The organism is Streptomyces sp. NPDC097617, assembly GCF_044761485.1.
GTDB lineage: Bacteria > Actinomycetota > Actinomycetes > Streptomycetales > Streptomycetaceae > Streptomyces.
The window spans coordinates 164882-263738 of sequence record NZ_JBIWCL010000001.1; the positions used below are offsets into that span (position 1 = coordinate 164882).

Here is a 98857-nt window from a genome sequence, read left to right on the forward strand (position 1 = left end):
GTCAGCAGCACCGCTACGTAACATACGACATGGCACTGACAGCGGGGCATGGGTCAACTGCCGTTGGGCGTAAGCGTTGACTGCACGCGCGCCGGAAAGGGCAGGCGGCCGTCCGAGAGGCCGGCTATGTTCGCGGCATGACCACTCTTGATCTCGTCCCGGGCATGATCACGACACGTGAGAAGCTCGTGGAGGCGTACGGCGGTTCGAAATACAGCGGGGGTATCGTCCCGGCCAAGAAGTCGAGCATGGTCTTCGTCTACTCCGACCCGGCGGTCGGGGAGAAGTTCGGGTACACCTTCGACGGCCAGGCCGAGGACGACGAATTCGGAACCCTCTACCTCTACACCGGGGCCGGCGGAGCGGGGGACCAGGAGTTCGTCCGCGGGAACAAGACCTTGCTCGACACGGCGGCGAACGGGCAGGAAGTGCACCTGTTCGTTGCCGACAGCAGAGTGCCAGGCAAGAAGGAAGTCCGGCAGCGCTACATCGGGCAGGTGGTTCTCGACCCGATCGAGCCCTACGAAGTGCGGTGGAGCCCGGTGGGGGACGGCGCGTCGCGTCGCATCATCGTCTTCAGACTTCGCCCCGCCGAAGGTGCGGAGCTGTTGCTGTTCGAGCAGGATGCGCTCAAGCCTGCTGCTCACTCCACAGTCATCGAGCTGTCTCTGGAGCAGAAACTCGCGAAGCTGCCCGCTCAGCCCGGGACGAAGGGCAAGAAGACCGAACAGCACAGCACGCCGGAGACGACCGCGAACATCAGGGGCGGCACGCGCAAGGTGCGTCGTCGTGAGGGCCAGCTGGTAAAGGCCTTCGAGTCCTGCCTTGAAGAGGCCGGTCACTCCTTCAAGAGCTTCCAGATCACCATCGAGGGAGAGCCGGGCGCCCTCACGCCCGACGTCTACGACGAGACCGACCACGTCCTGTACGAGGCCAAGGGGCAGACCACCCGCAACAATGTGCGGATGGCGATCGGGCAGCTGGCGGACTACCGCCGGCACCTTCACGACGTCGAAAAGCTCCGCGTCGCGGTGCTCCTGCCCAGCGAGCCGACGCCTGACGTGAAGGACCTGCTTGCCGCCCAGAGGATCGCCCTGGTCTACCAGACCGAAGACGGCTTCGACGGTTTCCCGATACCCGCCACCCCCTGAACCGATTGGCCGAACACTCCGTCGTCGGCCAGCATGGCCGCATGGAAGACCCCACACGCGTGAGCGTCCTCGATCTGAGGTTCGTCCTGCCGCATCCTGCCGCGATCATCGACCAGTGAGCGGAAGTACGGCCGTTGATCGACGGGCGGGACGTACTGGAGGAGATTCACCCCGAGGGTGTGTCCAGCTGCTCCCGGCGGCACTTGTTCGGCCCGGCTGAGGAGGGGCCGTTGGCGGCGTCGGACGGATCGCGCAGGGTCGAGCTGTCGAGCAACGACTGCGTCACCGACTGTTGCGGAGGCGTCTTCGTCACCATCCAGCGGCGGGGCGACCGGGTGGTGTGGACCGACTGGAAGAACACGGACGACATTCGGGTTCCGCTCCCCGCCGACGTCCACTTCGACGCGGCTCAGTACGTCGCCGAGCTGGCGCGTGCTGCGGTGGATGTCAGTTGGGAGGAGCCGGTGGACAGCATCGCCCGGTTGCTGACCCTTGAGCTCGCCGAAGCCGACTGCTTCGAGTGCTGGGACTGTGACGTCGTGAGCATCCGGCCGCAGCGCGCCGGCTCTGCGCGGGTCGAGGTGTATTTCAGCCATCGCGGGGACTCTCAGTCGGTCGGGAACAGCTTCGTCCACGACCTGCCCGTGGCGGGTGACGAACCCGCCGGGGAAGTGGTCCGGCGGTTCGTCGAGCTGGTCTCGGGCAGTGATCCGCGTGAGACGGCCAGGCGGCCGTAGGAGCCTTGGGCGCAGGCGCCGGCCGTCAGTGGACCGCGTGGTGCCAGGTGGGGCGGGTTGGGGTGGTGGGGGTGGTTGTGGTGTGGAGTTCGGCGTCCAGGCCGAGGACGGCCGTTGTGGTGCCCGAGGGTTCGAGGACGGCCGAGGGGGCGCCCGCGAAGAGCATGCGGGATTCCGACCAGGCCGGGGGGCCGCCCAGGCCCGTGGTGCTGATCGTGCCGCTGTCCGCGCGGCCCACCAGCAGGCGGCCCGCGGCGCCGACCGCGCCGTAGCCCGCGCGGCCGCCCGCCTCCGTGACGCTGGAGACCTGGGGCCGGGCCGTCGGGGCCGCCGTGACCAGGGCGGTGCGCACGACCCCCGAGTCGGGGCGGCGGAAGAAGAGGCGGACGCCCGCGCCGTCCGGGGAGGCCGAGAGGGGGACCGTGGTGGCGGGCAGGCCCGTGGGGGCCGGGCCGAGCAGGGGGGCGTCCGGGGCGTGCTGGGTCCAGGCCAGGACGGAGGCGGTGGTCGTGGCGTACACGTGGCGCCGCCCGGCCGAGTCGAGCGCGGTGACCGGGTCGCCCTGCAGGTCCTCGCCGCCGAGGCGGTCCCACGCGGAGAAGCTGCCGTCCTGCCGCTGGGTGCTGGCGCGCAGGGTGCGGCGCGAGTCCCGGAGGTAGACGGTCAGCAGGCCCCGCGCGTCCACGGCCGCCGCGGGGGAGCTGATCGCCGAGGTGCCCTCGTCGTCGCTGCGCTCCGGGGTGCCGAGTGACTGCCACGGGCCGAACGGGCCGTCGGGCGCGGACTGGACGGCGTACACGACCTCGCGCCGGTACTCCGCGGCCGCGGAGCCGAGGGTGGTGCGGGTGGCGAGGACGGCGACGCGGCCGTCGGGGAGGCGGGCCGCGGTGGCCCCGGGGTCGATGCCCGTGCCCGGGAGGAGGTTCGGGCCCGCCCAGTCGCCGCCGGGGTTGCGCGTCCAGTACGCGCTCCGGCCGTCCAGCGTGGCGAAGGCCCACAGGCGGCCGGGCGTTCCCTCCGTCATCCAGGAGGTGCTGTCGGCGCGGGAGTAGCGCAGCGACTGGGCCCAGTTGCGCCCGGTCGGGTTCCCCGCGACCTTGCGGTCGCCGCATCCCGACGGGCTGCCGCAGTAGTCCTGGTGGTCCTGCCAGGCGTAGGTCCGCAGGAAGCCGGTCTTCGTCTCGGCGGTCTGCGGGTCCAGCGAGTGCGGGAGGGTGCTGTTGTGGTAGCCGAGGTAGTTCTGGACCGTGAAGTGCGGGCGGTTCTGGACCCGGTCGGCGTAGGCGGCGGTGGCGGCCTGTACGAAGCGGGCGCCGTACATGTGGTCCTGGTGGTCGGTGTAACGGCCGTTCTCGCCGTACCGGTTGGGCGTCGGGTCCTGCATCCGTATCGTCGTCGGCCGGTAGCGCTCGAGGACCCCGGCTATCGCCTGGACCAGCTGGTCCTTCGTGTACGTGTACGGCTGCTTGACGGGGGTGCCGGAGGTCAGCTGGGAGGCCAGCGCCGGTATCCGGCCGTTCCAGAGGCCGCGCAGGCTCTCGGGGGTGTCGCCGCCGGTGCTGCGGGCCTCCCGCAGCATCAGCCACACCAGGTTGACCTGCGGCTTCGCTATGAGGACGTCGAGCTCGGCCCGGCCGCCCCCGGCGGTGGCCATGACCGTGCGCTTCCAGGCGCTGGTGCGGTCCCCGGTGGCCATCTGCGCGTACGCGGACCGGATGCCGTTCTGCCGGGCCTCCGCGTAGTGGGCGTGGTCGGCGGGCTGTTCGGGGTCGTTGGCGCCGCCGCCGTGGGCCTCGTTGCGGCCGTCGGACTCGCCGGAGGTGAGGTATGCGGTGGTGACCTGGGTGCCGGACAGCAGGGAACGGCTGAGGTCCGGGTTCATGAAGAACAGGTCGTCGTCGGGATGGGCCACGACCTGGACGACCGACCCGGAGGTGACGCTCGCGGGGAGGGCCGCGGCCCGGCTCTTCTCCAGGGTGCCTTCGGCGGCGGTCTGCTGGCCGGTGGCGACGGAGAGCACACCGGTGGCGCCGGCTGTCAGCACGGTGAGCAGGACCGCGAAGCGGCGACGGGTCACGGGCAACGGCATCGGGTCACGCCTTGGTTCGTTCCGGGCGGGAGAAAATCATTGGGCAGTCAGAGAGAGGCAGAATCGGCCGACTTGGTTCACCCGTTTCGCCCGCAACTCGCGATATCCGGAGAAGAGAAAGCGGAGGCCGGTCGTCCCTCTGCCCGTCTCCGGCCCCCCTCTGCCCGTCTCCGGCCCCCCTCCGCCCGTCTCCGGCCCCCCTCCGCCCCCTCCGGCCCTCTTCGCCCGTCTCCTTCCGGCGCCGGCCGTCCTACGGAGCCGTGTTGCGCGGGCCCACCGGCTGCCACGGCGCCAGGTACGCGTTCGGAACATCGGCCGACGAGGTCACGTACAGCCGTGCGTCGAGGCCCAGCACCGCCAGGCTGACCATGCTCCGGCCGGTCATCGTCGAGGAGGGCGCCCCGACGAACATCAGCGGGGACCGCTCCCACGGCCGCCCCGACCCGGCCTCCGAGCCCAGCTGCCCACCCGCCGCGCGGCCCGCCAGCAGGTGCCCGCTCGCCGTCACCGCGCCGAAGCCCTGGAGACCGCCGAGGTCGGTCATCTGGCTCACCTTCAACCCGCCCTCGCCCGTGACCAGCGCGGTACGGACATTGCCCGAGCCGGGCTTGCGGAACCACAGCCGCACCCCGCCCTCGCGGCCCTGCGCGGTCAGCGGGAGCGTGGTGTCCGGTAGGCCGGTGGCCGTGGCCCGGCCCAGCGGGGCTCCCGGCTCCGGCTGCGCCCAGCTCACCACCGACTTGGAGGTGGCGGCGAACACCATGCGCCGCCCGGCGCCGTCGGTGGCGGTGACCGGACTGCCGTGCAGGTCGGAGCCGCCGTACTTCTCCCACGGGCCCCAGCTGCCGTCCGCGTGCTGAACCCGGCCGCGCAGGGTGTACGCGCCGTCGCGGACGTACGCCGCCAACTGCCCGGCGCCGTCGACCGAGACGGCCGGCGCGCTGATGTCGGAGGTCCAGGCCTCGTCCGCCGTCTCGGGGGTGCCGAGCGACTGCCACGGCGTGAACTCCGCGGCCCCCGGGCGCTTCTGGACCGCGTGGACGACCTCGCGCCGGTACTCGGCGGGCTTCGCGCCGAAGGAGGTACGGGTGCCGAAGGCGGCTATTCGGCCGTCCGGCAGGGTCACGGTGCTCACGCCCGGGTCCATGCCCGTGCCGGGGATCAGGTCCGGTCCGGTCCACCGGCCGACGAGACCGGGCCGGTGCCAGAGCGCCACCTGGCCGTCGAGCACCTCGAAGGCCCACAGGCCGAGGTCCTTGTCGGAGGCCAGCCAGCTGGTACTGGTGCCGCGGGCGTAGTTGATGGAGTCCGACCACCGGTTGCCGCCGGGTTGGCCGGAGACCTTGAGGTCGCCGCAGCCGGCGTCGCTCTTGCAGTGGTTCTGCCCGTCGAGCCAGGCGTAGGTGCCCAGGATGTCGAGCTTCTCCTTCGCCTCGTCCGGGGCCAGCGCGCTGGGGAGGGAGCCGTTGAAGTAGCCGACGTAGTTCTGCACGGCGAAGTGCGGGCGGTCCTTGACCTCATGGGCGTAGGCGGCGGTGGCCAGTTGTACGAACCGGGCGCCGTAGAAGTGGTCCTGGTGGTCCGTGTACCGCTTGGTGTCGGGGAAGCGGCCCGGGGTCGGGTCCTGGAAGCGGATCATGGTCGGCCGGTACTGCTCCAGGACGCCGACGAGGGTCTGGACGACCTGGTCCTTGGAGTACGAGAACCTCTGCTTGGCGGGGGTGCCGGAGGCGAGCATCGACTCCAGGCGGGGAACCCGGCCGTCCCACAGGCCGTGCAGGCTGTCCGGGGCGTCGTCGTAGACGGTGCCGGCCTCGCGCAGTTGCAGCCAGACGAGGTTGACCTGGGGTTCGGCGACGAGCACGTCGACCTCGGCGTGGCCGCCGCCCTTGGTCGGGACGACGGTGCGCTGCCAGACGCTGCCGGGGTTGCCGGTGGCCATCTTGGCGTAGGCGGCGCGGATGCCGTTCTGGCGGGCCTCGGCGTAGGCGGGCTTGTTCGGGCGGGTGGTGGCCGCTTTGCCCGCGGTGGCGTTGATGCCGTCGGCCTCTCCCGCGGTCAGGTAGACGGAGGTGACGGTGTGGCCGGCGGATATGGAGTACCGCAGGTCCGGGTTCATGAAGTAGAGGTCGTCGTCGGGGTGGGCGATGACCTGGAACACCCGGCCGGGGTCGGGTGCGTCGACGACGGCGGCCGGGGCGGCGGCCGCTCTGTCGGGGACGGTGGGGGAGCCGAGGCGGTCGAGGGCCTCGTTGCCCCGGAGCAGGAGCATGCTGCCGGCGGCGGTGGCCGCGCAGAAGGCGACGACCTTGACGAGGCCGGCCCGGCGGTGTGCCGCGCGGCGCGTCACGGTACGGCGGGTTCGCTGCGCGGAACCCCGCCCACCTCCGGCCGGGGCCGGGTCGGCGCACCCGGACTGCGACGGCGGCGCCTGAGGGGCCGGTTGAGCCGGCTGGGCCCCGTAGGCCTGCTGAGGGTGATGGGCCTCACGGGGTGGGTAGGCCTGCTGCGGCTGCTGGGGCTGGTAGACCTGCTGGGGTGGGTACGCGTGCTGCTGCTGCGCATGGCCCTGGTACGTCTGCTCCCGCGCGGCCTCCGACGCCGGACCCGCATGACCCGCAGGGCCCCCCGGACCCGCATAACCCCCCGGACTCTGCTGGTCCCAGGCCCCGGGCCCCTGCCAGGAGTCGGACATGTGGCTCCCCCCGGACCCGATCGGCGAGGAGGTTCCTCCATCACACGATAAATATTCTGATAAACCGATAACCCCTGGCATCGTACGTGCCCCGAGTCGAACACCTGCTCAGGACACGCCCTGAGCTGCGCCGCGGCCGGGCCGGGACTCCGCCGACCGGTTCCAGGGCCTAGGCTCAGGAGAAGAGCACGCCAGGGCAGTGGCAGCGACAACCGCGGGAGGCGGCGGGATGACGGTCCCGGGACGCAGGAGCAGCACTTTCATCCGGCTGCTCCGCAGCGGCTTCACCGACCCCTCCGCGGCCGCCCGGCTGCTCGAGGCCGACGCGCTGGCGGCCGTACGCACCGACCCCGTGCTGCTCGACGCCCTCGGCGCGACCGCCGACCCCGACCTCGCCCTCCTCGGGCTCGTCCGGCTCGCCGAGGCCCAGCCGGACGGCGAGCTGCCCGGACTCCTCGACACCCTCGTCAGCGCGAAGCCGCTGCGCGACCGGCTGCTCGGCGTGCTGGGCGCCTCCGAGGCCCTCGGCGACCACCTCGCCCGCCACCCCCGCGACTGGCTCGGCCTCGTCACCTACGAGGCCGCCGACCTGCACCCCGGACTCCCCGAGTTCGAGCGCGGGCTCGCCGACGCCCACGACCCCGTCGCCCTGCGCGTCTCCTACCGCCGCTGCCTGATCTCCATCGCCGCCCGCGACGTCTGCGCCACCATCGACGTTGCCCAGACCGCCGCCGAGCTCGCCGACCTGGCCACCGCCACCCTCCGCGCGGCCCTGCGGATCGCCACGGCCGCCGCCCCCGAGGACGCGGCCCTGTGCCGGCTCGGCGTCATCGCGATGGGCAAGTGCGGCGGCAACGAGCTGAACTACGTCTCCGACGTCGACGTCATCTTCGTCGGCGACGCGGCCCCCGGCGCCGACGAGGGCAAGGCCCTCCAGGCCGCCACCCGCCTCGCCTCGCACCTCATGCGGATCTGCTCGGAGACCACCGTCGAGGGCACCATCTGGCCCGTCGACGCCAACCTCCGCCCCGAGGGCCGCAACGGACCCCTCGTCCGCACCCTCGCCTCCCACCTCGCCTACTACCAGCGCTGGGCCAAGACCTGGGAGTTCCAGGCCCTCCTCAAGGCCCGCGCCGTGGCCGGGGACGCGGCCCTGGGCGCCGAGTACATCGACGCCATAAGCCCGCTGGTCTGGCAGGCCGCCGAACGCGAGAACTTCGTCGCCGACGTCCAGAAGATGCGCCGCCGCGTCGTCGACAACATCCCCGCCGCCCAGGTCCACCGCGAGCTGAAACTCGGCCCCGGCGGCCTGCGCGACGTCGAGTTCGCCGTCCAGCTGCTCCAGCTCGTGCACGGCCGCAGCGACGCCACCCTGCACTCCGGCAGCACCCTCGACGCCCTGCACGCCCTCGCCGCCGGCGGCTACGTCGGCCGCGCCGACGCCGCCCAACTGCACGACGCGTACCGCTTCCTGCGTGCCATGGAGCACCGCATCCAGCTCTACCGGCTGCGCCGCACCCACCTCGTCCCCGAGGACGAGAACGACCTGCGGCGCCTGGGCCGCTCCATGGGCCTGCGCACCGAACCCGTCGCCGAGCTCAACAAGGCCTGGCGCCGGCACGCCTCCGTGGTCCGGCGGCTGCACGAGAAGCTCTTCTACCGGCCGCTGCTCGACGCCGTCGCCCAGCTCACCCCGGGCGAGACCCGGCTCTCCCCGCGCGCCGCCGGCCAGCGCCTGGAAGCCCTCGGCTACGCCGACCCGGCCGCGGCCCTGCGCCATCTCGAAGCGCTCGCCTCCGGCGTCACCCGAAAGGCCGCCATCCAGCGCACCCTGCTGCCGGTGATGCTCGGCTGGTTCGCCGACTCCGCCGACCCGGACGCCGGCCTGCTGAACTTCCGCAAGGTCTCCGACGCCCTCGGCAAGACCCCCTGGTACCTGCGGCTGCTGCGCGACGAGGGCGCCGCCGCCGAGAACCTCGCCCGTGTACTGTCCGCCGGGCGGCTCGCCCCCGACCTGCTGATGCGCGCCCCCGAGGCGGTGGCCCTGCTCGGCGACCCCGAAGGCCTGCAGCCCCGTACGAACGAGGCCCTCCAGCAGGAGGTGCTCGCCGCCGTGGGACGCGCCGAGAACCCCGAGGCCGCCGTCGCCGCCGCCCGCGGCGTGCGCCGCCGCGAGCTGTTCCGGACCACCGCGGCCGACATCATCGGCTCGTACGGTACGGAGGACAACCCGGCCGAGGAGGACCACGGAGCCCTGGTCGACCGGGTCGGCGGGGCCGTCTCCGACCTCACCGCCGCCACCGTCGCCGGGGCCCTGCGCGCCGCCGTCCACAGCCACTACGGCGACACGCTGCCCACCCGCTTCGCCGTCATCGGCGTCGGCCGCTTCGGCGGGCACGAACTCGGCTACGGCTCCGACGCCGACGTGCTCTTCGTCCACGAACCCCGCGAGGGCGTCGACGAACAGGAGGCCGCCAAGGCCGCCCAGAACGTCATCGCCGAAATGCGCAGGCTGCTCCAGCTGCCCACCACCGACCCGCCGCTGCTCATCGACGCCGACCTGCGCCCCGAAGGACGCTCCGGCCCGCTGGTGCGCACGCTCTCCTCCTACGCCGCCTATTACCGGCGCTGGTCCCTGACCTGGGAGAGCCAGGCGCTGCTGCGCGCCGAACCGGTGGCGGGCGACGCCGAGCTAGGGGCCCGGTTCATCGAGCTGATCGATCCGCTGCGCTACCCGGCGGAGGGGCTCGGCGAGGACGCCGCACGGGAGATCCGCCGGCTCAAGGCCCGTATGGAGTCGGAGCGGCTGCCGCGCGGCGCCGACCCGACCCTGCACACCAAGCTCGGCCGCGGCGGCCTCAGCGACGTCGAGTGGACCGTCCAGCTGATCCAGATGCGGCACGCCTGGGCCGAACCGGGCCTGCGCACCACCCGCACCCGCGAGGCCCTCGCGGCCGCCCACGCGGCCGGGCTGATCCCGACCGAGGAGGCGCAGATCCTGGACGAGGCCTGGGTACTGGCGACCCGGGTCCGCAACGCCGTGATGCTCGTACGCGGCCGCGCCGGGGACACCTTCCCGACCGAGGCCCGGGAGCTGGCGGCCGTGGGCCGCTACCTCGGATACGCCGAGGGCACGGTCGGGGAGATGCTGGACGACTACCGTCGCATCACCCGCCGTGCCCGGGCGGTGGTGGAGGAACTGTTCTACGGAGGCTGAACGGCCTTCGGCCGGACGGCTGTTCGCCGTCCGGCCGAGCGGTGGTGAGGCTGAGCGGTCGTGCGGCGCCGGTGCGTCAGCGCGCCGTGCCGAAGTCCTGCGTCCAGTAGCTGCCGGGCTGCGCCAAGCCGATACCGATCTCCTTGAACGCGCAGTTCAGGATGTTCTCCCGGTGGCCCTGGCTGTTCATCCAGCCCTCCATGACCTTCTCGGGAGTGCTGTAGCCGTAGGCGACGTTCTCGCCGTAGGTACGCCACGTGTACCCGGCGCGGGTGATGCGCGCGCCCGGGTCCGAGCCGTCGGAGCCGGTGTGGGACATGTTGCTGTGCGAGGCCATGTCGGCGCTGTGGTCCTGCGCGGCCTTCGTGAGCTTCGCGTTGAGGGAGACGGCCGGGCATCCGGCGGCGGCGCGCTCCTGGTTGACGAGCGCGAGGACCGCGGCGACGTCGCCGGAGGCCGGCGGGGCGGCCGGCTTCGAGGGCTGGGGCGCCTGCGGCTTCTTGGTGGCGACCGGCGGCTTCGCGGGCTCGGGCTGCGCGGGCGGGGAGGTCTGTACGTCCGGCTGCGCGGGCGCCGGGCTGCTCGGGGAGGCCTCGGCGGGGCTGCTGCTCGGCGACGCGGCCGGGAGCGGGGCGTCCACGGGCGCCGGGGTGCTCGGAGCGGCCGAGGGCGTGTACTGCCACGGGCGCTGCTGCTGGTGGCTCGCGGTCCGCGTCCGGCTGTTGCCGCTGTCCTGCGTGTCGAAGCAGGCCATGGCGGCGGTGGGAACACCCACGATGGCGAGCGCGCCGACGCCGATGGCTATTTTCTTGTAGGACGACTTCTTCCGATGCTTCTGCATGCCTGACCTCATTCAGTGATCGCGAAGCTTCCGGCGCCGGAATCGCAGGGCGCCGAAGAGGCCGCCATTCTTAAAAGCGTGTGAATGGCCTGGCAAGTTTCCGCTGATCACAAGCCCGGGGCGGTCGGCGCACGGCTTGAAACGGGACCGTGATCGTGCATCATCACGATTTGGTCACTCCCGCAACCATCTGAAGGGTGATCAGAAATGGCTGTGACCTGGCCGGTCGGGGGCAGGCTCACCGGTACTGCGGATTCCGTTTCCGGCGTAGAGGGGAATGTCAATTCCAAAAGGGACAAATATCGAAATGTCGGCGGGTTAACGCTCCGTCAAGAATGCCCTGCGCCGACGTGCGGACCGTGACGCATATCACTGTTTCCCGCCGGGGTGGCCAGGGGTGCCAGGGCCGGCAGGCCGGCAGGTCGGGACAGCGCGAAGCGCCCCCTTTCCCCTCGGGGCGCCCGCGCGGCACGCCGGCGTACGGAGAGGAAAGGGGGGCGCTGTCCTTGATCCCGCGGGACTACCGCGGTTCCTGGGCCGCCATCCGGCAGGCGCCGTTCGCGGCGCCGCCCGGTACTCCGGCCCCGGTCAGGCCGCTGACACAGCCCTGGAGATCGCCACTCACGCCACTGCGACAGGATGCGGTGACGGCGTCGGTCACCTCGGCGCCCGCCTGAGCGGCCATGTTCGTGCAGGCGGGGATGTCCGCGTGGGCGACGGGGGCGACGAGGGCGACGCCGCCGAGGGCGAGGGTCAGGCCGGTGAGGACACCGGCGATACGGGTCGATGTGTACATGGGGACGTACCTGCCCTCCGGACGGCTACCTGGACTGGACGGCGAAGAGCTGAACGGCGTACTGGCCGCTGGTACCGACCCCGGTCTGCTTGTACGTGCAGTTCAACATGGCGTCCCGGTGGCCCCTGTCGCTGGCCATCCAGCCGTCCACGTGGGACTTGGAGGAGTCGTGGCCCGGTCCGGAGACGTTCTCCGAGGAGGGGCCTGCGGGCGAGTAGCCGGCCTTCTCCATCCGGGCCGTGTAGCTGGACCCGTCCGAGCCGGTGTGCGCGTTCAGCCCGTTCGCCGCCATGTCGTCGGCGTGGGCCTGGGCGGCCGCCGCGAGCCGGGGATCCACGGTCAGGGCCTCGCAACCGGCCTTGGCACGTTCGGCGTTGACCAGTGAGAGAATCTCGTCCGGCGAGGACTGCTGCACGCTGCGGGTCATGGTCGCCGACGTCGTGGCTGCCGCCGGGGCGGCGATCGCGGTGACCGCGCCGCCGAGCACGAGCAGGGGGACGGTACAGGCGGCGGTGCACACGCGGCGGATCCGGTTGTTCTTGGTACGCATGAGAGTTTTCCCCTCGTCGGGGGTCGTGGGGGAGCCGCCCACGGCACCCGGCTTGCGGGGCGGCCGCCCGGGGCGGCCACGGGGTGCTGCGCGGCCTGTGGAGGGACGTGCACCGCGCCGCAGGCTGCTGCGGGGACGCGCGCCTTCTTCCACCGTACGACCGGGGGCGCCTGCCCACGACCGGGCGCCTCGGCGTGCGACATCGGGGCGGACGTGCGGGGCGGAACGCTCTACGCGGCTGTCGCCGCGGCGGGTGGTGGGCTGCAGCTCCGGCAGCGGCCGGGGGTGGGGGAGCGGAAGGCCCGGTCGCAGTCCTCGCACGAGCGGAGGGGGTGGACCGGGCGGTCCGGGAGCACGGGGTGCGCCCCCCAGGGGTCCGGGAGCCGGGGCGGGAGCTGTTCCCGCAGGCGGTGCGCGAGCAGGGCCGCCGGGGAGTGGATCGCGGCCGACGGCAGCGCGCGCGTGAGCGCGGCGGTGACGGCCGCCGGGGGCAGTCCGCGCTCCAGCCAGAGCGCCGCCGCGGGTGCCAGCCTCACCGTGTCGCGCTGGGACAGCACCAACCGGGGATCGCGCAGCCGCAGCCGGGCCGGCAGCTGCCTTGCCTGGAGCTCAACTTCCGGGACCGCCTCCTCCGGGACCTCTTCCGGGGTGGGTTCGGGGGTGGGCTCCGGTTCGGGATCGGCGTCCGGGCCGGGCGCGGGGGTCGGTGCAGGCCCGCGCCGCTCGCGGTGCGCCTCCGCCGACCTCGCGGGCGGGTTGTTGTACGAGACCGTGCAGGTCACGACGCACCCGTTCGGGAGCCGCTCCCGGATGCGGGCCAGGTAGCCGTGCGCCTCCAGCTCGCGCAGGGCGGCGGCGATACGGACCTCACCCTCCGGGAAACGCCCGGCCAGGGCCTTGATGGTGACCTTGCTGCCCGGCGGGAGGGACTGGATGTGCGTGGCCAGGCCGATCGCCGTCAGGCTCAGCTCGCGGTGCTGGGCGAGGTGGTTGCCGATCTTGACGTAGCCGCGGTGGTGGTCGTGGTTGATGTGTCGGATGCCCGACGAGGCGCGTGTGGGCGCGCTAGGCTGCTGATCAGCCATGGAAGGGTAGGGTCCTTCTCTTTGGTCAGGCCCTCGGCGGGATGCCAGTCCCGTGCGAGGGCCGAACGCGTTTTATGGGGTTGTCGGGAGTCAGACTGCCCGGTGAATTCTCATATGTGCCAGCCGGGTTGGGGTGATTCACCCGACCGGGTGAGAGGGGAGGGGGAGGTGTGGAGAGGTTATTTCCCCCGGTTATCTGTCTTTACATGTCGTGCGGAACCGGTCATCGCCCCACCGGGTCGTGGAAACCTCGATCCGGTGAAATCGGACTCCCCAAATCCATTTCCGCCCATACGGTTTTCAGTGGCGCGGGCCCGTGATCCGTCCCCCAGCGCGTGGCGAGCGCGGACACCAGGGCCAGCCCCCGCCCCGACTCCGCCCCGAGCTCCGGCACTTCGGCCACCGCTGGAGGCCCGAACTCCCGCCGGGTGTCCGACACCTCGACACGGAGCGTAGGCCCGGGTGTGATGCTCAACGCCAGCCGGAAGTCCCGCCCGCGTACTCTCCCGTGCGTCACGGCGTTGGCGGCGAGCTCGGCGACGACCTGCGCCGCATCCTCGAACGGAAGTTTGTGTTCCGTAAGTTGGGCGACCGCCAGTGCGCGGGCGGCGCGTGCTCCGCGCGGGGTGGAAGGGAGCGTGGCGACGAGGCAGATTTCCTGATTCACGTGACTCAGCGTGGCCATCCGTGCGTAACCTGAACAGAGTTGAGGGCGCTGTGTACGACGGCTGTCCAAGCTCGTCCCGTGGTGTCCTCCCGGTCCAACGGAGGTGGCAGTGAGCACGGACGGCGCGAACGAGTCGAGCTGGGAACTCGACCCTGAGGACGAATCCGGGGCGGTCATCGCCACGGTGGGACGCCAGTTGAAAATGTGGCGGGAGGCGTCCGGACTCGACCGGGCGAAGTTCGGTGAACGGATGGGTTACGGAGCGAACCTGATCTACAAGATCGAGCGCGGCGCCCGTATTCCGCGTCCGGAGTTCTTGGACAAGGCGGACGAGGTCCTGGGGGCGGGTGGGAAAATCGCCGCGATGAAAGCGGACATCGAAAGGGCCCGATATCCCAAGACAGTCCGCGATCTGGCCAAGTTGGAAGCCCAAGCCGTGGAAATCGGGTCATACGACAACGGTGTGGTGCCGGGCCTGCTCCAGACCGAGGAGTACACCCGTGCCCTCTATGCGGTGAGGCGTCCGGCCTACTCGGAGGATGCGACCGAGCGTCTGGTCATGGCGAGGGTGGCGCGCCACGACATCCTCCGGCGACACCCGGCCCCGCTTCTGACCGTGGTGCAGGAAGAGGCTGTCCTCCGAAGGCCCATCGGGGGCAAGATGGTGTTGCGCCGCCAGCTGGAGAACCTGTTGGAGGTGGGCAGCCTGCGGAACGTGGAGATCCAGGTGATGCCCACTGCTGTCGAGGACCATGCCGGTCTCGCGGGATCCCTCACAGTCATGCGTCTCAAGGACGGAACGACCATCGGCCACAACGAGGTTCAGCTGGTCAATCGCTTGATCACTGAACCGAAAGAGGTCCAGATCCTGGACATGCGCTATGGCATGATCCGGGCACAGGCCCTGACGCCTCGTGCTTCGCTGACGTTCATCGAGAAGGTATTGGGAGAGACATGAGCATCAAGCCGTCGGGCGAGAGCCTCTCCGCTCTGACGTGGGTAAAGAGCACTTACAGCACGAACGACGGACCCAACTGCATCGAGGTCGCCAAGACCCCCGGCGCCGTCCTCGTCCGGGACTCCAAGCGTCCCGACGACGCCCGGCTTGCCGTCACCCCGGCTGCCTGGAGCGGCTTCGTCGCCCACGCAGCCGCGTGATAGGGCTGGCCGCCGCCACCAAGGCCGTCTTCCGCTATCGGCGGCCCCGGCCGTGGTGCTGGGAGGTCGTCGTGAAAGCCGTCTGCGACGAGACGCACGCCGGCAGGGACGCCGATCTAGCGGTGACCCAGGCCGGCCCTGCCGTTTCCGCGCATGCCGACCGGATTGCCGTCTCCCTCGGCAAGGGGCTCGGGCCCGTCGACGCGCTCACGCTCGCCCTCGCCGGGATGGGCGATCTTCGGGCGCTGCCCGGCCTGCGGCGGCTCGCACGGGAACGCCCGCTCTCCTACGACCGCCCCCACGCCCGCATCCTGGCCGCGCTGCCCGCCGCGGAGCTGCTCCCCGTGCTGCTGCCCAGCCTGCGGCGCAAGCCCGAGCGCCACTACACGAGTTCGCCCATGCTGGAACCCCTCGTCGCCTGGGGGACGGCCGCCGCGCCCGCCGTGCCCGAGGTGGTCCCGTACCTGGATACGCCGTACCCCTACGACGCCCTGCGCGCCCTCGGCCGGATCGGCCCTCCGGCGGCCGTCGCCGCGGACCGGATGGCCGCGTACGCCACCGGTCGTCGCGACGTGCCGCCCGGCCGCCACATCGCGCGGCGGGCCGCCTGGGCGCACTGGCGGGTCACCGGCGAGCCCACCCTCGCGCTCGACGTGTGCGGAGCAGCGGTGCGGTCCGGGACGGCGAGCCACGGCCTGCCCTTCCTCGCCGATCTCGGTCCGCCGGCGGCGGCGCACGCGGACCCCGTGCGCGGCCTGATGGAGTCGCCCGGCGCGTGGACCCGGGTCGCCGCAGCGCACGCGTACTGGCGGATCACCGGGGACCCGGAGCCCGCCGTACCGGTACTGCTGGCGGAGGTGGACCCGGCGTGGGCGGGCAACCCGGCCATGCCGGTGCGGGAGGCCGTCCACCGTCTCGGGGAGATCGGCGCCCCGGCCGCCGCCGCGGCGTCCCGGCTGCGATCGGTCCTGGCCCGGGAGGAACGGCTCACCCACCCCTTCGTGGGCGTAAGGGTCCTGGCGGACGAGGTCTATGTCCGTACCCTCACCGTCGCCCTGGAGCGGATCGCTGCGGGGGAGGACGGCGGGCCCGTACCGCCGCCCGCGTTGGAACCCGTACCGGCTCCCGTCCCCACCGTCCGGCAGCGGCTGATGCTACGGCCGGGGCGCTCGCGCTGACGCGGCCGCGGCGGCCGTCGCGTACGGACCTCGGGCGCTTGCGCCCGGCGACACCGGGCCGAACTCCGGCAGAATCCGACTGCCGTTCGCCTGGCGTACCCGTCGTCGTCATGCCGGGCTCCCTCTCCGGTACGCCGGGCACGTTGTTCTTGGAGCGCTCACGCACCCGCGAACGAAGCAGAGGTCCCTCTCGCCATGGCAGAACTCAACCGTCGCCGTTTCCTCCAGCTCACCGGCGGCGCCGCCGCCCTGAGCCTGCTCAACGAGAGCATCGCGCGCGCCGCCGCCATCCCCGCGCAGGGGACGACCGGAACGATCGCCGATGTCGAGCACGTCGTGGTCCTGATGCAGGAGAACCGTTCCTTCGACCACTACTACGGCGCGCTGCGCGGCGTCCGCGGCTTCGGTGACCCGCGCCCCGTGACCCTGCCCAGCGGCAAGTCCGTCTGGCACCAGGCCGACAACGCGGGCAAGGAGACGCTGCCCTTCCGCCCGCCGTCCGACGACCTCGGCATGGAGTTCCTCCAGGGCCTCAACCACGACTGGGCGGGCGGCCAGAGCGCCTTCAACAAGGGCAAGTACGACAACTGGGTGCCCGCCAAGACGCCGGCCACCATGGCGTACCTGACGCGCGAGGACATCCCGTTCCACTACGCCCTCGCCGACACGTTCACCATCTGCGACGCCTACCACTGCTCCTTCATCGGCTCGACCGACCCCAACCGCTACTACCTCTGGTCGGGCCACACCGGTAACGACGGCAAGAACGGCGGCCCGGTCCTCAACAACGCCGAGGCCGGTTACGACTGGACCACCTACCCCGAGCGGCTGGAGGAGGCCGGCGTCTCCTGGAAGGTCTACCAGGACATCGGCAACGGCCTCGACGCCGCCGGATCCTGGGGCTGGATCAACGACGCCTACCGCGGCAACTACGGCGACAACTCGCTCCTCTACTTCAACAAGTACCGCAACGCCCAGCCCGGCAACCCGCTCTTCGACAAGGCCCGCACCGGAACCGACGCCAGGACCGGCGAGGGCTACTTCGAGCAGCTGCGCGCCGACGTCGCCGCCGGCACCCTGCCCGAGGTCTCCTGGATCGCGGCCCCCGAGGCGTTCAGCGAGCACTCCAACTGGCCCTCCAACTACGGCGCGTGGTACATCGCGCAGGTGCTGGACGCGCTGACCTCCAACCCGGACGTGTGGGCCCGTACCGCGCTGTTCATCACCTACGACGAGAACGACGGCTTCTTCGACCACGTCGTCCCGCCGTACGCCCCGGCCGACGCCAACCAGGGCCTGTCGACCGCGCCGACCGCCCTCGACGTCTTCCCCGGCAAGGCGGGCTACGTCGCCGGACCGTACGGGCTGGGCCCGCGCGTCCCGATGCTCGTCGTCTCGCCGTGGAGCACCGGCGGCTACTCCTGCTCCGAGACCTTCGACCACACCTCGGTGATCCGCTTCATGGAGAAGCGCTTCGGTGTGCACGAGCCCAACATCTCGCCGTGGCGCCGCGCCGTCTGCGGTGACCTGACCTCGGCCTTCGACTTCGCCCGCCAGGACACGGCCACGGTGTCGCTGCCCGACACCGGTTCGTGGGAGCCGCAGGACCGCGAGCGCCACCCCGACTTCCGGGCCACCCCGCCGGCCGTGGGGAGCATGCCGCGCCAGGAGAAGGGCCTGTGCCTCACCCGCCCGCTGAAGTACGCCCCGTACGTGGACGGCGCGGCCCTCACCGGCGAAGGCAAGTTCAAGCTGACCTTCGGCGGCGGCCCGGACCTGGGCGCGCAGTTCTACATCACCGCCGCCAACCGGACCGACGCCCCCTGGACGTACACCACCGAGGCCGGCAAGTCGATCTCGGACACCTGGAACACCCGCTACTCGGCCGGTGTCACCGACCTGACCGTGCACGGCCCGAACGGCTTCCTGCGCGGCTTCCGCAACGCCGGCACCACTGCGGGCCCCGAGGTCACCGCCCGGCACAATGCCACCACGGGCAACCTGGACCTCACGCTCACCAACGCCGGGGCGTCTACGGCGACGCTCACGGTCACCAACGCGTACGGCGGCGGTCCGAAGCGCCTCACGGTCGCCAAGGGCGCCACCGTCACGTACACCGTGTCCCTGAAGAACACGAAGCGCTGGTACGACGTGACGGTCACCGCCTCCGAGTTCGCGGACTTCGCCCGCCGCTTCGCCGGCAAGGTCGAAACCGGTGCGGCCGGCCTGTCGGACCCGGCGATCCTGACGAACCAGGGCTCCTGACCCGAGCGTGCCCGCTCCCCCGGACCGCGCCGGGGCAGCGGGCACTGCTTGGATGTCGGGATGAGCCATGACCTTCCCGACGGTTACGAGATCTCCACCGACGCCTCCCGACTGGACGTCGCCCTGGTCCACCGCTGGCTGTCCGAAGACGCGTACTGGGCCCTCGGGCGCGATCGGCAGAAGCAGGAGGACGCCATCGCGCACTCCTTGAACTTCGGCCTCTACGACCATGCCTCCGGCGTCCAGCTCGCCTACGCCCGGGTCGTCACCGACCGGGCCACCTTCGCCTGGCTCTGTGACGTCTACGTCGATCCGGGCGCCCGCGGCAAGGGGCTCGGCGGGGCCCTCGTCGACGCGGTGCGCGCGCACCTGGAGCCGTACGGCCTGCGCCGGGTCATGCTCGCCACCGCCGACGCGCACGCCGTCTACGCCCGATCCGGCTTCGAGCCGCTCGCCACCCCCGAGAAGTGGATGGCCCTCGGGGAGCAGTAGCCCCCGCCCGCCCGGGAGGAGCGATCGCCTCAGGCCGCCGGCGGCCGGGGCGGGAAGGGGATCTCGGAGCAGCGGCAGCAGCGACTCCTCCTCGTGGTCGAGGTGAGCGTCCAGCTCCGAGGACATCCGGGCCGGTTCCTCCTGGTCGGCCAGGCTCCGCACCTCGGCCGGGCCCTCGCCCGGTGCGGGGTCGTTCTTCTCGAGGACCACCACGGGCAGGACGCGGACGGTGTTCTCCTGGTACTCGCCGTAGCCCGGAGCCGAGGCCACCAGGTGCGCGAACAGCCGGTCCCGGTGCGCGCCCTCGGCCGGTACGGCGACCGCCTCGAAGGAGTCGGCACCGATCTCCACCCGGACCAGCGGGTGCGCGAGCAGGTTGTGGTACCAGTCGGGGTGCTTGGGCCCACCCAGGTTGGAGCCGATGATCAGGAGCCGGTCGTACCCGCCGCCGCTTGACCGGGTGGCTGGAAAGCCGGATGCCCTGTACCTGCCCGATGGAAGCCGGGCAGGTACAGGGCATCTCGGTCCGGCGCGGTGCGCCTACCGCTGCGGCGGGGTCTGCGGGAGCCGGCGCCGGAAGCGGCCGATGAGCTCCGAAGCCGGGTGCGGATCCGCGTGCTCGGGGTGGCGGGGCAGGCGGTGCGCGAAGGAGCCGTACCAGGAACGCGAGACCGTGTACCCGAAGGCCAGGCAGAGCATGCCGCCCACGGCGTCGAGCCAGAAGTGGTTGGCGGTGGCCACGATGACGACGAGGGTCGCCGTCGGGTAGAGCAGGCCCAGGATCCGGGCCCAGGGGGCCGAGGCGACCGCGAAGATCGTCAGGCCGCACCAGAGCGACCACCCTATGTGCATGGACGGCATCGCGGCGTACTGGTTCGACATCTGCTTGAGGTTGCCGGAGGCCATCGAGCCCCAGGTGTGGTGGACCAGCACGGTGTCGATGAAGTTCTGCCCGTTCATCAGCCGGGGCGGCGCGAGCGGGTAGCAGAAATAGCCGACCAGGGCGACGCCCGTGGTGGCGAAGAGGACCATCCGCGTGGCGGCGTACCGCCCCGGATGGAAACGGTAGATCCAGACCAGCACGCCGATCGTCACGACGAAGTGGAGCGTGGCGTAGTAGTAGTTCATGCCCACGATCAGCCACGTCACGGAGTTGACCGCATGGTTGACCGACTGCTCGACGGCGATGCCGAGGGTCCGCTCCGCGTCCCAGATCCAGTCGGCGTTGGCGAGGGCGGCCGCCTTCTGCTCGGGCACCGCGTTGCGGATCAGCGAGTACGTCCAGTAGCTGATCGCGATGAGCAGGACCTCGAACCAGATGCGCGGCCGTCGAGGGGCACGCAACCGGGAGAGCAGGGTGCGCTCGGACCCCGGACGGGTCTCGGTCTCGGCCACGGTGGGTGGTGAGACATCCGTCCGGGTTTCCAGTGTCTTCACGCTCGATTCACCCATGGGGAGAGAGTCTGCCAGATGCGTTCTCGCCTCCGATCATCCCTTGGGACGGTCTTCGGCGCCTCCGGTCCGCCTTGGGTACGACACGGGACCGAGGGCAACCCCGAGTCCCGGCTACTGTCCCACCTTCCCGGCCGCGATCTGCTGGCCCCGGGTGGCGTCGACGACGATGGGGATGCCGTCGGGCAGCTGTCCCTCGAGGTCGGCGAGCAGGTTCTCGATCGGAGGGAGGTCGTCGGGGCTGCGCACGTGGATGTAGAAGGTCCTGGACTGGGCGTCGACGCCGGTGACGGCCGCGCCGGGGCTGCCCGACAGCCAGCGCTCCGCGGCGGTCCAGGTCCGTGCGGTCCACGCGTTCAGCAGGACCGCGGTCACCGTGTTCGCGCCCAGCGGGAGCATGACCGCGGTGAACAGCAGGCCGAGCATGATGTAGGCGCGCCGGGGCGCCCCGGCCCGCTCGGGCTGTCCACCGGCCCGGGTGTAGCCGAGGACGGCGAAGACCACCATGCCCGCGAAGACCATGCCGAGGAGGTTGGAAACGAAGAGCACCAGCGCGCCCAGAGCGAGCCACCACGACGTCTGGCCGGCGCACACGCCCGTCACCACGAGCGGTGGTACCAGGGAGATCGCGATCGCGACCCCCGGCAGGACCGCGGCGACGTCCTTGCGGGACAGTGCCACGGCGCCGGCGAAGCCCGTGGCCAGTGCGGCGATCAGGTCGAGCAGCCCGGGGGAGGTCCGGCCGGCGATCTGACTGTCCGACAGCAGGTCGTACGAGGCGGGCACCACCAGCGAGGCCGCCGCGCCGATCAGGAGCACCAGCAGGCCACCGAGCGCCACGAAGGCCAGGGCCGTGGAGCGGCGGCGCTGCACGGCGCCGAGGGCGATGCCCATGATCGGCGTGGACAGCGGTGCGATGATCATCGCGCCGATGACGGTGGCGGTGGAGTCCGTCAGGATCCCGCACGCGGCGATCACGGAGGACAGCGTGAGCATGGTCCAGAAGGCCGACTGCTTCGCCCGGCTGTCGCCCGACGACAGATCGAGATCCTCCTGGAGGTCCTCCAGGGAGCGTCGCTTGTGGTCGGGCAGGATCCTGTCGCGAAGGCGGCCGGGCATGGGCATCTGCCCAGTATCGGGACCGGTCCCGCCGCACCGCGGCAGGGACACGTGCCCGCGGCGTGCGGGTCCTGCCTACTGGTCCCGGCGGCGCTGGCCCGGGCCCGAGGCCGTGGAGCCGCGCACCACCAGCTCGGGCAGGAAGACGAACTCGCTGTGCGGGGCCGGCGTACCGCCGATCTCCTCCAGCAGGGTGCGGACGGCCGCCTGCCCCATCGCCTGAACGGGCTGGCGGATGGTGGTCAGCGGCGGGTCGGTGAACGCTATGAGCGGGGAGTCGTCGAAGCCGACCACCGACACGTCCTGCGGCACCTTCCGCCCCTGCTGCCGGGCCGCGCGGATCGCACCGAGCGCCATCATGTCGCTCGCGCACACCACCGCCGTGCAGCCCCGCGAGATCAGCGCGGCCGCTGCGGCCTGGCCGCCCTCCAGCGAGTAGAGGGAGTGCTGGATCAGCTCCTCGATCTCGGCCTCGCCGAGCCCGAGCCGCTCCTTCATACCGAGCCGGAAGCCCTCGATCTTGCGCAGGACCGGCACGAACCGCTTCGGCCCGACCGCGAGCCCGATCCGGGTGTGCCCCAGCGCGGCGAGGTGGGTGACGGCGAGGACCATCGCGGCCCGGTCGTCGGGGGAGACGAAGGGGGCCTGCACCTTGTCGGAGAACCCGTTGATCAGGACGTACGGGACGCCCTGCCCGCGGAGTTGGTCGTAGCGGCCCATGTCGGCCGTGGTGTCGGCGTGCAGGCCGGAGACGAAGATGATCCCGGAGACCCCGCGGTCGACCAGCATCTCGGTCAGCTCGTCCTCGGTGGACCCGCCGGGCGTCTGCGTGGCCAGTACCGGCGTGTACCCCTGCCGGGTCAGGGCCTGGCCGATGACCTGGGCGAGCGCCGGGAAGATCGGGTTGTCCAGTTCGGGAGTTATCAGACCGACGAGCCCCGCACTGCGCTGCCGCAGCTTCACGGGCCGCTCGTAGCCGAGTACGTCCAGGGCGGCCAGCACGGATTCGCGGGTGCCTGCGGCCACACCGGGCTTGCCGTTGAGCACGCGGCTGACTGTGGCTTCGCTGACCCCCGCCTGGGCTGCGATGTCGGCTAGCCGTGCGGTCACGGGATTGGACTGTACCGGTCGGACGTTCACCATGACCACCAGGTGCACGAATCCGGGGGAAGCCGGACGGTACGGCCGTCCGTCTGCACCGGAGAGCTGGAGAGTACGGGACGCCCGGGCGCGGGGAGTTCCACCGCCTCGGGGCGGCTGTTGAGGGTGCAGGCGAAGCCGGGCCGGGTGAAGAGGAGCACGCCCTCGGGGGCGGACTGCCAGCGCATCCCGCACGAGTACGACTCCCCGGGCAGGGCCTCGGCCGCGGGCCCCGCATCCGGTGCGGGCACGGTCCCCGCCTCCGGCGCGCCCAGGCCCGGCATCGCCCGGCGCAGTTCCAGCGCGGCCCGGTAGAGCTCCAGCGTCGAGTGCGGGTCGCCGGTCTGGGCGGCGACGCCGAGGTCGCCCCAGCCGGCCGGCTGCGGGAGCCAGCTGCCGGCCGGCCCGAAACCGTACGGGGGCTCCGCGCCGCACCAGGGCAGCGGCACCCGGCAGCCGTCGCGCAGCCCGTCCTGTCCGGCGGTCCGCAGGAAGGCGGGGTCCTGGCGGACCCGGTCCGGGAGGTCCGCCACCTCGGGGAGGCCGAGCTCCTCGCCCTGGTAGACGTACGCCGACCCGGGCAGGGCCAGCATCAGCAGCGCGGCCGCCCGGGCGCGGGCCAGGCCGCGGGCCCCGCCGCCGTAGCGGGTCACATGGCGTACGACGTCGTGGTTGGACAGCACCCAGGTGGTCGGGGCGCCGACGGCGGTGGTGGCGGCCAGGGACTCGTCGATGACGGTCCGCATCGCGGCGGTGTCCCAGGGGCAGTTGAGGAAGCGGAAGTTGAAGGCCTGGTGCAGCTCGTCGGGGCGCACGTACAGGGCGAGCCGCTCGGAGGTCGGCGCCCAGGCCTCGGCGACCCCGATCCGCCCGCCCCCGTAGGAGTCGAGGAGGCGGCGCCAGGAGCGGTGGATCTCGTGGACCCCGTCCTGGTCGAAGAAGGGGAGCGGCTCGGTGCCGATCAGGGTGGCCTGGGCGCCTCGGCCGATGTCCGGGAGGCCCGGGGCCTTGACCATGCCGTGGGCGACGTCGATGCGGAAGCCGTCGATGCCGAGGTCGAGCCAGAAGCGCAGGACGGAGGCGAACTCGGCGGCGACCTCGGGGTGGTCCCAGTCGAGGTCCGGCTGCTCCGGGGCGAAGAGGTGCAGGTACCACGCGCCGTCCGCCACCCGGGTCCAGGCCGGACCGCCGAAGATCGACTCCCAGTCGTTCGGGGGCTCCGCGCCGTCCGGCCCCCGCCCCGGGCGGAAGTGGTAGCGCTCGCGGGCTCCCGGCTCCCCGGCGAGAGCGGCGCGGAACCACGGGTGCTGCTCGGAGGTGTGGTTCGGCACCACGTCGACGATGACCCGCAGCCCCTGCGCGTGCGCGGCCCGGACGAGCTCGTCGGCGTCGGAGAGGTCCCCGAAGAGGGGGTCGACGGCCCGGTAGTCGGCGACGTCGTAGCCGCCGTCCGCCTGCGGGGAGACGTAGAAGGGGGTGAGCCACACGGCGTCGACCCCGAGGCGGGCGAGGTGGGGGAGGCGGGAGCGGACCCCCCGGAGGTCGCCGATGCCGTCCCCGTCACTGTCGGCGAAGGACCTGACGTACACCTGGTAGATGACGGCATCGCGCCACCAGCCGCCACCGCTCGCGGTCGCGTTGCTGGAAGAGCTTGCAAGCTGGACGGCCGTCGAGTCGTGGGTCATATCGGGGTCAACGCGGGTACATGCCCCCTGGTTGCGGGCCCGGGCGGTCGAAGGTGACTCGAACTAACAGCAAGCTGCGGCAACCGTACGGACACACGGATGTAACGATCGGCTCCGCTTGCAGAAAGTTTGCGCAAGGTCTTTCGGTCCTCTTTCAGTCTTGTTACGTTCCTGGCAACTCGGGACCGCGAGGGCGCGGCCGGGATCATCGAAGGAGTTCATATGCGGCGTGGCATAGCGGCCACCGCGCTGGTCGCGGCTCTGGCGCTCGCGGCAACGGCTTGCGGTGGGGACGACAAGGACGCGGCCGGCGAGGCCAAGGCGGGCGGCGAGCTTTCCGGCACGGTCACGTGGTGGGACACCTCGAACGACGCGGAGAAGGCAAGCTTCCAGAAGCTCGCCGAGGCGTTCACCGCCAAGCACCCGAAGGTGAACGTCAAGTACGTCAACGTCCCGTACGGCGACGCGCAGAACAAGGTCAAGAACGCTTTCAGCAGCGGCTCCGACGCGCCTGACGTGATCCGCGCCGACGTCGGCTGGGTCGCGGACTTCGCCTCGCTGGGCTACCTCGACGAGGTCCCCGCCGAGACCGCCAAGAAGGTCGACGCCGAATTCCTGGCGCAGGCCGCGGCCAGCGGTAAGTACGAGGGCAAGACCTACGCCGTTCCGCAGGTCATCGACACCCTCGGCCTCTTCTACAACAAGAAGATGCTCGCCGACGCCGGCGTCCAGCCCCCCAAGACGCTGGAAGAGCTGAAGACCGCCGCCGCCGCGATCAAGGACAAGACCGGCAAGGCCGGCCTCTACCTCCGCGGCGACGACTCCTACTGGTTCCTCCCCCTCATCTACGGCGAGGGCGGCGACCTGGTCGACGCCAAGAGCAAGACGGTCACCGTCGACAACGAGGCGGGCGTCAAGGCCTTCAAGACCGCTCGTGACCTGGTCACCTCCGGTGCGGCGATCACCAACGCCACCGATGGCTGGAACAACATGCAGACCGCCTTCAAGTCCGGCCAGGCGGCCATGATGATCAACGGTCCGTGGGCGGTGGCCGACAGCTACGCCGGCGACCAGTTCAAGGACAAGGCCAACCTCGGCATCGCCGCGGTCCCGGCCGGCTCCGTCAAGGCGGGTGCCCCGCAGGGCGGCCACGACCTCGCGGTCTACGCCGGTTCCAAGAACACCGCCGCGGCGCACGCCTTCGTCGAGTACATGACCTCGCAGGAGGTCCAGGTGCAGTCGGCCAAGGAGCTCAGCCTGCTCCCGACCCGTACCGCCGCCTACGACCAGCCGGACGTCAAGAGCAGCGAGATGGTCCAGTTCTTCAAGCCGGCCGTGGACAAGGCCGTCGAGCGCGCCTGGATCCCGGAGAACGGCTCCCTCTTCGAGCCGCTGAAGGTCGAATACACCAAGGCGATCACCGGGGCGTCGAGCCCGGAGGACGCGGCCAAGGCGGCCGGCGTCGAGTTCCGCAAGATCCTCAAGGGCTGGAAGTAACGAAACCATGGCTGCCGACACCAGCCAGTCGGTGGCGAAGGCCGCGGGCGACGACGTCGAGACCGACGTCGCCGCCCGCGGCCGGAGCCGCAGGACTGACAGCGACCGCACTGACCGTGGCGGGAAAGGCGCGTCCGTACTCCGGCGCGCCCTCGCCACGCACTGGTACGCCTGGGCCATGGTCGCCCCGGTGGTGCTCGTCCTCGGCGTGATCATCGGCTGGCCGCTGGTCCGGGGTGTCTACCTGTCCCTGACCGACGCCAACGAGCGCAACGTCTCGCGCACCATCGGCGTCCGGCACATCGAGGCCACGTACGAGTTCGTCGGACTCGACAACTACGTGGACGTGCTCAGCGACCCGGTGTTCCTGCAGCGACTGGTGTGGACGGTGGTGTGGACCGTCGCGTGCGTGTCCATCACCTTCACGCTCGGCCTGGCCCTCGCCAACATGCTCAACCGGGAGTTCCGGGGTCGCGCCGCCTACCGGATGGCGCTCATCCTGCCCTGGGCCGTCCCCGGCTTCGTCTCCGTCTTCGCGTGGCGGTTCCTCTTCAACCGCGACAACGGCATCCTGAACAAGATCCTCGACGGTGGCGGCATCGCCGCGATCCCGTGGCTCGACGACCCGACCTGGGCCAAGTTCTCGGTCGTCGCCGTCAACGTCTGGCTCGGCGTCCCCTTCATGATGGTCGCCCTCCTCGGCGGCCTGCAGTCGATCCCCGGCGAGCTCTACGAGGCCGCCGAGATGGACGGCGCCAGCGCCTGGCAGCGCTTCCGGCACATCACCCTGCCCGGGCTGCGCACGGTGAGCATGACCGTGATCCTGCTCTCCACCATCTGGACCTTCAACATGTTCCCGGTGATCTTCCTGCTCACGCGGGGCGGACCGGGCGACTCCACGGAGATCCTGGTGACCCAGGCCTTCCGCGAGGCGTTCGTCACGAGCCCGCGCGACTTCGCCGGCTCCGCGACGTGGGGCGTACTGATCCTCGCGCTGCTCATGATCTTCGCGCTGGTCTACCGGCGCTCGCTGCGCAAGCAGGGAGAGGTGTGGTGACCATGTCCACTGCGGACACCGCTCGTACGACCACCGCCGGCAAGGCGACCGCCCGCGCCCGGGGAAGCCGTTCCCCGCTCGCCTCCGTCGCCCTGCACGCCACCCTCGTGGTGGCATCCGTGATCGCCGTCTTCCCGGTGCTGTGGATCCTGCTGACCTCGCTCAAGCCGGCCAAGCACGCGATCACCACCGACTTCGTCAAGGAACCGACCCTCAGCAACTACACGTACCTGCTGGAACAGAGTCACTTCCTCAGCTGGTTCGCCAATTCCGTCCTGGTCGCCGGCGTCACCACCGTCCTCGGTGTCTTCATCGCGGCCACCACCGGATACGCGGTCAGCCGCTTCAAGTTCCCCGGCATGCGGCCGCTGATGTGGACCCTGCTCATCACGCAGATGTTCCCCATGGCGATCCTCATCGTGCCGCTCTACAACCTGATGGGCGACCTCGGCCTGCTCAACCAGCCGCTCGGTCTGATCATCACGTACCTCACCATCGCCGTGCCGTTCTGCGCCTGGATGATGAAGGGCTTCTTCGACACCATCCCGGTGGAGATCGACGAATCCGGCCGCGTCGACGGGCTCAACCCCTTCGGCACCTTCTGGCGGCTGATCCTGCCCCTCGCCAAGCCCGGCCTCGCCGTCACCGGCTTCTACGCCTTCATCACCGCCTGGGGCGAGGTCGCGTACGCCTCCGCCTTCATGGTCGGCGAGGAGAACCTCACCCTGGCCGGCGGCCTGCAGACCTTCGTCACGCAGTACACCTCCAACTGGGGAGCCATGAGCGCCGCTTCGGTGCTCATCGCCATCCCCGCGGCGATCTTCTTCGTCTTCGCCCAGCGTCACCTCGTCGCCGGGATGACGGCAGGCGCCACCAAGGGCTGACCACCCGAGCCTGCCCCCTCTCACCCCCGGCCCGATCTCTTCAAGGACACCATGACCCAGCACCTCGCCGACGCACTCCCCACCTCCACCGGCACGCAGCCCGGCTGGTGGAGAGAAGCGGTGATCTACCAGGTCTATCCGCGCAGCTTCGCCGACTCCAACGGGGACGGCATGGGGGACCTCGAAGGCGTCCGCAGTCGCCTGCCCTACCTCAAGGAGCTGGGCGTCGACGCCGTCTGGCTCAGCCCCTTCTACGCCTCCCCGCAGGCCGACGCCGGCTACGACGTCGCCGACTACCGGGCCATCGACCCCATGTTCGGCAGCCTGCACGATGCCGATGCCGTGATACGCGAAGCCCACGAACTGGGCCTGCGCATCATCGTCGACCTCGTCCCGAACCACTGCTCCGACCAGCACGAATGGTTCAAGCAGGCGCTGCGCGAAGGCCCCGGCACCCCGCTGCGCGAGCGCTTCCACTTCCGCCCGGGACAGGGAGCCTGCGGAGAGCTGCCGCCCAACGACTGGGAGTCGATCTTCGGCGGTCCGGCGTGGACCCGCGTCGCGGACGGCGAGTGGTACCTGCACCTCTTCGCCCCCGAGCAGCCCGACTTCAACTGGGAACACCCCGCCGTACAGGACGAGTTCCGCTCCATCCTGCGGTTCTGGCTCGACCTCGGCGCCGACGGCTTCCGCATCGACGTCGCCCACGGCCTGGTCAAGGCCCCCGGCCTGCCCGACCTCGGCCGCGACGAGCAGCTCAAGCTGCTCGGCAACCAGGTGCTGCCCTTCTTCGACCAGGACGGCGTCCACGAGATCTACCGCTCCTGGCGCCTGGTCCTCGACGAGTACGCGGGCGACCGCATCGGCGTCGCCGAGGCCTGGACCCCCAGCGCCGACCGCACCGCCCTGTACCTGCGCCCCGACGAGCTGCACCAGGCCTTCAACTTCCACTACCTGAACACCGGCTGGGACGCGGAGGCGCTGCGCGCCACCATCGACGAGTCGCTCGACTCGATGCGGCCCGTCGGAGCCCCCACCACCTGGGTGCTGTCCAACCACGACGTGGTCCGCCACCGCACCCGCTTCGGCAGCCTGGAGCGGGCCCGCGCCGCCGCGCTGCTGATGCTGGCCCTGCCCGGATCGGCGTACGTCTACCAGGGCGAGGAGCTCGGCCTGCCCGAGGTCGTCGACCTTCCGGACGAGGTGCGCCAGGACCCCTCCTTCTTCAAGGCGAACGGCCAGGACGGGCTCCGCGACGGCTGCCGCGTACCGATCCCGTGGAGCGGCGACCAGGCCCCGTACGGCTTCGGCACGGGCGGCAGCTGGCTGCCGCAGCCCGCGGAATGGGCCGGGCTGAGCGTCGAGGCGCAGACCGGGGACCCGGACTCCACGCTCGAGCTGTACCGCTCCGCTCTGCGGGTGCGGCGCGCGCACCCGGCGCTGGGCGCGGGCGACGCCGTCGAGTGGCTGCCCGCCCCGGCCGGCGTACTGGTCTTCCGGCGCGGGGACTTCGTCTGCACCGTGAACACCACGGACGAGCCGGTACGGATGCCCGCGCCGGGCACGGTGCTGCTCACGAGCGGCGACCTCGCCGAGCCCGATGTCCTTCCGGCGGACTGCACGGTGTGGTGGCAGGGGTGACTTCCCCGCTGAGGCTGACGGACATCGCCGCGCAGGCCGAGGTCAGCGAGGCGACCGTCAGCCGCGTGCTCAACGGCAAACCGGGCGTGGCGGCCGGCACCCGGCACAAGGTGCTGGCCGCGCTCGACCTGCTGGGCTACGAGCGTCCCGTACGGCTCAAACGGCGCAGCAACGGCCTGGTCGGGCTGCTCATCCCGGAGCTCACCAACCCGATCTTCCCGGCGTTCGCCCAGGTCATAGAGCAGGCGCTGGCCGGTCACGGGTACACGCCGGTGCTGTGCACGCAGACCCCGGGCGGGGCCACCGAGGACGAACTGGTGGAACAGCTGGAGGAGCGCGGGGTCACCGGGATCGTCTTCCTGTCCGGCCTGCACGCCGATGCCCACGCGGACCCCGCGCGCTACCAGCGACTGGCGGCGCGCGGGGTGCCGTTCGTTCTGATCAACGGCTTCAACGAGCAGGTGAACGCCCCCTTCATCTCCCCGGACGACCGTGCGGCGGCCGACATGGCCGTACGGCACCTCCAGGACCTCGGGCACCACAGGATCGGACTCGCGATCGGGCCGACGCGGTACGTGCCGTCGGCCCGCAAGGAGCAGGGCTTCCTCACCGCCCTGCCGTCGGCGGAGGCCGACGGGCTGATCCAGCGCACGCTCTTCACGGTGGAGGGCGGGCACGCGGCGGGCATGGCCCTGCTGGACCGCGGCTGCACGGGCATCGTGTGCGGCAGCGACCCGATGGCGCTCGGCGTCATCCGCGCGGCGCGCGAGCGCGGGCTGCGGGTGCCGCAGGACGTGTCGGTGGTCGGCTTCGACGACTCCCCGCTGATCGCCTTCACGGACCCGCCGCTGACCACGGTCCGCCAGCCGGTACGCGCGATGGCGACGGCGGCGGTGGGCGCCCTCCTGGAAGCGGTCTCGGGCACCCCGGTCCAGCGCACGGAGTACGTCTTCCAGCCGGAACTGGTGGTCCGAGGCTCGACGGCGCAGGTGCCTTAGCCCTCCCGGGCGGGGGTGGGCCACGGCCCGCCCCCGCCCGCTTCTTTCGCGGCCGGATCGGCGCCTCAGCGGCCCTTGCCGGCCCCGCCGTGGCCGCCGTGGCCGCCGTCCTGGTCGACGGGGAGGGGGGCATCGGGGTCGACGATCGTGAACCGGCGCATCAGGTCGTCGTCTTCGTGTTCGAGGAGGTGGCAGTGGTGGACGTACTCCGCCGGCAGCTCCGTCCCGCTGTTCGCGATCCCCGCGATCGGTTCCATCGGCGGGCTCCAGGGGTCGGTGATGATTCTGGTCACCGTCTCCGGATAGGACTTGAAGGTGTCCTTGTAGGACAGCGCCTCGTCCGGATCCGGCGGGATCGGCGGGCCGGTGAAGTAGTTCGCCAACACCGGCTTGTCCGCCGCCTTGCGGCCGCCGTCGATCCACTTCTCGTAGTCCGCCTGGTAGGCGGCCGCATCGATGGGCTGCCTGTTCAACACCTGGAAGTTGACCAGGTGGACGTGCATCGGGTGCGCGTCGTGGTTGGGATTGACGTACTCCCAGATCTCCTGCGCGCCCGCCTTGATGAAGTCCTGGGACGGCTCCATGAACGGCACCGCGTTGAACGTCATCGTGCTGAACAGCTTGTGCTGGTACAGGACCCATTCCCGCCGGTTGATCCCCGGCGCCGGCTCGAGGGGCGCGACCGCCGGTAGCTTGAGCTGCTTGGGCGGCGTCGACCGGTCCACGCCGGACAGGGGCTTGGTGACCTGGAACTGCATGACCTCCGAGATCTCCGGTCCCAGGCCGGGCACGCCGGGGTAGTGCACCGGTGCGTGGTAGTTCGTCAGCGTGAACTTCGAGCCCATGGGCATCCCGCTGAAGTCGACGATCAGGTCGTACCGCTCGGCCGGCCCGATCAGGAAGTTCAGCATCTGCAGCGGGGCGCGGAAGCCGCCGTCGGTGCCGATCAGCCAGAACGGAAGGTTGGGCTGGAGCACCACGTCCCTGGGCGGGTCGATTCTCAGCCGCCAGAAGCGCTCGTTCGAAGCGTTGAGGATGCGCAGCCGGTAGCGCCGCGGCTCGACGGCCAGGAAGGGGTACGCCTTCCCGTTGACGACCGGGGTGTCCTCGCCCTCCCGCTCGGTCATGGTGTAGGCGAGCGAGCCGTCCCGGTTGAAGGTCCGGTCCTGCAGGATGAGGGGGACCTCGAATTCGCCCTGCGGCAGCCCGAGCCGCTCGTCGGCGGGGTCACGGATGAGGTACAGGCCGGCCAGGCCCGCGTAGACGTTGACGCTGGTCATCCCCATGCCGTGATCGTGGTACCAGAGCATGGACGAGCGCTCGTGGTTCGTGTACGCACAGATCGCCTCGTTGCGTTCGACGCGGTCCGGCTCCAGCGTGGTGTAGGACTCGGCGTGGACACCGTCCGGGCTGAACGAGTGCAGCGGCATGCCGTCGGACTGCGGCGGGGTGAAACCGCCGTGCTGGTGCACGACGTTCCACACGTTCACGTTCTCGGGGAACGGCGGCTCGCTCTTGTAGGGGGGCGGAGCGATCGGTGCGAGCTGGGGGTCCCCGCTGCGGATCTTGTCGATGACGAACTGGAACAGGTGCGTGGTCGGCAGCTTGTTGCGGTACTTGACGACCGTCGGCTGGTCCTTGATCACGCTGATGGTCGGCCCGAGATAGCCCATGCCGATCGGCTCGTGCCGATCGTGCGGGTTCTTGGCCCAGTAGCCCCACACGTCGGCCGGTCCGAGATCCCGGTGGAATCGCCACGTGCCCGGTCGCATCGTGACCTCGTAGTAGTCGGCGCCCGGATAGGTGGAGGTGTCCGGGACGGCCGTCTCCGGCGTGGGCAGCGGGTCGACGTATTTCTCCAGCGGAGGCGTCTGCGGAATCGGCGTGTCCGGGTCCGGTGTCCCGTGCCCGTGCCCGTGACTGTGGTCGGGCCGTGGATCCGCGTGCGCAGGTGCCCCCGTAACGCTCCCTGACAGCACGGCCGCACTTCCCACGGCTCCGGCCATGAGGAATTTCCTTCGCTCAACCATCGTTCCCGGCCTCCCGACGCCTCGACTGACGTTGCAGGGATATCGGCCTGGTTCGAAACGCGGTGGGGCAGCGCGCCGGGACGGTGCGAGAACCCACTCAATAAGGCGAACTCGGTAGTAATAGGCAGGAATTGGAATCGAATGATTACCGCCCGTCAGAATGCCTGTAAACCGTCCGGTCCGCCCGAGCGGATCCGGCTCCCCGGAGCCGCCGCCCCGGTTCCGATCCGGGCCGGGTCGGCTTCCTCCACTCGAGTCCCGTAGGACACACGCAAGAAACAATTCTGCAATTTCTTGCGCAAGGTATTGCAGGGCTGTTGGCGGGCCCCTACGGTCGCGTGCAATCCCCACCTCTCCGCCAGGAGGCCCCACATGCCCCGCACCACAAGGAACAGCAGAGCCCTGCAGATGGCCCGCGCCGCCACCGCGGGCGTACTCGCCGCCGCCGCGCTCACCGCCGCCGGGCCGCAGGCCGTAGCGGCGCCCCCCGGCGAGAAGGACGTCACCGCTGTCCTCTTCGAGTGGCGCTTCGACTCCGTCGCCAGGGCCTGCACCGATGCGCTGGGACCCGCCGGGTACGGGTACGTGCAGGTGTCGCCTCCGCAGGAGCACGTGCAGGGCGGGCAGTGGTGGACCTCGTACCAGCCCGTCAGCTACAGGATCGCCGGGCGGCTCGGTGACCGGGCCGCCTTCAAGGCCATGATCGACACCTGTCATGCCGCCGGGGTGAAGGTCGTCGTCGACTCCGTCGTCAATCACATGGCCGGTCCGGCGGACGCCGGCGCCACCTTCACCGGGACCGGGGGATCTTCGTACACGAAGTACAGCTATCCGGGGCTCTATTCGGGCGCCGACATGGACGACTGTCGGTCCTCGATCTCGAACTACCAGGACCGGGGCAACGTCCAGAACTGCGAGCTCGTGCAGCTGGCCGACCTGGACACCGGTGAGGACTACGTGCGCGGGCGCATCGCCGGGTACCTCAACGACCTGCTCTCGCTCGGCGCGGACGGCCTGCGGATCGACGCCGCCAAGCACATGCCCGCCGCCGACCTCGCCGACATCAAGTCCCGGCTGACCAAGCCGGACGTGTACTGGAAGCAGGAAGCGATATACGGGGCCGGGGAGGCCGTCTCGCCGAGCGAGTACCTCGGGAACGGGGACGTGCAGGAGTTCCGGTACGCCCGTGACCTCAAGCGGGTCTTCCAGAGCGAGAACCTGGCGTACCTGAAGAACTTCGGCGAGGCCTGGGGCTACATGCCCAGCGGGCAGGCCGGGGTCTTCGTCGACAACCACGACACCGAGCGCGGCGGCGACACCCTCAGCTACAAGGACGGGTCCGCCTACACGCTGGCCAGTGTGTTCGCGCTGGCCTGGCCCTACGGGTCCCCGGACGTGCACTCCGGCTACGAGTGGAGCGACAAGGACGCCGGTCCGCCCAACGGGGGCACGGTGAACGCCTGTTACTCCGACGGCTGGAAGTGCCAGCACGCCTGGCGGGAGATCTCCTCCATGGTCGGCTTCCGCAACGCGGCCCGCGGGCAGGGCGTCACCAACTGGTGGGACAACGGCGGCGACCAGATCGCCTTCGGGCGCGGCACCAAGGCGTACGTGGCGATCAACCACGAGGGTTCCGCCCTGACCCGGACCTTCCAGACGTCGCTGCCGGGCGGCGCCTACTGCGACGTGCAGAGCGGGAGGACCGTCACCGTCGGCTCGGGCGGGCAGTTCACCGCCACCCTGGGTGCCGGGACCGCACTGGCCCTGCACGCCGGGGCCCGTACCTGCTCCGGTACCCCGGCGGGCCCCGCCGGGGCCTCCTTCGGGGTCACCGCGACCACCGTGCCCGGACAGAACGTCTATGTCACCGGCGACCGCGCCGAGCTCGGCAGCTGGAACACCGCCGGCGCGCTGAAGCTCGACCCGGCCGCGTACCCCGTCTGGAAGCTCGACGTGACGCTCCCGGCCGGGACCGCGTTCTCGTACAAGTACCTCCGTAAGGACGCCGCCGGGAACGTCACCTGGGAGAGCGGAGCCAACCGCACCGCCACCGTCCCCGCGAGCGGCAAGGTCACGCTGACCGACACCTGGCGCAGCTGAGCCGCCGCTCCACCGACCAGGGCCGTCCGGCATCTTCCTCCCTGCCAGGCCGGGCGGCCCTCATCCATGCGACACGTACACAAGGAGACCTGCCTTGATACGCCCTGCCGCAGGAGTGCTCGCCGCCGCCCTGGCCGTGACCTTCCTGCCCGCCCTCCCCGCCTCGGCCGCACCGGCCGGGCCGCCCGCCCCGCCCTCGGACGCGAAACTGGCCGCCGAACCGGCCCGGCACGACCTGACCCGGGAGCAGTTCTACTTCGTGCTCCCGGACCGGTTCGCGAACGGCGACCCGCGCAACGACCGGGGCGGCCTGACCGGATCGCGCCTGGAGACCGGCCTGGACCCCACGGACAAGGGCTTCTACCAGGGCGGTGACCTCAAGGGACTCACCGACCGTCTCGACTACATCAAGGGGCTCGGCACCACGGCCATCTGGCTGGCGCCGATCTTCAAGAACCAGCCGGTGCAGGGCAAGGGGGCCGATGTCTCCGCCGGCTACCACGGCTACTGGATCACCGACTTCACGCAGGTCGACCCGCACTTCGGGACGAACGCCGACCTGGAGCGGCTGATCGACAAGGCGCACGGGAAGGGGATGAAGGTCTTCTTCGACGTCATCACCAACCACACCGCCGATGTCGTGGACTATCGGGAGGAGTCGTACTCGTACCTGGCGAAGGGGGCGTTCCCCTATCTGACGAAGGACGGCGTGCCCTTCGACGACAAGACCGCGTCTGATGCAGGAGCGGCCGCCGAGGGGAGGGGCAGGTTCCCGAAGGTGGACGGCGAGTCCTTCCCGAGGACCCCTTTCGTGCCCGACGCGAAGAAGAACCTCAAGGTGCCGGGCTGGCTCAACGACCCGACGATGTACCACAACCGCGGGGACTCCACCTTCGCGGGCGAGTCCTCCGACCAGGGTGACTTCTTCGGCCTCGACGACCTGTGGACCGAGCGTCCCGAGGTGGTCGAGGGGATGGAGAAGATCTACGAGAAGTGGGTCCGGGACTTCCGGATCGACGGCTTCCGGATCGACACGGTCAAGCACGTCAACACCGAGTTCTGGACGCAGTGGGCGACCGCCCTCGACACCTACGCCGCCCGGCGCGGCCGCGACGACTTCTTCATGTTCGGCGAGGTCTACTCCGCCGACACCGCCGTCACCTCCCCGTACGTGACGCGCGGGAAGCTCGACGCCACCCTCGACTTCCCGCTTCAGGACGCGATCCGCGCGTACGCCTCCCAGGGCGCGCCGGCCGGCCGGCTGGCCTCCGTCCTCGGTGACGACTTCCGGTACACCTCGGGCAAGGCCAACGCCTACGAGCAGGTGACCTTCCTCGGCAACCACGACATGGGCCGCTTCGCCGGCTTCCTGAAGCAGGACCGGCCGGGTGCCGGGGAGCAGGAGCTGCTGGAGCGCTACCGGCTGGCCAATGAGCTGATGTTCTTCGCCCGGGGCAATCCGGTGATCTACTCCGGTGACGAGCAGGGCTTCACGGGTGCGGGCGGCGACAAGGACGCCCGGCAGCCGCTGTTCGCCTCGCAGGTCGCCGACTACCTGGACGACGACCAGCTCGCAACGGTGCGCACGCATGCGAGCGACGCCTACGATCCGGGACACCCGCTCTACCAGCAGATCGGTGCTCTCTCCAAGCTGACGAAGGCGCACCCGGCCCTGCGCGACGGCGTTCAGAGCGAACGTTTCTCCGACGGTTCCGTCTACGCCTTCGCCCGCACCGACCCCAAGACCCGCACCGAGTACCTGGTCGCCGCCAACAACGGCGCCGCATCCCGCACCGTCGAGATCGACGCCCCGGCCGGCGCCCAGTACCGCACCCTCTACGGCGGCACCGCACTCATCCGCGCCTCGGCGGCCGGCAAGCTCACCGTCCCCGTCCCGGCCCTCGGCTCCCTCGTCCTCCAGGCCGTGACGCCCGCCGCCAAGCCCACCGTCAAGCCCGCCCTGACCCTGAAGGCCCCCGCCCCCGGCGCCACCGGCACCGTCGAGCTCACCGCCGACGTCACCGGCGGGGCGCTCAACCGCGTGGTCTTCGCCGCCCAGACCGGCAACGACAAGTGGCAGGTCCTCGGCACCGCCGACCACGCCCCCTACAAGGTCACCCAGCACATCACCGCCCCGGCCGGCACCGCCCTGCGCTACAAGGCCGTCGTCGTCGACTCCACCGGCCGCACCGCGAGCGCCCTGGCCGAGTCCGCCGCCGGACAGGCCCCGCCCACCGAGATCCCCACCGCCACCCAGCGGGACTACGCGGTCGTCCACTACAACCGCCCCGACGGCGACTACACGAACTGGCGGCTCTACGCCTGGGGCGACATCGCCGAGGGCGAGACCGCTCCCTGGCCCGCCGGCCACGACTTCACCGGCCGCGACGCCTACGGCGCCTTCGCGTACGTCAAGCTCAAGCCCGGTGCCTCCTCCGTCGGTTACCTCGTCATCGACAAGGACGGCAACAAGGACGTCGCCGCCGACCGCACCATCGACGTGACGAAGACCGGCGAGATCTGGCTGGAGCAGGGCAAGGAGCCCGCCCGCACCGACCGTCCCGCCTACCCGCCGCAGGACCAGAACAAGGCCGTCCTGCACTACCAGCGCGCCGACCGCTCCTACGACGGCTGGGGCCTGCACGTCTGGACCGGAGCCGCGAACCCCACGGACTGGTCCAAGCCGCTGCTCCCCACCCGCACCGACGCCTACGGCGCGGTCTACGAGGTCCCGCTCGCGCCCGGCGCCACCAGCCTCAGCTACATCCTCCACAAGGGCGACGAGAAGGACCTCCCCTCCGACCAGTCCCTGGACCTGAAGGCCACCGGCCACGAGGCGTGGATGCTGGGCGGCCAGGAGAAGTACCTCCTGCCGCAGCCCGCCGGCTCCGCCGCCGCCCTGGACCTCACCAAGTCCCAGGCCGTCTGGATCGACCGTGACACCCTCGCGTGGAACGCCCCCGCCGCAGCCGCCTCCGTACAGCTGCTCGCCTCGCGCGAAGGCGCCGTCAAGGCCGAGAACGGCACCCTGACCGGCCGCGCCCAGTGGCTGCGGCTGACCGGGACCGAGCTGACCGCCGCCCAGAAGCAGAAGTTCCCGCACCTGGCCGCGTACCGCGCCTACACCGTCGACCCCCGTGACCGCGACCGGGTCCGCGAGGCCCTGCGCGGCCAGCTCGTCGCGAGCGCCCGCGCCGCGAACGGCGCGGTCCTCGCCGCCACCGGCGTCCAGCTCGCCGGGGTCCTCGACGACCTGTACGCGACCACCGCCTCCCTCGGCCCCGTCTTCAAGGACGGCCGCCCCACCCTCTCCGTATGGGCCCCCACCGCCCAGCAGGTCTCCCTCGAACTGGGCGGCCGTACCGTCGCCATGCGCCGCGACGACGCCACCGGCGTCTGGTCGGTGCGCGGCGAACGCTCCTGGGCCGGCAAGCCCTACCGCTTCGACGTCACCGTCTGGGCCCCGAGCACCCGCCAGGTGGTCCGCAACCTCGTCACCGACCCCTACTCCACCGCCCTGACCGCGGACTCCGTCCACAGCCTGGTCGTCGACCTGGCCGATCCGAAGCTCGCCCCGCCCGGCTGGAAGACCCTGCGCAAGCCCGCGGCCGTCCCCTTCACCTCCGCCCAGATCCAGGAGCTGCACATCCGCGACTTCTCGGTCGCGGACCGCACCAGCACCCACCCCGGCCAGTACCTGGCCTTCACCGACACCGCCTCGGCGGGCATGCGGCACCTGCGCGACCTGGCCGCCGCCGGCACCTCGTACGTCCACCTGCTCCCGGCCTTCGACATCGGCACCATCCCGGAGAAGGCCGGCGACCGCACCGAGCCCGCCTGCGACCTCACGGTGTACGCCCCGGACTCGCAGGAGCAGCAGGCCTGCGTGGCCGCCGCGGCCGCCAAGGACGCGTACAACTGGGGCTACGACCCGCTGCACTACACCGTCCCCGAGGGCAGCTACGCCAGTGACCCGAACGGCACGGCCCGCACCGTCGAGTTCCGCAGGATGGTCCAGTCCCTCAACGGATCCGGGCTGCGCACGGTGATGGACGTCGTCTACAACCACACCGTCGCCGCGGGGCAGGCCGACAAGTCGGTCCTGGACCGCATCGTCCCCGGCTACTACCAGCGCCTGCTGGCCGACGGCAGCGTCGCCACCTCCACCTGCTGCGCCAACACCGCCCCCGAGAACGCCATGATGGGGCGCCTGGTCGTCGACTCGATCGTCACCTGGGCGAAGGAGTACAAGGTCGACGGCTTCCGCTTCGACCTGATGGGCCACCATCCGAAGGCCAACATCCTGACCGTCCGCACGGCCCTCGACGCCCTGACCGTCGCCAAGGACGGGGTCGACGGCAAAAAGATCGTGCTCTACGGGGAGGGCTGGAACTTCGGCGAGATCGCCGACGACGCCCGCTTCGTGCAGGCCACGCAGAAGAACATGGCCGGAACCGGTATCGCCACCTTCTCCGACCGGGCCCGCGACGCCGTCCGCGGCGGCGGCCCCTTCGACGAGGACCCGCGCGTCCAGGGCTTCGCGTCCGGCCTGTTCACCGCCCCGAACTCCTCGCCCGCGAACGGCACCCCCGAGCAGCAGAAGGCCCGCCTCCTGCACGCCCAGGACCTGATCAAGGTCGGGCTCTCCGGCAACCTCGCCTCGTACGCCTTCACCGACACCGCCGGCCGCCGCATCAAGGGCTCCGAGCTGGACTACAACGGCGCCCCGGCCGGCTACGCGGCCGCCCCCGGCGACGCCCTCGCCTACGCCGACGCCCACGACAACGAGACCCTCGCCGACGCCCTGACCTACAAGCTCCCGCCCACCACCGCCCCCCGCGACCAGGCCCGCATGCAGGTCCTGGCCATGGCGACGGCCACCCTCTCCCAGGGCCCGGCCCTCTCCCAGGCGGGCACCGACCTGCTCCGCTCCAAGTCCCTGGACCGCAACTCCTACGACAGCGGCGACTGGTTCAACGCCGTCCACTGGGACTGCCAGGGCGGCAACGGCTTCGGCCGCGGCCTGCCGCCCGCCGCCGACAACGCCTCGAAGTGGCTCTACGCCAAGCCGCTCCTCGCGGGACCGGCGCCCGCCTGCACCGAGATCAACGCCACCTCGGCCGCCTACCGCGACCTGCTGAGGATCCGCACCACCGAGCCCGACTTCGCCCTCACCACGACCGAGGCGGTCCAGTCCCGGCTGGCCTTCCCCCTCTCGGGGCAGGACGAGACCCCGGGCGTGATCACCATGACCCTGGGCGACCTGGTGGTCGTCTTCAACGCGGCCCCCACCGCGCAGGCCCAGCGCGTCCCCGCCCTCGCCGGCGCCGCCTACCGGCTGCACCCCGTCCAGGCCGCGGGCTCCGACGCCACCGTCAAGCAGTCCGCGTACGACGCGAAGACAGGAGAGTTCACCGTCCCCGCCCGCACCGTCTCGGTCTTCACACGGCGCTGAGCCGGTCCAGTCGCTTCTCCAGCAGGATCACTCCGTAGGTCCTGCCGTCCTTCCCCTCCTTGTTGGGGAGCTCCCCAACCACCCGGTAGCCCGCACCCCGGTAGTACGCGAGCAGCCGGGGGTTGGTGGAGACGCAGTCCAGCCGCGCCCGTTCCCGACCGGTCCGGGCGGTCCGCCGCTCGGCGTGTTCGAGCAGGCGCCGCCCGGCCCCGGCGGGGGCCACTTCGCGCGCCACCATCAGCCGGTGCACGTAGCCCGCCACGGGCGGCTGGACCCCCCAGGCGTCCTCGTCGGACCACCACAACTCGTAGGCCCCGCACACGCGCCCGTCGGCGTCGGCGGCGATCCACACCTCGCCCTCGCGCATCTTCGACCGGAAGTGCGCGGCGTCCTTGTCGCCGGGCTTCCACTGATCGATCCCGTGCTTGCGCATCCACCGGGCAGCCTGGTCGTACAGCTGCACCAGTGTGCCGGCGTCCTTCTCCACGGCCGGCCGGAACAGGATCTCGTCGTCAATGATCACGCGGGCATTATCGATGATCATGGGCGGACGCCACACCCCGGATCAGTGGGCGGCCGGTGCGGATCAGCGCGGCTGCGCCGCCTCGGCCGGCGCCTCGCCCGGCACCAGACCGGCCAGCCGCCCGACCAGCTCACCGAAGGGCCCGTCGGCGGGCTCGTCGGCCAGGATCCGTACGAGGATCCCCGCCATCTGCGCGTCGTACGCGGCGCTCACGGCGGCCAGCGCCGCGAAGTCGTGCACCAGCTGCAACTCCAGCTCGCCCCGAGGGATCCGGCGCCCGTCCAGCCAGATCAGCGCGGTGGACTCGGCGAGCGACACCCAGGAGCGCACCACGAGTTCCATGCGCGCGGGCGTGTGCTCCAGGCCGAGGCCCAGGTGCGTGAGGATCTGCTCGTACGCCGCCTGCCGGACCTCGTCGATCATCGCGTTGGTCCGGCTGCTGCCGACGGCCGGACCGCCGCGCATCAGCGCCGAGAAGCCCGGCCCGTGGTCGTCGACGAAATCGAAGAACCGCCCCATCACCCGCAGCAGCCGCGCGCCGAGCGGTCCTTCCCTGGGCTCCACGAACCGCAGTGCCAGCTCGTCGGCGGCCCGCCGCAGCGCGGCCTCGTACAGGCTCAGCTTGCCCGGAAAGTAGTGGTAGACGAGCGGCCGGGATATCCCCGCGGCCGCCGCGATCTCGTCGATCGACACATCGTCGGGCGAGCGGTTGCTGAACAGCTCCAGGGCTACCCCGATCAGCTGCTGCCGCCGCTCCTCGACACCCATTCTGCGTCGCACCCCGGTTGTCATGCGCAACACCCTACTGGGGCGGGTTCACAGGTCGAGGACCAGATGGTCCCCCTTCGCGCGCGAGACGCACAGCAGCATCGAGTCCTCGCGCTCCTGGTCGGTGAGCAGATCGTCGCGGTGGTCCACCGCGCCCGCCAGGACCCGGTGTTGGCAGGTCCCGCAGAAACCCTGCTCGCAGGAGTACGGAGTGTCCGGCAGCTCCCGGCGCACCGCGGCCAGCGTGCTCTCCTCCTCGGCCACCTCGACGATGCGTCCCGAGCGGCGCAGTTCGACCGTGAAGGCCCGGCCCGGACCGGGCTCGGCCGCCGGGGCGAACCGCTCCAGGTGCACCGCCGCCGGATCCGGCGCGGCCGCCGTGACGGCCCGCATCAGCGGCTCCGGGCCGCAGCAGTAGACCAGGGTGCCCGGCGCCGCGGCGGCGAGCGGGGTCAGGTCCGGCAGGCCCACCTCGTCCTCGGGATGGACCGTGACCCGGTCGCCGTAGGGCGCGAGCTCGTCCAGGAAGGGCATCGAGTCGAGGGAGCGGCCTCCGTACACGAGGGTCCAGTCGGCGCCCGCCGCCGCGGCGGAGCGCAGCATCGGCAGGATCGGGGTGATGCCGATGCCGCCCGCGACGAAGACGTACGAGGCCGCGGGGACCAGTTCGAAGCGGTTGCGCGGCGGGCGCAGCTCCAGCTCGGCGCCCTCGACCAGTTGCGCGTGCGCCTCGCGCGAGCCTCCCCGGCCGTCCTCGATCAGCCGGATCGCGATCGTGTACCGGCCGTCGTCCGCCGGGTCGCCGCACAGCGAGTACTGGCGGACCAGGCCCGAGGGCAGGGTGACGTCCACGTGCGCGCCCGGGGTCCAGGCCGGGAGGTCCGTCGACTCCAGGACCAGGTGCAGAACGCCCTGCGCGGGCTCCGTCCGGGAGACGATCAGCGCGCGCAGCGCACGGCGCGGGGAGTGGCCCGACACCGGGTTCTCCAGGGCCGGCAGCGGCCAGAGCGGGGAGTCGCCGATGCGGCGCTTCAGGGCGCGCCGGGTCACCCAGGCCGCGCCGGCGACGGCCGTGACCGCGAGGACGCGCCTCATGCCCGCACCCCGCCATTGGCTCCGGGGGAGGTGGCCAGGTAGGCCACCGCCTGGGCCGTCGAGCCCTCCTGCGAGGGGTGGTAGGTACGGGAGAGGTACATCGGGATGGATTTCAGCATCGCTCCCGTCGAGGGGAGCACCCCCTGCTGCCCGGCCAGGAAGAACTGTCCGAAGGAGGCCTTGCCGTCCGCCAGGTGCGGGTCGTTCTCCATGAAGAAGCGCACCCCGCGCTGCCAGAGGAAGACGAGGGCCGAGAAGGCCGTCGCCCAGGTCCGGGCCCGGCGGCGGTAGTTGCCGTCGACGTGCATGAAGAGGTCGAAGGCCACCGAGCGGTGCTCGACCTCCTCCGCGCCGTGCCAGCGCAGCAGGTCCAGCATGGTGGGGTCGGCGCCCCGCCGGTCGAGCGCGTCGGCGCCCAGCACCCAGTCGCCGAGGAAGGCGGTGTAGTGCTCGATGGCCGCGATCATCGCGACCCGTTCCATCAGCCACCAGCGGCGGGCCCTGCCGGGCGGCAGGGTCCGGTCGCCGAGCAGCTTCTCGAACAGCCAGTCCACCTGGGCGGTGTACGGGGTGGGGTCCAGCCCCAGCCGCTTCAGGTGGGGGAGCACGTCGTCGTGCGCGGCGGCGTGCATGGCCTCCTGGCCGATGAAGCCGACGACGTCCGCCCGCAGCTGCTCGTCCTCGATGTACGGGAGCACCTGCTTGTAGACGTGCACGAACCAGCGCTCCCCGGCGGGGAGCAGCAGGTGGAGCACATTGATCATGTGGCCGGCGAAGGGGTCGCCGGGCAGCCAGTGCAGTGGGGTGTCCTCCCAGCCGAAGGACACGTTCCGGGGCCTCAGGTCCACGTGTTCCGACGCCACGGGGGCGGGCGCGAGCGGCGTATTAGACATGGCGTCAATGTACTGACGGGTAAGGGGGAGGAGAAGACCCCTGCGCGGACTTCTCCGACATGCCACTGCCCGGGCGCGGCCGCGCCCGGGCAGTGGTCGAGGGGTGTCGTCGTACCGGTTGTCGTCGTACGCGTTGTCGTCGTACGGGTCGTCGCGCGGGCTAGCGCCCGACGTGGCCGGTCGAGAGAGCCCACTCGCGGTTGAGCGTGCCCAGCGGGATCCGGCGCTCGAAGAGGGGCGTTCCGAACAGGGACAGTTGGAGCTGGAGGTTCCCGCTCAGGTCGAAGCCACCGTAGAGCGCCCAGGCGCCGTTGACGGAGGCCTTGCCGTCGCTGGACGCGGCCGCCTTGAGGTCGGCCTCGCCGCGCAGGTACGGGGCGAAGTCCGCGGTGACGCCGACGGCCCCGTAGAGACCGACGGACGCCTCGGCGCCGAGTGCACCCTTGACCTTGCCGGCGGCGGTGACGCTCGCGCGGACCGGCGTGCTCTGCACGTTGGAGGCGCTCACCGGGGTCCAGCCCTTGCCCAGGGCGTAGCTGCCGCCGACCTTGAAGTCGCCCTTGACGTCCTGCTGGACCTCCAGCGTCACGCTGCCGTCGGCCTCCACCTGGATGTAGCAGGTCAGGTCGAGGTTGACGACGACCGGCACCGGGCCGACCTGGATGACCGGGGAGCTGTGCAGCTTGGCGAAGGGGATCCGCTTGGGTGCTCCGGTGCTCGCGGCGGCGCGGCCCTGGAGCTTCCACTGCGAGGACCAGTCGCCGCTCAATCCGAGGAAGGCGCCGCGCGGACCGGGGGCGCCGCCCGTGCCGCCGTCGTAGGCGAACTCGACCTGCGGGGCGAGCTGGACGAACCCGGAGACCGAGGCACCGGCCGAGGCGGGGGCGCCCGGGGCGGTGTCGACGGCGGCGTTCACGTCGAGGCGGAGGTTGCCGAGCGGCAGCTTCGCGCCCTCGGGGCCGAAGGTCAGGCCCTGGCCCTTGGCCCAGGAGAAGGTGACGCCCTTCATCAGGGGCTCCACGGTGACCGCCGCCGGGTCGACGGGGACCTTGCCGTCGGCCTTGTCGTCGCCCAGGACGGCGGCCAGCGTGGTCGCGGCGGTCTTGACCTCGGTGCCCCTGTCGGTCTTGCCGACGACCTCGGTGACCTTGGCGAGGAGTCCGGACGGGGCGCCGGGCGCCGGTGCGCTGGCGATGACGTCGCCCACGGCGACGGGCTTGTCGGCCTCGGGTGACGCGCTCGGTGACTTGCCGGGCGACTTGCCGGGCGCGGGCGAACTGTCCGATCCCTGCGGGGCCTTGGCGATGACGGCCCGGCCGCTGGCCTTGTCGTAGGAGGCGACCTTCAGCGCGGACTTCTCGGTTCTGCCCTTTCCGTCGGCGCGTGCCACGGCCGCCGGGGTGGGCGTCCCCTGTGGGGCGGCGGCCACGTCGAGCTGCTGCGAGGTGCCGTCGGCGGAGGGGTTGAGGGTGAGGGGGGCGGCCGGCTCGGCGGCGTTGTGGGGGGTCGAGGAGCAGCCGGTGGCGGTGAGGGCGAGGGCGGTCAGGCCGGGTATGAGGAGGCGTCGGGCGAGCGTGCGCACGTGGGGTGACCTTCGGGTGGGGGAGGGGTGTGGGGGTTACCGCTTGGTAACCGGAACCCGATCATGCCATGTGTCCACTGCGACCGTCATGTCCTGATCCCGCCAACTCGCCGTCGATTCAAGGCGGTTGAATCTTCACCCACCCGTGGGGGCCTACCGCAGCACGCCCGCCTTCGTTCCGTCCGTCAGCCTGCCCGACAGGTCCACCTGTGCGCCCGCCGGTGCCTTCACCGCCAGCCGGTTGCCGTTCGCCGACCCGTTGACCCCGCCGCCCGACACCGACAGCGAGGCGAACTGCGCACTGCCCGCGGCCAGTACGTACCACTGGCCGGCCCGCGACTTCCAGAGCACGCCCGCCAGCACCCGCGGCTCCCGGGGGCCGCACGCCGCCGACCCCTCCGACCGGGCCGCCTGCGCCGCGATCGGGGCGCCCGGGGCCAGGAACTGCGCCTGCACCCGGTCCGCCGCGCCCTGCCAGGTCTCGGCCCGCGTGCAGAGCCAGGCCGCCGTCCCGTCGCCCTCCGGCAGCGGCTGCTTCGCGTACGTCCAGGCGTTGACCGTACGGACCCCGTGCGAGCGGACCGCCGGCAGCAGGCAGGCGATCCGCGACCAGTCCCCGAGTTCCGCCGTCTCCGTCACATCGCGCTCGGCACCCGGCGCGCCCGACGTCAGCCGGGCCGGGGTCAGTTCGCCGAGGTCGGTGATCAGCCGGGTGGCGCCGTCGCCCGTCAGGGCCAGCGCGTTCCAGCTGGTACAGCTGCCCGCCGGGGCCGGGCCCGCCACCGGCGGGGTCACCCCGTCCGGGGTCGGCTTCAGTACGACGGCCGGGACTGCGGGCTTGAGCAGGTCCCGCAGGGCCGCGCCGGTGACCCAGGGCGCGGTGAGATAGCGGACGTTGCCGTCGACCCGGCTGAGCACCAGCGCGGTCGCGGTGTCCGCCGAGGCGCCGTCCGTCCGGGCGAAGTCGAGGGCGGCGCCCGCGGTCCCGGTCCGTGGTTCGGCGTAGCGGACCACGCGCAGGCCGTCGTACATCAGGACCACGACGGCCTGGTCCACGGCGCCCGCGAACAGCAGCTGCGCCGGTCCCATCGGCGGCCCGGAGGGCGTGCCCGGAGTCGCCGAGGCGACCACCGACGGGCCGGGCCGGGCCCAGACGGCCAGCGCCCGGCGCAGCAGCTCCTTGTCGTCGGCGCGGTCACCGCGGGCCGGCCAGGTGGAGAAGTCCGTACGGGAGGACGTGCGCCAGAGCGTGGGCGCGGCCCGGACCAGCTTCCCGGGATCCAGGGCCTGCTCGGCCGCGGCGTTGCGCGAGTACAGCGGGGCCGCGGCCCCGTCGGAGCCCCAGCCCCCGCCCGGCAGCGCGAGCAGCGCCCCGCAGACGGCGAGGGCGGCCCCGGCGACCAGCGCGGCCCGGCCGAGGCGGCGCCGCCGCAGCAGGTCGGTGGGCCGGGCCTGGAGCACGCACGGGTCGAACTCGGTGGAGGCGAACAGCGCGTCGTTCGCCGGATCCCCGGACTCCCGGGCCGCGGCGGCCGGATCCGGGACCCCGGCCTCGTCGAGCACCCGGAGCACCTCCGGCTCGGGCAGCCGCTCCAGGGCCCGCAGTACGCAGGCGGCCCGCCCGGGCCCGTCGAGGGTGGCCAGCCACTGGTCGAGGGCGAGCTCCTCGGCCCCGCCCGAGCGGGGGAACAGCCGCAGCCCCCACACCTGGGGGAGCACCGGCGGGAGCTGCGCCCGCCGGGGCAGTGCCCGGAAGGTCAGCGGGAGCCCCGCCTCCAGGGCGGCGCGCAGCACGCGCAGCCGGATGTAGGCGTACCCGGAGTCGTCCGCGCCGCCCCGCTGCCCAGGGACCCCGCCCTGCACGGCCGCAGCGGCGGCCCCCGCGTCACGCCGCCCGCGCGGGAGTGAGCGCTGGACCAGCGAGTGGGCGGTGAGCACCCGCCGGTTGCGGCCGAGGGAGGGCGGCAGGACCAGGTAGGCGAGCCGCACCAGCCGGGGGTAGTGCTCGACGATGGCGGCCTCGGCCTGCTCGACGTCCGGCGGCACGGGAGACACGGGAGGCATGGGGCGGGTGGCGGTATCCGGCGCAGTCACGTTCAGCAGAACGAGCGAATCGTCGGATGGTCACCGCTCCCCGGCCCCCGGTGCGGGGGCCGGTCCGGGCGCGGGTCCGGCGGGCGGACCGGGCGTCGGTCCGCCGGGTGGACCGGGCGCGGGGTCAGGCCACCAGGTGGGCGCGCAGCGCCTCTACCGTCCCGTCGCCGACGCCGAGGCCCTCGCGCACGTACTTCTCCATGGAGCCGTACCGCGTCTCGACCTCGTCCAGTGCAGCCCGCAGATAGGAGGGGAAGACCCCGATCAGCGCGAGCGCGATGTCCGGGTCGCCGCCGGCCGCCGTGAAGCCCTCGATCATCGGGGCGAAGGCCTGCTTGACCGCCGGATTGACGGACAGGTACTCGGCCATCAGCGTCTCGTCGTCCGCGCCCAGCAGCGCCAGGATGATCGTCGCGCCCCAGCCGGTGCGGTCCTTGCCGGCCGTGCAGTGGAACAGCAGCGGGCCGGCGTCGGCGTCGGCGGCCTCGGTCAGCAGCATCCGGTACGCGGCCTGCGCGGAGCCGGTGTGCACGAAGGACCGGTAGGTGTCGGCGAAGAGCGCCTGCGCCCGGCCGCCGCCCAGGTGCTCCTCGGCCACGGCCGGGTCGGACAGCAGGTCCTTGAGCTGCACCGCGGCGGGCAGCCTGGCGGAGTTCAGCTTGTCGGCGAGGACGTCTCCGATCAGGACCCGGGCCCCGGCGGGCATCCGGTCGGGGTGGTCGGCGCGCTCGGCGTCGGTGCGGAAGTCGATGACGGTACGCAGGCCGAGCGCGGCCACCACCGGGTCGGCGTCGAGGTCCAGCCGGTCGAGCTGGCCCGAGCGCAGGACCAGGCCGGGGCGGACGGTGCGGCCGCCGGTGAGCGGGGTGCCGCCGAGGTCGCGGAGGTTGGCGACGGTGGTGGACGGGGTGGCGGTCATCGTGGCGGCTCCAGCGGCGTCATACGGTCGAGAGTCGGTTCATGCAATTTTCTGATGTTTCGCCCCGGAAAGACAATCGAGGGCCACCGAGACCCCGACGCCCATCCCGAGCGCGGCCAGGTGTCCGATGTCCGTGAAGGTCCGCTCGCGGCGGACCACCGGCGCCGCCGCCAGGGCCAGCAGGCCCACGCGGGCGACCGTGCGGACCGGCCCGCGCGGCAGGGCCGAGGTCAGGGCGCCGAGCACGGCGTTGAAGCCGTAGCTCGTCCCCACGTCCAGCGCGCTCCGGGTCCCCGGATCGGTCGTACCGCGCAGGGCGCCGTACACGAGGAGGGTCGCCGTGGCGTGCCCGAACAGGAACACCGCGGCCGTCCACCAGGCCCCGTACGCGTACTCGGCGTATCCGAGCACCGCGACCAGCAGCAGCGCGTACGGCAGGGGCATGGGTTCCTCGATGACGAGAGCGCTGCTCAGCAGCGTCTCCCAGCGCCCGGCGGCGAGGTTGTCGACATTCGTCGAGCAGTCCCGGAGCAGCCGCTCCCGCTCGGCCGGCCCGGTGCGCGCCAGGGCGTACGCCCCGAGCTGGACCCCGCCCGCGTACACCGCTCCCCACGGAATTGCGTTCATCCACTCATGATCGGATAAGCCTCTGGCGGAAGCCGAGGGGCCCCGTGCGAACATGTCCCGGCCATGTTCGAATCATCCGCGCCGATGCGCGCCACGCGAGCCGCGACCTTCGCGGCGATGTGCGTCGCCCTGGGCGCGGTGGGGCATTCGTACATATCCGGCACGGATATACCCCTCTTCGGCCTTCTGGGTGCTTTCGCGATGACCTCCGGGCTCGCCTGGCTCCTCGCGGGGCGCCGCCGGGGCCCCGTCGGCATCACCGCGGCGGTGCTCTCCGTCCAGGGCGTGCTGCACCTCGTCTTCTCGGGCAGCGGGACGGCCGCGCAGCAGCGCGCCGCCCCCGCCCCGGTGCACGGAAACCACCACATGCCCGCCGCGGACGCGGGCGCCCTGGCCGCCGAAGCCCCCGGCATGGCGAACATGGCCGACATGGCCGACATCGCGAGTGCGGCCGGGCACGGCGGCGCCGGAATGATCGCCGCCCACATGCTCGCCGGGTTGCTCTGCGCCGCCTGGCTCGCGCGCGGCGAGGCCGCCGTCTTCCGCCTGGCCCGGGTCCTGGCCGCCGCGGCGCTGCACGCGGCCCGGCCGTTCGCCCGCGCGCTCGCCCTGGTCCGGGCGCGGGCGGCCGCCGTACCGGCCCCGGCCGTCTTCCCCACCCCGTACGAACGGCCGCGCCGACTGCGCGGAGCCGTGCACGCCCACGCCGTGGTGCGCCGCGGGCCACCCGGACGCGGCCCGCTCCCTCGTATCACGGCCCCCGGCCGGCCCGCCCACGCCTGATCCCGGCGCAGCGGCGAGACCCGGGGCCCGCTCCCCATGTCTTCGCCAACCCCTAGGATCCCCATGTCTCTTGACGAGGCCCAAGACGTCCGCACCCCGGACGCCGCCGAGACGGCCGAACCGGCCGAGACCGGCGAGACGGCCCGCCCGGCCAAGAACCGCGGCGGCAACCGGGCCGCCGTGCGGCCGCTGCTCCTGCGCCTGCACTTCTACGCGGGCCTGCTCATCGCCCCGCTGCTCTTCCTCGCCGCCGCCACCGGGCTGCTGTACGCCGCCTCCTGGCAGGCCGAGGCGATCATCTACTCCGACGAACTGACCGTCGCCCGCGTCGGCGACAGCGCCCTGCCGCTCAGCGCCCAGGTCGACGCGGCCCGGGGCGCGGCCCCCCAGGGCGAGGTCGTCTCCGTGTGGCCCGCCCCCGACACCGAGGCGACCACCCGGGTGATCATGGAGAGCCCGGGCCTCCCGGAGGGTGAGACCCTCACCGTCTTCGTCGACCCGTATACGGCCGAGGTGCGCGGACAGCTCGCCACCGTCGGCGACGCGCTGCCGCTGCGGGCCTGGCTCAGCGAGTTCCACTCCAGCCTCCAGCTCGGCGAGTTCGGCCGGAACTACAGCGAGCTCGCCGCCAGCTGGATGTGGGTCGTCGCACTCGGCGGACTCGCCCTGTGGCTCGGCCGCCGCCGCAAGCGCAGGTCGCAGCTCGTCCTCCCGGACCGTAGGGCCACCGGCCGCCGCCGCACCCTGTCCTGGCACGGAACCGTCGGCCTGTGGGCCGTCGCGGGCCTCGTCGTACTCTCCGCCACCGGCCTGACCTGGTCGAAGTACGCCGGTGAGAACATCGGGCAGCTCCAGGACAGCCTCGGCGGGGCCACCCCCGCCGTCTCCGCGAACCTGACCGCCGGCGCGGACTCCGGCTCCGACGGGCACGCCGGGCACACCATGCCCGACGGCACGCCGATGGCCCCGCCGCCCGCCCCCACCACCGACCTCGGCATCGACCGGGCCGTGGACGCCGCCCGCGCCGCCGGGGTCACCGAGGCGCTGCGCGTGACCCTGCCGGCCGGGGGCAAGGGGTACGTGGTCAAGGAGCAGGACAAGCTGGTGCCGGTGCACCTGGATGCGGTGTCCGTCGACCCCGCGGACGCCCGGGTCATGGACGAACTGCGCTTCGCCGACTACCCGCTGCTCGCCAAGATGACCCGCTTCGGCATCGACCTGCACATGGGCACGACCTTCGGTCTCGTCAACCAGCTCGCGCTGGCCGCCCTCGCCCTCGCCGTGATGTTCCTCGTCTTCTGGGGCTACCGGATGTGGTGGCTGCGCCGGCCGACCAAGGAGCGCAGGCTGTCCGTGGGCCGCGCCCAGCCGCGCGGAGCCTGGCGCAGGCTTCCGGTGACCGTGCTGCTGCCGCTGGCCGCGGTGACGGCCGTGATCGGCTGGTTCATCCCGCTGCTCGGGATCAGCCTGGTCGTCTTCCTCGCGGTCGACCTCCTGCTGGGCTTCGTCGCGGGCCGCAGGGCCGAGGCGGCGTAGCCGGTAGCGGGTAGCCGGTAGTCGTCCCGAATGCGGTGGGCCCGTACTCCCCCGGGGGAGTACGGGCCCACCGTCGTCGTGGCCAACCTGCCGATCAGGGGGCGTACTTGTAGCCGACCCGGCGCACCGTCTGGATCGCGGAGCGGTGGGAGGCGCCCAGCTTGCGGCGCAGACGGGCGATGTGGACGTCCACGGTCCGGCCGTCGCCGACGTGGCCGTAGCCCCAGACCGTGGTGACCAGCTGGTCCCGGCTGTGGACCCGGTGCGGGTGCTGCACGAGGTGGGCCAGCAGCTCGAACTCCAGGTACGTCAGGTCGAGGACCTGGCCGTCGACCTCGGCGGTGCGCTGCGCCGGGTCGATGCGGACCAGGCCGTCCCGCGGGCCGCCGGCCTGGGCCGGAGCCTGGGCCCGGCCGGCGGGGACCGGCCGGACGGCGGCCACGGCCTGCGGGGCGAAGCCGATCGGAGGCTGCTGGTCGGCCGGTACGAGGACCAGGTAGCCGATCATCGGCGGCTGGCCCGGCGCCGTCGGCAGGGTGTGCTGGGGCGCGGGCAGCCAGGTGGCCCCCGGCGGCAGGAAGTCCACGACCCGGGCCACTTCGTCCCGGTCGACGGACCGGAGCCGGTGGCGCGGACCGGGCGGGTAGGTCGGGGAAGCGGTCGCAGCGGAGGAGAGGGAGCGGGTGTTCGCCATGAGTGGTCAGCTCTTTCACGCGAGTGGTCGGCAGGGAGACGTGCGTACGTCGTCGATGTCGATTGCCGCGCAGACCGAAGGCCCCGGGGAGGCTCGGTGGGTGGTCCCGGAGGCGTTAGAGGGCCGGCGCGTTCTTCGCGCGGCAACACTCCCGGTCGTAATCGTGATCCTGACGGGACGGCCAGAAAGGCTCGAGGTCGCTGCGACCTGACGAGGTGTGCGAAGGGCTGGCCATGGCCCCATTCAAGCAGAAGTCCTCTCGCCGGCGCAGGTTCCGTCTCACCCCTTGGCTCGAAATCTCACATTCCGAGCCAGCCCCCCTGGCATTCCCGGACAAAACGCAACCCGGGCGCCCACGACAACGCCCGCCGGACCCAGAGGGGTCCGGCGGGCGTCGCTGGTCATCGGCCGGATGCGGTACCGGCGGTGGAGGGTCCGGGCGTGGTCCTAGACCAGGCCTTCCTTCTCCAGGCCGGTGCAGCAGGTGTCCGTGATGAGACGGGTCACCACGTACGGGTCCACGTTCGCGTTAGGGCGGCGGTCCTCGATGTAGCCCTTGCCGTCCTTCTCCACCTGCCACGGGATGCGGACCGAGGCGCCGCGGTCCGAGACGCCGTAGCTGAACTCGTTCCAGGGGGCGGTCTCGTGCAGGCCCGTCAGGCGCTCGTCGATGCCGGCGCCGTAGTTCTTCACGTGGTCGAGCGGCTTGCTGCCCTCACCCAGGGCCTCGCACGCGGTGATGATCGCGCGGTAGTCCTCGCGCATCGCCTTCGTGGAGAAGTTGGTGTGCGCACCCGCGCCGTTCCAGTCGCCCTTGACCGGCTTCGGGTTCAGCGTCGCGGAGACGTTGAAGTCCTCGGCGGTGCGGTAGAGCAGCCAGCGCGCGATCCACAGCTGGTCGGAGACCTCCAGCGGGCCGACGGGGCCGACCTGGAACTCCCACTGCCCGGGCATGACCTCGGCGTTGATGCCGGAGATGCTCAGGCCCGCCGCGAGGCAGTGGTCCAGGTGCTTCTCGACGATGTCGCGGCCGAAGATCTCGTCCGAGCCGACACCGCAGTAGTAGCCGCCCTGCGCGGCCGGGAAGCCGCCCACCGGGAAGCCGAGCGGCCGGATGCCGTCGAAGAAGGTGTACTCCTGCTCGATGCCGAAGATCGGCTCCTGGCCGGCGAACTTCTCGGCGACCGGGCGCAGCAGCGCGCGGGTGTTCGACTCGTGCGGGGTCATGTCGATGTTCAGGACCTCGCACATGACGAGGACGTTGTCGCCGCCGCGGATCGGGTCCGGGCAGGAGAAGACCGGGTTGAGGACGCGGTCGGAGGCGTGGCCCTCGGCCTGGTTCGTGCTCGATCCGTCGAAGCCCCAGACCGGCAGCGCGTCGCCGTCCCCGAGGACCTTCGTCTTGGAGCGAAGCTTCGCCGTCGGCTCGGTGCCGTCGATCCAGATGTACTCAGCCTTGTAGCTCACGGGCCCCATCCTCAGACTCTGCGGGTGCTGCTGGTCGCTGTTTCATCGCTGCGGTGATGACCGCAGCGTGCCCGCCCGCGATTTCTCTTCCGTTGCCCGTGTGTGAACCCCGTGTTACCGAGGTTTGCACCGCAGGTCGGGCGGGTTGTGCGGGTTGGTGGCGGGGCGCCCGTCCGGGTGGGGCAGACTGGCCGCGTGAGCATTTCGTCTGATGTGAACTCCGCCGAGGGCCCCGTCGACAGCGTCACCGACCGTGTCACCGACCGCGCCGCCGACCAGGCCCCCGCAGGCCGCCGCCCCCGGGTCGGGCTCCTGGGCACCGGCCCCTGGGCGCACCGCACCCATGCCCCCGCCCTCGCCGCGCATCCCGGCTCGGACTTCGCCGGCGTATGGGGCCGGCGGCCCGAGGCCGCCGCCGAACTGGCGCGCGAGTACGGGGTGAAGGTGTACGAAGACCCCGACGAGCTGTTCGCCGAATGTGACGCCGTGGCCTTCGCCCTGCCGCCCGACGTCCAGGCCCCGATGGCCGTCCGCGCCGCCGCCGCAGGATGCCACCTGCTCCTCGACAAGCCCGTCGCCACCACCGTGGAGGACGCCCGGGCCCTCGCCGAAGCCGCCCGGCGCCACGGGGTCGCCTCCGTCGTCTTCCTCACCCTGCGCTTCGCCGAGCCCACCGCCGGCTGGGTCGAGGAGCAGGCCGGCCGCTCCGGCTGGTTCACGGCCGCGGCCCACTGGCTCGGCGCCGTCTTCCCGCCCGACGGAACGCCCAGCGCCTACGCCGACTCGCCCTGGCGCAAGGCCAAGGGCGGACTGTGGGACGTCGGCCCGCACGCACTCTCCGTCCTGATCCCGGTCCTCGGCGAGGTGACCGAGGTCAGCGCCACCCGGGGCCCGTCCGACGTCGTCCAACTGGCCCTCCGGCACGCCTCCGGCGCGGCCAGCACCGCCGTGCTCAGCCTGGGCGCGCCGAGCGCGGCCGCCGGGGTGGGGCTGGAACTGCGCGGCACCGAGGGCGTGCACGAACTGCCCGGCTGGAGCGACGTACCGGGCGCCTACGGGCGCGCCCTGGACGCGCTGCTCACCGCGGCCCGGACAGGGGTGCCGGACCAGCGCGGGGTGGAGTTCGGGGCCCGGCTGACGGAGATCCTGGCTGAGGCGGAGGCTCAGCTCGCTACTTGATCACGGCGTTCGCGACGATGATGGCAAGGCCGATGGTGGCGTCGGCCATGCCGATCAGCAGGGCGGAGCCGAGCCGGTAGCCGACGCGGACGGCGACGAAGGACCCCCAGGCGAACAGCAGGGCGGTGTTCAGGCCCAGCCCGACCGCGGTGACCGTGTACGCGTCCCAGTCGAAGAGCCCGGCGCAGAGCAGCAGCACGACCGTGGGCAGAGTGGCCACGATCAGTGGCCACTCGTTCCACAGCGCCACGGCCAGCATGCGCCACCGGAGCCCGGCGGTCTCCTGCCGGTGGGCCGCCATGTGGTGCGCGTACCCGTGCGCGAGCCCGGCGGTGGCGCCCGTCACGAACACCCAACTCGCGTCGTAGAACGGGGTGAACGCCTCCCCCTGCTGGTTGAGCGCGGCCAGCAGCGCACTGGCCAGAACGGTCCCGTACACCCCGCCGAACATCCAGTCGGCGCCCCGCCGGGCGGGGCGGGAGCCCGTCCCGGCGGGGTGGGGCGGCGGGGCCTGCGGCTGCGGCTGCTCGTTCACAAGGGTCCTTTGGTGTGATTCGTCCTCTTTCGCACTTCGGCCACCCTACGGGGGGCGGGGGTGGGGGCGAGATGAAGAGGCGGGGGTGCCCGCTCCCGCCGTTACCTCCCCGCCCTGCCCACCACCCGCGCCAGCACTCCCACTGCCCGGGTGAAGGCCGCATCCGGGGGCGCCGCATAGCCGACCACCAGGCCCTCGCGGGGCGGGGTCGGGTCGGCCGGATGGTGGTAGGAGGAGAGGCCGTCCAGGGCCAGGCCCGCGGCGTGGGCCGCCGCGAGGGCGGGGGTCTCGTGGCCCGGCGGGAGCTCCAGGACGGCGTGCAGCCCGGCCGAGATACCGGTGACCCGGACCTGCGGGGCGTGCTCCGCCAGGACGGCGGCCAGCTGGTCGCGGCGGTCCCGGTAGCGCAGCCGCATCCGGCGGACGTGGCGGTCGTACGCCCCGCACTCGATGAAATCGGCCAGTGCCAGCTGGTCCAGCGCGCTCGCCCAGGACTCCCGCAGGCCCTTCGCGGCCAGGACCTGGTCGCGAAGGCGGTCCGGGAGGACCAGCCAGCCCAGGCGGAGGGCGGGGGAGAGGCTCTTGCTCAGCGAGCCCGCGTACACCACGTGCTCCGGGGCCAGTCCCTGCAGCGCGCCGACGGGTTTGCGGTCGTAGCGGAACTCCCCGTCGTAGTCGTCCTCCACGATCACGCCACCGGCCGCGCGGGCCCATTCCACCGCTGCGGCCCGGCGCGCGGGCAGCAGCCGGGTGCCGGTCGGGAACTGGTGCGCCGGAGTGAGCAGCAACGTACCTGCCCGGGCGGGGAGTTCCTCCGTACGCGCCCCGTCGTCGTCGACCGCGACGGGGTGCGCGTGGACTCCGGCGGCCCGGAGGATGCCGTGGTGGAAGGGCAGCCCGTACGCCTCGACGGCCCAGTCGCGGGGCCGGAGGGAGGACAGGAGCCGCAGTCCGTTGGCGAAGCCCGAGCAGATGACGATGTTCTCGGGGGTGCAGCGCACGCCGCGGGCCCGGGAGAGGTAGCCGGCGAGGGCCCGCCGCAGCTCCGGGCGGCCCTGCGGATCGCCGGGGCCGAAGGCTTCGGTGGGCGCCTCGGCCAGGGCCCGCCGGGCGCTGGCGGCCCAGGGGCCCCGGGGGAAGGAGGCGGGGTCGGGCTTGCCCTGGAGCAGGTCGTGGCGCAGGCGCGCGGGCGCGGGTCCGGCCGCGGCGGCCGGTACGTCCGCGGTCGCGACTCCTTCGGCGACCCGGGTGCCGGAGCCCTGCCGGGCCGTGAACCAGCCCTCGGCGACCAGTTCCGCGTACGCGTCGGCGACGGCGTTGCGGGCCAGTCCGAGGTCTGCGGCCAGTGTCCGGTAGGGCGGCAGCCGGGTCCCGCCGGCCAGCCGCCCGCTGCGTACGGCGTCGCGCAGGGCCTGGGCGAGGGCGGTCCGCCGGGCGCCCTCGGTGGAGAGCTCCAGGTGCAGGTCGGAGCCGCCCGGTTCGGGGGTGGTCATGGTCGCGGCTCCGGGGCGAAGGCGGCGTGGGTGGCCGTCAGGAAGCGGCGTACGGTCTCCCGTTCGGCGGGATCGAAGGAGTCGAGCACCTGGAGCACCCCGTCGATCACGGGGGCGAAGAACTCCCGGCCCGGGCGGAGTGTTCGGGGTGCTCGTCGCCGTCGTCGTTGTCGTGCACATCGCCTCCCGGCCGAAATCTCTCGCTGAGCGAGATTATCGCCCGGCGAGACATCGGGGTTGGCCCGGCCCCGTCGACGCCGTCGACCTGCCCACCCCCTACGGGGTCACCCGCGTCAACAGCTGCGGCCGCGCCGACGCCCCGTAGCCTGACGCGCCACGGGCCCAGCGCGGCACTGCCGATCGGACCGGAACGGGCGGTATTTTCCGTTTATGTCCACCAGTCCGGTCGTCGCGACCACCCCTGTCGCCACGGTGCCCGCCCCCACGCCGCACCAGCTGCCCCTGCCGCGCGTGCTGTACGGCGCCTGTCCCCCTGCTGGCCGAGCACGGCTTCGAGCCCCTCCAGTACGCGGTCAGCGAGCGCTACCGGGCGTGCATGGAAGTGATCGCGCGCCGGGTCTGAGGGGCGGCCCCGGGGGCGCTCCGGCCCTCTGATCCCTCCGGCCCCTCTGACCCCTCAGGCCTTGCGGGACAGGGCCTCGCGCACGGCCTCCTCGGAGCGGGCGACCACGGCCGTGCCGTCCTCCGCGGTGATGATCGGGCGCTGAATGAGCTTCGGATGGGCGGCCAGGTGGGCGATCCATGCCCCGCGCGCCGCGTCGGTCTCCTCGCGCGGCAGCTCCCGTACGCCGGTCTCCTTCGCGAGCGGGTCCGAGGTGCGCGTGATGTCCCACGGCTCCAGCCCGAGCCGGCCGAGGACCTCGCGGATCTCGTCCTCGGAGGGCACGTCCTCCAGGTAGCGGCGCACGGTGTAGTCGGCGCCCTCCGCGTCCAGGAGAGTCAGGGCGCTGCGGCACTTGGAACAGGCGGGATTGATCCAGATCTCCATGGCGCCCACCCTACCCAGGGCCGGTCTGGCCAGGGTCTTTTGTCAGTGGTCCCCGGTAAAATCGAGGGAGAACGACAGGAAGCCAACTACCGTTTGGGAGGCTGTAGATGGCCACTGCCACCACCGTCCAGCACGTCAAGAAGAAGCCGCTGCCGGCGGGGCTGCCCCGCGAGTGGTACGAGAGCCACAACCGCCGTCTGAAGGCCATGCGGCTGGCGATATCCCTGCTCGACTCGGGGACGTACGACGCTCGGCGTGCCACCAACCGGAAGATCCGGACGATGGCCGTCCGGACGGGGATCCACCGGCCGTCGAATGTCACCTGCAAGCTGGTGCGCGCGTTCATCAAGGAGTCGTAGTCGTAGTCGTGGACGGCGGGGATTCGGCCTGCCCGGCCGGGTCCTCGCCGTCCAGCGAGAGCAGCAGCAGGGCCACGTCGTCGTGCGGACCGCCGTTCGTGAAGGCCGCGAGGTCGTGCCAGACCGCCCCGACCAGGCCCTCCGGGTCCCGCGCCAGTACGGGCACCCGCGCGGCCAGCGGGTAGAAGTGCCCCGTGGCGTCCCGGGCCTCCGTCACGCCGTCGGTGTGCAGCAGCAGCTGGTCCCCGGGGCGCACCACCAGCTCCGTCACCGTCAGGGGGGTGGGGCCCGCGAGCCCCAGGCCCAGGGGCGGCCCCGGATCCACGGCCACCTCCTCCACCACGGGCCCGCGCATCCGCAGGGCCGGTGGATGCCCGCACGACACGATCCGTACGAGGCCCAGACCGGGCGGGAACTCCAGCAGCACCGCCGTCGCGAACAGCTCCGGGTGCTCGACGGAGGCGGCCGCCGAGTCCGCCACCAGTCGCCGGTCCAGCCGGGCCGCGACCGCGGCCAGCCCGGCGTCGTCGATCACGGCCTCGCGGAAGGCCCCGAGCAGCGCCGCCACCGTGCCGACCGCCGCCAGGCCGTGCCCCTGCACGTCCCCGACCAGCGCCCGCACCCCGTACGGCCCGGCCCGTACGTCGTACAGGTCGCCGCCGACCAGCGTGCCGTGCTGCGCCGCCCGGTAGAGGCCCGAGCAGCGCACCGGACCCACCCGTTCCGGTACCGGCGGCAGGACCGCGAGCTGGGCCGCCTCCGCCACTGTCCGTACGCTGACCAGCTGCGCGTCGCGGCGCTGGCGGACCCAGGCGATCACCACGCTGAGCACCCCGACCACGGCCACCGTGGCCAGGTCCGTGCTGCGGGCATGGCCGACGCCGAGCGACGGCAGCCCCAGCAGCAGCAGGACGACGGCGGCGAAGGCCGCGGTTCCGGCCGCCCCGTACGCGAAGGCGGCCACCGGGGGCAGGCCGGCCAGGAAGAACCCCAGCTCGGCGCCCGGGGTGATCGCCTGGGCCAGGACCAGCACGACCAGGGCCACCGCGGGCGCGATCCGGGCCCAGCGCGGCGGCGGCTCGCCGCGCAGCCAGCCCGTTTCCTGACGTCGGCGTCTCACTACTCCACCCTGGTACGGGGGCGGGGCCCGCGCACCCCGGACCGCCCCGCCGGGTGGCCGCATACGCCCCGGGCCGCGACAGTGGGGGCGTGACGGCAAGCGAAGACGCGGGCAAACGGCCCACCCGGGCGCACATCGAGGCGCACGGCGAGGGCGGCGGTGCCCAGAGCGCGGAGATCAGCACGCGGCTCAACTGGCTGCGCGCGGGTGTGCTCGGCGCCAACGACGGGATCATCTCCACCGCGGGCCTGGTGGTCGGGGTCGCGGGGGCCACCACCTCGCGCCCGGCGATCCTGGCGGCGGGTGTCGCGGGGCTGCTGGCGGGCTCGCTGTCGATGGCGGCGGGGGAGTACGTCTCCGTCAGCTCCCAGCGGGACTCCGAGCGGGCCGCGCTCGATCTGGAACGCCGGGAACTCGCCGAGGAGCCGGAGGCGGAGCTCGACGAGCTGACCGACCTGCTGGCCGAGCGGGGCCTCAGCCGGGACGTGGCACGGGAGGCGGCCCGGCAGCTGACGGAACGGGACGCGCTGCGGGCCCACGCCCGGGTGGAGCTGGGGATCAACCCCGACGAGCTGGCCAACCCGTGGCACGCGGCTTTCGCCAGCCTGATCGCCTTCACGGTGGGGGCGCTGCTCCCGCTGCTGGCGATCCTCCTGCCGGGGCCGTCAACGCGGGTGCCGGTGACGGTGGTGGCGGTGCTGGCGGCGCTGACGCTGTGCGGGGTGATCAGCGCCCGGCTGGGCGGGGCCCCGCTGCCGAGGGCGGTGGCCCGTAACGTCCTGGGCGGCGCGCTGGCGATGGGCGTCACCTACGCGGTGGGCACCTGGCTCGGCACCACAGCCTGACCGGGCCTCCGTCGCGCAAGAACGGCCCCGCCGGCGTTTGAGGCGCGGGCGCGGCGCGCCGTGCGGTGACCGGTGCCGGAGCCGTCCCGCGGGCGAATACGCGCGGCGCGCCCCCGAACCCGCCGGGCCCGGCGCGGCGGACCGGCAGGATGGGGGGATGCGGATTGCTGTCACCGGGGCGACCGGGCTCATCGGAAGTGCACTCGTGAGGTCCCTGCGCGCGGACGGCCACGAGGTGGTGCGGCTCGTGCGGCGGGAGCCCGTCGGGGCGGACGAGGCGCGCTGGGATCCCGCGCGCGGGTACGTGGACCCCGCCGGGCCGGCCGGCTGCGCGGCCGTCGTCCACCTGGCCGGGGCCGGAGTCGGGGACCACCGGTGGACGGCCGCGTACAAGAGGGAGATCCGCGACAGCCGGGTGCTCGGCACCGCCGCGCTCGCGCACGCCCTCGCCGCCCTCGACGAGCCGCCCGCGGTCCTGGTCAGCGGCTCCGCCGTCGGCTACTACGGGGACACGGGCGACCGGCCCGTCGACGAGGGCGCGCCCGCCGGTCAGGGGTTCCTGCCCTCGGTCTGCGTGGAGTGGGAGGGGGCGGCCGCGCCCGCCCAGGAGGCCGGGATCCGAACGGCGTTCGCCCGTACCGGCCTGGTCGTCGCCCGTGAGGGCGGGGCCTGGGGGCGGATGTTCCCGCTGTTCCGCGCCGGTCTCGGCGGCCGGCTCGGCAACGGCCGCCAGTACTGGCCGTACATCTCGCTCCGGGACGAGGTCGCGGCCCTGCGGCACATCATCGACACCCCCGGGCTGTCCGGCCCGGTCAACCTCACGGCCCCGGAGCCGCTGACCAACCGCCAGGTCACCGGGGCCATGGCCCGGGTGCTGCACCGCCCCGCACTGCTGCCCGTACCGGCGGCCGCGCTGCGTGTCGTGCTGGGGGAGTTCGCCGGGGACGTGCTGGGCAGTCAGCGGGTCCGGCCCGCGCGGCTGCTGGAGTCCGGCTTCGTCTTCCGCGACCCGGGCATCGAGCAGGCGATCCGTGCCGCGCTGTCCTCTCCCTGAGCGCCCCGAGATCCGTGTGCGACCACCGTGCGACCGTTTGTGACCCGTATGCGACCGCCGTGCGACCGGAGTTGACCGCAATACCACACCGAACTCGGGTTCCCCTTTAGCCGGTTGGGGGAAGGAGGATCCCCACACAGCCGCGCCGACCTCGGGGAGGGGCCCGTGCTCAGCAGCGCACACCATGCCGCACACCATGCGGACGTCATCATCGTAGGAGCCGGAGTCTCAGGACTCGCGGCAGCGCAGCACCTGATCGCAGCGGGAGTCACGGTCACCGTCCTGGAGGCCGCGGACGACCCCGGCGGGCGGATGGCCACCGAGTCGGCCGACGGGTTCCGGCTGGACCGGATCGGCCAGTTGCTCAACACCTCGTACACGGAGCTCGAACGCACCCCCGGCCTGCGGGCCCTGACCCTGCGCCCCTTCACACCGGGGGTCCTCGTCCACGCCGACGGGAAACAGCTGCGGGTCGGGGTCCTCACCCCGGCCCGGGCCCTGGCCAGCGGTTCCTTCGAGCAGGCCCGCATCGGCGCCGCCCTGGGCCGGCTCGCCACCCTGCCCGAGGAGAAGCTGCTCGCCCGGCCCGAACGCACCGCGCACGCCGCCCTGCGCTCGCGCGGGCTGCCGCCGCGCACCCTGAGCGGGGCGCTCCGCCCCCTGCTGGCCACCCTGCTGCGCGATCCGGAGCTCACCACCTCCAGCCGGGTCGCCGACCTCGCCCTGCGCACCTTCGCCCGCGGCCGGCTCGCCGTGCCCGAGGGCGGCGCGGCGGCCCTGCCGGACCTGCTCGCCGCCGCCCTGCCGCCCGGCACCGTACGGACCGGGGTCCGGGTCCGGTCGGTGGCGACCAACCTGGTCACCACCGAGGAGCACGGCGACTTCCGGTGCCGTTCCGTCCTCCTGGCCACCGGGGCCCGCGCCGCCGCCGAGCTCCTGCCCGGACTGCGCGTGCCCGCCTTCCACGAGGTCACCGTCCTGCACCACGCCACCGCCACACCCCTGTCCCGGGACGGCTCGCTGCTCCTGGACGGGGACCCCAAGTGGCCCGTCGCCCACACGGCCGTGATGAGCGCGGTCGACCCGACCCGGGCCCCGGCCGGCCGGAGCCTGGTCACCACCACCGTGTTCGGCCCGCCGCCGCCCGCCCGCGCGGTCGCCTCCCGGCTGGCCCGGCTCTACGACACCCCCACCCGCGACTGGGAGCTGCTCGCCGTCCACCACACCCCGGAGGCGGTCCCCGCGATGCCCCCGCCGTACGACGTGCAGCGCCCGGTGCGGGTGCTGGCCGGGCTGTACGTGTGCGGTGACCACCGCGACACGAACACCGTCCAAGGAGCCCTGCACTCGGCCCGCCGCGCCACCGGCGCCGTTCTGCGCGACTTCGGCATCCCGCTCCCGGTCGCGCCGGAGCCCGCGCTTCCGGTGGCGGCCTGAGAACCACTCGACGACGCCGGTGGGGCCGCGGTCCGGCCTCGCCGGCGTGCGAGGTGCGGGGCCCGGGGACGGGAGCCCGGCAGCGGACCCGCAGGGTCACGAGAGGGCGGCCACCCGGTCCCGGTAGGTCCGCACGGCCGAGGCGTCCCGGTACGGCTCCAGCCGCCGCTCGAAGTCCCGTACGTACTCCACCGCGCGCACCGACCGCATCTCCATCGCCTGCTGCGCCGCCTCCGCGCCCAGCGCGCACGCCTGGTCCAGCTCGCCCAGCCCCAGCCGGGCCGTCGCCAGCACCACCCGGCAGAACAGCCGGGACCGCGCGTACCCCGGGCCCCGCAGCTGCAGGGACCGCTCCGCGTGCTGCGCCGAGGCCCGGTACTGCTGGAGGTCCCGGTGGCAGTGCCCGAACTCGTCCGCGAGCTGCGCCTCGTCGTAGAACCGGGCCCAGTGCGGTACGTCGTCCCCCGGCCGGGCCGCGCCCAGTGCCCGCTCCGCCCGTACCAGGGAGGCCGTCGACGCCCGGACCTCGCCGAGGACCGCGTGGCCGCGCGCCTCCGCCGAGTGGAGCAGCGCCTGGACCACCGGCGGCGGGCCGGAGCCCACGCCCTGCTGCGCCACCCGGGCCAGCTGCACGGCCTCCCGGCCGTGGCCGAGGTAGACCGCCTGCCGGCTCATGGTGACGAGCACGTACGAGCCGTAGGGGCGGTCCGCGGCCGCCTGCGCGAGCCGCAGCGCCTGCACGAAGTACCGCTGGGCGAGCCCGTGCGCGGCGATGTCGTAGGAGGTCCAGCCCGCGAGCCGGGTCAGATCGGCGGCGGCCGAGAAGAGCCGCCGCCCGGTGGTCTCCCCGTAGGTCCCGCGGAGCATCGGCTCGGCCTCGTGCTCCAGGTAGCGCACCAGGGCCTGGCGGGCGTGCCCGCCGCCGTAGGCCTGGTCCAGGGTGCGGAACAGCTCGCTCACCGATCTGAGCGCGGCGATGTCCCCGCCGGTCACGCGCTGCCCCGGGCCGCGGTCGATCTGCCGCTGCCTCGGCACCGAGGCCCGCCCCTGCAGCGGGACGCGGGCCGCCGCAGGCTCCGCGCCCCGGCCCACCCGCTCGTCGGCCCGCCCGATGAGCCAGTCCCGGCTGGGCACGACCAGCCCGGCCGGGGTGAAGGCGATCTTCCGCAGCTCGGCGTGCGAGCCGGAGTCCTTGCGCCACAGCCCGCTCGCGATGTCGACGGCCTCCTCGGGGGTGGCCGCGAACTCCAGGCCCGCGTACACGGGCGCGCAGGCGTCCAGGCCCAGGTCCTGGGCGGAGAGCCGGCGTCCGAGGCGGCGGGTGAAGACCTCGGCGATCAGCGCGGGGGTGGTGCCGCGGGGCTGCTGCCCGCGCAGCCACCGGGTCACCGAGGTTTTGTCGTACCGCAGATCGAGACCGTGCTCCAGGCCGAGCTGGTCGACGCGCCGGGCGAGCCCGGCGTTGGAGAACCCGGCTTCCGCGATCAGCGCCGCGAGCTGCCGGTTGGGGACGCGCTGGGCAGGTCGTTCCGTCATCGGCTCCACGGTTTCCTGACGTGACGGACCGGGGTCCCGGCCCTGTGAACGGCGTGAATGTAGCGGCGAACTTCGCTGATGCCGCCCTCTCTGCCCCACATTCATCCGATCGTGTGCAGAATGCGTAGGGTCCTTTACGGACCGGCCCCTTCCCCCCGCGTACGCTGCGGCCCATGACCCCTCGGCCCCACGGGGCGCACCTCCCCGAGGAGCGAACCGAATCCACTGCCCCGCTGTCCCCGCCCGAACTGACCGAGGCGGAGTGCCGGCGCTGCGGCACCTACATCGCGGGTCTCGACGGCCGGTACGCGTGCGGGGTGTGCGGCTGGGTCAACGACCACTCGGAGGGCCACCGGCGGCTGCCGCGCGCGGACGAGGACCCCGACCGGCCCAAGGGGCGGCGCCGCCCCAAGCAGCTGCCGTGGCCCCCGGCGGAACCCGCGCCGCGGCCCTGAGGGGGGCGTGCAGCGGGTGTGAAGGGGGCCTGAAGGGGCCGGGGCGGGTCGCCGTACTCTTGCTCAGTGAGGTACGTGCACACAGCAGGTTCAATGAGGAGGCGCTGCGGTGGCTGAGCTTGGGTTTGTCCATCTGGGCTTCGGGCCGGAATCCGTCGAGTACACCCGGGCCTGGGAAGAGCAGCGCACGGTGCACGCGGCCCGCTTCGCGGACGAGATCGAGGACACCTGCCTGCTGCTGGAGCACCTGCCGGTCTACACGGCGGGCCGGCGCACCGACCCCAGCGAGCGCCCGCTCGACGGCACCCCCGTCGTCGACGTGGACCGCGGCGGCAAGATCACCTGGCACGGACCGGGCCAGCTCGTCGGCTACCCGATCATGAAGCTGCCCCGCCCGGTGGACGTGGTCGCGCACGTCCGCCGCCTCGAAGAGGCCCTGATCCGCACCGCTGCCGAGTTCGGCGTGGAGACCACCCGCATCGAGGGCCGCTCCGGGGTCTGGGTCCTGGGCGACCCCGCCCCGGAGCGCCCGAAGATCGGCGGGCTGTCGCTGGAGTTCGACCCCCGGCTGCACGACGAGGAGTTCGACGCGCGGCTGAACGGCCCCGAGTACGCCCCGTCCAACGCCGGCCAGCGCCGCGAGGACCGCAAGCTCGCCGCCATCGGCATCCGGGTCGCCAAGGGCGTCACGATGCACGGCTTCGCGATCAACGTGAACCCGGACAGCACCTGGTTCGACCGGATCATCCCCTGCGGGATCCGGGACGCCGGTGTGACCTCGCTCTCCTACGAGCTGGGCCGCGAGATCACCATCGCCGAGGTGCTGCCGGTGGCCGAGCGTCACCTGAAGGACGTACTGGAGCACGCGGAGCTGCGGCCCCGCGAAATCGAGCCGGCCGTGGGTTCCTAGCCCGCGGGAATGCGGTCGGCCGTCCACAGGTTGGCCGACGTAAGAGCGTATGAAATTACGGGCGTACCCTGGTGGGCGCCGAACAATCGAAGTCACAGGGAGCCGGTCGTGTCCGCAGTCGCACCCGACGGACGCAAGATGCTGCGCCTCGAGGTCCGTAACGCCCAGACCCCCATCGAGCGCAAGCCCGAGTGGATCAAGACCCGGGCAAAGATGGGTCCCGAGTACACCAAGATGCAGGCCCTGGTGAAGGGCGAAGGACTGCACACGGTATGCCAGGAAGCCGGTTGTCCGAATATCTACGAATGCTGGGAGGACCGCGAGGCCACCTTCCTCATCGGTGGTGACCAGTGCACCCGGCGCTGTGACTTCTGCCAGATCGATACGGGCAAGCCCGAGGCGCTGGACCGTGACGAGCCGCGGCGCGTCGGCGAGTCCGTGGTCACGATGGACCTGAACTACGCCACCATCACGGGCGTCGCCCGCGACGACCTGGCCGACGGTGGCGCCTGGCTGTACGCGGAGACCGTGCGACAGATCCACGAGCAGACGGCGGGCCGCGAGTCCGGCCACACCAAGGTCGAGCTGCTGGCCCCCGACTTCAACGCGGTCCCGGAGCTGCTGGAGGAGGTCTTCGCCTCCCGCCCCGAGGTTTTCGCGCACAACGTCGAGACGGTGCCGCGGATCTTCAAGCGGATCCGCCCCGGCTTCCGCTACGAGCGCTCGCTCGAGGTGATCACCAAGGCCCGCGCCTACGGCCTGGTGACGAAGTCGAACCTGATCCTCGGCATGGGCGAGGAGCGCGAAGAGGTCTCGCAGGCCCTGAAGGACCTGCACGAGGCCGGCTGCGAGCTCATCACCATCACCCAGTACCTGCGGCCCTCGCCGCGGCACCACCCCGTCGAGCGCTGGGTGAAGCCGGCCGAGTTCGTGGAGCTGGCGAAGGAGGCCGAGGAGATCGGCTACTCCGGCGTCATGTCCGGCCCGCTGGTCCGGTCCTCGTACCGGGCGGGTCGCCTCTACCAGCAGGCGATGGAGAAGCGCAGCCGAGTCTGAGCGCAGGTTGAGGGGTCCGCCCGAGGTACGAGGGCGGGCACTCGAACGTGTGAAGTCGCACACAAAGCGTTACTAGCGAGTAACACCGCGCCGACGCGGCCCCTAGGCTCTTCCTCGAGGGAGAGTCCGGCGGGCCGCGTCAGTGTTTGCAACGCGTCCATCACATTTGACCGACCGGTCATGCCCTGGTAACACCAGTCAGTGACGCTTGGTCCACGCACCGCACACACCGCTCGCCTCACGCCGACGTGAGCATCGTGAAAGGGATCGACATCATGCAGGCCGCGCCCGTACGCGCCATTGCCATCCCGACCTTCTCCGACGCCTTCCGGGGCATTGAGTCCCTGCTGATGAGCGGGGCCCGCCGCAACGCCTGGACGGCGGTCCTGGAGGACCGTAAGCGGGCCAAGGACCGGGTCGAAACCGAACACGTACTTGAGGCCGCGGCTACCCGAACCCCGCAGGCCACGTAAACTTCGCTCTATGGCTAGGAAGTCAAACGCAGAGACTGCTGCGAACCCCGGGCGACTGAAGCAGATCGCCCTGACGTACAAGATGACGCGCAAGGCCGACCCGAAGGTCGGTCTGATCGTCGCGGGCGTGGGAATCGTCACCTTCGGTGTCTTTCTTGCGATCGGCTTCCTGATCGACCACCCGGTCTACCTGGGCATCCTGGGCTTCCTGGTGGCGTTCCTCGCGATGGCGATCGTCTTCGGACGACGGGCCGAGCGGGCTGCCTTCGGGCAGATGGAGGGACAGCCGGGCGCGGCCGCGGCCGTACTGGACAATGTGGGACGGGGCTGGACGACCACCCCGGCCGTCGCGATGACCCGACAGCAGGACATCGTCCACCGGGCCGTCGGCAAGGCCGGCGTTGTGCTGATCGCCGAGGGCAACCCGAACCGCGTGAAGCCGTTGCTCGCGAACGAGAAGAAGAAGCTGGCCCGGATCATGCCGGACGTGCCGGTGCACGACTTCATCGTGGGTACGGGCGAGGGTGAGGTGCCGCTCAAGAAGGTGCGCACCACGCTGCTCAAGCTGCCGCGCGTGCTGGCGGGCCCGCAGATCACCCAGGTCAACGACAAGCTGCGCGCCATGGGTGACCTCATGAGCAACATGCCGGGCCCGCCGGCCCCCTGGCCGCGGGGCTTGAGGTGGCGGCGGGGCGCAACGTTGGGCGCCCCCCGCCCCCTTTTTTTCGTACCCCCCCGGGGGGGCCCCCCCGCGCCGGGGGGCGGGGGGGCCACCCCTGTGTCGTACGCGTTCCCCGGGGAATCGGACGGGACGGGGAACCGGAAGGCCTAGATGCGGACCTGGATCGCGCGGGCCAGCCGGTCGTGCAGGCCGCGTCCGTCCCGGTCCCAGATCAGCGCCGGGATGACCAGGGCCAGCAGCACCGTGCGCAGGACCACCCACAGGATGCCGAGGCGGCCGCCGGACTCCGAGACCACCCGGAGGCCCAGAATCCGCTTGCCGGGGGTGAAGCCCACGGTGCCGACCGTAAGGACGGTGAGGGCCACGAAGAGCCCGAGGGTCCAGTTGCCTGCCGCGGCCAGGTTGCCGCCGGTGATCAGCCCGTAGGCAATCAGCTGGCAGCCGATCCAGTCGATGGCGACGGCGCCGAGCCGGCGCCCGAACCGCGCCACGGAGCCGGGCCCCTGCTGCGGCAGGCCGAGCCGCTGACCCGGATAGCCGAAGTCGACGCCCATGTCCTCGGCGGCCGCGCGAGGGCCGGAGAGCCAGGATCCGATTGCCTGTCTGTTGTCCACCCGGACACGGTACCCGTGGCGTCGCACGGCCCTCCGACGGGTCCCTGGTTAACTTGTGCGAAACAAATGGGTCATGCTTGGGAAATCCCGTCTGCTTATGGTCGGGTCAGCGTGCGACACCGCACTGACGCACCACGAGCTAAAAAAACCCGTCCCTGCCCCGGGGCCGGGAGTAGGAGGAGTTGGATGTTCCAGAACGCCGACGAAGTGAAGCAGTACATCGAGGAGAACGACGTCAAGTTCGTCGACGTCCGCTTCTGCGACCTGCCTGGTGTGATGCAGCACTTCACCATCCCGGGGCGCGCGTTCGACCCGAACGAGGAGCTCGCCTTCGACGGCTCCTCGATCCGCGGCTTCCAGGCGATCCACGAGTCCGACATGGCGCTGCGTGCCGACATCAGCACCGCGCGTCTGGACCCGTTCCGCAAGGACAAGACGCTCAACATCAACTTCTTCATCCACGACCCGATCACGGGCGAGGCCTACAGCCGTGACCCGCGCAACATCGCGAAGAAGGCCGAGGCGTACCTCGCCTCCACCGGCATCGCCGACACCGCGTACTTCGGCCCCGAGGCCGAGTTCTACGTGTTCGACAGCGTGCGCTTCGCGACCACCGCGAACGAGAGCTTCTACCACATCGACTCCGAGGCCGGCGCCTGGAACACCGGCTCCGAGGAGAACAACCGTGGTTACAAGGTCCGCTACAAGGGTGGTTACTTCCCCGTAGCCCCGGTCGACCACTTCGCCGACCTGCGCGCCGAGATCTCCCTCGAGCTGGACGCCCAGGGCCTCCAGGTCGAGCGTCAGCACCACGAGGTCGGCACCGGCGGCCAGGCCGAGATCAACTACAAGTTCAACACGCTGCTCGCCGCGGCCGACGACCTGATGCTCTTCAAGTACATCGTGAAGAACGTCGCCTGGCGCAACGGCAAGACCGCGACCTTCATGCCGAAGCCGATCTTCGGCGACAACGGCTCGGGCATGCACGTGCACCAGTCGCTGTGGGCGAACGGCGACCCGCTGTTCTACGACGAGGCCGGCTACGCGGGCCTGTCGGACACCGCGCGCTACTACATCGGCGGCATCCTCAAGCACGCCCCGTCGCTGCTGGCGTTCACCAACCCGACGGTGAACTCCTACCACCGCCTGGTGCCGGGCTTCGAGGCGCCGGTCAACATGGTGTACTCGCAGCGCAACCGCTCCGCCGCCATGCGCATCCCGATCACGGGCTCGAACCCGAAGGCCAAGCGCGTCGAGTTCCGCGCCCCGGACCCGTCGTCCAACCCGTACCTCGCCTTCGCGGCGCTGCTGCTCGCGGGCCTCGACGGTGTCAAGAACAAGATCGAGCCGATGGAGCCGATCGACAAGGACCTCTACGAGCTCTCGCCCGACGAGCACGCGAGCGTCCCGCAGGTCCCGACCAGCCTCGAGGACGTCCTCAAGGCCCTGGAGGCGGACCACGAGTACCTCCTGGCCGGCGGTGTCTTCACCCCCGACCTGATCGAGACCTGGATCGACTACAAGCGCACGCACGAGATCGCCCCGATCGCGCTGCGCCCGCACCCGCACGAGTTCGAGCTGTACTTCGACCTCTAGAAATGCCTGATGGGAGGCCCCCCGCCGCGCTCTACGGAGAGCGGCGGGGGGCCTTTCCGCTTTGACAGGGCCGCATGGGCGAGTGAGGGTGGAAATGACCTAAAAGCCTCATAAGCGAGACATGTGCGGAGGTGCATGAGAATGCGCCGTAAGATCGTTGCGGCAGCCATGGCGGGCGCCGCGGGAATCGCGATAGGTCTGCTGCCCGTCGCAAGCGCCTCGGCCTCGGTCGTCGCGGGCAGTGGTGGCGGCGGCGGGAACGGCGGCTACGACTGCTGGCGGTACCCCTCGAACCGCTCCGACGCCCGGTGGGACGCCTGCTGCAACCATGACTGGCGCAACCGGCCCAGCTGGTGCTGGGACCAGGGCGGCGTCGGCGGATACAACGACAACTGGCGCGACAACAACAACTGGCGCGATGCCGGTTGGCGCGACTCGAACTGGTCGAACTGGAACGACTCCGGCCGCGGTGGCAACGGTGACTGGGGCAACCACGACAACTGGGGCAACGGTCGCGGCGGCAACGGTGACTGGGGCAACGGCCGTGGTGGCAACGGCGGCGACGGCGGCGGTAACTGGGGCGGCGGTGGCGGCGACGGCGGCGGTAACTGGGGCGGTGGCGGTGGCAACGGCGGCGACGGCGGTGGCCGTAACTGGGGTGGCGGCAATGGCGGTGGGGGCGGCGGCGGTGGCTGGGGTGGTCGCTGAACCCCACCCGGAAACGTAGGCCCGCGGGCCCGGATCGACGATGCCTCTGCTCCGACCTCAGGCGAGGAGCAGGGGCATCGCCCCTGTGAGGTCCCGCAGGCAGCGCACCGCGAGCTCCGCGGGGGAGCCGGGGCCCGAGACCGGGGCGTCCGTCGTCGACCACAGCTCCAGTGAGACGCGGATCGCGTCCGTGGCCGCCGCCGCGAGCAGGCGCACCTCCAGGGGGTCGGCCTCCGGGCCCACCAGACGGACGATCACCGGGACCAGGTTCTCCTCGGAATCCTGGTTCACGCGGTACCAGACCGCGCGCAGGGCCTGGTCGTCCGCCGCCGCGCGCAGCAGACCGCGGGTCACCTCCAGGCCCTCCTCGACCGCCTGCTGTCCGCTCAGCGACCGGGTGACCGCGCGTTCCAGCGCCTCGCCCAGCGGCGTGCCGGGGTCCTCCTCGGCGAGCAGCGCGCGCCAGGCGTCACCGCCGCCCGCCAGCAGCGGGGCCACCGCCTCCTGCTTGTTGCGGAAGTAGCGGTAGAAGGTGCGCAGGGCCACCCCCGCCCGGTGGGCGATGTCCTCGGCAGTGGTGCCGTCGGGGCCGTGTTCGGCGAAGAGTTCGCAGGCCGCACGGGCGATGTCGAGCTGAGTGGCGGCCTTGCGGCGCTCGGTCAGCGACGGGGCTCCGGGGCCGGCCTGGGGGGAGTAAGGGCGAGGGGATCTCACGGTTGAAGCGTACCTTCCGTCCACCCCGACAATTACATCTTTTGTCGTCATGGCAAAACGTGTCACGCCTTCGGTACGCTCGCGCCATGAACCGATACGAAGGACGTCGCGTCCTCATCACCGGCGGTGGTTCCGGCATCGGCCGTGCCACCGTCCACCGCATCCTCGCCGAGGGCGGCCGGGTCCACACCGTGGACGTCGGGGAGGCCGGCCTGAAGGCCACCGCGGACCGGGCCGCCGCCGACGGCCACGGAGACCGGCTCACCACCGCGCTCCTCGACATATCCGACGAGAACGCCGTCAAGGAGGGTGTGGCCGCCGCGGTCGGCGCCCTCGGAGGGATCGACGTACTGGTCAACGCCGCCGGGATCCTGCGCTCCGCGCACACCGGGCAGACCACGCTCGACCTGTGGAACCAGGTCATCGGGGTCAACCTGACCGGCACCTTCCTGATGATCCGCGAGTCCCTCCCGGCGCTGCTGGCGGGCGACCGGCCGGCCGTCGTGAACTTCAGCTCCACCTCGGCGTCCTTCGCCCACCCCTACATGGCCGCCTACGCGGCCAGCAAGGGCGGCATCCAGTCCATGACCCACGCGCTGGCCGCCGAGTACAGCAAGCAGGGGCTGCGCTTCGTCAGCGTCGCGCCCGGCTCCATCGAGAGCGGGATGACCACCGGCAACGGCCCCGGCCTGCCGCCGGACACCGACTGGTCCCTCTTCACCAAGCTCGCCCCGGCCCTCGGCCAGGGCTTCGCCGGCCCGCAGACCGTCGCCGGCGTCGTCGCCATGCTGGGCTCCGAGGACGGAGCGTTCATCACCGGCACGGAGATCCGCATCGACGGCGGCACGCACTACTGATCAGGCGCGGAACCGGTCCCACAGCCGGGGGAAGCGCTCCGCGAGCACGGCTTCGTTCTCGAAGTCCAGCGGGGCGCCCTCCGGCTCCGCCGCCTGCAGCGGGACGCCCAGGTCGGGTGCCACCGCCCCGGTCAGCTGCTCGTACGCCTCGTCGGCCGCGTACCCCAACTCCTCGCCGTCCCCGTCGATCTCCTCGTCGAACTCGCCCAGGAGTTCCGCCAGCTGGTCGGGATCGTGCACCCCGCCCTCGAACACCTCCCGCCCCTGGCCGATGAGCCAGCAGCGGAAGTAGTCGAAGGCATCGTCGCTCGCCCCGTCGAGCAGCACCCAGGCGGCCCCCCACAGGTCCCAGGTGTACGCCCGGTTGTACCGGGACTCGAAGTGCCGGGCGAAGTCCAGGACGGAGTCCGGGTCGAGCTGTGCGAGCCGCTCCACGAGCAGCTCGGCGTGTTCCTCGGGGTCGCCGTCGGCGGCCTCGCGGGAACGGTCCACGATCTCCCAGAACTCCGTCTCGTCCATCACCGCTCCAGCATCACGGGTTCACCCCCGCGCCGCCACCGCGCATACGGCCAAAGGCCGGTGTCCGACGCCCCCTGGCCGAGTCGTCCCGAAGGCACGGAACGCCGCGAGGCGGCCCGCCCCGTAGGGGTGGGCCGCCTCGCGGTCGGACTCGGGGGGCTCAGAGGCCGTAGCGCTCCCGGGCCTCCTTGACGGCGGACGCCGGGACCTCGCCGCGGCGGGCGAGCTGGGCCAGCGCGGCCACCACGATCGACTGGGCGTCGACACCGAAGTGGCGGCGGGCGCCCTCGCGGGTGTCGGACAGACCGAAGCCGTCCGTACCGAGCGAGGTGTAGTCCTGCTCGACCCACTGGCTGATCTGGTCCGGGACCTGGCGCATCCAGTCGGAGACGGCGAGCACGGGGCTGGTGACGCCCTCCAGCGCGCGGGTGACGTACGGGGTGCGGACCTCGCCGCGCAGCAGCGCCTCGTCGCACTCCAGCGCCTCGCGCCGCAGCTCTCCCCAGGAGGTGGCGGACCAGACGTCGGCGGCCACGTTCCACTCGGCGGCCAGCAGCTTCTGCGCCTCGAGGATCCAGTGGATCGCGGTGCCCGAGGCCATCAGCTGGACCTTGGGGGCGTCGGCGGCCGGGGCCGCCTCCGCCAGGTCCGCCGCCGTGTTGAAGCGGTAGAGGCCGCGCAGGATGCCCTCTTCCACGCCCTCCGGCATGGCCGGCTGCACCTTCGGCTCGTTGTAGACCGTCAGGTAGTAGAAGACGTCCTCGGGCGTCTCGCCGTACATCCGGCGCAGACCGTCCTTGACGATCACCGCGATCTCGAACGCGAAGGCCGGGTCGTAGTTGAGCGACGCCGGGTTCGTGGACGCGATCAGGTGCGAGTGGCCGTCCGCGTGCTGGAGGCCCTCACCGGTCAGCGTGGTGCGACCGGCGGTGGCGCCGACGATGAAGCCCTTGCCGAGCTGGTCGGCGAGCTGCCACATCTGGTCGGCGGTGCGCTGCCAGCCGAACATCGAGTAGAAGATGTAGAACGGGATCATCGGCTCGCCGTGCGTCGCGTACGACGTGCAGGCGGCGATGAAGTCGGCCATGGCGCCGGCCTCGGTGATCCCCTCGTTGAGGATCTGGCCGTCCTTGGCTTCCTTGTAGTACATGAGCTGGTCGCGGTCGACCGGGTCATAGGTCTGGCCCAGCGGCGAGTAGATGCCGGCCGACGGGAAGAGGGACTCCATACCGAAGGTACGGGCCTCGTCGGGGACGATCGGCACCCAGCGCTTGCCGGTCTCCTTGTCCCGCATCAGGTCCTTGACGAGCCGGACGAAGGCCATGGTGGTGGCCATCTCCTGCTTGCCGGAACCCTTGAGCAGCGGGGCGAAGGAGCGGTCGGCCGGAGCCGGCAGGGCCACGTGCTCGACCTTGCGGGCCGGTGCCGGGCCGCCGAGGGCCGCGCGGCGCTCGTTCAGGTACTGGACCTCGGGGCTGTTGGCGCCCGGGTGGCCGTAGGGGACGACACCGTCGGCGAAGGCGCTGTCCGGGATCGGGAGGCCAAGGAGGTCACGCATGTCCTTGAACTCGTCGATCGTCAGCTTCTTCATCTGGTGGTTCGCGTTCTTCGACTCGAACCCGGCGCCCAGCGTGTAGCCCTTGACGGTCTGCGCGAGGATGACCGTCGGCGCACCCTTGTGCTCCAGGGCGGCCTTGTACGCGGCGTAGACCTTGCGGGGCTCGTGGCCGCCGCGGGAGCTGTGGAAGCACTCGGCGATCTTCGCGTCGGAGAGCACACCGGCCAGCTGCACGAGGTCGGCGTCGGCGCCGAAGAAGTGCTGGCGGATGTAGGCCACGTCGCGGGTCGCGTACGTCTGGAACTGCGCGTCCGGTACCTCGCGCAGGCGGCGTACGAGGGCGCCCGTGGTGTCGAGCTGGAACAGCTCGTCCCAGGCGGAGCCCCACAGCGACTTGATGACGTTCCAGCCGGCGCCGCGGAACTGGGCCTCCAGCTCCTGGACCACGCGGAAGTTGGCGCGGACCGGACCGTCGAGGCGCTGCAGGTTGCAGTTGATGACGAAGGTCAGGTTGTCGAGCTGCTCGCGGGAGGCGAGGGCCAGGGCGGCGGTCGACTCGGGCTCGTCCATCTCGCCGTCGCCCAGGAAGGCCCAGACGTGCGAGTTGGCGGTGTCCTTGATGCTCCGGTTCTGCAGGTAGCGGTTGAAACGCGCCTGGTAGATCGCGGAGAGCGGGCCGAGGCCCATGGACACCGTCGGGAACTCCCACAGCCACGGCAGGCGCCGCGGGTGCGGGTAGGACGGCAGGCCGTTGCCGCCGGCCTCCTGGCGGAAGTTGTCGAGCTGCTGCTCGGAGATCCGGCCGTCGAGGAAGGCGCGGGCGTAGATGCCGGGGGAGGCGTGGCCCTGGATGTAGAGCTGGTCGCCCGATCCGTCGGCCTCCTTCCCGCGGAAGAAGTGCTGGAAGCCGGTCTCGTAGAGCCATGCGGCGGAGGCGAAGGTGGCGATGTGGCCGCCGACGCCGTACTTGGAGCCGCGGGTCACCATGGCGGCCGCGTTCCAGCGGTTCCACGCGGTGATCCTGGCTTCCATCTCCTCGTCACCGGGGAACTCGGGCTCCGCGGCGGTCGGGATGGTGTTGACGTAGTCCGTCTCCAGCAGCTTGGGCAGGGCGAGGCCGGCGGCCTCGGCGTGCTGGAGCGTGCGGCGGAGCAGGTATTCGGCGCGGCGCGTACCGGCGGCCTGTGCGACGGCGTCGAGGGAGGCCGCCCATTCGGCGGTCTCCTCGGTGTCGCGATCCGGGAGCTGGTCGAGCTCGCTCGGAAGCTTTCCTACGGGGTCGGACATTGCTGTGCGCCGCCTTCCGGACAAAGGAGAGGTGGTGAAAAAATCCCTGACGGGCAGGACAGGGTCGGTGGACCTGGTTGAGGTCCGCGACGACTGTAAATCGCTGATCGATGATCGATCAAATGAAAGTGACGAAGAAACGTCCATCTGACGAAAGTCGGCACCGCGTGCCAGGGAAAAAGGCACGCGGTGCCGGGCAAAACAGGACAATACGTCGGGGTCGGTGAGGTCGGCTGGGTCGGGATCCGGTCAGGCGCGCGGGGCGCAGCCCAGAACATGGCGCTTCACGAGCACACCGATGTCCGGATCCTGCCTGCGGAACGCCTCGACGAGAGCCTCGTGCTCCTCCGCGTACGACTTCTGGACGGTCCCCAGCCAGCGGATCGACAGGGCCGTGAAGACCTCGATGCCCAGACTCTCCCAGGTGTGCAGCAGCACACTGTTCCCCGCCGCCCGGACCATCTCCCGGTGGAACCCGACGGTGTGCCGCACCTGCGCGGTGCCGTCCTCGGTCCGGTCGGCCTCCCACAGCGCCGCCACATGCGGCTCCAGCGCCGAGCAGTCCGTGGCCAGCCGCGGGGCGGCCAGCTCGGCCGCGATCTGCTCGAGGCCCGCCCGGACGGGGTAGATCTCCTCCAGGTCGGCCGCGGAGAGGTTGCGCACGCGCACGCCCTTGTTCGGCGCCGACTCGATCAGCCGCAGCGTCTCCAGCTCCCGCAGGGCCTCCCGGACGGGGGTCTGGCTGACCTCCAGCTCGACGGCGATCCGCCGCTCGACGATGCGCTCGCCGGGCTTCCAGCGCCCGCTGACGATCCCCTCCACGATGTGCTCGCGGATCTGCTCGCGCAGCGAGTGCACGACGGGTGGGGTGATCATCTGCGGTTCATCTCCTGGGTGCGGGTACAGGGGTGGTCCGGGGCTGATGGGTAGACAATACGGCGGCGCCGCCAGGTGCGATGCGTTCCCGGCGGGTGACCTCGGGTGAGGATGGTTACAGCGGCTGTGCAGAGGCCGCGGTCCGGATGCTCGCGATGAGGGTGGTCAAGTCGGCGTGGTCCCCGTCGTGTCGTTTCATGACGGCCCAGATGTCATCGAGGGCGTGGTCGCGCTCGGCCGGTGTGGACTCGCGCCAGTCGAGCTCGCCCAAGGGCTTGCCCGCCAGGACGGTGGCGAGTTGCACATGGACCTGGCCGGTGAAGAACGAGTTGTGGACGGCCATTTCGAGGAGGCCGACGGCGAGGAGAAGGTCCGGAACGGCAGGCGCCTCGGGAGCCTCCAGCAGCTGCGCGAGCCGGGTCCGGAGCGCGGACCGGTCCTGGACGTACGTGTAAGCCCTCGTGATCCCGTCTGCGCGAGCCAGAGTGGCCAGCGCGAAGTGCTTCCACCCCACGGCGCTGGAATCGAAGTCGGCCACGACTGGGTCGCTCAGCAGGAAGTCCTGGTGAGCCGTGAGGTAGATCCGGGACTCGTCCAAGGGGCCGATCTTCGTCCAGGCCGCGATGTGCTCGGCCCGCAGATGCGGCTCGAACGCGCTGTCCGGGTCGGTGGCGACCGCCTCGTGGACGACCTGGAGACGTTGGCCGGCGACAGAGGAGACGGCGGAGAGTTCCTCCAGAACCCAGCTGACGTCCGGCGATCGGAGGAGGGCGGCGTGCCGGTCCCAGAAGGCGCGGGCGTCGGCCCAGGTGGGGCAGCCGATCCAGTCGACAACGAGGTCCAGTCTGGCTTGATCGAGCGTCAGCCAGACTGGCGGACCGGTCCCCGTGGCCGTACGCCCCAGGGGGCGATAGGTGTCGGGCATGTCCTGCACGAGGTCTTGATAGAGGTCGACGGCGTCCCTGTACGCCTCCGTGCTTTCGCGCAGATCCCCGACCGGTGCGTGCCATGTGTTCAGGCCAGGACGACGACGGCGCCCCCGCCCGGAGAGATCCGGGCGGGGGCGCCGTGGTGCGACAGCTGCTGCTGCGCGGCGAGCCTTACAGGGCGAGCCTTACAGGCCGAGCTCGACCTCGAACTCGCCGGCCTCGAGGATCGCCTTGACGGCAGAGAGGTACCGGGCCGCGTCCGCGCCGTCCACCAGGCGGTGGTCGTAGGACAGGGTCAGGTACGTCATGTCGCGGATGCCGATGTTCGTGCCCTCGGCGGTCTCGATGACCACCGGGCGCTTCACCGTGGCACCGATGCCCAGGATGGCGACCTGGTTCGGCGGCACGATGACCGTGTCGAACAGCGCACCGCGCGAGCCGGTGTTGCTGATGGTGAAGGTCGCGCCCGACAGCTCGTCCGGCGTGATCTTGTTGCCGCGGACCTTGGCGGCCAGGTCCGCGGTCGCCTTGGAGATGCCCGCCAGGTTGAGGTCACCGGCACCCTTGATGACCGGGGTCATCAGGCCCTTCTCGGAGTCCACGGCGATGCCGATGTTCTCCGAGTCGAAGTAGGTGATGGTGCCCTCGTCCTCGTTGATCCGGGCGTTGACGACCGCGTGGGCCTTCAGCGCCTGGGCAGCGGCCTTGACGAAGAACGGCATCGGCGAGAGCTTGACGCCCTCACGGGCCAGGAACGCGCCCTTGGCCTTCTCGCGCAGCTTCATGATCTTGGTGATGTCCACCTCGACCACGGAGCTGAGCTGAGCCTGCGAGTGCAGGGCCTTCATCATGTTGTCGCCGATGACCTTGCGCATGCGGGTCATCTTGACCGTCTGACCGCGCAGCTCGGACACCGCGGCAGCCGGAGCCTTCGCGGCCGGAGCGGCGGAGCCCCCGGCAGTCGGGGCGGCGGCAGCGGCCTTGGCGGCCTCGGCGGCGGCCAGGACGTCCTGCTTGCGGATACGGCCACCGACACCGGTGCCAGAGACCGTGGACAGGTTGACGCCGGACTCCGAGGCGAGCTTGCGCACCAGCGGGGTCACGTACGCGGCCTCGTCACCGGCGGACGCCGGAGCGGCGGCCGGGGCGGGGGCGGCGGGGGTGACCGGAGCCGGAGCGGCCACCGGGGCGGCGGCCTGGACCGGAGCCGGGGCGGCGACCGGAGCGGCGGGAGCCGCAGCCGGGGCAACCGGAGCCGGAGCGGCAACGGGAGCCGGAGCCGGAGCGGCGACCGGAGCCGGAGCGGCCGCGGGGGCCGGGGCGGCAGCCGGGGCCGGGGCGGCCGGAGCGGCACCGGCCACGCCGATGACGGCCAGGCGGGCGCCGACCTCGGCGGTCTCGTCCTCGCCGACGACGATCTCCAGCAGGGTGCCGGAGACCGGCGCGGGGATCTCGGTGTCGACCTTGTCCGTGGAGACCTCGAGCAGCGGCTCGTCGGCCTCGACGGACTCGCCGACCTGCTTCAGCCAGCGGGTGACGGTGCCCTCGGTGACGGACTCGCCCAGCGCGGGGAGCACGACATCCGTGCCGGAGGCGGCACCGGCCGGGGCGGCGGGGGCCTCGGCGGCGGGAGCCGGGGCGGCGGGGGCCTCGGCGGCGGGAGCCGGGGCGGCGGGGGCCTCGGCGGCCGGAGCCGCAGCGGCGGCCGGAGCGCCGGAGCCGTCGTCGATGACGGCCAGCTCGGCGCCGACCTCGACGGTCTCGTCCTCGGCGACCTTGATGGAGGCCAGGATGCCCGACACGGGGGAGGGGATCTCGGTGTCGACCTTGTCGGTCGAGACCTCGAGCAGCGGCTCGTCGGCCTCGACGCGCTCGCCCTCGGCCTTCAGCCAGCGGGTGACAGTGCCCTCGGTGACGCTCTCACCGAGCGCCGGAAGGGTTACGGAAACCGACATGGTTTCAGTTGCTCCTAACGAAAGTGCGGAAGTGGTCGTCGCGCCCGTGACGAATTAGTCGTGGGAGTGAAGCGGCTTGCCGGCGAGGGCCAGGTGGGCCTCGCCCATCGCTTCGTTCTGGGTCGGGTGCGCGTGGATGAGCTGCGCGACCTCGGCCGGCAGAGCTTCCCAGTTGTAGATCAGCTGGGCCTCGCCGACCTGCTCGCCCATCCGGTCACCGACCATGTGGACGCCGACCACGGCACCGTCCTTGACCTGGACGAGCTTGATCTCGCCCGCGGTCTTGAGGATCTTGCTCTTGCCGTTGCCCGCCAGGTTGTACTTCAGGGCCACGACCTTGTCCGCGCCGTAGATCTCCTTGGCCTTGGCCTCGGTGATGCCGACGGAAGCGACCTCGGGGTGGCAGTAGGTGACGCGCGGGACACCGTCGTAGTCGATCGGGACGGCCTTGAGGCCGGCCAGACGTTCCGCAACCAGGATGCCCTCGGCGAAGCCGACGTGCGCGAGCTGGAGCGTCGGGACGAGGTCACCGACGGCCGAGATGGTCGGCACGTTGGTCTGCATGTACTCGTCGACCAGGACGTAGCCGCGGTCCATCGCGACGCCCTGCTCCTCGTAGCCCAGGCCCTGGGAGACGGGGCCACGGCCCACGGCGACCAGCAGCACCTCGGCCTCGAAGGTCTTGCCGTCGACCAGCGTCACGCGGACGCCGTTCTCCGTGTACTCGGCCTTGTCGAAGAAGGTGCCCAGGTTGAACTTGATGCCGCGCTTGCGGAACGCGCGCTCCAGCAGCTTCGAGCTGTTCTCGTCCTCGACCGGCACGAGGTGCTTGAGGCCCTCGATGACGGTGATGTCGGAGCCGAAGGACTTCCACGCCGAGGCGAACTCGACGCCGATGACGCCGCCGCCCAGGACGATCGCCGACTCGGGGACGCGGTCCAGGACCAGCGCGTGGTCCGAGGAGATGATGCGGTTGCCGTCGATGTTCAGGCCCGGCAGCGACTTCGGCACGGAGCCGGTCGCCAGCAGGATGTGGCGGCCCTGGATGCGCCGGCCGTTCACGTCGACGGAAGTCGGGGAGGAGAGGCGGCCCTCTCCCTCGATGTAGGTCACCTTGCGGGAGGCGACCAGGCCCTGCAGACCCTTGTACAGGCCCGAGATGACCTCGTCCTTGTACTTGTGGACACCCGCGATGTCGATCCCCTCGAAGGAGGTCTTGACACCGAACTGGGCGGCCTCACGAGCCTGGTCCGCGATCTCGCCCGCGTGCAGCAGAGCCTTCGTGGGGATGCAGCCGTTGTGCAGGCAGGTGCCGCCGAGCTTGTTCTTCTCGATCAGGGCAACGTCCAGACCCAGCTGGGATGCGCGCAGCGCCGCGGCGTAACCGCCACTGCCACCGCCGAGGATCACTAGGTCGAAAACGGTGCTGGCGTCGTTCGCCACGTCACGTCCTCCATGCATGTGCGCCGGGCACCGGTCCTCTGTGACCGGGCGGCGGCTGGTATACGGCCGCTTGTTTCTTCGGCCCTGTGGTGGGGGCCCTGTCCTGCCGAGAACCCATCTTCGCATTTGTCGGGGGAACGCGGGACGCCGGGCCCACGATGTGATCGGGCGATCCGCCCGGACCGAGGGTTACCGCTGCGTAGGTACCTACGGAGATACCTGCCGATTCCTTGAGGTTTCGCCGTGAGACGGACGCGGGCGGGACGGGGACGGGCACAGACGGATGCACCCCGGGCCGTGAAGAGGCCCGGGGTGCATCACGTCACATCACGCGTGGTACTCAGCCCAGGTCGCCCGTGGCCGTGCGCTCGGCCAGCCGCACCAGGGTGCGCACGGCGGAGCCGGTGCCACCCTTGGGGGTGTAGCCGTGCGGTGCGCCCTCGTGGAAGGCGGGGCCGGCGATGTCGAGGTGCGCCCACGTGATGCCCTCGCCGACGAACTCCTGCAGGAAGAGGCCGGCCACCAGGCCGCCGCCCATGCGGACACCCATGTTCGCGATGTCGGCGGTGGGGGAGTCCATGGTCTTGCGCAGCTCGGCGGGGAGCGGCATCGGCCAGGAGGACTCGCCGACCTCCTCGGCGATCTCGTGGATCGAGGTGCGGAAGGCGTCGTCGTTCGCCATGATCCCGAAGGTGCGGTCGCCGAGGGCGAGCACCATGGCGCCGGTCAGGGTGGCGACGTCGACGATCGCGTCCGGGTTGTCCTCGGAGGCCTTGGTCAGCGCGTCGCCCAGGACCAGGCGGCCCTCGGCGTCCGTGTTGAGGACCTCGACGGTCTTGCCGCTGTACATGCGCAGCACGTCGCCGGGCTTGGTGGCGGAGCCGGACGGCATGTTCTCGGCGAGCGCGAGCCAGCCGGTGACGTTGACCCGCAGGCCCAGCTTCGCGGCCGCGACGACGGAGGCGAAGACGGCGGCGGCGCCGGCCATGTCGCACTTCATCGTCTCGTTGTGGCCGGCCGGCTTCAGGGAGATGCCGCCCGAGTCGTAGGTGATGCCCTTGCCGACGAAGGCGAGGGTCTTCTCCGCCTTGGGGTGGGTGTAGGAGAGCTTGACCAGGCGCGGCGGGTTCTCGGAGCCCTTGCCGACGCCCATGATGCCGCCGTAGCCGCCCTTGATCAGGGCCTTCTCGTCCAGCACCTGGACCTTGATGCCGTTCTCCTTCGCGGCCGCGGAGGCGACCGCGGCGAAGGCCTCGGGGGTCAGGTCGTTCGGCGGGGTGTTCACCAGGTCACGGGCGATGTTGACCTCGGTCGCGACGACCGCGGCACGCTCGACCGCGGCCTTGTGCTCCTTGTCGCGGGGCTTGGCACCCAGCAGGGCGACCTCGGCCAGCGGGGCCTTGGGGGCCACGGCCTTGGCCTCCTTGCGGACCTTGTTCTCGCCGCCCTGGTAGGCGGTGAAGGCGTACGCGCCCAGCAGCGCGCCCTCGGCGACGGCGGTGACGGCCGAGGCGTCCTCCAGCGGGAGGGCGAAGGCGGCCTTCTTGGTGCCGTGCAGCGCGCGGGCGGCGGCGCCGGCGGCGCGGCGCAGCACCTCCTCGTCGAACGACTCGTCCTTCTCGGGGACGGAGCCGAGCCCCACCGCCAGCACGACCGGGACCTTGAGGCCCTCCGGGGCCGGCAGCTTGGTGATCTCGCCTTCGGCGCCGGAGGCGCCCAGCGCGTCGAGGACGCCGGCGAGCTTACCGTCGTAAGCCTTGTCCACGGCCTCGGCGCCCGCGGCGACGATCGGTCCCTTGGGGCCCTTCGCCACGCCGACCACGAGGGCGTCGGCGCGGAGCGTCGCCGCGCCGGCAGTGCTGAGAGTCAGAGCAGTCACGGTGGTGAAGTCTCGCTTCCGTTTGTGTGTGGGCCGAGTGGGTGGACGGCCATCCGTAGCGATCGTATTCGGGCCCTACGGCCGCCAGAAATGAGCCTACGCGTACGCGCTCGTCCGTACGTCACTCGAAGGTTTGGCAAGTTGTTCGATCGCGGGGCCATCGGGTTCACCCATCTGTGGACTCTGCTCCAGGTTTGCCTCGTAGACCTGACGAGGTCCGAGAGACTCGGTCCACTCTCGCAAGGGGACGCGGGGTTCCTTTGCATGATTTCCACAGAGCCTCCCGGGCCCGGCTGTCCGCCAAGGGCCGAGTCGAGGGACGCCTGCGGGGGGAAAGGCCGAAATGGTCAACAAGAATCGGATGAACAGGGTCGCCGCGATGATGGCGGCAGCCGCCCTGGTATCCGTGGCAGTACCCGCCGCGACCGCCACGGCGGCCGTGACACCGCGCATCGACCTGAAGGTGCTGGTCGTCGACGACGGCGGCAGCTCGGTCGAGGCGATCACCGCGGAACTCCGCGACACGGGGGTGCCCTACACCCGCGTCCAGCTGGGCAGCAGTGGCCGCCCGGTCATCAACGCGGGCTTCCTCAGCGACACGGTGGACGGCCGTCCGCGCGCCAAGTACCAGGGTGTCGTCCTCCCGAACGAGAACCCGTTCGGCGAGGGCTCGGCCGAGATGGCCGCGCTCGCCGCCTACGAGACGACGTACGGGATCCGCCAGGTCGACGCCTACACCTGGGCCCACCCGGGCGTCGGGCTGGAATACACCGACAACGGCGGCTACAGCGGCCAGCTCGACGGCACCCAGGCCGCCGTCACCACCGCCGGAAAGTCCGGCCCCTTCGCCTACCTCGGCGGCCAGGTCACCTTCGAGGACAACTCGGCCCTGGTCCCCGAGAGCTTCGGCTTCATGGGCAAGCCGCGCCCCGGCTACACCAGCTACGTCGACGCGCCCGTCGGCTCGGGGCGGGCCTCGCTCGTCGGCGAGTACGCGCACGACGGCCGCAGCGAACTGGTCGTCACCTTCGGCTACAACCAGTACCAGCAGCAATTCCGCCTGCTCGCCCGCGGCATCGTCGACTGGCTGACCCAGGGGGTGCACCTCGGCCAGAGCCGCAACTACTTCGCGGTCCACGTCGACGACGTCTTCGCCCCCGACGCCCGCTGGAACAAGGACCTGAACTGCACGCCGGGCGACTACGCCTGCGCGGGTGGCGAGGGCCAGGAGAGCACCATCCGGATGAGCGCCGCCGACGCCGTGTACGCGGCGCAGTGGCAGACGTCCAAGAGCTTCAAGCTCGACATGCTCTTCAACGGCGGTGCCGGGGAGGAGTGGAAGGCCGAGAACGGCGGCGTCGACGCGCTGACCGCCCAGCTCGTCGCCGACCGTGCCAAGTACCGGTGGATGAACCACACCTACACCCACCCGTTCCTCGGCTGTGTCCAGAACACCGCCGTCACCCCGTGGACCTGTACGAAGAACGCCCAGGGCGCGATCCAGTACATGAGCCGCGCCGAGATCTCCGCCCAGATCCGCGACAACAACAACTGGGCGGCCACCAAGGGCATCACCACCGACAAGACCGAACTGGTCACCGGTGAGCACTCGGGCCTCAAGACCGCCCCGCAGCAGGCCGTGGACAACCCCAACCTGGCCGGCGCCCTCGCCGACAACGGGGTCAAGTGGGCCGGCAGCGACAACTCCCGCGAACCCGCGCAGCGCGCGGTCGGCTCCGCCCTCACGGTCCCCCGGCACCCGATGAACGTGTACTACAACACGGGCACCAACGCCGAGATGGCCGACGAGTACAACTGGATCTACACCAGCCGCGCCCACGGCGGAAGCGGCGTCTGCGAGGACAACCCGGCGACCTCCACCTGCCTGCCGGCCCCGCTGGACGTCAACACCGGCTACCTCAACAGCATCGTCCCGGCCGAGGCCCGCACCGCCCTGCGCCACGTCCTGGCCAACGACCCGCGGCCGCACTACGTCCACCAGTCCAACCTCGCCGAGGACCGCACCCTCTATCCCGTGCTCAACCAGGTCCTCGACACCTACCGCACCCTCTACGCCCCCAGCGCGCCGATCGTCAACCAGAGCATGAAGGACACCGGCGTCGAGTTCCAGCGCCGCGCCGCCTGGGACAAGGCGCTCGCGGACGGCAAGGTCACCGCCTACCGCATCGGCAAGGACGTCACCATCAAGGCGCCCTCCGGGGTCGTCGCCCCGGTCACCGCCCCGACCGGCACCAAGAAGCAGATGCTGCTCGGCACCGCCGACTTCGGCACCGCGTACGCCGGTACCCGCTCCGCCTGGTCCGGTCCTGAGCTGCTCCAGAGCGCCGTCACGCTCAAGCTGCCCAACTGACCGTCCCGCAAGCCACCACGAGTACCACCTAGCGCCGGCGCTCCGCGAAACACGGGCGCCGGCCCCTTTTCCGTCCTGGGGGGACACACCGTATGAGTCATGGGCGTCACGTCACCATGCTCACCGAAGGCACCTACCCGCACGTCCACGGGGGCGTGAGCACCTGGTGCGACCAACTGGTACGAGGTATGCCCGAGGTCGACTTCAACGTCATAGCCCTGACCGGCTCCGGACGAGAGCCGGTCACCTGGGAACTGCCCCGCAACGTCTACCGGCACACCGCCTTCCCGCTCTGGGGGCCGCTCCCGTCCCGCGCCCGCCGCTCCACCCTGCGCGGCCGGGCCCACCGCCGCTTCACCGAGGTATACGAGAGCTTCCTGCTCTCCCTGCTCGACCCCGCGGGCGATCCCGCCCGGCACAGCTTCTCCGAGGCCCTGCGCGAACTCGCCGTCCTCGCCCGGGCCGGAAAGCTCGCACCGGCACTGCGCTCCGAATCGGTCCTGCGCCTGCTGATGACCGTATGGACCCGTCCCGGCCTCGCCACCGCCGAAGCCGCGCCCACCATCCACGACGCGCTCACCGCCACCGACCTGCTGGAGCACGCGCTGCGCCCGCTCGGTGTCCGGATCCCGCCCGACAGCGTCGCGCACGCCGTCAGCAGCGGCCTCGCCACCCTCCCGGCCCTCGCCGCCAAGTACCTCGACAGCGTCCCCTTCCTGCTCACCGAGCACGGCATCTACCTGCGCGAGCGCTACCTCGGCTACCGCACCGCCGAGCAGCGTTGGCCCGTCAAGGCGCTCATGCTGGGCTTCTACCGCGAGCTCAACACGGAGGGCTACCGGCAGGCCGACCTCATCACCCCGTGCAACCAGTACAACCGCCGCTGGGAGGAGCGCGGAGGCGCCGAGTCGGAACGCATCCGCACCGTTTACAACGGCGTCGACCCGCACGCCTTTCCCGAGGCCGGCCCCGAACCGGACGTGCCCACCCTCAGCTGGTGCGGCCGGATCGACCCGATCAAGGACCTCGAAACCCTCATCCGGGCCTACGCCTTCATGCGCGAGGAACTGCCCGCCCTGAGGCTGCGCCTCTTCGGCCCGGTGCCGGCCGGCTGCGAGGAGTACAAGCTCCGCCTGGAGAAGCTCGCCGCGGAACTCGGCGTGACCGACGGCGTCACCTACGAGGGCCGCATCGAGCAGGTGGCCCGGGCCTACGCGGCCGGCAGCGTCGTCATGCTCTCCTCCATCAGCGAGGGCTTCCCCTTCAGCATCATCGAAGCCATGTCCTGCGGCCGCACCACCGTCTCCACCGACGTCGGCGGAGTCCGCGAGGCCGTCGGGGACACCGGCCTCGTCGTCCCGCCGCGCGAGCCCGAGACCATGGCCCGTGCCACCCTCGCCCTGCTCCGCGACGACGAACGCCGGGCCGAGCTGGGCCGGATGTCCCGCAAGCGGGTGGTGGAGAAGTTCACCCTCCACCAGTCCGTGGACGGCTTCCGGCACATCTACCGCGAACTCGCGGGCCAGCCCGTCCTGCCGGTCCACGCGGGCGACGAATGGACCCAGCGGCTCGCGGATCCCTGGTACCGCGAACTCGCGGCGGACGGGAGCCTGTGGTGAGCGGATCCCTCTGGCTCAAGCCGCCCGGCCCCGGCAACCGCCCTGTTCACGGCAGCGGTCACGGCCCCGGCAACGGCACCGACACGCTCCGGGCCATTCCCCGGCCGCGCCGCGACGGCCCGGGAGGCCGGGTCACCGCCGCCGCCGACCCGATGGACGAACTCGCCGAACGCCTCGACGTGTTCATCGCCTCGGCCGTCCACCCCGACGAGATCGCCGCCATCCTCGAATCCGACGGCATGACGGACGAGTACATCCGGCTCACCTACGGCCGGCACGACTCCTTCGGACTCGCCGAGGAGCTCTATGCCCGGGTGCCCCGCTCCTTCCCGGAGCCGGGCGCCGCCCCCGACCCCTGGAAGGTCTCCCTCACCGCCTGCCTGCTGCGCGGGGTGATCTTCGCCCTGCCCGGCCTCGCCTACCTGCTCGGAGCGCCCCTGCTCGAAGGCCCGCAGGACCGCCTCGGCCTGCCCGCCGGGACGCTGACCCTGCTCGCCGGTGCGCTCATCGGCTGGGTCTGGGACCAGACCCTGTCCCACCGGGCCTACTCCTGGCTCGGCCTCGGCGACCGGGGCGCCGCCGGGCGCACCCTGCTCGTCGGCGCCCCGGTCGGCGCCCTGTTGGGCACGGCCGCCGCACTCTCGGTACCCGGCGGGCCACCGTTCTCCTACGCCTTTGCCGCCGGACAGGCCCTCTACGTCGGGGCCGCCACCGTTCTGCTCGTCCTCGGCCGGGAACGGCTGCTGCTCGCCGCACTCGCCCCGATGGCCGCCGGGGCGCTGCTCGCGCTCTTCGTCGACCTGCCCGTACCGGTACGCGTGGCCCTGCTCGCGGCGTCCCTGCTGGCCGCCTGCGTCCTGGCCCTGCGGGAGCTCCCGCTCGCCGACGGGCTACGGAGCGCCGCGCACCGGATCCGCGGCTGGGCGGCCCGCCGACCCGGCGAGGGCCCCGTGCGCTGGCAGATGCTGCGCGGGGCCGAGGAGGAGTTCGCATCCCGCGGGCCCCGGCTCGGGGACTCGGTCCCGTACGGGGTCTTCGGCCTCGGCACCGGCCTGCTCGTGCTGTACGCCGCCCTCGGCGAGGTGCTCGCCGGCGGTCCCGCCGAGGCGGTCGCAGCCCCCTCGGCGGTGGCCCTCACCCTCAGCATGGGACCGGCCGAATGGCTGCTCCACCGCTTCCGCAGCGGAAGCCTCTCCGGCCTCCAGGGGGCCCGTTCGCCCGGGGCCTTCCGGCGGCGGATGCTCACCACGCTGGCCCGCTGCCTCGCGCTCTACCTGACGGTGCTGCTGGCCCTGGGGCTGGCCGGCACCCTGCTCTGGCCGGGCGCCCCCGTCCTCACCGGAGTCCGGATCGCGACCCTGCTGCTGCTCGGGGCCGTCATGTGGACCGGGCTGCTCCTGCAGTCCTTCGGCGCGGTCCGGCCCGCGGCCGTGGTCTGCTCCTCGGCCGCGGTCGCCCAGAGCCTGGCCCTGCTGACCGGGCTGGGCCAGCCCCGGGCGGTTCAATTGGTGGTGGCGGGCGCGGCCGCCGCCGTACTGGCCGTCCTGGTCTGCCTGCTCCTCGGCCGCGCGACCGCCCACCGATGACGCACCGTCCGTCCGAGAAGAAGGACCCCATGCTGCTGGTGCCCCTCTACGAGCACCCCGCCGACCGGCCCGAAGCCTGGGAGCGGCTCATCCGCTCCGCGAGCCGGCTGCACTCGGTCGTGCTCAACCCCGACAGCGGGCCGGGAGCGGCCCGCGACGAGCGGTTCGCCCTCGTCGCCGAGCGGCTGCGCGACGCCGGGGTCCCCGTCCTCGGGTACGCCGACACCGACTACGGGAGGCGCCCGCACGCCGCGGTGGTGCAGGACCTGCTGCGCCACCGCGACTGGTACGCCACCGACGGGGCCTTCCTCGACCAGGCCTGCGCCGACCCCGAACTGCTCCCGCACTACGGGCGGCTCGCGGTCGCCGCCCGGGCCGCGGGCGCCCGTACCCTCGTCCTCAACCACGGGGTCCACCCGCACCCCGGCTACGCCGAACTCGCCGACCTGCTCGTCACCTTCGAGGGCCCCTGGGACGCCTACCGGGACGCGGGCGCCGCGCCCTCCTGGACCGCCGACCACCCGGCCCAGCGGTTCTGCCACCTCGTCTACGCCGTCCCGCCGGGCGCGCTCGCCGCCCGGCTCGCCGAGGACCTCGCCGCCGAACGAGGGGCCGGTGTGCACTGCGCCGTCCCGGGCAGCGGCGCGCACCCCTGGGGGACCCTCCCGTACGCCCTGGAGGCGGCGGGATGAGAAGGCTCGCAGCCCTGCTGCTGGTGCCCCTGATGCTGCTCGCCGCCTGTACGTCCCAGCCGGAACCGGAACCCGAGGAGCTGTCGCCCGATCCGCGGCCGGGGGAGCGGTGGATGCCGAAGCCGGGGGTGGGCTGGCAGTGGCAGCTCACCGGGAAGCTCGACACCTCGGTACAGGCGGCGGTGTACGACATCGACGGGTTCAACACCACGAAAGAGCAGGTCGCGACCCTGAAGAAGGACGGTCGCAAGACGATCTGCTACATCTCCACGGGCGCCTGGGAGGACTTCCGCCCGGACGCCGAGGCCTTCCCCGAGACGATGCTGGGCGAGGGCAACGGCTGGGAGGGCGAGCGCTGGCTGGACATCCGGCGCCTGGCCGAACTGGAACCGCTGATCGGCAAGCGGTTCGACCTGTGCAGGGAGAAGGGCTTCGACGCGGTGGAGCCGGACAACATGGACGGCTACGCCAACAGGTCCGGCTTCCCGCTGACCGCCGACGACCAGCTGAAGTACAACCGGCTGGTCGCCCGGCTGGCGCACGACCGGGGCATGTCGGTGGGCCTGAAGAACGACCTGGACCAGATCCCGCAGCTGGTGGGGGACTTCGACTTCGCGGTCAACGAGCAGTGCATGGAGTACGAGGAGTGCGACCGGTACGTGCCGTTCATCGACGCGGGCAAGGCGGTGTTCCACGTGGAGTACGAGGGCCGGCTGACCCGCTGGTGCCCGATGGCCCGCGCCGCGAAGCTGAGTTCCTTGCAGAAACGCTACGACCTCGACGCCTGGCGCCAGGTCTGCCGCTAGCCTCGCCGGCACCTTTCGCCCGGGCGGCTCAGCCCCTCCGGCGTTCGAGGAGCGGGTCCGGGCAGAGCCCGCGCCTCAAACGCCGGCGAGGATGGAGTGGGCCCCGGCGAGGCTGGAGCGGGGTCCGGTGAGGCTGGCTAGGCCAGGGGGAGGATGGCGTGGACGCGGTAACCGCCGCCGTAGCGGGGGCCCGCGAAGCAGGTGCCGCCCAGGGCGCCGGTGCGCTCCCGCATGCCGAGCAGCCCGTGCCCGCCGCCAGGATCGACCGGCTCCGGCGACGGATCCGCCGACTCGCCGCCGTCGTCCAGGACCGTGACCTCCACCGACGGCCCCACCCGCACCACGCTGACCTCCGCCTTCGCCGCCGGTCCCGCGTGCTTGCGCACGTTCGTCAGCGCCTCCTGGATCACCCGGTACGCCGCCAGGTCCACGGCCGCCGGCAGTGGCCCCGCCGCCCCGTCCAGCTGCACTATCACCTCCACCGGGAGCCCGGCGTGCCGGAAGGTGTCCACCAGTTCGTCCAGGACGCCGAGTCCCGGCGCGGGCTCCGTCGGCGCCTCCGGGTCGCCGGACTGGCGCAGCAGCCCGACCGTGGCCCGCAGTTCGTTCAGCGCCGACCGGCTGGCGTCCCGTACGTGCGCCAGCGCCTCCTTCGCCTGGTCCGGGCGCTTGTCCATGACGTGCGCGGCCACTCCCGCCTGCACGTTGACCAGGGCGATGTGATGGGCCACCACGTCGTGCAGGTCCCGGGCGATCCGCAGCCGTTCCTCGGCGACCCGTCGCCGGGCCTCCTCGTCCCGGGTCCGCTCGGCCCGCTCGGCCCGTTCCCGGATGGCGTCGACGAAGGCCCGCCGGCTGCGTACCGCGTCGCCGGCGGCCGCGGCCATCCCGGTCCAGGCGAAGATCCCGAGGTTCTCCTGCGCGTACCAGGGCAGCGGCCCGGCGAGCATGGCCACACCCGTCAGGCCCGCCATCGTGAGCAGCCCGATCCGCCAGGTCGTCGGCCGGTCGGTGCGTGCGGCCACCGTGTACAGGGCGATGACCGTGCACATGGCGACGGGCGCCCGGGGCTCCCCGGTGGTCAGCTCCAGCAGGGACAGCCCGCAGGTCACGGCGAGGACGGCGCGCGGCTGCCGGCGCCGGAAGACCAGGGCGGTGGCGCCGAGCAGCATCAGCAGCAGCGAGACCGGCTCGGGGTTGCGCGTCCCGAAGGTGGGTCCGTGCGGTCCGTGCGGATCGGCGAAGGAGCCGACGACCATGGCGACGAACGCCCCGAACGCCAGCATGGCGTCGGTGGCGAGCGGATGGGCCCGCATCCACTGCCGGGTGGGGGCGAACCGCCCGAGGTCTGTCGTCACCCCGATACGGTACGGCCTCACCCGCCGCCGGCCCCTACGACGGAGGGTGGGAGCGCTGCCCCAGCGGTACGCGGGAGCGCACCGGCCCCCAGTGCGCCCGCACCACGCACACCGCCATGACCGCGGTGATGGCCGCCAGGTGCTCCTTGCCCGCCAGGTTGTTCTTGAACAGCACCTCGACGATCATCACCAGGATCACCAGAGTGCCGGTGAGGTAGGCCCGGTAGCGCCAGCAGACGTAGATGGCCAGCCCCACCACCGCCGCCGAGGGCCCGGTGTCGTTGACGATCCGGTCGGACACCGGCAGACCGAGGGGATGCTCCGGCCCCAGCGCGAGCCCGATCCGGGCGTACGTGGTCCCGGCGAGGGTGGCGACGTAGCCCACCAGCAGAGTGCGCCACCAGCCGATGCAGATCTCGGCGATCCCGAAGACGAGCAGGATCTGCGCGAGCGCCCCCCACACCGGCAGGTCCAGGGCCGGGACGAACAGCGACAGGGGGGTGCGCAGGATGGCCAGCCAGAGTGGGTCGGCCGCCTTGACCGAGCCGAGGTTCTGGACGGGCTGGAATCCCCAGGGGGTGTTCTGCACGATCTGGAAGACGGAGGTCAGGCAGACCGCGCCGATGGTCATCGGGATCGCCCGCCACCTGTCGCGCACGAGCGCGTCCCGGACGGTCCAGAACATCGGCCCCCACTCGCGGCGGGCGAACTGCCGTGGTGGGGAGGTGGTCCTCGCTGTCAACGGCGGGTCTCCAGGTGTCTGCGGTGCAGCCACTTCGGAAGGCCGGGGGCCTCCAGGAAGCCCTCGGCCCGGCCGGCCGCGACACCGATCCGCAGCAGGTCCGAACTCTTCTCGAAGAGCATGAACCGCGGTTCCCAGATCGGCCGGTATTTGGCGTTGGCCCGGTAGAGGGACTCGATCTGCCACCAGCGGGAGAAGAAGCTGAGCAGCGAGCGCCACATCCGCAGCACCGGACCGGCGCCGAGCCTGGACCCGCGCTCGAAGACGGACCGGAACATCGCGAAGTTGAGCGAGACCTGGGTGACCCCGATCTCCTTGGAGCGTTCGAGGAGTTCGATGACCATGAACTCCATCAGGCCGTTCTCGGAGTTCCGGTCGCGGCGCATCAGGTCCAGCGACAGACCCTTGGGTCCCCACGGTACGAAGGACAGCACGGCCCGCAGTTCGCCGTTGCCGTCGGTGCACTCCAGCATCACGCACTGGCCGTCGGCGGGATCACCCAGTCGGCCCAGCGCCATGGAGAAGCCGCGCTCGGTGGCGCCGTCGCGCCAGTCGTCGGCGCGGCGGACCAGCTCGGCCATCTCGTCGGCCGGGATGTCGTCGTGGCGGCGGATGCGGACCGTGTATCCGGCCCGCTTGACGCGGTTGAAGGCCTGCCGGACGGTCCGCATGGCGCGGCCCTCCAGGGTGAACTCGGCGGTCTCGACGATGGCCTCGTCACCGAGTTCGAGGGCGTCCAGGCCGTGCCGGGCGTAGATCTGCCCGGCTTCCTCGCTCGCGCCCATCACGGCCGGCACCCAGCCGTGCTCGCGGGCCTCGGCCAGCCACGGGTCGATGGCGCCGGGCCAGGCCTCGGGGTCGCCGATCGGGTCGCCGGAGGCCAGCGAGACCCCGCCGACGACGCGGTAGGTGACGGCGGCCTTGCCGGTGGGGGACCAGATGACGGACTTCTCGCGGCGCAGCGCGAAGTAGCCGAGCGAGTCGCGGTCGCCCTGCCGGGCCAGCAGTGCCCGCAGGCGCTCCTCGTCCCCCTCGCTGAGCGGGTCGACGGCGCGGCGCGAGCGGAAGGCGGCGAACAGGACGGCGAGGAGCAGAAGCATCGACATGACGTTGATGCAGACGTCGACCCAGCCGGGGGTGGTGATCGCCTCGTAGGCCCGGTCGTCGGGGGCCAGGGTGATCAGCCGCATGACGCCGTATTTCCAGCGCGCCAGGAAGGAGGCCTCGGCGCTGAGCGGGGAGCTGTTGGTGGCGCCCACGATCAGGGCCGAGACCAGCGAGGTGAGCAGCAGGCCGACGGCGGCGACGGCGGTGGCCAGCGCCGGGTTGGAGCGGTCGCCCTTGGCGTAGAACTCGCGGCGGCCCAGCAGCAGGGCCCCGGTGAAGGCGGCCGTCAGGGCCAGGGAGACCCAGTTCTGCGGGTGCTCGCGGATCTCCTCGTACGCGTAGAGCGCGTAGGCGAGGAGCAGGGCGAGCAGGCCGCTGAGGACGAGGTTCAGGATCCAGGAGGCCCGCTTGCGGCGGCCGAGGGTGACGGCGAGCAGCAGGGTGAACAGCCCGGAGGCGAAGCCCGCGGTGAGCATGTACGGGGTGTAGAAGTCCTCGATGTTGTGGCGCCTCAGGTCCTGCCCGAGCGAAACCCACACCGCGCTGAGGAAGTTGATGAAGGTGACGGCGCGCAGGTACCACACCGCGAACGCGGCGCCGCGCTGCGATCGGGTGCTCCCCCGGCCGGTCTCCCGGCCACCCCCCGCCGCCTTGCCGGCGGGGTCGCCGCCGCTTTCTTTCCTGCCGGCTGACGGACCGGTCGCCGGTGCGGCGGTGCGGTCGGTCTCTGCGCTGGTCAAACGGACCTCTCCCATAAAAAGCGATCATATGGGGCGCAGCTGTCCGTGATTGCGCGGTCGGGGGCCCCGGCCTGGTCAGGACCGGGGGCCCCGGCGGCTCATTCCGTCGGCTTCTCCACCGCCCGCTCCGGGAGTTCCGCCGCGAGTGCGGCGGCCGCCCGGACGAGGGGGAGAGCCAGCAATGCCCCGGTACCTTCACCTACTGTGACGCTCAGATCGAGCACGGGGTTGAGTGCCATTCGGTCAAGAGCCTTCGCCTGCCCCGGCTCGCCGCTCGCCTGACCGGCCAGCCACCAGTCGGGAGCCCGGAATGCGGCCCGCTGGGCCACCAGCCCGCACGCGGCCGAAACCACACCGTCGAGGATGACCGGAGTGCGGCGTACCGCGCACTGGAGCAGGAATCCGGTGATGGCGGCCACGTCCGCACCGCCGACCGCGGCCAGCAGCGCCACCTGGTCGCCCAGCACCGGGCGGGCCCGGCGCAGCGCGTCGCGGATCGCCGCGCACTTGCGCATCCAGGCGAGGTCGTCGATGGGCAGTCCACCGCGGCCGGTGACCACGGAGGCGTCCGTTCCGCACAGGGCGGCGACGAGGGTCGCGGCGACCGTGGTCCCGCCGACGCTGAGGTCGCCGAGGACGACCAGGTCCGTTCCGGAGTCGGCCTCCTCGTCGGCGATCCGCATCCCGAGCCGCACCGCGGCCTCGGCCTCCTCGGCCGTCAGCGCGTCCTCCACGTCGATCCGGCCGCTGCCGCGCCGCACGCGGTGCTCGACCACGTCCGCGGGCAGGAGCTCGGGATCGCAGTCGAGCCCGGCGTCGACGATCCGTATCGTGGCGCCGAGCCGGCCGGCGAGGATGGCCACGGGGCTGGTCCCGTCCAGGACGGCCCGCACCAGTTCGTGGGCGGTGGACGCGGCCCGGGCGGAGACGCCCTCGGCGGCGATCCCGTGGTCGGCGGCGAACAGCACCACACGGGGCCGCTCGATCGGCTCGACCGGAACCCGACCCTGCGCGGCGGCGAGCCATTCGGCGAGCTCGTCGAGCCGGCCCAGCGCGCCGGGCGGGAGGGCGAGGCGCTCACGGCGTTCCTCGGCATCACGCCGGACGCCCCCGTCGGGGCGCTCGATCAGATCGGAGAAGTCGTCGAGATTCAGCGTGCTCATCTGGCAGAGAGTACAGCCGGTGAGGCCTTCCCTCAGGCCTTGGGCGCCCTGTTCCGGCCCGCTCCCGCACCAGCGATCCGAGGGACCAACACGCTCCTCGGCGCCGGGCCTTGTCCGGCCGGACAAGGCCCGGGTCCGGCCGCGGGCACTGCCTAGTCCTTGAGTACGTTGACCAGGCCCGCGACCACGAGGAGTACGTGCTCGCACTCGCCCGCGACCGCCGCGTTCAGCCGGCCCAGCTCGTCGCGGAAGCGGCGGCCGGAGGCGGTCGCCGGGACGACGCCCGAGCCGACCTCGTTGCTGACCAGCACCACCTGACGGCGGGTCGCGCGCACGGCCGCCACCAGCTCGGCGGTCCGCTCGCCGAGCCGCCGCCGTCCGCCATTGGCCCACACGGCGTCGTCCCAGGCCCCGGCCCCGTCCATCGCGTCCGTCAGCCACAGCGCCAGGCAGTCGACCAGCAGCGGCGGGCCGTCGGCCGCCAGCAGCGGGACCAGCTCGCAGGTCTCCACCGTCCGCCAGCTCGCGGGCCGGCGCTCCCGGTGCAGTCCGACCCGCTGCGCCCATTCCGAGTCCCCGTCCCGGGTGCCGCCGGTGGCCACGTAGACCACCTCGGGGAAGGACTCCAGCCGCCGCTCGGCCTCCACGGACTTGCCGGAGCGGGCCCCGCCCAGCACCAGGGTCCGGCGCGGCAGGTCCGGCACCGCGCGGTACTCCCCGACGATCACGGTGGTCCCGTCCGGCACCGCCCGGGCCCCGGCGGCCGCGCACCGGCGGTCCAGCTCCGGACCCGGCGGGGTGTCGTGGTCCAGGTGGACGGCGATCACGTCCGTGGTCGGGCCGACGGCGCCGCTCGCCCGCAGCCGCGCCAGCGCCTCGGGCCGGCCCAGTACATCGGCGACCACCATCTCGTACGGGCGCTGCCCGGCCCGGTCCGCCACCCCGGCGGGGGCGCCGCCGGGCGGCAGGTACAGCAGCCGGCCGCCGTCCGGGCCGGTGACCTCGTACCCGGTGCCCGGCGCGTCCATCGGTACGGCCCGCACCCGGTGACCGGAGATCACCGCGAGCTCCCGCCCGTCCGGCACCCGCCCGGCGGCCGGCAGGCCGGGCGGCAGCTCGACCGCGGGCCCGTCGTGCGGGTGGGTCAGCAGGACCTGCCGCACACCGGCCAGCGAATGCCCGGCCCGGGCCCCGGCCAGCACCGCCCCGGGGGTCAGGTCCAGCAGCAGCGCCCCGTCGACGAGGAGGGCGGTGGCGGCGCGGGCGCGCGAGCCCACGGAGGCCGCGCAGGTCGCACAGGGGCAGCCGGGGCGGGGCAGGCCCTCGGGTGTGCCGGTGCCGAGCAGAGTGAGTTCCACAGGATGATCCTCCCGCGTCGGGAAGACTGCTGCGCGCCCGGCTACTCTGCGGGCAGACTCAGGACACGAAGCGTGCGAGCAACGGAGGCGGACATGGCGTGGACGTGGCGGTTCGAGACGGCCGACGGCACCGAGGCGAGCCCGTCGGTGGTACCCGAGGAGTTCACCACGCAGGGCGATGCGGAGTCCTGGGTCGGCGAGTACTGGAAGGACCTGCTGGAAGGCGGCGTCGAACAGGTGAAGCTGTCCGACGACGCCGGGACCGAGCTCTACACGATGAGCCTGCGCGCCGCGCTGGACGCGTAGCCGTTCGGTAGGGACGAGTACGACGGAGCCGCCGGGTCGTCGAACCGGCGGCTCCGTCGTACGGTCAGCAGTCCGGCCCCGGCCGTCCCTTTCGAGCTAGCCGCGTACACCGCACAGGTGCAGCAGCGCGGCCACGCCCCGGTAGGGGTCGCTGCGCCCGGCGCGGTCCTCGGCGGCCAGCAGCCGCTCCAGTTCCTCGTCGGGCGGCAGGATCTCGCCGGCCTCGGTGCCGTCGGTGAAGACGCGCACCCCGTACCAGGCCTGCAGCGGCGCGCCGATCCCCGACAGGGTGGCCGTCAGCCCGACCAGCCGGTCCGCGCGGACCTGAAGGCCCAGCCGGTTCGTGTAGTCGACGGAGTCGAACGCGGCCAGCGCGCCCTTCCAGTCGCCGTCCAGGCCCGGCCGCATGGCGAGGGCGTCGCCGTTGCGCACCAGCAGGGACAGCAGTCCGCCCGGGGCCAGCATCCGGGCCAGCCCGGCCAGCATGGCGTCCGGCTCGGGCACGTACATCAGCACCCCGTGGCACAGCACCACGTCGAAGCTGCCCGGCAGGAAGTGGGCCCCGGTCTCGCGGCCGTCGCCCTCCATGAGGCTGACCCGGTCGCGGATCCCGGCGGGTTCCGCGGCCAGCGCCTCACGGGCGATGGCCAGCATGCCGGGGTCCTGCTCCAGGCCCGTCACCTTGTGTCCGGCGCGGGCCAGGCGCAGTGCCTGCGTTCCCTGGCCCATGCCCACGTCCAGCACCCGCAGCCGCTGCCCGACCGGGAAGCGGTGCGCGATCTGCTCGTCGACCTGCCGGCCCACGAGTTCTTGCCGGACCGCGTTGCGCAGTCCGCCCAGGCCTTCGAGCCAGAGCCGTGCGCCTTCCGCGAAGCCTTCCCCCGATGTGCCGGGCGTCGCTCGGCTCAGGGCCGTTCCCCGCGCTTGACCTGCGGCTTCGGCAGGCGAAGCCGACGCATCTGGAGGGTGCGCATCAGGCCGTAGGCGATGGCGCCGCGGCGGGGTTCGTTCGGGAAGCGCTCGACGAGGGCCTTGCGGAGGCGGAACACCAGGCCGACGGAGTCGAGGAGGATCAGGACGATCACACCGAGCCACAGCATCAGGGCGATGCTCTGGATCGAGGGCTGGCGCACCATGCTCAGCACCAGGATGACCACTGCCAGGGGCAGGAACATCTCGGCGACCGAGTAGCGGGAGTCCACGTAGTCGCGGACGAACCGGCGGACGGGACCCTTGTCACGGGTCGGCAGATAACGCTCGTCGCCACTGGCCAGCGCCTCGCGCTGCTTGGCCATCTCGGTACGGCGACGCTCACGCGCTCGCTTGGCATCCTCCTTGCGGTTGCCGGTCGAGGCCACCACGGTCTTGCGCTGCGACTGGGCCACAGCACGCTTCGGCGTAGGGCGGCCCTTCGGGGCCTGCGGGTCACGGGGCTGCGAGAGGTCGGCGCTCACCTTGTCGGTGGCGGCGGCCTTCTCTTCCTTGGAGGAGCGGCTACCAAACACAAAACCCAAGCCTACGTGGTTGCGGGCATGGGCCCCACCCCGCTGGGGAACGATCCGGCAACGGCGGGCGTCTTCACCATTGCACGGTGTGTGCGGTGGGCCCGCTCTCCTGGGATCACCTACTCCTTACGCCTGATGGGGCGCGGGCGTAGTCGTCCTGGAGGAGGAGCGCATCCGTACTCGAACAGTGCGGTAATGGAGGCAGGGCCCGTACTGTGGGTTCTGTCGGTGACCTGGAGCACAGTCCGTCTAGAAGGGGGCGCGCGAAGCCCATGAGCGGTGTCATGAAGCGTATGGGGATGATCTTCCGCGCGAAGGCGAACAAGGCCCTTGACCGGGCCGAGGACCCGCGCGAGACCCTCGACTACTCGTACCAGAAGCAGCTGGAGCTGCTGCAGAAGGTGCGCCGCGGAGTCGCCGATGTGGCGACCTCCCGCAAGCGCCTGGAGCTGCAGCTGAACCAGCTCCAGGGGCAGTCCGCCAAGCTGGAGGACCAGGGCCGCAAGGCCCTCGCCCTCGGCCGCGAGGACCTGGCCCGTGAGGCACTGTCCCGCCGCGCCTCGCTCCAGCAGCAGGTCAGCGACCTGGAGGTGCAGCACCAGACCCTGCAGGGCGAGGAGGAGAAGCTGACCCTCGCCGCCCAGCGGCTCCAGGCCAAGGTGGACGCCTTCCGGACGAAGAAGGAGACCATCAAGGCCACCTACACGGCGGCCCAGGCGCAGACCCGGATCGCGGAGTCCTTCTCCGGCATCTCCGAGGAGATGAGCGACGTCGGCCTCGCCATCCAGCGGGCCGAGGACAAGACCGCCCAGCTGCAGGCCCGCGCCGGTGCGATCGACGAGCTGCTGGCCTCCGGTGCGCTCGACGACCGGAGCGGACTCGGCTCCAAGGACGACATCCAGGCCGAGCTGGACCGCCTCTCGGGCGGTACGGACGTGGAGCTGGAGCTCCAGCGCATGAAGGCCGAGCTGGCGGGCGGCCCGTCCGCCCAGCAGCAGGCCATCGAGGGCGGCGCCCAGGGCAACGGGCAGCAGTCGCAGACTCCGCACCGGTTCGACAAGCAGTAGGACGGGGCCCGTCATGATTGTCCGCATCATGGGGGAAGGCCAGATGGAGCTGGCGGACAGCCACTTCATCGAGCTCGGCAAGCTGGACGACGAACTGCTCGCGGAGATGGAGAACGGCGACCAGGAGGGCTTCAGGCGCACCCTGGGCGCGCTGCTCGAAGCCGTACGGCGGCTCGGTGAGCCGCTGGCCGACGATGCTCTGGAGCCGTCCGAGCTGATCCTGCCCGCCCCGGACGCGACGCTCGACGAGGTCCGCGAGATGCTCAGCGACAACGGCCTGATCCCGGGCTGAGCCCGGCCGGGCGCACCGACACGGCGGCGGGGCCCCCCCCCCCCCCCCGGGGGGGGGGGCCCCCCCCCGGGGGGGGGGGCGGGGGGGGGGGGGGGTCCAACGCGACA

General features: G+C 71.9%; 80 protein-coding genes and 2 pseudogenes. 38 read left to right on the forward strand and 44 right to left on the reverse strand.

Annotation, left to right across the window (positions count from 1 at the left end):
* The first annotated feature begins 137 nt into the window (after window positions 1-137).
* Together ACIQZO_RS00870 and ACIQZO_RS00875 are read left to right on the forward strand one after the other, a co-directional pair.
* The gene (locus tag ACIQZO_RS00870) at window positions 138-1151 is read left to right on the forward strand and encodes a hypothetical protein (protein ID WP_403618030.1); all 1014 of its coding nucleotides are present in this window, start codon (window positions 138-140) and stop codon (window positions 1149-1151) included.
* 230 nt (window positions 1152-1381) lie between these two features.
* A complete protein-coding gene (locus tag ACIQZO_RS00875) occupies window positions 1382-1888 on the forward strand; it encodes a hypothetical protein (RefSeq protein ID WP_403618032.1) in 507 nt (168 codons plus the stop codon).
* A 25-nt stretch (window positions 1889-1913) separates the two neighbouring features.
* On the opposite strand, the gene ACIQZO_RS00880 is transcribed toward ACIQZO_RS00875, so the two are convergent.
* Both ACIQZO_RS00880 and ACIQZO_RS00885 read right to left on the reverse strand, forming a co-directional pair.
* Entirely contained in the window at window positions 1914-3977 is a 2064-nt protein-coding gene (locus ACIQZO_RS00880; protein ID WP_403618035.1) for a PIG-L family deacetylase, read from the reverse strand.
* Between the two features lie 250 nt (window positions 3978-4227).
* The gene (locus ACIQZO_RS00885) at window positions 4228-6327 is read right to left on the reverse strand and encodes a PIG-L family deacetylase (protein WP_403618038.1); all 2100 of its coding nucleotides are present in this window, start codon (window positions 6325-6327) and stop codon (window positions 4228-4230) included.
* Window positions 6328-6901: 574 nt separating this feature from the next.
* On the opposite strand from ACIQZO_RS00885, the gene ACIQZO_RS00890 reads away from it, so the two are divergent.
* A complete protein-coding gene (locus ACIQZO_RS00890) occupies window positions 6902-9889 on the forward strand; it encodes a bifunctional [glutamine synthetase] adenylyltransferase/[glutamine synthetase]-adenylyl-L-tyrosine phosphorylase (RefSeq protein ID WP_403618041.1) in 2988 nt (995 codons plus the stop codon).
* Window positions 9890-9965: 76 nt separating this feature from the next.
* Here the strand turns inward: ACIQZO_RS00890 and ACIQZO_RS00895 are convergent, their stop codons facing one another.
* The 5 genes from ACIQZO_RS00895 to ACIQZO_RS00915 form a co-directional block, all read right to left on the reverse strand.
* Complete coding sequence (locus tag ACIQZO_RS00895) at window positions 9966-10730, reverse strand: CAP domain-containing protein (RefSeq protein WP_403618044.1); 765 nt, start codon at window positions 10728-10730, stop codon at window positions 9966-9968.
* 520 nt (window positions 10731-11250) lie between these two features.
* Window positions 11251-11526, reverse strand: a complete 276-nt coding sequence (locus ACIQZO_RS00900) for a hypothetical protein (RefSeq protein ID WP_403618047.1) — start codon at window positions 11524-11526, stop codon at window positions 11251-11253.
* Between the two features lie 25 nt (window positions 11527-11551).
* Window positions 11552-12076 (reverse strand): CAP domain-containing protein, encoded by a 525-nt coding sequence (locus ACIQZO_RS00905; protein ID WP_403618050.1) that lies wholly within the window; start codon window positions 12074-12076, stop codon window positions 11552-11554.
* A gap of 230 nt (window positions 12077-12306) precedes the next feature.
* Window positions 12307-13161 carry a helix-turn-helix domain-containing protein gene (locus ACIQZO_RS00910; RefSeq protein WP_403618053.1) on the reverse strand — a complete coding sequence of 285 codons (855 nt, stop codon included), beginning with the start codon at window positions 13159-13161 and terminating at the stop codon, window positions 12307-12309.
* Between the two features lie 223 nt (window positions 13162-13384).
* Window positions 13385-13846, reverse strand: a complete 462-nt coding sequence (locus ACIQZO_RS00915) for an ATP-binding protein (RefSeq protein WP_403618056.1) — start codon at window positions 13844-13846, stop codon at window positions 13385-13387.
* Between the two features lie 91 nt (window positions 13847-13937).
* Here ACIQZO_RS00915 and ACIQZO_RS00920 point away from each other — a divergent pair, with 91 nt between their 5' ends.
* The 5 genes from ACIQZO_RS00920 to ACIQZO_RS00940 all read left to right on the forward strand — a co-directional run bounded on the left by ACIQZO_RS00920 (window position 13938) and on the right by ACIQZO_RS00940 (window position 18921).
* Entirely contained in the window at window positions 13938-14786 is an 849-nt protein-coding gene (locus ACIQZO_RS00920; protein WP_403618059.1) for a helix-turn-helix domain-containing protein, read from the forward strand.
* Entirely contained in the window at window positions 14783-14986 is a 204-nt protein-coding gene (locus ACIQZO_RS00925; RefSeq protein ID WP_403618061.1) for a DUF397 domain-containing protein, read from the forward strand. Before ACIQZO_RS00920 ends, ACIQZO_RS00925 begins: the two co-directional genes overlap by 4 nt.
* Complete coding sequence (locus ACIQZO_RS00930) at window positions 14983-16164, forward strand: hypothetical protein (protein WP_403618064.1); 1182 nt, start codon at window positions 14983-14985, stop codon at window positions 16162-16164. The genes ACIQZO_RS00925 and ACIQZO_RS00930 overlap by 4 nt, the downstream gene beginning before the upstream one ends.
* A 195-nt stretch (window positions 16165-16359) precedes the next feature.
* The gene (locus ACIQZO_RS00935; RefSeq protein WP_403618067.1) at window positions 16360-18429 is read left to right on the forward strand and encodes a phosphocholine-specific phospholipase C; all 2070 of its coding nucleotides are present in this window, start codon (window positions 16360-16362) and stop codon (window positions 18427-18429) included.
* Between the two features lie 60 nt (window positions 18430-18489).
* Complete coding sequence (locus ACIQZO_RS00940; RefSeq protein WP_403618071.1) at window positions 18490-18921, forward strand: GNAT family N-acetyltransferase; 432 nt, start codon at window positions 18490-18492, stop codon at window positions 18919-18921.
* Between the two features lie 258 nt (window positions 18922-19179).
* Here ACIQZO_RS00940 and ACIQZO_RS00945 read toward each other — a convergent pair.
* The 5 genes and pseudogenes from ACIQZO_RS00945 to ACIQZO_RS00965 all read right to left on the reverse strand — a co-directional run.
* Window positions 19180-19350, reverse strand: a pseudogene (locus ACIQZO_RS00945) (nitroreductase/quinone reductase family protein); the annotation flags it as partial.
* A 111-nt stretch (window positions 19351-19461) separates the two neighbouring features.
* Window positions 19462-20373 (reverse strand): phosphatase PAP2 family protein, encoded by a 912-nt coding sequence (locus tag ACIQZO_RS00950; protein WP_403618074.1) that lies wholly within the window; start codon window positions 20371-20373, stop codon window positions 19462-19464.
* A gap of 114 nt (window positions 20374-20487) precedes the next feature.
* A complete protein-coding gene (locus ACIQZO_RS00955; RefSeq protein ID WP_403618077.1) occupies window positions 20488-21498 on the reverse strand; it encodes a DUF389 domain-containing protein in 1011 nt (336 codons plus the stop codon).
* Between the two features lie 69 nt (window positions 21499-21567).
* Complete coding sequence (locus tag ACIQZO_RS00960) at window positions 21568-22602, reverse strand: LacI family DNA-binding transcriptional regulator (protein WP_403618079.1); 1035 nt, start codon at window positions 22600-22602, stop codon at window positions 21568-21570.
* Window positions 22603-22628: 26 nt separating this feature from the next.
* Window positions 22629-24317 (reverse strand): glycoside hydrolase family 13 protein, encoded by a 1689-nt coding sequence (locus tag ACIQZO_RS00965; RefSeq protein ID WP_403618080.1) that lies wholly within the window; start codon window positions 24315-24317, stop codon window positions 22629-22631.
* A gap of 222 nt (window positions 24318-24539) precedes the next feature.
* On the opposite strand from ACIQZO_RS00965, the gene ACIQZO_RS00970 reads away from it, so the two are divergent.
* From ACIQZO_RS00970 to ACIQZO_RS00990, 5 genes are read left to right on the forward strand one after another with little or no spacing between them, the layout of a single operon-like run.
* Window positions 24540-25814 carry an extracellular solute-binding protein gene (locus ACIQZO_RS00970; protein WP_403618082.1) on the forward strand — a complete coding sequence of 425 codons (1275 nt, stop codon included), beginning with the start codon at window positions 24540-24542 and terminating at the stop codon, window positions 25812-25814.
* A 7-nt stretch (window positions 25815-25821) separates the two neighbouring features.
* Entirely contained in the window at window positions 25822-26871 is a 1050-nt protein-coding gene (locus ACIQZO_RS00975; RefSeq protein ID WP_403618084.1) for a carbohydrate ABC transporter permease, read from the forward strand.
* 2 nt (window positions 26872-26873) lie between these two features.
* Window positions 26874-27755: a sugar ABC transporter permease gene (locus tag ACIQZO_RS00980; protein WP_403618086.1), complete on the forward strand. Its 882-nt coding sequence runs from the start codon at window positions 26874-26876 to the stop codon at window positions 27753-27755.
* A gap of 51 nt (window positions 27756-27806) precedes the next feature.
* Window positions 27807-29396, forward strand: a complete 1590-nt coding sequence (locus ACIQZO_RS00985) for a glycoside hydrolase family 13 protein (protein ID WP_403618088.1) — start codon at window positions 27807-27809, stop codon at window positions 29394-29396.
* The gene (locus ACIQZO_RS00990; RefSeq protein WP_403618090.1) at window positions 29381-30394 is read left to right on the forward strand and encodes a LacI family DNA-binding transcriptional regulator; all 1014 of its coding nucleotides are present in this window, start codon (window positions 29381-29383) and stop codon (window positions 30392-30394) included. Before ACIQZO_RS00985 ends, ACIQZO_RS00990 begins: the two co-directional genes overlap by 16 nt.
* A 65-nt stretch (window positions 30395-30459) precedes the next feature.
* Here the strand turns inward: ACIQZO_RS00990 and ACIQZO_RS00995 are convergent, their stop codons facing one another.
* Window positions 30460-32400, reverse strand: coding sequence for a multicopper oxidase family protein (locus tag ACIQZO_RS00995; RefSeq protein ID WP_403618093.1), 1941 nt, complete (start codon window positions 32398-32400; stop codon window positions 30460-30462).
* Between the two features lie 432 nt (window positions 32401-32832).
* On the opposite strand from ACIQZO_RS00995, the gene ACIQZO_RS01000 reads away from it, so the two are divergent.
* The gene (locus tag ACIQZO_RS01000; RefSeq protein WP_403619162.1) at window positions 32833-34524 is read left to right on the forward strand and encodes a carbohydrate-binding module family 20 domain-containing protein; all 1692 of its coding nucleotides are present in this window, start codon (window positions 32833-32835) and stop codon (window positions 34522-34524) included.
* Window positions 34525-34618: 94 nt separating this feature from the next.
* Window positions 34619-39979, forward strand: coding sequence for a pullulanase-type alpha-1,6-glucosidase (pulA, locus tag ACIQZO_RS01005; protein WP_403618096.1), 5361 nt, complete (start codon window positions 34619-34621; stop codon window positions 39977-39979).
* Here pulA and ACIQZO_RS01010 read toward each other — a convergent pair.
* The 8 genes from ACIQZO_RS01010 to ACIQZO_RS01045 all read right to left on the reverse strand — a co-directional run bounded on the left by ACIQZO_RS01010 (window position 39966) and on the right by ACIQZO_RS01045 (window position 48480).
* On the reverse strand, window positions 39966-40502 hold the full coding sequence (locus ACIQZO_RS01010; RefSeq protein ID WP_403618098.1) for a GNAT family N-acetyltransferase: 537 nt from the start codon (window positions 40500-40502) through the stop codon (window positions 39966-39968). The two genes, pulA and ACIQZO_RS01010, sit on opposite strands and share 14 nt — an antisense overlap.
* A 63-nt stretch (window positions 40503-40565) precedes the next feature.
* On the reverse strand, window positions 40566-41294 hold the full coding sequence (locus ACIQZO_RS01015; protein ID WP_403618101.1) for a TetR/AcrR family transcriptional regulator: 729 nt from the start codon (window positions 41292-41294) through the stop codon (window positions 40566-40568).
* Between the two features lie 24 nt (window positions 41295-41318).
* Window positions 41319-42365: a PDR/VanB family oxidoreductase gene (locus ACIQZO_RS01020; protein ID WP_403618104.1), complete on the reverse strand. Its 1047-nt coding sequence runs from the start codon at window positions 42363-42365 to the stop codon at window positions 41319-41321.
* Window positions 42362-43258 carry a metal-dependent hydrolase gene (locus ACIQZO_RS01025; protein WP_403618107.1) on the reverse strand — a complete coding sequence of 299 codons (897 nt, stop codon included), beginning with the start codon at window positions 43256-43258 and terminating at the stop codon, window positions 42362-42364. The genes ACIQZO_RS01020 and ACIQZO_RS01025 overlap by 4 nt, the downstream gene beginning before the upstream one ends.
* A 160-nt stretch (window positions 43259-43418) precedes the next feature.
* A complete protein-coding gene (locus ACIQZO_RS01030; protein WP_403618110.1) occupies window positions 43419-44840 on the reverse strand; it encodes a hypothetical protein in 1422 nt (473 codons plus the stop codon).
* Between the two features lie 153 nt (window positions 44841-44993).
* Window positions 44994-46904 (reverse strand): hypothetical protein, encoded by a 1911-nt coding sequence (locus ACIQZO_RS01035; RefSeq protein WP_403618113.1) that lies wholly within the window; start codon window positions 46902-46904, stop codon window positions 44994-44996.
* A gap of 154 nt (window positions 46905-47058) precedes the next feature.
* Entirely contained in the window at window positions 47059-47853 is a 795-nt protein-coding gene (locus ACIQZO_RS01040; protein ID WP_403618115.1) for a tyrosine-protein phosphatase, read from the reverse strand.
* 39 nt (window positions 47854-47892) lie between these two features.
* Complete coding sequence (locus tag ACIQZO_RS01045) at window positions 47893-48480, reverse strand: rhomboid-like protein (RefSeq protein WP_403618118.1); 588 nt, start codon at window positions 48478-48480, stop codon at window positions 47893-47895.
* A gap of 84 nt (window positions 48481-48564) precedes the next feature.
* On the opposite strand from ACIQZO_RS01045, the gene ACIQZO_RS01050 reads away from it, so the two are divergent.
* Window positions 48565-49263, forward strand: coding sequence for a hypothetical protein (locus tag ACIQZO_RS01050; RefSeq protein WP_403618120.1), 699 nt, complete (start codon window positions 48565-48567; stop codon window positions 49261-49263).
* Window positions 49264-49326: 63 nt separating this feature from the next.
* Window positions 49327-50799 carry a PepSY-associated TM helix domain-containing protein gene (locus ACIQZO_RS01055; RefSeq protein ID WP_403618123.1) on the forward strand — a complete coding sequence of 491 codons (1473 nt, stop codon included), beginning with the start codon at window positions 49327-49329 and terminating at the stop codon, window positions 50797-50799.
* A 94-nt stretch (window positions 50800-50893) separates the two neighbouring features.
* On the opposite strand, the gene ACIQZO_RS01060 is transcribed toward ACIQZO_RS01055, so the two are convergent.
* Window positions 50894-51493 carry a winged helix-turn-helix domain-containing protein gene (locus ACIQZO_RS01060; protein WP_403618126.1) on the reverse strand — a complete coding sequence of 200 codons (600 nt, stop codon included), beginning with the start codon at window positions 51491-51493 and terminating at the stop codon, window positions 50894-50896.
* 447 nt (window positions 51494-51940) lie between these two features.
* The gene (gene glnII / locus ACIQZO_RS01065; protein ID WP_403618129.1) at window positions 51941-52960 is read right to left on the reverse strand and encodes a glutamine synthetase; all 1020 of its coding nucleotides are present in this window, start codon (window positions 52958-52960) and stop codon (window positions 51941-51943) included.
* Between the two features lie 312 nt (window positions 52961-53272).
* Between glnII and ACIQZO_RS01070 the strand changes: the two genes are divergently transcribed.
* Window positions 53273-54139, forward strand: a complete 867-nt coding sequence (locus ACIQZO_RS01070; RefSeq protein ID WP_403619165.1) for a Gfo/Idh/MocA family protein — start codon at window positions 53273-53275, stop codon at window positions 54137-54139.
* Here the strand turns inward: ACIQZO_RS01070 and ACIQZO_RS01075 are convergent.
* The 3 genes from ACIQZO_RS01075 to ACIQZO_RS01085 form a co-directional block, all read right to left on the reverse strand.
* Window positions 54132-54674, reverse strand: a complete 543-nt coding sequence (locus tag ACIQZO_RS01075; RefSeq protein ID WP_403618132.1) for a hypothetical protein — start codon at window positions 54672-54674, stop codon at window positions 54132-54134. The two genes, ACIQZO_RS01070 and ACIQZO_RS01075, sit on opposite strands and share 8 nt — an antisense overlap.
* 101 nt (window positions 54675-54775) lie before the next feature.
* Window positions 54776-56167: a PLP-dependent aminotransferase family protein gene (locus ACIQZO_RS01080; RefSeq protein WP_403618134.1), complete on the reverse strand. Its 1392-nt coding sequence runs from the start codon at window positions 56165-56167 to the stop codon at window positions 54776-54778.
* Between the two features lie 637 nt (window positions 56168-56804).
* Window positions 56805-57176, reverse strand: coding sequence for an ArsC/Spx/MgsR family protein (locus ACIQZO_RS01085; RefSeq protein WP_403618137.1), 372 nt, complete (start codon window positions 57174-57176; stop codon window positions 56805-56807).
* Between the two features lie 107 nt (window positions 57177-57283).
* Here ACIQZO_RS01085 and ACIQZO_RS01090 point away from each other — a divergent pair, with 107 nt between their 5' ends.
* Window positions 57284-57535 carry a hypothetical protein gene (locus tag ACIQZO_RS01090; RefSeq protein WP_403618140.1) on the forward strand — a complete coding sequence of 84 codons (252 nt, stop codon included), beginning with the start codon at window positions 57284-57286 and terminating at the stop codon, window positions 57533-57535.
* Here ACIQZO_RS01090 and ACIQZO_RS01095 read toward each other — a convergent pair.
* On the reverse strand, window positions 57522-58655 hold the full coding sequence (locus ACIQZO_RS01095) for a PP2C family protein-serine/threonine phosphatase (protein WP_403618143.1): 1134 nt from the start codon (window positions 58653-58655) through the stop codon (window positions 57522-57524). The two genes, ACIQZO_RS01090 and ACIQZO_RS01095, sit on opposite strands and share 14 nt — an antisense overlap.
* A gap of 89 nt (window positions 58656-58744) precedes the next feature.
* On the opposite strand from ACIQZO_RS01095, the gene ACIQZO_RS01100 reads away from it, so the two are divergent.
* The 3 genes from ACIQZO_RS01100 to ACIQZO_RS01110 all read left to right on the forward strand — a co-directional run bounded on the left by ACIQZO_RS01100 (window position 58745) and on the right by ACIQZO_RS01110 (window position 61991).
* Window positions 58745-59500 (forward strand): VIT family protein, encoded by a 756-nt coding sequence (locus ACIQZO_RS01100; RefSeq protein WP_403618146.1) that lies wholly within the window; start codon window positions 58745-58747, stop codon window positions 59498-59500.
* A gap of 157 nt (window positions 59501-59657) precedes the next feature.
* On the forward strand, window positions 59658-60554 hold the full coding sequence (locus ACIQZO_RS01105; protein ID WP_403618149.1) for a TIGR01777 family oxidoreductase: 897 nt from the start codon (window positions 59658-59660) through the stop codon (window positions 60552-60554).
* 165 nt (window positions 60555-60719) lie between these two features.
* Complete coding sequence (locus tag ACIQZO_RS01110; RefSeq protein WP_403618152.1) at window positions 60720-61991, forward strand: NAD(P)/FAD-dependent oxidoreductase; 1272 nt, start codon at window positions 60720-60722, stop codon at window positions 61989-61991.
* Window positions 61992-62087: 96 nt separating this feature from the next.
* On the opposite strand, the gene ACIQZO_RS01115 is transcribed toward ACIQZO_RS01110, so the two are convergent.
* A complete protein-coding gene (locus ACIQZO_RS01115; protein WP_403618155.1) occupies window positions 62088-63527 on the reverse strand; it encodes a regulator in 1440 nt (479 codons plus the stop codon).
* A gap of 173 nt (window positions 63528-63700) precedes the next feature.
* Here ACIQZO_RS01115 and ACIQZO_RS01120 point away from each other — a divergent pair, with 173 nt between their 5' ends.
* The 5 genes and pseudogenes from ACIQZO_RS01120 to ACIQZO_RS01140 all read left to right on the forward strand — a co-directional run.
* The gene (locus ACIQZO_RS01120; RefSeq protein ID WP_403618158.1) at window positions 63701-63982 is read left to right on the forward strand and encodes a hypothetical protein; all 282 of its coding nucleotides are present in this window, start codon (window positions 63701-63703) and stop codon (window positions 63980-63982) included.
* A 109-nt stretch (window positions 63983-64091) separates the two neighbouring features.
* Complete coding sequence (lipB, locus tag ACIQZO_RS01125; protein WP_403618161.1) at window positions 64092-64892, forward strand: lipoyl(octanoyl) transferase LipB; 801 nt, start codon at window positions 64092-64094, stop codon at window positions 64890-64892.
* A 108-nt stretch (window positions 64893-65000) separates the two neighbouring features.
* Window positions 65001-65948 carry a lipoyl synthase gene (lipA, locus tag ACIQZO_RS01130; RefSeq protein ID WP_403618164.1) on the forward strand — a complete coding sequence of 316 codons (948 nt, stop codon included), beginning with the start codon at window positions 65001-65003 and terminating at the stop codon, window positions 65946-65948.
* A gap of 275 nt (window positions 65949-66223) precedes the next feature.
* On the forward strand, window positions 66224-66421 hold the full coding sequence (locus tag ACIQZO_RS01135) for a hypothetical protein (protein ID WP_030389055.1): 198 nt from the start codon (window positions 66224-66226) through the stop codon (window positions 66419-66421).
* Between the two features lie 10 nt (window positions 66422-66431).
* A pseudogene (locus ACIQZO_RS01140) lies at window positions 66432-67115 on the forward strand (DUF4191 domain-containing protein); the annotation flags it as partial.
* A gap of 134 nt (window positions 67116-67249) precedes the next feature.
* On the opposite strand, the gene ACIQZO_RS01145 reads toward ACIQZO_RS01140, so the two are convergent.
* Window positions 67250-67717, reverse strand: a complete 468-nt coding sequence (locus ACIQZO_RS01145) for an RDD family protein (RefSeq protein WP_403618167.1) — start codon at window positions 67715-67717, stop codon at window positions 67250-67252.
* A gap of 186 nt (window positions 67718-67903) precedes the next feature.
* Between ACIQZO_RS01145 and glnA the strand changes: the two genes are divergently transcribed.
* Both glnA and ACIQZO_RS01155 read left to right on the forward strand, forming a co-directional pair.
* Window positions 67904-69313 (forward strand): type I glutamate--ammonia ligase, encoded by a 1410-nt coding sequence (glnA, locus tag ACIQZO_RS01150; RefSeq protein WP_403618170.1) that lies wholly within the window; start codon window positions 67904-67906, stop codon window positions 69311-69313.
* A gap of 141 nt (window positions 69314-69454) precedes the next feature.
* A complete protein-coding gene (locus ACIQZO_RS01155; protein WP_403618173.1) occupies window positions 69455-70021 on the forward strand; it encodes a hypothetical protein in 567 nt (188 codons plus the stop codon).
* Between the two features lie 57 nt (window positions 70022-70078).
* Here ACIQZO_RS01155 and ACIQZO_RS01160 read toward each other — a convergent pair whose 3' ends face one another.
* Entirely contained in the window at window positions 70079-70735 is a 657-nt protein-coding gene (locus ACIQZO_RS01160; protein ID WP_403618176.1) for a TetR/AcrR family transcriptional regulator, read from the reverse strand.
* Between the two features lie 86 nt (window positions 70736-70821).
* Between ACIQZO_RS01160 and ACIQZO_RS01165 the strand changes: the two genes are divergently transcribed.
* Complete coding sequence (locus ACIQZO_RS01165; protein ID WP_403618178.1) at window positions 70822-71592, forward strand: SDR family NAD(P)-dependent oxidoreductase; 771 nt, start codon at window positions 70822-70824, stop codon at window positions 71590-71592.
* Here ACIQZO_RS01165 and ACIQZO_RS01170 read toward each other — a convergent pair whose 3' ends face one another.
* The 7 genes from ACIQZO_RS01170 to ACIQZO_RS01200 form a co-directional block, all read right to left on the reverse strand.
* Complete coding sequence (locus ACIQZO_RS01170) at window positions 71593-72111, reverse strand: DUF4240 domain-containing protein (RefSeq protein WP_403618181.1); 519 nt, start codon at window positions 72109-72111, stop codon at window positions 71593-71595.
* A gap of 160 nt (window positions 72112-72271) precedes the next feature.
* A complete protein-coding gene (aceE, locus tag ACIQZO_RS01175) occupies window positions 72272-74956 on the reverse strand; it encodes a pyruvate dehydrogenase (acetyl-transferring), homodimeric type (protein ID WP_403618184.1) in 2685 nt (894 codons plus the stop codon).
* A gap of 249 nt (window positions 74957-75205) precedes the next feature.
* Window positions 75206-75829 (reverse strand): GntR family transcriptional regulator, encoded by a 624-nt coding sequence (locus ACIQZO_RS01180; protein WP_403619168.1) that lies wholly within the window; start codon window positions 75827-75829, stop codon window positions 75206-75208.
* Between the two features lie 118 nt (window positions 75830-75947).
* On the reverse strand, window positions 75948-76766 hold the full coding sequence (locus ACIQZO_RS01185; protein ID WP_403618187.1) for a hypothetical protein: 819 nt from the start codon (window positions 76764-76766) through the stop codon (window positions 75948-75950).
* A 180-nt stretch (window positions 76767-76946) separates the two neighbouring features.
* On the reverse strand, window positions 76947-78716 hold the full coding sequence (sucB, locus tag ACIQZO_RS01190; protein WP_403618189.1) for a 2-oxoglutarate dehydrogenase, E2 component, dihydrolipoamide succinyltransferase: 1770 nt from the start codon (window positions 78714-78716) through the stop codon (window positions 76947-76949).
* A gap of 54 nt (window positions 78717-78770) precedes the next feature.
* Entirely contained in the window at window positions 78771-80159 is a 1389-nt protein-coding gene (lpdA, locus tag ACIQZO_RS01195) for a dihydrolipoyl dehydrogenase (RefSeq protein ID WP_030731050.1), read from the reverse strand.
* Between the two features lie 340 nt (window positions 80160-80499).
* Window positions 80500-82038 (reverse strand): leucyl aminopeptidase, encoded by a 1539-nt coding sequence (locus tag ACIQZO_RS01200; protein ID WP_403618192.1) that lies wholly within the window; start codon window positions 82036-82038, stop codon window positions 80500-80502.
* Between the two features lie 343 nt (window positions 82039-82381).
* On the opposite strand from ACIQZO_RS01200, the gene ACIQZO_RS01205 reads away from it, so the two are divergent.
* From ACIQZO_RS01205 to ACIQZO_RS01225, 5 genes are all read left to right on the forward strand, one after another.
* A complete protein-coding gene (locus ACIQZO_RS01205) occupies window positions 82382-84409 on the forward strand; it encodes a hypothetical protein (RefSeq protein ID WP_403618195.1) in 2028 nt (675 codons plus the stop codon).
* Between the two features lie 92 nt (window positions 84410-84501).
* Window positions 84502-86028, forward strand: coding sequence for a GT4 family glycosyltransferase PelF (gene pelF / locus ACIQZO_RS01210; RefSeq protein ID WP_403618198.1), 1527 nt, complete (start codon window positions 84502-84504; stop codon window positions 86026-86028).
* Window positions 86025-87614, forward strand: a complete 1590-nt coding sequence (locus ACIQZO_RS01215) for a hypothetical protein (RefSeq protein ID WP_403618200.1) — start codon at window positions 86025-86027, stop codon at window positions 87612-87614. The genes pelF and ACIQZO_RS01215 overlap by 4 nt, the downstream gene beginning before the upstream one ends.
* Entirely contained in the window at window positions 87611-88306 is a 696-nt protein-coding gene (locus tag ACIQZO_RS01220; protein WP_403618203.1) for a spherulation-specific family 4 protein, read from the forward strand. The genes ACIQZO_RS01215 and ACIQZO_RS01220 overlap by 4 nt, the downstream gene beginning before the upstream one ends.
* Window positions 88303-89112, forward strand: coding sequence for an endo alpha-1,4 polygalactosaminidase (locus tag ACIQZO_RS01225; RefSeq protein ID WP_403618205.1), 810 nt, complete (start codon window positions 88303-88305; stop codon window positions 89110-89112). The genes ACIQZO_RS01220 and ACIQZO_RS01225 overlap by 4 nt, the downstream gene beginning before the upstream one ends.
* Before the next feature lie 137 nt (window positions 89113-89249).
* Here ACIQZO_RS01225 and ACIQZO_RS01230 read toward each other — a convergent pair whose 3' ends face one another.
* The 5 genes from ACIQZO_RS01230 to ACIQZO_RS01250 all read right to left on the reverse strand — a co-directional run bounded on the left by ACIQZO_RS01230 (window position 89250) and on the right by ACIQZO_RS01250 (window position 95580).
* A complete protein-coding gene (locus ACIQZO_RS01230) occupies window positions 89250-90428 on the reverse strand; it encodes a sensor histidine kinase (RefSeq protein ID WP_403619171.1) in 1179 nt (392 codons plus the stop codon).
* A 76-nt stretch (window positions 90429-90504) separates the two neighbouring features.
* Window positions 90505-91155, reverse strand: coding sequence for a hypothetical protein (locus ACIQZO_RS01235; RefSeq protein WP_403619174.1), 651 nt, complete (start codon window positions 91153-91155; stop codon window positions 90505-90507).
* Between the two features lie 53 nt (window positions 91156-91208).
* Window positions 91209-93074 (reverse strand): phosphatidylglycerol lysyltransferase domain-containing protein, encoded by a 1866-nt coding sequence (locus tag ACIQZO_RS01240; RefSeq protein ID WP_403618208.1) that lies wholly within the window; start codon window positions 93072-93074, stop codon window positions 91209-91211.
* A gap of 83 nt (window positions 93075-93157) precedes the next feature.
* A complete protein-coding gene (cobT, locus tag ACIQZO_RS01245; RefSeq protein ID WP_403618211.1) occupies window positions 93158-94222 on the reverse strand; it encodes a nicotinate-nucleotide--dimethylbenzimidazole phosphoribosyltransferase in 1065 nt (354 codons plus the stop codon).
* Window positions 94223-94374: 152 nt separating this feature from the next.
* Window positions 94375-95580 carry a bifunctional adenosylcobinamide kinase/adenosylcobinamide-phosphate guanylyltransferase gene (locus tag ACIQZO_RS01250; RefSeq protein WP_403618214.1) on the reverse strand — a complete coding sequence of 402 codons (1206 nt, stop codon included), beginning with the start codon at window positions 95578-95580 and terminating at the stop codon, window positions 94375-94377.
* Between the two features lie 93 nt (window positions 95581-95673).
* Between ACIQZO_RS01250 and ACIQZO_RS01255 the strand changes: the two genes are divergently transcribed.
* Window positions 95674-95886: a hypothetical protein gene (locus ACIQZO_RS01255; RefSeq protein ID WP_403618217.1), complete on the forward strand. Its 213-nt coding sequence runs from the start codon at window positions 95674-95676 to the stop codon at window positions 95884-95886.
* A 96-nt stretch (window positions 95887-95982) separates the two neighbouring features.
* On the opposite strand, the gene ACIQZO_RS01260 is transcribed toward ACIQZO_RS01255, so the two are convergent.
* Together ACIQZO_RS01260 and ACIQZO_RS01265 are read right to left on the reverse strand one after the other, a co-directional pair.
* Window positions 95983-96726, reverse strand: a complete 744-nt coding sequence (locus ACIQZO_RS01260; protein WP_403619177.1) for a class I SAM-dependent methyltransferase — start codon at window positions 96724-96726, stop codon at window positions 95983-95985.
* A gap of 65 nt (window positions 96727-96791) precedes the next feature.
* Window positions 96792-97400 (reverse strand): DUF3043 domain-containing protein, encoded by a 609-nt coding sequence (locus tag ACIQZO_RS01265; RefSeq protein ID WP_403618219.1) that lies wholly within the window; start codon window positions 97398-97400, stop codon window positions 96792-96794.
* Between the two features lie 263 nt (window positions 97401-97663).
* On the opposite strand from ACIQZO_RS01265, the gene ACIQZO_RS01270 reads away from it, so the two are divergent.
* Both ACIQZO_RS01270 and ACIQZO_RS01275 read left to right on the forward strand, forming a co-directional pair.
* Complete coding sequence (locus ACIQZO_RS01270; RefSeq protein ID WP_403618222.1) at window positions 97664-98458, forward strand: PspA/IM30 family protein; 795 nt, start codon at window positions 97664-97666, stop codon at window positions 98456-98458.
* Between the two features lie 13 nt (window positions 98459-98471).
* Window positions 98472-98750: a hypothetical protein gene (locus tag ACIQZO_RS01275; RefSeq protein WP_403618225.1), complete on the forward strand. Its 279-nt coding sequence runs from the start codon at window positions 98472-98474 to the stop codon at window positions 98748-98750.
* Window positions 98751-98857 lie beyond the last annotated feature (107 nt).

Coding starts and splice junctions, on each gene's coding strand:
- cobT (WP_403618211.1), bottom strand. CDS start 94,222: ATGAGCACGCTGAATCTCGACGACTTCTCCGATCTGATCGAGCGCCCC.
- ACIQZO_RS00950 (WP_403618074.1), bottom strand. CDS start 20,373: ATGGGTGAATCGAGCGTGAAGACACTGGAAACCCGGACGGATGTCTCA.
- ACIQZO_RS01055 (WP_403618123.1), top strand. CDS start 49,327: ATGTCTCTTGACGAGGCCCAAGACGTCCGCACCCCGGACGCCGCCGAG.
- ACIQZO_RS01025 (WP_403618107.1), bottom strand. CDS start 43,258: ATGTCTAATACGCCGCTCGCGCCCGCCCCCGTGGCGTCGGAACACGTG.
- ACIQZO_RS01090 (WP_403618140.1), top strand. CDS start 57,284: ATGGCCACTGCCACCACCGTCCAGCACGTCAAGAAGAAGCCGCTGCCG.
- ACIQZO_RS00870 (WP_403618030.1), top strand. CDS start 138: ATGACCACTCTTGATCTCGTCCCGGGCATGATCACGACACGTGAGAAG.
- ACIQZO_RS00985 (WP_403618088.1), top strand. CDS start 27,807: ATGACCCAGCACCTCGCCGACGCACTCCCCACCTCCACCGGCACGCAG.
- ACIQZO_RS00905 (WP_403618050.1), bottom strand. CDS start 12,076: ATGCGTACCAAGAACAACCGGATCCGCCGCGTGTGCACCGCCGCCTGT.
- glnA (WP_403618170.1), top strand. CDS start 67,904: ATGTTCCAGAACGCCGACGAAGTGAAGCAGTACATCGAGGAGAACGAC.
- ACIQZO_RS00940 (WP_403618071.1), top strand. CDS start 18,490: ATGAGCCATGACCTTCCCGACGGTTACGAGATCTCCACCGACGCCTCC.
- aceE (WP_403618184.1), bottom strand. CDS start 74,956: ATGTCCGACCCCGTAGGAAAGCTTCCGAGCGAGCTCGACCAGCTCCCG.
- ACIQZO_RS01085 (WP_403618137.1), bottom strand. CDS start 57,176: ATGGAGATCTGGATCAATCCCGCCTGTTCCAAGTGCCGCAGCGCCCTG.
- ACIQZO_RS01240 (WP_403618208.1), bottom strand. CDS start 93,074: ATGGGAGAGGTCCGTTTGACCAGCGCAGAGACCGACCGCACCGCCGCA.
- ACIQZO_RS01080 (WP_403618134.1), bottom strand. CDS start 56,167: ATGACCACCCCCGAACCGGGCGGCTCCGACCTGCACCTGGAGCTCTCC.
- ACIQZO_RS00955 (WP_403618077.1), bottom strand. CDS start 21,498: ATGCCCATGCCCGGCCGCCTTCGCGACAGGATCCTGCCCGACCACAAG.
- ACIQZO_RS00980 (WP_403618086.1), top strand. CDS start 26,874: ATGTCCACTGCGGACACCGCTCGTACGACCACCGCCGGCAAGGCGACC.
- ACIQZO_RS01205 (WP_403618195.1), top strand. CDS start 82,382: ATGGTCAACAAGAATCGGATGAACAGGGTCGCCGCGATGATGGCGGCA.
- ACIQZO_RS00965 (WP_403618080.1), bottom strand. CDS start 24,317: ATGACCCACGACTCGACGGCCGTCCAGCTTGCAAGCTCTTCCAGCAAC.
- ACIQZO_RS01105 (WP_403618149.1), top strand. CDS start 59,658: ATGCGGATTGCTGTCACCGGGGCGACCGGGCTCATCGGAAGTGCACTC.
- sucB (WP_403618189.1), bottom strand. CDS start 78,716: ATGTCGGTTTCCGTAACCCTTCCGGCGCTCGGTGAGAGCGTCACCGAG.
- ACIQZO_RS01060 (WP_403618126.1), bottom strand. CDS start 51,493: ATGGCGAACACCCGCTCCCTCTCCTCCGCTGCGACCGCTTCCCCGACC.
- ACIQZO_RS00925 (WP_403618061.1), top strand. CDS start 14,783: ATGAGCATCAAGCCGTCGGGCGAGAGCCTCTCCGCTCTGACGTGGGTA.
- ACIQZO_RS00895 (WP_403618044.1), bottom strand. CDS start 10,730: ATGCAGAAGCATCGGAAGAAGTCGTCCTACAAGAAAATAGCCATCGGC.
- ACIQZO_RS00880 (WP_403618035.1), bottom strand. CDS start 3,977: ATGCCGTTGCCCGTGACCCGTCGCCGCTTCGCGGTCCTGCTCACCGTG.
- ACIQZO_RS01170 (WP_403618181.1), bottom strand. CDS start 72,111: ATGGACGAGACGGAGTTCTGGGAGATCGTGGACCGTTCCCGCGAGGCC.
- ACIQZO_RS01040 (WP_403618115.1), bottom strand. CDS start 47,853: ATGACCGCCACCCCGTCCACCACCGTCGCCAACCTCCGCGACCTCGGC.
- ACIQZO_RS00910 (WP_403618053.1), bottom strand. CDS start 13,161: ATGGCTGATCAGCAGCCTAGCGCGCCCACACGCGCCTCGTCGGGCATC.
- ACIQZO_RS00900 (WP_403618047.1), bottom strand. CDS start 11,526: ATGTACACATCGACCCGTATCGCCGGTGTCCTCACCGGCCTGACCCTC.
- ACIQZO_RS01120 (WP_403618158.1), top strand. CDS start 63,701: ATGACCCCTCGGCCCCACGGGGCGCACCTCCCCGAGGAGCGAACCGAA.
- ACIQZO_RS00970 (WP_403618082.1), top strand. CDS start 24,540: ATGCGGCGTGGCATAGCGGCCACCGCGCTGGTCGCGGCTCTGGCGCTC.
- ACIQZO_RS01225 (WP_403618205.1), top strand. CDS start 88,303: ATGAGAAGGCTCGCAGCCCTGCTGCTGGTGCCCCTGATGCTGCTCGCC.
- ACIQZO_RS00935 (WP_403618067.1), top strand. CDS start 16,360: ATGGCAGAACTCAACCGTCGCCGTTTCCTCCAGCTCACCGGCGGCGCC.
- pelF (WP_403618198.1), top strand. CDS start 84,502: ATGAGTCATGGGCGTCACGTCACCATGCTCACCGAAGGCACCTACCCG.
- ACIQZO_RS00915 (WP_403618056.1), bottom strand. CDS start 13,846: ATGGCCACGCTGAGTCACGTGAATCAGGAAATCTGCCTCGTCGCCACG.
- ACIQZO_RS01050 (WP_403618120.1), top strand. CDS start 48,565: ATGCGCGCCACGCGAGCCGCGACCTTCGCGGCGATGTGCGTCGCCCTG.
- ACIQZO_RS01270 (WP_403618222.1), top strand. CDS start 97,664: ATGAGCGGTGTCATGAAGCGTATGGGGATGATCTTCCGCGCGAAGGCG.
- ACIQZO_RS00975 (WP_403618084.1), top strand. CDS start 25,822: ATGGCTGCCGACACCAGCCAGTCGGTGGCGAAGGCCGCGGGCGACGAC.
- ACIQZO_RS01015 (WP_403618101.1), bottom strand. CDS start 41,294: ATGACAACCGGGGTGCGACGCAGAATGGGTGTCGAGGAGCGGCGGCAG.
- ACIQZO_RS01000 (WP_403619162.1), top strand. CDS start 32,833: ATGGCCCGCGCCGCCACCGCGGGCGTACTCGCCGCCGCCGCGCTCACC.
- ACIQZO_RS00890 (WP_403618041.1), top strand. CDS start 6,902: ATGACGGTCCCGGGACGCAGGAGCAGCACTTTCATCCGGCTGCTCCGC.
- ACIQZO_RS01020 (WP_403618104.1), bottom strand. CDS start 42,365: ATGAGGCGCGTCCTCGCGGTCACGGCCGTCGCCGGCGCGGCCTGGGTG.
- ACIQZO_RS01235 (WP_403619174.1), bottom strand. CDS start 91,155: ATGTTCTGGACCGTCCGGGACGCGCTCGTGCGCGACAGGTGGCGGGCG.
- ACIQZO_RS01230 (WP_403619171.1), bottom strand. CDS start 90,428: ATGCGGGCCCATCCGCTCGCCACCGACGCCATGCTGGCGTTCGGGGCG.
- ACIQZO_RS01255 (WP_403618217.1), top strand. CDS start 95,674: ATGGCGTGGACGTGGCGGTTCGAGACGGCCGACGGCACCGAGGCGAGC.
- ACIQZO_RS00995 (WP_403618093.1), bottom strand. CDS start 32,400: ATGGCCGGAGCCGTGGGAAGTGCGGCCGTGCTGTCAGGGAGCGTTACG.
- ACIQZO_RS01035 (WP_403618113.1), bottom strand. CDS start 46,904: ATGCCTCCCGTGTCTCCCGTGCCGCCGGACGTCGAGCAGGCCGAGGCC.
- ACIQZO_RS01220 (WP_403618203.1), top strand. CDS start 87,611: ATGACGCACCGTCCGTCCGAGAAGAAGGACCCCATGCTGCTGGTGCCC.
- ACIQZO_RS01135 (WP_030389055.1), top strand. CDS start 66,224: ATGCAGGCCGCGCCCGTACGCGCCATTGCCATCCCGACCTTCTCCGAC.
- ACIQZO_RS01045 (WP_403618118.1), bottom strand. CDS start 48,480: ATGAACGCAATTCCGTGGGGAGCGGTGTACGCGGGCGGGGTCCAGCTC.
- ACIQZO_RS01115 (WP_403618155.1), bottom strand. CDS start 63,527: ATGACGGAACGACCTGCCCAGCGCGTCCCCAACCGGCAGCTCGCGGCG.
- ACIQZO_RS01275 (WP_403618225.1), top strand. CDS start 98,472: ATGATTGTCCGCATCATGGGGGAAGGCCAGATGGAGCTGGCGGACAGC.
- ACIQZO_RS01155 (WP_403618173.1), top strand. CDS start 69,455: ATGCGCCGTAAGATCGTTGCGGCAGCCATGGCGGGCGCCGCGGGAATC.
- ACIQZO_RS01165 (WP_403618178.1), top strand. CDS start 70,822: ATGAACCGATACGAAGGACGTCGCGTCCTCATCACCGGCGGTGGTTCC.